The sequence below is a fragment of the Cupriavidus sp. 01T418 genome, from assembly GCF_056398885.1.
In genome coordinates this window covers 55,868-168,725 of record NZ_JBFTQG010000001.1, presented here as the reverse complement: position 1 = coordinate 168,725, position 112,858 = coordinate 55,868, and the positions used below count along the sequence as shown (strand labels likewise).

Below are 112,858 nucleotides of genomic sequence, written 5' to 3'. Positions count from 1 at the left end.
CTGGCGGCGCTGGATCGCCAGGACCGGCTGGATTATTTTGCCTTCCTGCGCAATCCAGGACCCGTCCGGCTATGGGTCGGACCGCGCGCGCCCAGGGAATCCACCGCGTGGCGCCCTTTTACGGGTCCACTGTCGGATAGCAGCGTGCTCCACGCTTCGCGCATCCTGGGGGCGTTGTTCGAGTGGCTGCAAACCCAGGAACATCTTGCGAACCATGTCTGGCAACCCTATACGCAGGCCAAAGCGCGGGCACAACGTGCCGCGGCACCGGCCAGCGTGGGTACCCTGCTCTCGCTCGACTCACTTGCCCGGTTTCTGGAGTGGCTGGCTGTTCAGGGCCAGGACCCGGAAGGCGTCCGGCACCGCGCCGCCGAGGCCGCGGTGCGTTTGCTGCAGGAGCAACACATCGGTTTTGCTGACCTGGCGACATTCACGCGCGACAAGCTCGTTGCCCGCGCGCCGGAGGACGGCCACGGCGCCGAGTCCCTGAGCGCCACGGCACGCATCGCGCTGGAGCGTCATTGGCGGGACCGTGGGCTCGCCTGGGACGGTCAGGCTGGACAAGCCATCGTGCTGGTGGGCCCTCCCCGGCTGCCGCCTACGGGGCGCGCCAGGCGCAAGTCCGACAGGTCACCGGGTGCCGGTTACTCAGTGCGCGGTTTGCATGCGCTGTTGAGCCAGGCCATCGAACGCTACCGGGAAGAGGAAGACGCGGCATTCGCAGCACGGTCCCCGCGTGATCTCGCGGGACGGCGAACCCGCATGAAGCACACTGGCACGAACGCGCCGAATACGGAGATTTCCACCAGTTCCCCGGCCGGGATCATCGATTCCGACACCCCGGCCATCGGATGACCGGGCGGGGACGAGCGCGCTCAGGCGGCCGTCCTTTTTTGACGCTCGGATATCAGCTGGCAGGCTTGTCCAGCCCGAAGCGCACCTTGAGGGCCTCGACCAGGGCTTCGCGCGCGCCGCGATCGCCCACCTGCACGTCCAGCATGACGCGGCCGGAATCCCATTCCTTGATCGTCCCCAGCAACTGGCCGCCGTCGCTCCGGATCTTGTACTGGCGGCTGATTTCCTTGACCTTGCGCGCCTTTCCTTCCTGGGCATGCTTGCGAATGGCCTCGACCTCGCGGCTGGACAGGCCCTCCGTCATGATCCGGGTTGCAAGGTCGCGGGTGCGGTCTTCGCCCGCGATCTTGCAATAGAGCGTCAGTTCATAGCCTGTCGCGATACCAATCGCGCTAGGCCGCTCGCGCATGACACCTAGGACCGACTCCGGGAGCCTTAGCAGTGCCAAGGTCTTGTTGACGGTGCCGGCGGACATGCCGGTCAGCTCGCAGATATCTTCCTCCTTCTGGACCTTGCCCTCATCCAGGAGTTGCCGCCACGCGATCGCATTGTCGAGCGCCGACTGGTCGGAACGTTGTTCGTTGAGCAGGAAGGACAAGCGATAGAAATCGAGATCGCTCAGATTGCTCTCGATGAAGCATTCCATCTCGAGCTTGCCCGCCGACGCCAGCGCGCGCTTACGGTAGTGGCCGTCGATCAGGATGTAGTGGCCTGGCCGCACCGGGTCCGGCGTTGCCAGGCCAGGCGTCTTTTGGCCGTGGGTGGCAATGGAAGCAGCGCGTTCCTGGACCACGACCGGATCGTAGATGCGGCGGGCGTTGAACGGATTATCGTGAAGTTGCGCCAGAGGAACTTTCATCAGGATCCGGCCGCCCTCCTCCTGCTCCGATTCACTTTCAGCGCTGAAAATGGGGCTGGGTTCGCGAGTACGCGCCTGGAGCAAACCATTGGGGTGCTGCGAAATTGCCGCTTCGGCACGGGCAAAGCGGTCGAGCGAGTCGCCCCGCGTTTTTTCGGCTGCCATTCCAGCCAGCATGCCTTCCTTGAGGCTTTTCAATTTTGTTGCCATACCTATTGCTCAATCAAAGACAAGATTTCGTCGACCATCATGTCGACTTCCTGCACGGACTCGCGCGCGCCCGCCACGCCATGCACGGTGCATCCGATCGCCTGGCATTCACGGAACGCCGAGCGCGAACCGATCATGGAGTGCATCAGCGGGACGTCTGAATCGTCGCCCAATATTTCAATGGCCTGGCGCGCAATGGAAACGCGCCGCTGCACCATGTTTGCCATCACGCGGATGCGGAGCGTCTCGTTTTGGACCTGGGCATGCTGCGCCAGCGTCTTGGCCGCCACCGCCGCCCACAGATCGGGCGGGGACGGGACGACGGGAATGATCGCCAGGTCGGAGATCAGCAAGGCGCTTGAGGGCGCCGCCGAGTGCACGGCAGGCGGACAGTCGACCACGATGTAATCGTAGTCCTGGACGAATTTCCTGACCTCCCGGTGCATGGCGCCGCCAGATGGGGCAAGGCCGATCACCGACGCGGGAAAGGGACGTTCGTCGCTGGCCTGCGCGGCCCAGCGGGTGGCCGTTCCCTGCTCGTCCATATCCACCAGCATCGAGCGTGCGCCTCTCAAGCCGAGCGTACCGGCTAGATGCATGCTGACCGTAGTCTTTCCGCATCCGCCCTTCTGGTTAAAGACCGTGATGATTTTAGCTGGCACTACGACCTCTCTTTCAGCGCTGAAAGCGCGATTATCTCTAGCCGCAACTTTAGACAAAGTGACGTGCTGGCTCAACTGTTTTTTGACTTTATATTTTAAATATAAAATTGTGCAAAATATTTCGCGTTATGGAAACAAGAGAATTCCGCTTGAAATGCGGCACGGAATGCGCCTACAGTAACGATAGTGCGTCTTTCGACGCACCTGACACAACTAGACAAACTGGTTATGATGCCCGCTACAGTCGAGTCAAGTCGTGTCACCTCGTTGGCGTCCGTTCGGTAACTACGAGAACTTAGCGTGCTTGAACGGTTGTTAGCGTTGTTAGCGTTGTGTACTAGAACTTGCTTCGAAAGGAAATTCACATGGCAACCGGTACGGTCAAATGGTTCAATGAGACCAAGGGCTTTGGCTTCATTACCCCGGACGACGGCGGTGCGGATCTGTTCGCGCACTTCTCCGAAATCCAGGGCTCGGGCTTCAAGACGCTCAAGGATGGTCAGCGCGTCACGTTTGAAGTAAAGCAGGGCCCGAAGGGCTTGCAGGCATCCGCCATCAAGCCGGCCTGATCTCGCGAATCACGCCGAAATCGCCGACCACGCAAGGCTCCTGAGCCAGCGGCGGTCAGTAAAGCAAAAGGCAAGCGTTTACGCTTGCCTTTTGTGTTTACGGTCTGGGAGACACCCCCACCAACGAAAAAACCCGCGAGATGGATCGTCCCGCGGGTTCGGCATGCCTCGGCCTGCGTCAGGCCAGCTTGCGCACGCTGGTCCGGGAGGGCTGCAGGATCAGTGCCTTGGACGAATCGGCGTCCACCTTGGCGCCTGGATAGACGACCAGCACGTCCTTGAGCGCCTTGCGGAACAGCGCGCGGAACTTCCGCTCGCTCTCGGTCTCCGTGCCGAACTGCATCTGCAGAGCTTCCCAGGGGATCTCCGTGCGGCGCTGGATGGTGAAGAAACGGTAGGTCAGCCACGAGTAAACGTCGAGCGCGAACGGGGACTGCTTGAGTGCCTTCAACGCGCGCATGTCCACCGGAACCGGTCGGTTAACCAGTTCGTTGAAAAACGGCTCGGACAGCACCACGAAACTCTCGAACATGGAGCCCTGACCGGGCTGCATGGGATCCCACCAGGTCGACAGCTGGTCTGCCAGCAGATAGCCAACCCGGTCAATCGAAAGGGGTTCGTGGCTCTGGTTCTGATTCTGGCTGGGCGTGGACTTGTTCTGGACGATCGCAATGGTCGCGGAGAACAGCCGAATCATCTGCTGCCGCACCAGGGTCATGGTGCCGCGTTTGCCGCCTGTGGCCATGGGGATGCCCAGGTTGTACATAAACTCCGACAAGGAGTTGCCAAGTGAAATGCGGCGATCCTCGACGGTACCCGTAAACTCGCCTCGCTTCTTCTTGGCCATGATTTCCTTGCCGATCCAGGCCAGCATAAGGCGAGGATAGGAGCCATAGGGATAGCCAAGCGAAACGGTCTCGGACACCAGTTTCTGGCGGCCGTTGCTCGCTTTTTCGGAGCGCTGCTGGGTGAAATAGCCGGGCTGGATCATCAGCGAGATATTCCCGCTGGTCCGTGTCCACACTGGCGGCGCACCCTTTGGCGCCCGGTAAGGCAAGGTGACTTGCACGCTGGCGCGGCTCAGGAAGCCGACTTCACCGCTTTGCCAGGCATCTTCACGCTCCATGGCCTGGGCTTCGTCAAACAGCCGCTGGAATTTCTCGGACGGAACCAGACTGATCTCGTCGCCGGGAACGATGATGCGGGAGGGCTCACTGTCCATATCGGCTGGACCGCGAGACCCAAGGATGGTCTGGTTGCGTTTGATCGGCATATTGGCGTGCTTCGGAATACCCGACTTTTTACGCGAAGCCACCAGCCTTGTCACGCAGAAACGGGTTCGCTAGACGAATTTCCTGCAATGCCGCGTGTTTTCGGGGTGGAGGGTCTCCCGACTGATCGCATGGTTGCCGGCGGTGGGCAACCCCGCAGGGTTGTCCACGGACGGCAACACATCAGCTACCGGTAAACGATAAGAGTATGGGTTAACTACTTGTAAACCGTATACGGCGCCCCAAGGCCATGATTCTTCAGCGGAAATGTCACCTCGCCGAACCCGATTCTGCGTGGAACCGTACTCGATTCTGCGAAGTGCTGTACCCGAATCTGCGGTATACCGAACCCGTTTCAGCGCAAAGCCCGAACCGGTTTCTGCGGGGATAACTCCTTGTTCCCACAGACTTTTCCACAGCCCTTCGAACCCAAAGCGTACCTGTTTCTGCGCGCCTTGCGGCCTTTTCGTCACGTATACCGGCGAAAACAGGTTTTCGGATAAGTTATCCCCGCAGAATTGGGTACGCAGCCTGTCACGCCAAAGCCGTCCTTCCTGCCGTCCGTACCCAATTCTGCGTAATGGGTGCGCCTGGCATCCCATTTGCGTACCCAATTCTGCGTTGCCGCATTTGAGATCCGCGGCCCGCATCCCGATGCCCACCAAGCGTACCCGTTTCTGCGGCGTACCCAATTCTGCGAACTCCCCCTATCTGGCGCGTCGCGCCGCAGGGCGAACCCGTTTCTGCGCACCCAGCGGACCAACCGATCCAACGTCGCGTACCCGTTTCTGCGTTCTGTGGCACCCTCAAATGCCGGAAAGCGTTGCGACTTCCCATTATACACAAGCTTCTTATTGAAAGCGAGTACTTGCACTCAACATTTGCAAATAAACAAAAGGGTTTTCGGTGCCGTACCCATTTCTGCGTGTTCCCTGGCGGTGGGGGAAATCCCGGCCCGACCAGCCGGCAGGAGGTGGTCATCGTGGCGCACCTGTTTCTGCGAACGGGCAGACACCGCGATTGCGCTCGGGGCGTACCCATTTCTGCGGAAGGGGAGGGTTTCCTTGCCACGGCAAGGATTTGGCGCGGAGGCGGGACACGCTACGGACCCCCTGGCAGGGCGGGACCGCTGCACCGGCGTGCTCAGAATCGCGCTTGCCGGCGTGCGGCGTACCCGTTTCTGCGCGAGTGCAGTGTGTTTGGACTAGTGAGGGTGGGCGGCAAAAAAAAACGGGCGTACCCATTTCTGCGTTGTAGCGTGACGTCAGTGGGATGCTTGCGAAGGGGCTCGGCACCACTTGGTGGAACTCGGGCTGGCTTTTTGCGCAGGGCGTACCCGTTTCTGCGTGCTTGTGCGTCGTGCAGGTGCCGGGAAATGACGTTCGGTCATCGAAACGGGGCCGCACCGAGGTTTGGCGTACCCGTTTCTGCGAGCCGGTTGCGCCTGGGATAGGCTGCCAGCGTCCCGTCGCATGGCTGGATGTGCCCTGGGCGTACCAGTTTCTGCGTGGCGATCTGGGGCCCTAAGGCATCGCTGGTGGCCCAAGGTGCAGTCGAGCGTACCCGTTTCTGCGTGCGGGATGGCGAGCCTTCAGCCGCCCGTGGGCGTGGCTCGCGCTACCTGGTTGCACTGGAACGGCGCCGCCCGGGCCGGCTGTGCGGTGGTGCCGGTGTGCGGGCGACGCATGCAGCGTCCTGCGGCAGGCACGGACGAAAAAAAACCCCGCCTCGAGAGGCGGGGTTTTCCTGACCGGGCACACCCGCGCGGGGTGCCCAATCTACTGCTTACTGCTTACAGCGGCGTGATGTTCGCAGCTTGCAGGCCCTTCGGGCCGTTCTTGACTTCGAACGACACGCGTTGGTTTTCCTGCAGCGACTTGAAACCGTCGGAGCGGATTTCAGAGAAGTGCGCGAAGAGATCGTCACCGCCAGCGTCCGGCTTGATGAAACCGAAGCCCTTGGCGTCGTTGAACCATTTAACGATACCGGTTTGCATGGTATTGCTTTTCCTGGGAAAAATTTAAAAGAAACGGATAGCTCACGCGTATCCGAGCAAAGCAACTCAAGGAAAGGACACCATGGACAACGGAAGTACCATGACGGTGGCTAACGAATGTGCTGTTGCCTCGTCGCTTGAATCTAGCGGGGTTTATACGGCGGATTAGCGTCAGCGTCAAGGTAGGGTGATTCTGGATGTCTGTCAGAATTCACTACAGGCTACCGCGGATGTGGATCATCGCCGCCGTCTTTGTCTTCAAGTTCTCTTGCCTGCCGGGCACTGAGCCAGGCAGGGCAATCGGGAACAGGGCCCAGGCGGTCGCGATCGGGTGGTGACGGCAGGGCGTACCCGTTTCTGCGTGCCCTTGGAGCGAGCCAGGCGCTCTCGTTGCTGCTTTTTTCCAACACAGAATTAAGTGAAAAATGTAAGTGGATAATAACCTTGCAGGACATATTGCATGTAGCAAAGGTCTCATGCGAAAGGATGATATTCGGTTGAGTGCACATAGAGAGGGCTGGACAAACAGGCCCAAATGCACTGAACTAGAGGCGTGGCAGATTGCGGGGCGCTTCAAGGGCGCCCCTTCTTGACTCCGGCGATCCGGGGTCGCGCCGCTGGCGTAGCGTAGCCAGGCCAGGAATAACGACACAAACAAGTCCGCCGCACGCAGATGGCAAGGACTGAACCAGTAGACCATCGTCCAGATGGCTTCGCCACCACGAAAGGAGCGCGCGGACACACGCCCGCCTGATTAGAAAAGCAAACAATAAGATCAAACATAAGTGGTAATCGCGAACGTGTAGTGCCGGGGGTGTTGTTCAACGGGGATCACATCATGACTGCAGGAGAAATCCGGCGACCCGCCATGGGGCCCATCAGCGAGTCCGCCAGCCTGTCCATTCACCGTGCCTGGTTGGCTTTGGGAGAAGCCGCAGCCGAGCCGCCACGCCGAAGCCGCGCCAGCGAACGGGGCGATCCCGCCGCAAGTACCGTCGAAGCCTTCCTGAGCCAGGATGAAGCGCTTCCGCCCTATGTGCGCGCGGCCATCGAGCAGGTGCTGCAGCGTCAGCGTTCGCTGGAAGGCGAGTTGTCCCGCCAGCGCGCGCTGTTGCAGGAGTGGATCCTCAGCCAGCTGACCTACAAGGCGCTCTATTACCGGTACTCGGGCCAGTCGCCGGAGGCACCGCGCAGCGAGTTGACGCACGAGAAGGACGAAGTGCGCCGGCGTATTCGCGACCAGCTCCAGGCCGGTGGCGAGCACAGCGCCATTCTTGGCGAGCAGTCCCGCAGCCTGTCCAATCCGTAATGCCGACATTGCGCGTGGGGGATCCCCCCCAACCGACTCAGCCTGGCCGCAAACAGAGCCCGCATCAGAGCGCGCCCGCGGCGGAAGCTGGAATAGTCACGATGCTCAATGTCAGGGAGAACGCTATGGACCGACTGTGCAAGGCGGCGACACGCACCGCACAGGTGTTGGTCGTATCGCGCCATGAACCCTATGGATTCGATCCGTCCCAGTTCGGGTCTGGCTGGGAGATTCGCCATATCCAGCAGATCCGGGACCTGAGCCGGGTCATACGCGGCAGCGCGCCGATGGCTGGCGTGCTCGACCTCGAGAGCGAATACAGCGATGCCGAGCTGACGCAGCTCGAACAAAGCCTGCAATACCTGCACGTGATGTGGGTGGCGATCACGTCGTCGCGCATGCTGGAAGACGAACGCGTACGCCGGCTGATACGGGACTACTGTGTGGATTACGTACGCACGCCGTTTTCGTTCAGCGAATTGCTGTACACCCTCAAGCATGCGCATGGCATGGCTTGTCTGCACGGCGCGCGCAGCCATGAACTGATCGGCCATGGACCGATGATCGGCGAATGCGCGGTCATGCGGGCCATGTTCCGCTCGCTCGCGAAGGTGGCGCACAACGAGGCGCCGGTCTTTATCTCCGGCGAGTCCGGCACCGGCAAGGAACTGGCGGCGCAAGCCATCCACGAGGCATCGAGCCGGCGCAAAGGCCCGTTCGTGGCGATCAACTGCGGCGCGATCCCGCCGCACCTGGTGCAGTCCGAATTGTTCGGCTACGAGAAAGGCGCGTTCACCGGCGCCAACCAGCGCAAGATCGGCTGGATCGAGCAGGCCCAGGGCGGGACCTTGTTCCTCGACGAGATCGGCGACCTGCCCCTGGAAAGCCAGGTGGCCCTGCTGCGTTTCTTGCAGCAAGGCACCATCACCAGGCTTGGCGGGCACCAGTCGATCCCGCTGGACTTGCGCATCATCTCGGCGACGCACGTGGACCTGGTGGCGGCACAGTCGGATGGGCGCTTCCGTGCCGACCTGTTCCACCGGCTGTGCGTGCTGACCTTGTCGATCCCGCCATTGCGCGAGCGCGGCGAGGACATCCTGCTGCTGGCCAACTCGGTGCTCGCCGAACATGGCCACGAGGCCCACCGGCGCATTCGCGGGTTCGCGCCGTGCTCCACCCAGGCCATGATGCAATACGAGTGGCCCGGCAATGTCCGCGAACTGATCAACCGGGTGCGGCGCGCCATCGTGATGACCGATAACCGCAAGATCACCGCGGAAGACCTGCAGTTGCACGGCGGCAGCGACTCGCCGCGCAAGACCCTGGACGCGATCCGCGAAGAGGCCGAGCGCGAGGCGATTCGTACCGTGATGGCGAGCCACGGCTTCCATGTGGTGCCGGCCGCGCGCGAGCTCAACGTCTCGCGGGTCACGCTGTACCGGCTGATGCACAAGCACAATATCCGTATCGAAGCGCGCCCCGGCGCCGGCGAATAGCGTCGCAGGTGTTTCTGCATGCATCACGGGCGGGCTGCGGCCCGCTTCTTTTTGGGGGGCGCAGAGGCGGCCACCTTGTTCGACGTCGCGCTTGTCTCGCTCAGAACGTATAAGGGAAGCGCAGCGTCACGGTGTAGTTCGCCGCGTCGGGTGTCAGCCCGAGGCCAACCGCGGCGCTCACCGACCAGCCTTTGGTGATCACGTGATTCAGGCCGAAGGTCATGGTTGCCACATTGGTACGGCTGCCGATCACCGTCTGCGTCACGCCGGCGGTGGTGACCTGTGTGCTGCCCGAGAGGGCGGCATTGAAGGCCAGCGACATCGACGTGCGGTCGTTCAGGGCGAGCGCGAGGCCGCCGCCGAATCCGATCGTGTCGCCCAGCTTGACATCGGCTGGCGTGACCTGCCCCTGCACGGAAGAAATATCGCTCACCGAGCGGCTGATGTTGTACGTGTAGCTGGCATTCACGAACAGCACCACCGGGTCGTAGGTCTTGAGCAGCGACAGGCCGGCCGTGACACCCCATACGCCATTTCCGGTGGGCAACTGGTCGGCGATGATCAGATTGTTGTTGCTGGGATTCGCCGACACCAGCTTGATGCCGAACGGCGAGCGCCCGGTGGGCGCGCGTACGCGGATGCTGCCGACGACGTCGGGCGCCGCGCCGCTCTCGCGCAGGAACTGGTAGTACAAACCCATGCTGATGTCGCCCAGCGCTGTCGTGGTGAGCGTGGCGTCGGACAGGTTCGAGGCGGAACCGCCCGCCCCGCCGTTGAGGAAGTTGGTATTGCGGTAGAGAACCGGCAGGTCGAAATCCATCGAGAAGCGGTCGGAGAGGCCATAGCGCGCAATGGTGTCGTAGGTGAGCGTGTGCGACTTGGTCTGGTTGAGATTGATGGTGCCGAGGAAGATGGCATCCAGCGCCAGGAAGCCGGACAGCGACAGCGCGCGCCGGTCGTAGTAGCTGTAGATGAAGCCGGTATCGATCGTGAGGCGCCGCTCGAACAGCGGCGCGTGCTCGCTCTGGAAGACCAGGTCCTTGCTTTGCACGCGCACCTGCTGCTGGGTTTCGCGCGCATCCGAGCCGACTACCGGGGTATCGCCGACGGGCGTTGCCGTGGCCGCGGCGGCCGCTACGGGCTTGGCAGGACTGGCTTCCTGAGCCAATGAGGGAACGCCGGCGGCGGATACGGCACCGCCAGCGTTCCCCTCGGCACTGCTCCCCGTTCCCACTGCCACCCCCCGCCCGCGCGCCCCGACCATTTCCAGGTCGTTCAGGCGCCGTTCGAGAGCCTTGATGGTCTTTTCCTGTTGCTCGACCAAATGCGTCAGCCGTTCAATCCGCTCGTCCGCGCTGGGCTGGGCGCTGACCTGGGCCCACGCGCCAGCGGAGATCAGCGTACCCGCCAGGGTACCCAGCAGAGCGAATTCTTTCTTCATCTTTCCCCCCGGAAATCTGAATCAGCGCGATGCGGGTGCGCCAGCCCTTGCATGGTGGATTATCGTCGCATCGCTGCTATCGCCGCCAGTGCGTCCCGCATGCTGGATTGCGTTAGTTGCCGGGTACTCAGTTGCTGCACCTGCAGCGTGATGTTGGTGAGGTTGAACACTTGCTGCGCGTCGCCTGTGATGCGCGCGGTCTGCATCAGGCTGCCTGCCTGCGCGTTCTGCAAGGCGCTGCCTGCCGCCGACTGGATGGCCACGGAAACGCCACCGCCCGGCGCGAGCGTTGCGCTGGCGGTGATGCCGTTGCCTTGGGCCATTTGCGGTGCCGGGGTGCTGCTTGCCACCGTCGCCTGGATGGGCGCGGTCTGGGTCGTGATGGTACTGACGTTGCTGGCCGAGTTGCCGTCTCCAGCGATCTGCGTGACCTGGCCTACGCCGGCCACCTGCACCGCGGAGCTGGCGACCCCGCCATTGCCCCGCACGGTGCCCGGCGCCAGCCTCTGCACCCGCGCCGACAGGTTGGCGCTGGCGTGGGCAACCGCCCTGCCGGCGGCCAGGTTGGCGGCTGCCACGCGCGCGCTCGCCGTGGCGATCGCCGTGTCGTTCTGCCAGCGCGAGACCATCTCCACCACGAAGCCGCTGACCAGGCTCGCACCCAGGTATTTGCCGCGCACGCCTGCCAGTTCGTCGTCAGCGACAAGCTCTGCCATGACCGGCGAGGCAACCACTTCGTTCAAGTCGTCGATTGCGGAGGCGCGGGCGAAGCCCGGTGCGGTCAGCGCCACGCCGGCCGAGCAACTCAGGCAGAGGAGGCGAAGCGCGCGGGCCATGTCAGAAGTAATCCATCCGGATCAGGCCAAAGTCCAGCGCCGCCGGCACCATGCCCCCGGCCAGCGCGGCGTTGGTCCGGTCGCGCAAGGCGGGCGCGGCGATATTGAGCAGCGGCGAGTTCGGGTCGAACGGCCGGCCGACGATGGCGAACACCAGCCCATTCCAGTTGGCGGCGAAGTCCTCCTCCTTGATGATGCGGTTGCCCAGGGCCGGATCGGCAACGAACACGCGACCGTCGATCGCCTTGCGCACCACCACGAAATGCAGGTAGCCGTTGACGTCGAGCAAGGTGATGACCGGGATCTTGAGTTGGCGCAGGGCGCTGTAGTCCACGCGAAAGCCCCGTCCGCGCAGGCCCAGCGTCTCGACGTAGTTGCGCATGTCGAGCATGGAGAAGCCGTTCTTGACCACGGTGTCGGCGTCGGAGATGCGCAGCATGTCCTCGACGATCCTGGGCTCGGCCAGGTCAAAGCCGTAGCCATAGCGCAGCAGCGTGCCGACCGCGGCGGCGCCGCAACTGAAATCAAGCTGCTGGCGCATCATGTTCTGGTAGCGCATCTCGAGCATGCTCTTGACGGGCTTCCTGAGCATCGGCTGTCCGTCGATGTCGATCGTCATCGTGCTTTGACCGTAAGCACCGAATGCCGCTGCAAGCAGCATGCATGCCCCGGTCACGCGGAATAGCGCGCGCATGACATTGCCCCCCCTTGGGTGGATTGAGCCGGTATCCCCCGGGTACCCGGCGCTCTCGCCGCGTTTGTGCTGCTCAGTGGGTCGCGGCGGAAATCGCGAGCCCGTTGCTCTGTGCGTTGCCGGCACCGGCAGCAATATTGACGCCGATGTTCCCCACTGCGTTGACCAGGGCGCTGCCATTGAGCGTGGCGGCGTTGCTCGGCCGGCAGCCGCACATCGACAAGTCGTTGCCGTAGGTAGTCTGGTCGTTCGAAGCCGTGGCCTTGGCCAGCACACCGACCGGCTGCCCGCCGCCGCGGCCGCCGCCCGTATTGACCGAAGCCGCCAGCGCATTGCTCTGCAGGTTGCCGGCGCCGGCTGCGATGTTCACGCCGACGTTGCCCTTGGCGCCGGCCAGCATGTTGTCGCCCATGCTGGCGCTGTTAGTGGCGCCGGCCATGTGTACGCCGTTATCCCCGGTCTTCTGGCTGGAGAACACCTGCGCCGAGGCGAACACGTCCGACGCGTCGATGCTGGCCAGTGCGGCCTGGTTGGATTGGCCGTTCCCCGCCCCCGCGGAGATATTCACGCCGATATTGCCCTGCGCATTGAACAGCGCGTTGCCGCCGCCGGTTGCGCTATTGCTGGACGGGCCGATGCGCACATTATTGTCGCGCGCGCTTTGCTGGCTGTTGACCACCGCGCCCGACTCGGACTTGAAGTGGATGTCTCCCCACGCAAAGCCGAAACCACGGACATAGATGTCGTTGCTGATGGCGGTCTGGCTAAAGATGTCGGCATCGTCCGGCCGATCGAAATAGCTGAAGCCTCCCGCGAACGCGCTGGAGGAGAGTGCAACCATCGCTGCGATGGCGAGGATTTTCGTTCTCATGATTTTCTCCTTCCCTGCTTAGAAAAAAGTGCCCGCCGGGGGACGGAGCACAAAAACATTGGACGAGATATTCCCCGATCCTGCCGTCTGGTTCAGCTGCACCAGGCCCGTCGCGTTGCGGTAGGCATCCGGCTGGATGACTGCCTCGCGGGGTCCCGATGCTTGGCCCGCTGAACCCGGGCGACTCCCTCCGGCCGATTCCGCGGCGAGCAAGCCGTCGGAGATGGCTTCGATCCTTACGCTGGCCACGGGCGCCAGCACTGCCGAGTTGCTTTGCAGGTTGCCGTTGCCGCTGGCCACGTTGGCGCTCAGCAGCCCGTTGCCATTGGCGAACACGCCGCCGCCGATCTGGCTCACGGCGCCGCCCGCGGGAACGGTCGCGCCCGCTTGCTGCCGCAACTGCACTGCGGCGTTGCCGTCCGCGATGGCGGCCTGGTTGCTTTGCGCATTGCCGCTGCCCGCCGCCACGTTCACGGCGGCGCGCCCGGCAACGCCGGCGAGCGCGCCGGTATCGATGCGGGTGCTGTCGGTGCCTCTGTCTTGGGCGTGGGATGCCAGGCAGGCTAGCATCAGGCTGGCCAGAAGGCCGGCGTGGGTGCGGGTCATGGCCGGCCTCCCACGGCGAGCGGCGCCAGTCCGCGCAGCAAGGCGCCGCTCATGTTGCCGGTAGCTTGCGCGACCTGGCCGGAGATGCCGCCCGAGACGCCTGCGGCGCCAATGCCGTTGGCCAGGCCTTCGATCTGACTGGACACCACGGCCAGCCGCCCGGTGGCAGACTGGCTGGCGCCGGGCACGGCGGTGCCGCCGGTGCTGCGCCCCACCGCGGCAGCGAGATCGCTGTCGGTCAGGTCGCTCGCCACGGCGGCGGTGGATTGCTGGAAACGCACGGACGGAAACGGCTCGACAGCCGCTGCTATCGGCATGTCCCCCTGCGGAATGCCGCGATAGGCAATGCGCGGTTCGACGCTTCGCAGAACGACGATGTCGCCTGGATCTGCAATCGCGGGGAAGGAAGCAACGGCGGCGACAAAAGCTGCAAGACCGAGGGCGCAGGCCGCGCCAGTCGATGCGAGCGCCTTCGTGCCGTCATTCGTGCTGGCGGCTGACGCATGGCAGAACTCACTCCCGCGTTGTAGGACTCGTCGCGTCATTTTTATATTTCTCCCTGCCAGAAAGAGAGCGACAAGCGTGCCAATACCCTGGAAGCCAGTGCTGGCAAGGGTTTGCGGGTGTCATGCAGGCACGCGCGGAAGTTCCCCGCAAGGGGGGAGCATTTTGGTTACAGCACTGAAACATGCTGTTGGCCGCCGGTCCGGCAGTAAGCTACTGCCGATTCCCCGCACTGCCATGATGCAGCAGGCGCGATGGCACGCCATCTGCGCCCGGACGGGCAGGCTGGCGCTGGTTGCATCGCTGTTACAGGGCCGCGGGCGGCTGGATTGCCCGCTTGCGCTCGATGCCGGCCGCTTTGTGCTCCGCAGCGCCCGTTTGCGGTGCGCGACGCCGCCTGGAAGGCGCGCTGGTCGCTACGCAGAAACGGGTACGCCCTGACCTTGCAGCAGCATGGAATCGGCGGCAGCGCCAGCCGGCCATATGCGGTTGCGAAGCTGTAGACGTGCTCAGGCTGTCGTGCCTGGCAGGACAGGCGCGACGGCGCGCGCCGGTGGCCTGGCGTCGGCGCTGTCCTCGAGTCCGCTGGAGATCGGCTTGGGACCTGGCTGGCTGCGTTCGCAGCCGGTGGCGGCGAGCAAGCCGACGGTCAAAAAGACGGCGGTGCCAAGACGGCGGATGGTCTTCCTGTTCATGGTGCCTCCTTACGACTGTCAGAAGGTTGCGCGCTGGAGGGCGGTGCTTGCACGGTGGTGATTGCGCTCAACGGTCCGGTGGCGCCCCTTGTCCGTCTTTCAGTCTAGCCGCTTGTGCCGGGATCGGGCCGAAAGCGGTCCGAAGCGGTCCGGAAATGGTCCGGAAACGGCCCTGATGCCTGCCGCGAACGGCATGGTGGCGGCTTGGGCAAAGCGCGCGCCGGGCTGTATCATGAACCTTGGCGCGCACAGCAAGACGGGAGATGACTGCATTGGAGTCTCACAATGACGGGATTCACGCGTGAATCCGGCAGATTCCCCTGACCGGTCCCTGGACCGCAAGCCTCCCGGTCAACGTCCGCGCCGCTGTGCCCAATGGCTGCCCGATCGCCATACGGCCGGGCGCACGGTCAGCGTGGTGGTGGCCGCGATACTGTCGTGGCTTGCGCACCGTGCCGCCAGCAAGGGCGCGGCGCTGTCCTTCTATATGCTTTTCTCGCTGGCGCCGATCCTGGTGCTGGTGATCTCCATCGCTGGCATCTTCTTCGGCGCGGAAGCGGCGCGTGGCGAGATATTCGCACAGATCGAAGACCTGGTCGGATCCCAGGGCGCGGCCGCTGTCCAGGAAATCCTGGCCGCCACGCATCGTGCCGGCGGCAGCAGGGTGGCGGCCGCGATTGCCACCGGCATCCTGTTCGTCGGCGCCACCAGCGCCTTTGCCGAGCTCAAGGGCAGCCTGGACGAGATCTGGGAAGCATCCGTGCCGCACAGCGCCGGCTGGCAGCAATTGCTGCGCGCGCGGTTGCTGTCGTTCAGCCTGGTGCTGGTGCTGGGCTTCATGCTGCTGGTGTCGCTGATCGTCAATGCCGCGCTGGCCGTGATCGACCGCTTCTGGGGGCAGCTATGGACGCAATCGTGGTTTGCGCCGGTCGCGGAGGCGATCTCCACGGCATTTTCCTTTGGCGTCGTGACCCTGTTGTTCGCCGTGATCTTCAAGATGCTGCCCAACGCGCGCATCGCCTGGCGCGATGTGATCATGGGGGCGGTCATTACCGCAGTGCTGTTTGCGGTGGGCAAGCGGCTGATCGGCCTCTACCTGGGCAATAGCGCGGTGGCTACCTCTTACGGCGCGGCCGGCTCGGTGGTGGCGCTAATGTTGTGGGTGTATTATTCGGCACAAATTTTCTTTTTCGGGGCCGAGCTGACGCGGCAGTACGCGCTCCAGTTTGGCAGCCTGAGAGGGCAAAGCGGCGGCGCGCCGCCCGATCCGCGCGCCGCTGGTCCCGCGAACCGGTAAAATACGGCCCGATTCCCTTCGTGCATGCCCGCAGTGCCCGGCCCCCGACCGCAAGCTGATGGTCGCGCCGGCCCCTGGCGCCGGTCCGCTGCGCCCCGGGCCCTTATTTCATCTTCTGTCTGCCGAATCCACTGCCGTGAGCTCGCTCGTATCCGAAATTGCGCGTCGTCGCACCTTTGCCATCATTTCGCACCCTGACGCGGGTAAGACGACCCTGACTGAAAAACTGCTGTGGTTCGGTGGCGCCATCCAGGTCGCGGGCGAAGTCCGCGCGCGCAAGGCCGACCGCCACGCCACCTCCGACTGGATGGAGCTGGAAAAGCAGCGCGGCATTTCGGTGACCTCTTCGGTGATGCAGTTCCCCTACCAGGAGAACATCATCAACCTGCTTGACACGCCGGGCCACGAGGACTTCTCCGAAGACACCTACCGCACGCTCACCGCGGTGGACTCCGCGGTGATGGTGATCGACTCGGTCAACGGCGTGGAAGCGCAAACCATCAAGCTGCTTAACGTCTGCCGCCTGCGCGACACGCCCATCATCACCTTTATCAACAAGCTGGACCGAGAAGGCCGCTCGCCCATCGAACTGCTCGACGAGATCGAGGACGTGCTGAAGATGCAGTGCGCGCCGATGACGTGGCCGATCGGCATGGGCAAGTCGTTCCGCGGCGTGTACCACCTGATCGACGACCGCGTACAGCTGTTCGATCCGCACGGAGACAAGGGCACCTCGGCCATCGTCCAGGGCCTCGACAATCCGGAGCTGGACCGCGTGCTGGGCAGCCAGGCGGAAGAACTGCGCATTGAGATCGAACTGGTGCGCGGTGCTTCCCATGCCTTCGACAAGGACGCCTTCCTCGGCGGCAAGCAGACGCCGGTGTACTTCGGTTCGGCCGTCAACAACTTTGGCGTGCAATCGCTGCTCGACGCACTGTGCGTGCTGGCGCCGCCGCCGCAGGCGCGCAATGCCGAATCGCGCGTGGTGGAGCCGCAGGAGCCCAGGTTCACCGGTTTCGTGTTCAAGATCCAGGCCAATATGGACCCGCGCCACCGCGACCGCATCGCCTTCGTGCGGGTCTGCTCGGGCCGCTTCGAGCGCGGCATGAAGCTGCTGCACGTGTCCACCGGCAAGACCATGGCAATCAATAACGCGATCACCTTCATGTCGCAGGACCGCAATACGACCGAAGAGGCGTACGCCGGCGACATCATCGGCGTGCCCAACCATGGCACCATTCGCCTGGGCGATGTGTTCAGCGAAGGCGAATTGCTCAAGTTCACCGGCATTCCGTCGTTCGCGCCAGAGTTCTTCCGCCGCGCGCGCCTGAACAACCCGCTGAAGGTCAAGCAATTGCAAAAGGGCCTGCAACAGCTGGCCGAAGAGGGTGCCACGCAGATGTTCCGCCCGATCGCTTCCAATGACCTGGTGCTGGGTGCCGTGGGCATCCTGCAGTTCGACGTGGTTGCGCATCGCCTGGAGCATGAGTACGGCGTCGACGCGATCTTCGAATCGCACGATTGCGCTACCGCGCGCTGGCTCAAGGGGGATCCCGCGGAGATCGAGAAGCTGATCGAGAAGGCCGGCCACAACGTCGCGCTCGACGGCGCGGGCGATCACGTCTACCTGGCGCCCAGCATGGTCAACCTGCGCCTGACGCAGGAGCGCTTTCCCAAGCTGCAGTTCATGGAAACACGCGAGATCGTCTAAGCCTGCGTTTTGCGCTGCGCCGCCGGGGCGGTGCAGCTCAGCCCACGCGCAGCAGGAAGTGCAGGACCAGCGCCCGGCCCGAAGGGCAGCGCCGCGCGGCGTGAGGCCGGTCGGCCGTCTGCCGGCAAGCGGCTTTCGGCGCTGAAAGCACCAGCAGCTTGCGGCGTGCGCAGACAAGGTCAGGCAAAGCAGCGCGGCACCGATAGCGGAGCCGGTGGGTTTGAGGGTGGGATAGAATCCGACACTTGCGGGAACTGGCCTGGGCAATGTCCCGGCAGCAACGCTGCCGGGTTTTGGCCGCCAGGCGAGCAGTTTCAGACGCTTTTCCAGGTTTCCCGCCGCCCGTCCCGTCATCACCGCCATTCATGCCCACCCCTGCCACCGTTCCGGCCACCGAGCCGGGCTCCGTCTTTCGCGACCCTTCGTTTCGCCTGTTCTGGTTTGCGCGCCTGTGCACCACCATCGGTTACCAGATCTTTACGGTGGCGGTGGGCTGGCAGATGTACGACCTCACACGGAATCCCTTCATGCTCGGCATGGTGGGCCTGGTGCAGTTTCTGCCCTCGGTGCTGCTGCTGCTGGTGTCCGGCCATGTGGCCGACCGTTTCGACCGGCGCCTGATCGTGCGGACCTGCCAGACGCTGGAAACGCTGCTCGCGGTGTCGATGGCGGTGGCAAGCTGGAAGGGCTGGATCGCGCGCGATCACATCTTCGTCTTCGTGGCCATGATCGGCGCCACCCGCGCATTCGAGACGCCGACCCTGCAGGCGCTGCTACCCAGCGTGGTCACGCCGCGCCAGTTTCCGCGCGCGGTGGCCTTGTCCAGCTCCGCCACACAGACGGCCATCATCATCGGCCCCGCGCTGGGCGGGTTTGCCTATGTGGCCGGCCCGGGCGTGGCTTACGCCATCAGCGCCGCGCTGTTCGCCGTGGCCGCCTGCCTGGTGAGCGCGCTCAAGCTGCGCCAGGCCGTGCAGCGGCTGACCACGCCGGTCAGCATCGCCACGCTGTTCGCCGGGGTTGCCTATATCCGCAGCCGCCCGGTGCTGCTTGGCGCGATCTCTCTGGATCTGTTCGCCGTGCTGCTGGGGGGCGCCACCGCGCTGTTGCCCATCTATGCGCGCGACATCCTCCACACCGGGCCCTGGGGCCTTGGCCTGCTGCGCTCGTCGCCCGCCATCGGCGCGCTGGCGACCGCACTGTGGCTGGCGCACCATCCGATGAACCGCCGCGTGGGACGCGTCATGTTCGGCGCGGTGGCCGTGTTCGGCGCGGCCACCATGGTGTTCGGCATCTCGCACTGGCTGCCGCTGTCGATGGCGGCGCTGGTCACGCTGGGCGCCTCCGACATGATCAGCGTGGTGGTGCGCACCACCCTGGTCCAGCTGGACACGCCTGACGATATGCGCGGGCGCGTGGGCGCCGTCAACTCCGTGTTCATCGGCGCGTCCAACCAGCTTGGCGAGTTCGAGTCGGGCGTCACGGCCGCGTTGCTAGGCCCGGTGGGCGCGGTGCTGCTGGGCGGCGTCGGCACGCTGGTGGTGGTGGCGGTCTGGATGCGCCTGTTCCCCGCGCTGGCTTCGCGCGACCGCTTGCACGATCACCCCGCGACAGCCTGAGCGCCGGCGGGCAGCCCTTGCGCTGCCCGCGCACCAAAAGCGTACCCGATTCTGCGTGCCAACCTTCGCCGGTCTGGTGCCGGGATGCACAGCGTTTATCCGGCGGCGTCGACGCCAGCCTGATCACAGGACTGCCCGCAGAAACGGGTACGCCGGACCTGCGCACCCACGGCGATTGGCTCGGCCATGCTTGCGCTGTTCGCCGGGCGTGGGCGGCAGTCGCTGGATCTGTCGCTCCCGTTCACAGCCTGACCCCGTTCCCGAGCGTACCAACCTCTTCCGTACCAATTTCTTCCATTCCGACGCGGGCGCGGCGGTCAGTGCCGGCGCACGATGTGCGCGTGGCGTTGCTTTTACTTTTGGTGCTGGTTCCTAACATGGCTATTAGCGCACTTGTTTGTCCGTGCTTGTGCAACTTGCCGGGTTGCTCACCGTCTATATTCAGGGTTCAGAGCGGGCCTGGGTGCATCGCCGGCGCGACGACGCTGCATCGCGAGCCGCGCATGACCCGTCTTTCCAATCCGATCGCCGGAGCCGAATATATGGATTTCAACTTCATCGAGCCCAGAAAACTGGAAGCGGCCTGGAACTACCTGCTGCAAGTGGTGGTGCAGCAAGGCCTGAACTGCATCGCCGCAGTCCTGATCCTGATACTGGGCTGGTGGATCTCGGGCCGTGCCCGCGCCGCCGTGATGCGCGCATTCGACCGCCCGCGCGTGGATGCCACCCTGCGCCCGATGCTGGCCAGCCTCGTGCAGTGGGTCGTGCGCGTGATTACCGTGGTGCTGGTGCTGTCGCAGTTCGGCGTGCAGACCGCCAGCATCATCGCCATGCTCGGCGCCGCCGGCCTTGCCATCGGCCTGGCGTTGCAGGGCACGCTGCAGAATATCGCCGCGGGCATCATGCTGGTGCTGCTGCGGCCGTTTCGCGTGGGCCAGTACATCGATGCCCAGGGCGTGGCCGGCACGGTGCGCGAAACCGGGCTGTTCATGACCGAACTGACCACCGCCGACGGCATTTGCCTGCGCGTGCCCAACGGCAAGATCTGGGGCAGCGCCATCACCAACTACAGCGAGAACCCCACCCGCCGCCTTGAAATCGAGGTCACCGTCACGTTCGGCGCCGACATCCAGGCCGCGCTCGATGCGCTGCGCGCCATGCTGGCGGCGGAGGGGCGCTTGCTGGCGGACCCGGCCGGCGAAGTCATGGTGGTCAACTACGCCGCGCAGGGCGTTACGCTCAACGTGCGCTGCTGGGTTGCCGCCGGGGATTACTGGAGCGTGCGCTATGCTTTCTACCACCGCATCAAGCTGGCGCTGGAGGCCGCCGGCTGCCCGATCGCGGTGCCGGTGCACGAGTTGCACATGCCCGACGATGGGCAACCGCAAGCGCCCGAGACGCCGGATCCCGCTCCCCGTTTGCGCTGACGCCACAACCCGGCGGGTCCTTGCGACTACGTCACCGGCGGGCTGGACGACGCGCTATCCAAACGCACCACGCTGTATGGCGCGATGACGTGTCGCCACAGCCAGTACACGATGGCGGCACCGGCCTTGGCGCTGGCGTCAGCCACAGTCTCCAGGCCGCGCGCTTCAGCCTTCCTCCGCGAACAGCGAGCACGCTCCTGCCTCGGCGGTGCTGACATGGCGCCGGAAATTAGCGAACAGGTCGCGTCCCACGCCGTGCCGGTTGGCGCTGAGATCGGGCGGCGTCACGTCGCGCGCGGCCCACTCCGCTTGCGGCACCAGCACCGTCAGCACGCCCGCGTTCGCATCCACGCGCATCGGATCGCCGTCGCGCACGCGGGCGATGCCGCCGCCGCTCAAGGCTTCGGGGCAGACGTGGATGGCGGCGGGCACTTTGCCCGAAGCGCCGGACATGCGTCCATCCGTTACCAGCGCCACATGGAAGCCCCGATCCTGCAGCACGGTCAGCGTGGGCGTGAGCTTGTGCAGTTCGGGCATGCCGCAGGCGGCCGGTCCTTGCCACGGCAGTACCGCGATAAAGTCGCGCTCCAGTTCGCCGCGCTTGAAGGCCTCGATCAGCGCGTCCTGCGTGCGGAAGACCATCGCGGGCGCCTCCACGACATGGTGCTCCGGCTTGACCGCCGAGATCTTGAGCACGGCGCGGCCGATATTGCCGTCGAGCAGCTTGATGCCGCCCTCGGGCGCGAACGGCTGGCCGGCGGGCCGCACGATGCTGTCGTCCAGCGGCACTTCGGGTCCGTCGATCCAGGTGAGCTTGCCATCGCGCAGCACCGGCTCGCGGGTGTAGTCCGCCAGCCCTTTGCCCACTACGGTGGTGACGTCGTCATGCAGCAGCCCTAGCTGCAGCAGGCCGCGAATTACCACGGGCAGGCCACCGGCCGCCTGGAACTGGTTCACGTCCGCGCTGCCATTGGGGTACACACGGGCCAGCAGCGGCACCACTTCCGACAGTTCAGCGAAATCGTCCCAGCCCAGCACAATGCCCGCCGTGCGTGCCATCGCCACCAGGTGCAGCGTATGGTTGGTGGAGCCGCCGGTAGCCAGCAGGCCGACGATGCCATTGACGAAGGCGCGCTCGTCGAGCACGTCGGCCACTGGCGTATAGCGCTCGCCGCCGTGCACCAGCCGAAGCGCCTGCCGCGCCGATTCGCGCGTAAGCGCCTCGCGCAGCGGTGTGTTGGGATTGACGAAGGCGGTGCCGGGCAGGTGCAGGCCCATGATCTCCATCAGCATCTGGTTGGAGTTGGCGGTGCCGTAGAAGGTGCAGGTGCCGGGGCCGTGGTACGACTGGCTCTCCGCCTCCAGCAATTCCGCGCGGCTGATCTTGCCCTCGGCATAGCGCTGGCGCACGCGGGCTTTCTCCTCGTTGCCGATGCCGGTGGTCATGGGCCCGCCGGGTACGAAGATGGCCGGCAGGTGGCCGAAGGACAGCGCGCCCATCACCAGCCCTGGCACGATCTTGTCGCACACGCCAAGGTACAGCGCGCCATCGAACATCTGGTGCGACAGCGCCACCGCCGTGGACAGCGCAATCACGTCGCGCGAGAACAGCGAGAGATCCATGCCGTCCTGGCCTTGCGTCACGCCATCGCACATGGCCGGCGTGCCGCCGGCAAACTGCGCGGTGCCGCCCGCTTCCAGCGCGGCTTCCTTGAGCCATTGCGGATATTCCGCCAGTGGCTGGTGGGCCGAGAGCATGTCGTTGTAGGACGAAACGATGGCGAGGTTGGGGCGCTCCTGTGCCTTCAGGCGGATCTTGGCCTGCTCCGGCATGGCGGCAACGGCGTGCGCCAGGTTGGTACACGAGAGTTGGGCGCGTTCCACCTTCTGTCCCGCCATGGCGCGGGTGCGGTCCATGTAGGACTGGCGGGTGGCGGCACTGCGCGCCACGATGCGGGCGGTGACCCGTTCCAGGACTGGATGACTTGGCATGGGGATCTCCTGCGTGGGAATGTTTTTTTCAGCCTAGCGCACTTTGGGGCAGGGCGCACGCATGACACGCCTTGAGCACATAAGGTGCGCCGCACGTTTGTCCCGCAAGTGCTCGACTCCACGCCATTCTCCCGCGTTCAGGCATGAAGCAGGCAGCCCAACGCATCGCCCGCGCAGCGTTTGCCCGGCACCCTCTCCAGGTCCTGCGGGCTCAGCCGCGCTTGGGGATGTCCAGGCCGCGTGCCACCGCGGGACGCGCCAGGAAGGCATCGAGCACGCGCGTCACGTTGGGAAAATCCTGGATGCCGACGAGTTCGCCGGCTTCGTAGAAGCCAATCAGGTTGCGCACCCAGGGGAAGGTGGCGATATCGGCAATGGTGTAGGTATCGCCCATGATCCAGGCGCGGCCCGCAAGGCGGCCTTCCAGCACCGCAAGCAGGCGCTTGGCTTCCGCGACATAGCGGTCGCGCGGGCGCTTGTCCTCGTACTCCTTGCCGGCGAATTTGCTGAAGAAGCCAACCTGCCCGAACATCGGCCCGATGCCGCCCATCTGGAACATGAGCCACTGGATGGTCTCGTAGCGGCCGGCGGGGTCCTGCGCAAGGAGCTGGCCGCTCTTGTCGGCCAGGTAAAGCAGGATCGCGCCCGATTCGAACAAAGCCAGCGGCTTTTCGCCCGGGCCATTGGGATCGAGGATGGCGGGAATCTTGTTGTTCGGGCTGATCGACAGGAATTCCGGCGTGTTCTGGTCATTGGCGTCGAAGCGCACCAGGTGCGGCTCGTAGGGCAGGCCGGTCTCCTCCAGCATGATCGAGACCTTGACGCCATTCGGCGTGGGCAGCGAATAAAGCTGGATCCGGTCGGGACGCAGGGCGGGCCATTTGTTGGTGACGAAGAACGTGGAAAGATTGGTCATGGAGATCCGTTTCGCTGACTTGGCAGACTTGGCTAGGGCGGTGAGGTGTATCGATTGGCGGATGCCGATGCGCAGCGGGGTGCCGGCAGGACCGATGCCAGGGGCGGCGTGTCCTGGCGTCGCGGGCGGCGGTCACTACGGCTTGTCGGCGTCGTCCGGCGAGCTGATGCCGGCGGCAACGAGGCAATCGCGCAGGTGCTTGATTTCCTGTTTGGCGCACACATTGCCATGATGCGGATGGTGCAGGTAGAACTCGTACTGGTTGAGCACGACCCTGAAGCGGGCACCCTGGATCGGTTCCACGGTCGCTCCGAGTTGTTGCAGCAGGGACTCCACTTCACGCCAATGAATATTGTTGCTCAGCGGGTGACTGAAGATCGACTGCAAGAGGCTGCGGGATTTGTGGCTCATGGCGCGGTCAGGCATCGTCGGCGGCAATGGCAATAGCCGTAGCATACAAGAGCGGGTGCAACTCAGGCGTGGCAGGGGCCATGAGGCTGTCTATTCCTGGTTTTTTATTACGCAGAATCGGGTACGCTTTGGTCGTTCGCGCTGCGTTTGTCCCGGCTTCGCCAGTGCCTCGCCGGGAGCCTCAGCCGGAGAAATTGCCGTGCCTTCCGGCGCCGCCGACAAAGCGGGCGGCGCCCTCGATGCCTTCCTCGAAGACGATCGGCGCGCCATTGGCGCCTTCGGCGCGCAGGGCATCGGACAGCGGGAGGGCCCATTGCCCGTAGGCGGAAGCGCGGTCCGTCAGCATGCAGCGCTGGGGCAAGGCCGCCAGTTCATGCGCCAGCGCCTCGGCGGCCGCGCGGGCCTGGCCCGGCTCGACCACGCGGTTGGCCAGGCCCATGGCCAGCGCTTCGTCGGCGTGTACCGAGCGGCCGGTGAGGATCATGTCGAGCGCGCGCCCCATGCCGACGATACGCGGCAGCCGCACCGTGCCGCCGTCGATCAGCGGCACGCCCCAGCGCCGGCAGAATACGCCGAAGACGGCATCTCGCTCGGCCACGCGCAGGTCCGCCAGCAGGGCCAGCTCCAGCCCGCCCGCCACCGCATAGCCGCTGACCGCGGCGACCAGCGGCTTGGACAGGGCCATCCGGCTCGGGCCCATCGGCCCCGTGCCGCCGCCTTGCGGGTCGAGTTCGTGGCGGCGCGCGGGGTCGCTCACCGCCGACAGGTCGGCGCCGCCGCAGAAATGCCCGCCCGCACCCCACAGCACCGCCGCGCGCAGCGCCGGGTCGGACTCGAACTGGATGAAGGCCGCGCGCAGCGCCAGCGCCATGGGGCCGTCTACCGCGTTGCGCTTGTCGGCGCGGTCCAGAATGATGGTGAAGACCGGGCCATCGGTTTCTGTCCTGACATAGGGGTTGGGCTTAATATCCATGCTCGCGTCCTCGGCGCCTGGGTTTGTCGGTGTGTTCATCAGGCGGTAGTCGGTGTTACCCTCCGCCGTCTACGCTGTCAATATTGCCCTTGATGCCCACGTTACCACTCCATGCATGACATAGAGATCCGCGATCCCTCGGCCACCGACCTGGTGCTGGACCTGCTGTTCGGCCATCCGGCGCGAACCTTGCCGGTGCAGGCGCTGGCACGGGGCGCGGAGGTGATGGGCATCGGCACGCCCAGCGTGCGGGTGGCGTTGACGCGCCTGCAGCGCCAGGGCCGCATCGTCAAGACGGAGCGCGGCTGCTACGCGGCGCTGCCGGAGGGTAATCCGGTCTATGACGAGGTCGAGCACTGGTTTGAAAAGGAGAGCCGGCTCGAGCAATGGACCGGCGACTGGCTGGTGGTGCAGGACGCAGCGGTCGCGCGCAGCGAGAAGACCGTGTGGCGGCATCACGAGCGCGCGCTGGCGTTGTGCGGCTTCCGCACGCTCGCGGCCGGCATCAATGTGCGCCCCGATAACCTCGCAGGCGGCGCCCCGGCGATGCGCGCGGCCTTGTCCCGGCTCGGCATGGCCGGCGCCAGCCTGATTTTCGTCGGCCGCGAGTTCGATGCCGATGCCGCCGCGCGGATGGGGCAGTTGTGGGACGTGCCGACGCTGCAGTCGGCCTACCGCCGCGGGCTGGCGCAACTGGAGCGCAGCCGGGCAAAACTGGCGCGCATGGCGCCGGACGCCGCCGCGCGCGAGACCATGCTGGTGGGGCGCGCCATCATCCGCGCCATCGTGCGCGATCCGCTGCTGCCCGAGGCCATCATGGATCCGGCGCCCCGCCGCGCCCTGATCGAGGCCACCCGCGCTTACCAGCTCCAGGCTCGCGGCATGTGGGTGGAGCTGCTGACCAGCTAACGCCAGGGCGGTCATGCGTCCCCGGACCCGCCAGGAGACGTATGCGCGCCATGCCTCGCCAAGCGGCAGCGACTCACGTAAACTGGCCGGAACCCATGCGGCGCCTTGCGTCGCTCGGTAAAGTGACGCGCGCTGGTGTTCCCGGGACCACGCTGGCCCCGCCAGGTTGCTTGCGCCGCATCCAGGCTGGCCAAGACAAGGAGTACAGGGTGAGCATGCCCGATTTCGACATGGTGCTGTTCGGCGGCACCGGAGACCTGGCGCGGCGCAAGCTGCTGCCGGCGCTGTTCGACGCGCATCAAGCGGGCTTGCTGCATCCCGGTGCGCGCATCCTTGCCACCGGCAGTCATCCCCTGGCCACCGAGGACTATGTCGGCTCGCTGGAGCAAAGCGTGCGGCCCGGCCTGGAGCACGCGCCGCCCGAAGCCTGGGCCAGCTTCCTCGCCCGCATCAGCTACGTGCAGGCCGATGCCCGCGTGCCGGCGCACTTCGACGCGCTGGCGCAGAAGGTCCTGGCGCGCGCCCCCGAGGTGGTGGTGTGTTACCTGGCAACGGGCCCGCATATCTTTGTGCCCATCTGCGAGCAGCTGGCGCGTACCGGGCTCAATCATCCGAATGTCCGCATCGTGCTGGAGAAGCCGCTCGGGCACGACCTGCAGTCCTCCGATGCCATCAACGCGGCGGTGGCGCGATTCTTCGCCGAAGACCAGATCTACCGTATCGACCACTATCTGGGCAAGGAGTCGGTGCAGAACCTGATGGCGATCCGCTTCGGCAATGCGCTGTTCGAGCCGCTATGGCGCCGCGAATGGGTGCAGGACGTGCAGATCACCATCGCCGAGGAACTCGGCGTGGAATCGCGCGGCGAGTTCTACGACAATACCGGCGCGCTGCGCGACATGGTGCAGAACCACCTGCTGCAACTGCTGTGCATGGTGGCGATGGAGCCGCCCACCAGCCTGTCCGAAGACGCGATCCGCGACGAGAAGATCAAGATCCTCAAGGCGCTCAAGCCCATCACGCCGCAGGACGTGGCCGAGAAGACCGTGCGCGGGCAGTATCGCGCCGGCGCCGTGGGCGGCAAGCCGGTGGTGGGCTACCTGGACGAGAAGGGCATCGCGCCCGACAGCCATACCGAGACCTTTGTCGCCATCAAGGCCGAGATCGCCAACTGGCGCTGGTCAGGGGTGCCGTTCTACCTGCGTACAGGCAAGCGCATGCAGTCGCGCGTGGCGGAGATCGTGATCCACTTCCGCGACGTACCGCATGCGATCTTCCCGCGTCCGCTGACCTTGTCGCCGCAGAACCGGCTGGTGATCCGGCTGCAGCCCGAGGAGAGCATCCGCCTGTACTTCCTGGTCAAGCAGCCTGGCGACACCGTGGCGCTCACCGGGACCTCGCTCGACCTGGACTTCGCCAACTCCTTCAAGGTGCGGCGCGCCGGCGCCTACGAGCGCCTGCTGCTCGATGTCATCCGCGGCCGCCTCGGCCTGTTCGTGCGGCGCGACGAGCAGGCGCAGGCCTGGCGCTGGGTCGAGCCCATCCTGGATACCTGGGGGGAGAGCACCGTGCCGCCCAAACCGTATACCGCAGGCACCTGGGGCCCGGCCGCTTCGTCCGCGCTGATGTCGCGCGACGGCTCGCTCTGGCACGAAGAGGTGTAGCCGCGCCTGGTCCCGCACCGTCATTTTGCAAGCCCTGCCAACCCCACCGTTCGAACAGGAGAAACCATGCGGCGCTACGAACATACTTCCGAGGCGGAGCTGGCCGAAGCGATGGCGATCTCGGTCGCGCACGCGCTGCAGATCGCTATCGGCGTGAACGGCTGGGCGGTGCTGGCGGTATCGGGCGGGCGCTCGCCGGTGCCGATGTTCGAGCGCCTGCGACACCGCACGATCAGCTGGGAGGCGGTCACCATCACGCTGGTCGACGAGCGCGTGGTGCCGCCGGATCATGACGACAGCAACGGCGCGCTGGTGCGCCGGCACCTGCTGCGCGAGGCCGCGGGCAAGGCGGCCTTCGTGCCGCTGGTGGCCGATGCCGCCGAGGCGGCCGATCCGCAAAGCGCGGTGGCGCGCCTGAACGCGGCGTGGCGCCAGCCCGACGTGGTGCTGCTGGGCATGGGCGAGGATGGCCACACCGCATCGCTGTTTCCCGAGGCGCCCGAACTGCAGCACGCCCTGGCCGAGACGCAGCCGGGCTACCTGGTGACGCGTCCGCGCGAGGCGCCGCACGCGCGCATCACGCTGAACCTGGCTGCGCTGCTGGCGGCCGACCGCGTTTTCCTGTCGTTCGCGGGGCCGGCCAAGGCTGCCGTGTTCGCCAGTGCCTGCAAGGGGCCAACGCCTGCGTTGCCCGTCAGCCTGGTGCTGAGCCGGCATCGCCATGGCACGGATGTCTTCTCGGCCTGACGCCATGCAAGACTATCCACGCCTGCTGGGCGATGTCGGTGGCACCAATGTGCGCTTCGCGCTGGAAGCGGCGCCGCGGTGCATCGGTCCGGTGACCGCGCTCAAGGTGGCCGATTTCCCCTCGCTGGAAGCCGCCATGCGGCACTACCTGGGCGCGCTCCCGCCAGGCAGCCCCAGGCCGCGCTACGCGGCCGTCGGCCTGGCAAACCCGGTGACCGGCGATCGCGTCAAGCTGACCAATCACGCCTGGGCCTTTTCCATCGCGGAGATGGAGCGCTCGCTCGGCTTCGACCTGCTGCTGGCCATCAACGACTTCACCGCGCTGGCGATGGGCCTGCCGCATCTGGGCGAGCAGGACCTGACGCTCTTGCGCCAGGGCACCGCCGTGGACGGCGCGCCGCGCGCGCTGGTCGGGCCGGGCACCGGCCTGGGCGTGTCCGGACTGGTGCCGGCGCGCAGCGGAGGGGCCGTGGCGCTGGCCGGCGAGGGCGGCCATATAGAACTGATGCCGGAAACCGACGACGAATGGACTGCCTGGCGCGCGGCCCGCCAGGCCTTCGGCCGGGTGTCCGCCGAGCGTCTTTTGTCGGGCATGGGGTTGTCGTTGACGCACGCCGCTTTGCACGCAGAAACGGGTACGCCCCTGATGCGGCAGCTCGATCCGGCGCAGGTCACCGAGGGCGCGATCCACCGGCACGACCCGATCTGCGAGCGCGCGTTTGCCGTGTTTTGCGGCCTGCTGGGTTCCGTGGCAGCCGATGTTGCGCTGGTGCTCGGCGCGCGTGGCGGCGTCTATCTGGGCGGCGGCATCGTGCCGCGCTTCGTGCCCGCGCTGCGGGCCTCCACCTTCAATGCGCGGTTTACCGCGAAGGGCCGCATGAGCGCCTACCTGGAGAGCCTGCCGGTCTATGTGATCGCCGCCGAATTCCCGGCGCTGCCCGGACTGGCGCAGGCGCTGGCCGAGGCGATCGCGCACCGCAGCCCCCGTGCGCAACCCAGGCCACCCCATCAAACCAAGCCAACGTGAACCAGACCTGACCATGCGAGTGTTGTTGGTGGAAGATGACGCCATGATTGGCGATAGCGTGAAGCTGGCGCTGCGCCAGGAAGGCTTCGCGGTGGACTGGGTACAGGACGGCGAGGCCGGCCTTGCCGCGGCCACGCAGTCAGGCGGAGCGGACGGTGAAGCCTGCTACGCGCTGATCCTGCTCGATCTCGGCCTGCCCCGCCGCTCCGGCCTGGAGGTGCTGGGCGCGCTGCGCGCGCGCGGCGTGAATACGCCGGTGCTGATCCTGACCGCGCGCGACGCGGTAGCCGATCGCGTGGCGGGCCTCAACGCCGGCGCCGACGATTACCTCGTCAAGCCCTTCGACCTGCAGGAGCTGGCCGCGCGCATGCATGCGCTGATGCGCCGCGCCGAAGGCCGCGCGGAGCCGCTGCTGCGCTACGGCGGCATCCTGATCAATCCCGTCACCCGCGAGGTCACGCTCGACGGCGAGCCGGTGCGGCTGTCGGCGCGCGAGTTCGGCCTGCTGTCCGCGCTGCTGGCGCGGCCCGGCAAGGTGTGGTCGGTGGCGCAGCTGGAAGAGCGCCTGTACGGCTGGGGCGACGAAGTGGGCAGCAACACGGTGGAGGTCTACATCCACGCGCTGCGCAAGAAATTCGGCGCGGCGCTGATCCGCAATATCCGCGGCGTGGGCTATGTGGTGCCCAAGCTGGAGGACAGCGCGCCGCCTTCGCCAGGGAGCGCCGGCTGATGCGTTCGATCCAGAGAACCCTGCTGTGGTGGCTGGCGCTGGGCCTGCTGGCCGGCATTGCCATGGCCACCTTGCTGATCTATGGGCAGGCCCGGCAGGAAGCCAACGCGCTGTTCGATTACCAGATGAAGCAGGTGGCCGCCGCGCTGCCCAGCCAGTTCGCCAATCCGGTCATGCCGTCGTTTGCGCCCCCGGAGCCGCCGGGCGGCAGCCTGTTCCACGCGGGCGAGGATGTGGTGATCCATATCTGGGATGGCTCGGGGCGCAGCCTTTATCTCTCGCACTCCCATCCGGCCCTGCCGCCGCGCGCCGAGCTGGGCTTCTCCAACGTCAGGACCGACGAAGGCGAATGGCGTATCTACAGCGTGCAGCTCGGGCCCGCCGTGGTGCAGATCGCCCAGCCCATGTCGGCACGCCGGGAGATGGCCGCGCGCATGGCGCTGCGCACCGTGGCGCCCTTGCTGTTGCTGCTGCCGCTGATTGGCTGGGTGGTGTGGCTTGCCGTGGGGCGCGGTTTGCGGCCCTTGCGGGAGATCGCCGCCGGGGTGCGCCAGCGCGACGCCAATGCCTTGGCGCCGCTCGAAGTCGGCAGCATGCCCGACGAGATCGCGCCGTTGAGCGAGGCGCTCAACCAACTGCTGGCGAGGCTGTCGCACGCCATCGATACCCAGCGTGCCTTTGTCGCCGATGCCGCGCATGCGCTGCGCACGCCGCTGGCGGCACTGCAGTTGCAGGCCCAGCTGGTGGAACGCGCCGACACCGTCGAGGCGCGCCAGGAGGCCGTGGCCAAGCTGCGCCAGGGGCTGGAGCGGTTGACGCATATGGTGGCCCAGTTGCTGACGATGGCGCGCCAGGAGCCCGGCGCGGCAGCACCGCCGCATGAGTCGGTGGACCTGCACGCGCTGGCGCAAAACGGGGTGGCCGAGATGACCCAGGCCGCCCTCGATCGCCGGATCGACCTGGGGCTGGATGCCGACACGGATGCCGGGCCGGTCATGGTGCGCGGCGATGTGGATGCGCTGCGTATCCTGTTGACCAACCTGATCGACAACGCGCTGCGCTACGTGCCGCCCGGCGGCAGGGTCGATGTGCAGGTCCGCGGCGTGAAGGACACGGTCGAACTCGTGGTGCGCGACGACGGCCCCGGGATTCCAGCCGCCGAGCGCGCGCGCGTGTTCGACCGTTTCTACCGCGTGCCGGAAGCGCCCACGGGCGGCAGCGGGCTGGGCCTGGCCATCGTGGCCGAGATCGCGCAGTCGCACGGCGCGCGTGTCGCGCTGGAAGACGCGGTGCCGGGGCTGTGCGTGCGGGTGGTGTTTCCCGCGGCTTGAACCGGGTCCGCCTTGGATGTTTGCCTTGGATGTTTCAGACCAGAGCAGTGCGGTTATGGCGTCGATTTCTGCGACGGTGAGGGCCGCCGAGCCGATCGTCGGCATGGCGCGCACACTGGCACCGGCCGCCTTGATCTGCGCGGCGGCGGCGCATCGGCTGAGCCCCTGGAATGCGGCAGCGGCGACCACGCAGAAACGGGTACGCATTGCCGCCGGGGGCGGCCCGGCGTGCCCGCCCGGGCGGTTTTGCAAGCACGCAGAAACGGGTACGCTTTTGTTTCAGGCATCCCGTGCCGGGCGGGGGCATGCGCCAGGATTGCCGCGCACCTTGTGCCGGCTTGGGTGCATCGGCGCTGCGGCCACGCGCCTGCCCACGGGATCTCAGGTTTCCCGAGTCATCCCCTTCAGGTCGATCCATTCGTCGAACTGGGCCTCGGTCACATGGCCCGAGGCCAGCGCTGCCTCGCGCAGCGACAGGTCCTGCCTGACCGCCAGCCTGGCGATCTCGGCGGCGCGGTCGTAGCCGATGTGGGGATTGAGCGCGGTCACCGGCATCAGCGAGCGCGCCAGCAACTCGGCGATGCGCGCGCGATCCGGTTCCACGCCTTGCACCATGTGCGCAGCGAAACTCGCGGTGGCATCGCCCAGCAGCGTGACCGATTGCAGCAGGCTGTAGGCAATCACGGGTTTGTAGGCATTGAGCTCCAGCGTGCCAAGTCCGTTGGCCAGCGTGATGGTGGTGTGGTTGCCGATCACGCGGCAGCACACCATGGCCAGCGCTTCGGCCTGGGTCGGATTGACCTTGCCGGGCATGATCGAGGAGCCGGGTTCGTTGGCCGGCAGCACCAGCTCGGCAAGACCGGCGCGCGGGCCGGAGCCCAGCAGCATGAAATCGCGCGCTATCTTCAGGAAGGACGAAGCGGTGGTGTTGAGCGCGCCGGACAGGTCGGCAAGCGCATCGTGCGAGGCCTGGAGCGCGTACCGGTTGGGCGCGGGCTCGAACGGCAGGCCGGTGTAATCCGCCAGCGCGCGCACGAACGCCGCGGCAAAGCCGTGCGGCGCGTTGAGTCCGGTGCCCACCGCCGTGCCGCCCTGGGGCACCGGCATGGCCCGCAGCATGGCGTGCTGCAGGCGCGACTGGGCATCGCCCACCTGGGCCTCGTAGCCGGAGAATTCCTGGCCGAGCGTCAGCGGCACGGCATCCTGCAAATGCGTGCGGCCCACCTTGACGATGTCGGCGAAAGCGTCCACCTTGCGCCCGAGGGCCTGCCGCAAGGTCTCCAGCGCCGGCAGCAGCTGCAACTGGATTGCGCGGGTTGCAGCGATGTGCATCGCTGTGGGAAAGCTGTCGTTCGAAGACTGGCTGGCGTTGACGAGATCGTTGGGATGCACCGGTTTTTTCGCGCCCGGCTCGCCGCCGAGCAGCTGGGTTGCGCGATTGGCAATCACCTCGTTCAGGTTCATATTGGTCTGCGTGCCGGAGCCGGTCTGCCAGACCGACAGCGGGAATTCGTCCGGCCACTTGCCGGCGATGATCTCCTGGGCCGCCTGCTCGATGGCGTGGGCCGGTTCGGTCTTGAGCACGCCCAGTTCCCGGTTGGCACGGGCCGCGCAGAGCTTGAGGATGGCGAAGGCTTCGATCAGCGCGGGCGGCATTGTCTCGGTGCCGATGCGGAAGTTCTGGCGCGCGCGCTCGGTCTGCGCGCCCCACAGGTGCCCAGCCGGCACCGGCATGTCGCCGAGGCTGTCTTTCTCGATCCGGGTGGCGGCTTGCTTGCGCTCGGACATGACATTCTCCTGTTCAGTGGACGGCCGGTTCCGGGAAAGATGCCTGGCGTTGCCGCGGCCCACCCTCGCGCGCATGCCAGATCGGACTTATAGAAAGACTAGTCCTAAAACACGCGGCTATCCGGGTCAGTCCAAGACCGGCGTGGCCTACAATCTCGTTGGCTCGGTGGAATACCAGGCGGCCCTGCAACGGTTTGTGGGCGGCCTGCCACGCATCGACGATGCATGCGACTACCGCCAGTGGTGGGCCGGCGTCTACGTGCCCTATGCGTTGCATAGCGCGGCGATTCATCAATCAAGCAAGAGCGCAGCAGGCATGCTGCGAAAGGAAGTGCATCATGGGTGAAGCAAGACAACGGGGCAGCCAGGCAGAACGTGCCGAGCAGGCCCGCAAGCGGCTGGAGGGCTTGCGGCCGGCGCAACTGGTATGCGGCGAGTGCAAGACGGCGTTCAGCACCTTCGATGCGATCGACGCACCCAACCTGCGTGGCATCGATGCCGTGTTCGGCGGGCAGTGCCCCAATTGCGGCAACGATGTCCTGGTGTTCAAGGGCGAACCCAATGCCGTGGCGGACGCCATGGTGGCTTGGGAGCGGATGATGGGTGCGGACACCAAGCTCGGCTATCAGTCGCGCGACGGCAAGCACGTGCCGTTCGAGGGCGAGTAGGCGCGATAGCGCGCGGCAGCGGTCCGTCAGGCCTCGGCGTCGTCCGGCTTGTCCAGCAGGTCGGGCGGCCCCATCTCGAAGCGTCCCCGGCCCGCCGCCTTGGCGCGATAGAGCAGTGTATCCGCCTGGCGCATCAACGCCTGATCCGGCATCGGCGCTCCCCGATACAACGCCACCCCGATACTCACATCGACATCCGCGAACACGCCATCGATAAAGAACCGCCGGCTCACCGAATGCACGATAGCCTGGGCGATGCGCTGGGCGTTGGCCGAGCCGCCGATATCCTCCAGCAATACCGCGAACTCGTCGCCGCCCAGGCGTGCCACGGTGTCGCGTTCGCGCACGCAGCGCTGCAGGCGCCGCCCGAAGGCCTGCAACAGCAGGTCGCCGGTGATATGGCCGTGGAAGTCGTTGACGGCCTTGAAGCGGTCCATGTCCAGGTAAAGCAGCGCCATCAGCCGGCCGTCGTCACGGCTGCGCGCCATGGCCGCCTGCAACAGCGATTCGAAGGCGCTGCGATTGAGCAGCTGGGTCAGGTGATCGAGCCGGGAGATGCGCGATAGCCGCAAGGTCTCCAGCTTGCGCTGCGTCACGTCCTGCACATGCACGTGCACGCCTACCACGTGGCTGCCGTCGGCGCTCCATTCGGGGCGGAAATCGGTTTCCATGCAGCAGTATTCCGGATCGCTTTCTTCCACCTCGAACGTCACCGAGGCCCCCGACAAGGCCTGTTGCAGGAACGGCCGGACGCGCGCATAGCGGATTTCGCCGATCACCTCGCGCACGGTCATGCCGCGCAGCTTTTGCACGGGAATGCCGAAGGTCTGCTCGTAGGCCAGGTTGTTGAAGGCATAGCGCTCGTCGGGCCCGACAAAGGCCAGCAGCGCGGGCAGCTTATCGGTGACCGCGCGCAGCTGGCGCTCGCTCAGGTCGAGCTGTTCGCGCCGCTCGCGCACGTCATGCATCAACTGCCCGAAAGCGCGCGCGAGATCGCCGATCTCGTCGTTCTGCTGTGCCGGCAGGCGTTCATAGGCGGCGAGGTCGTGGGTGCTGTCGCGTACCACCTGGTGCAGGCGTGTGAGCGGCGTCAGCAGGCGGCGCAGGGCCAGCCAGTTCAACAGCCCCACCACCGCCAGCGACAACAAGGCGAGTCCGAGGAAACGCCCCTGCATGTCATGCAGCGGGGCGAAGGCTTCCCGTGCGGGCAGCACCGCTACCAATTCCCATCCCGTGGTCTCCATCAGGTAGCGGGAAATGAGCGGCCTGGACGGCGAGAGAAACTCGACAGGGCCGCTGCGGTCGGAGACGCCGCAGGCATCGCCCTGTGCCCGCGCCGGCTGCCCTGCCATTCCAGGATTCGGGTGGCGCACGTAGACCGGCATCCGCCCGCCCGATACCAGGCAATATAGGCCGCTGGTGCCGAGCCGGTTGTGCGTGATCTTCACCAGGAAGTCGGCGCTGGACAGGTCGAGCCAGCCACCCAGCAGGCCGAGGAATTCGCCTTGAGGGGAGACGATCGGCACGGCCACCAACACCCCGGTCTCCCCGTTGAAGCGGGCGCGGATCGGCGGCGTGATCACTGGTTCCAGGGTCCGCGCGGCCTCGCGGAAATACTCGCGGTCGCTGATGGTCACCTGCACGCCGTCATCGGCCAGGACGCGGCCCTGGGCATCGGCCAGCATGATTGCATTGAACGTGCCCGGCACGGGAATCCGCCGCTCCAGCAGGCGGCGCAGTTCGGCGCCGGGGCGCCCTAGCTCCCCGGCCAGTTGCGGCGCCACATGGGACAGCAGGGTGATGCGGTCTTCCATCGCCGTGTCGAGCTGTTCGGTGGCGAGCTTGACGATGGAGTCCTGCTGGTTTTGCAGCGCGGCGCGCAGGTCGTCGTGCGCGTGATGGAGCGATGCCAGCACGATGCCGGTACCAAGTACGGCGGCGAACGCCGTGGTAATCAGCGCGAGACGCGCCTTCAGGGAAAGCAAAACGTGGGGCATGCGAGCCGGCTGTGTCGGGGAAAGGCGCGTGCCTCCTGGCCGGCCGGCCCGCATCCTTGCCGGGAGTCAGGCTTCGGCAGGCTTGCGGGTCCGCCAACCCTACCACAAGCGCTTGCCCCGCGCGAGTCCGGCATCGGGGGCACGGGGCCTGTCGCGCATGTGCGTGTGGCGTGGCACCTCTCACCTTATTCCACGGGGCGCCGGGGGTGGGCGAGCCCTTGACGTCACTGTATAGTGGGCCCTGGCCCTGCGGCGGCGGGGCGAGGCCACCGGAGGGCTCCTTTGCGCTCCCCCCATTCATGAAACTGCCCTCACTTTCGCCTGTCCTGCTATCCCTGCTGATCGCCGCCACCGGCGTCCTGGCTACGGGCGGCGCCTGGCACGCCATGCGCTCGCTGGAGCAGGAAGTGGTGCGCGACGACTTCGAGGCGCTGTTCTTGCCGGTCTTCACGGCCTTGCAACGGCGCCTGCAGGAGAACGAACGATTGCTGCGCGCGACCACCGGGCTGTTCGCGGCCGATCCCGTCGCCACGCGCGAGCAATGGCGCAACTACCTGTACACCACGCAACTGGACGACCTGCCGGCCGGTACGCAATCGATCGGCTATGCGCGCCTGACCGCCCCGAGGGAACTTGACTGGCTGGTCGATACGATACGCCACCAGGGCCAGCCCAGCTTCGAGGTCTACCCGCTGGGCCCGCGCGACGTGTACGCGCCCGTTATCCATGTCGATCCCTTCGCCGGGCGCAATACGCGGGCGCCTGGCTTCGACATCCTGTCCGACCCGGTGCGCCGGACGGCTGCCGAGGCCGCCCGCGACAGCGGCGAGGCACGCCTGACCACCGGCGTGGAGCTCGTGCAAGAGAACGAAGCGCCGGCTTCGCAGCGTGGCGCGGCGCTCTATCTGCCGGTGTACGGCAGCGGCTTGCCGCTGAACACACCGGTCGAGCGGCAGCGGGCCGTGACCGGCTATGTCTATGCGTCCTTGCGTCTGGAAGACCTGCTGCGCAGCGTCAGCCGGCCCGCGGCCGGCGCCCTGTCGCTGCTGCTCTATGACGGACGCGACACCGGGCCCGGCGCCCTGCTGGCCGGCGATGCGCAAGCCGCGGCGGCAGGCATGCCGGCACAGCGGCAGGCTGAGCGCGAAATGACGTTCGGCGGCCGTATCTGGACTCTGCGCGGTGCCACCACGCCGGCCTTCGAGACGGCCCATCGCCCGCGGCGCTCCTGGCTGACGCTGGGCGGCGGCCTGGCGGCCACGCTGATGCTGGCCTGGCTGGCGCTGGCCCGGCAGGGCCGGCAGGCAGACGATGCCTTGCAGCGCGCGGGCCTGGCCAGCGCCAGCGATGCCATCCTGGTGTGCGATGCCGAGGGCCGCATCCAGATCGCCAGTGCCGCTGCCACGGTACTGTTCGGCAAGGCGCCGGACCAGTTCGCCGGCACGCCCATCGCCACCTTGCTCCCCGACGCCGCCGCGCTGGCCGGCCCCACGCCGGAAGGGCGGCGCGAGACCGGCGCCCGCAGGGCCGATGGCACGGTCTTTCCCGTTCGCGTGACCGTGACGCCGGTGCCCACGGCCGGCCCCGGCCGCGTGATCTGGGTGGTCACCGACCTGAGTGCCATCCGCCGTGCCGAGCTGGCCGCCGCCGAGGAGGCCGAGCGCAGCGCACGCGTGCTCGATCACACGGCGCTTTGCGTCATCACCTTTGACCGCGATGGCCTGGTGACCGGCATCAACCGCGCCGGCCAGCGCATGTTGTGGTACCAGGCCAGCGAGGTGGCCGGACACATGCGCTATCTCGACTTCCTCGATCCCAAGGAGGTCGCCGCGCGCGCCGCGGCGCTGACGAGCGAGCTGGGCGAGCCGGTGGCCGCCGGCTTGCCTGCCGTGGTCGGCAAGGCGCGTCTCGGGCTGGCCGACGAACAGGAGTGGACCTATGTCCGCAAGGGTGGCTCGCGCCTGCCGGTGCAACTGACGCTGACCGCGCTGCCCGAGGCGCGTGTGCCTGGCTGCACGGAGGGTACGCGGGAGGCTGCCGGCGCCGCCATCGGGGGGCTGGACTCCGGCGGCTATCTTGCCATCGCGCATGACCTCACTGAGCGCAAGCGTGCCGACGAATACATCCGGCACCTGGCGCAGCACGACGCCCTCACCGGCCTGCCCAACCGCGCCCAGCTCCATGCGCGCACCGAGCTGATGCTGCAGCGCGCGTTGCGCAAGGGCGAGCGCATTGCGCTGCTGCTGCTCGATCTCGACCAGTTCAAGCGCATCAACGAATCGCTAGGCCATCACATCGGCGATGAGGTCCTGCGCATCGTCTCCGACCGCCTGAAGGCCGCCGTGCGCTACGCCGACCTTGTCGCGCGCATGGGCGGCGACGAGTTCGTGGTGGTGCTCGATCCGGTGAGCCAGGACAGCGAGGCCGAGCTGGTTGCCGCCAAGATCCTGGCCCGCCTGTCGGAAGACCTGCAACTGGGCAACCAGCGGCTGCGCGTGACGCCTTCGATCGGCATGGTGATTTGTCCGGACGACGGCGACAACCTCGCCGACCTGCTGAAGAACGCCGATGCCGCCATGTATGTGGCCAAGCGCGGCGGCGGCGCGCAGCTCAGCCGCTTCTCCAGCGAGATGGCGGAGGCCTCGATGGCGCGCTTCACCATCGAAGGGCTGCTGCGGCGCGCGCTGGCCGCGCGCGCCTTCAAGCTGCGCTACCAGCCCATCGTCGACGCCGCCACGCTGCGCATCATCGGCGTGGAAGCGCTGATTCAATGGGACACGCCCGAGCGCGGCGTGATCCCGCCGGCCGAGTTCATCCCGATTGCCGAGGAGAGCGGCCTGATCATGCCGCTGGGCGAATGGATTCTCGCCACGGCCTGCCGCGAGATCCAGCAGTTGCGCGCCGCGCTCGGGCTGGACCTGACGGTGGCGGTGAATATCTCGCCCCTGCAACTGCGCCAGCCCGGGTTTCCCGCGATGGTCATGCAATGCCTGGCGGCGGCCGGGCTGCCGGCCGCGTGCCTGACCATCGAGGTCACCGAAGGCATCCTGATCGAGGGCGGCAGCAAGACCATCGATACCTTCGAGTGCGTGCGGGCGCTCGGCGTGGGCTTGTCGATCGACGATTTCGGCACCGGATATTCGGGCTTGAGCTACCTCACGCGGCTGCCGATCGACAAGCTCAAGATCGACAAATCCTTTGTCGACGACGTGGCACACGACGAGCACCATCAGGCCGTGGCTTCCGCCATCATCACCCTCGGGCACCAGTTGCATCTGCAAGTGGTGGCCGAAGGCGTGGAGTCGCCGGCACAATTCGCCTTCCTGCGCGAGCGCGGCTGCGATGCGGTGCAGGGCTACCTGTTCTGGCAGGCGCTGCCGCTTGCCGGCCTGATGGAGATCTGCGCGGCGGGCGCGGAAGCCAGGATGCCCGCCAGGGCGCAACCGGTAACCACGGGCCTCTGATAGTGGCGCGGCCGGCACCCAGGGCCGGCCACCCTGAAATCCGCCAATACCCGCATCGGAATTATTTGCCCGACTGCCACACGGATGGCATGCGGCCTCCCTATGCTGCCAGCTGTTCTAGTGGCACAAAGGGTAGTTCATGCAAGCAGGTGAGTCCGCGCCAGGGCGCGCGTTCCTGGCGATCGAGCAGGTAGGCAAGCGTTTCGGGGGGGCGGGCGGTTTCCAGGCGCTGGATAGTGTCTCGCTGTCGGTGGAGCAGGGTGAACTGCTGTGCCTGCTAGGCCCATCGGGATGCGGCAAGACCACGCTGTTGCGGATCATCGCGGGGCTGGAGCGCGAAAACGGCGGACGCATCCATGCCGGCGGGCGCGAGTTGACCGGCTTGCCGCCGCAGGCACGCGACTACGGCATCCTGTTCCAGTCGTATGCGCTGTTTCCCAACCTGTCGGTTGCGCAGAATGTGGCGTACGGCCTGCACGGCCGCGGCATGGGGCGCGGCCATCGCGAGGCGCGCATCGAGGAAATGCTGTCGCTGGTCGGCCTGGCCGGCAGCGAGCGCAAGTTTCCCGGCCAGCTCTCCGGTGGCCAGCAGCAGCGCGTGGCGCTGGCGCGTGCGCTGGCTCCGGCACCTTCGCTGTTGCTGCTCGATGAGCCGATGTCGGCTCTTGATGCGCGGGTGCGCGAGCACCTGCGGCTGGAACTGCGCCAGTTGCAGCGCCGCCTGAACATCACCACGGTGATGGTCACGCACGACCAGGAAGAAGCCATGGCGATGGCTGATCGCATCGCCGTGATGGAGGGCGGGCGCATCGCGCAGGTCGGCACGCCCGGCGAGATCTACGAGCGCCCTGCATCTGCCTTCGTCGCCGAGTTTATCGGACAGGCCAACTGGCTGTCGGGCCGGCTCAGCGGGCGCGACACCTTCAGCGTGGGCGAACTGGCGCTGGCGGTATCGCCGGCCCGCGCCGGCGCGGTGGCCGATGGCGCTGCGCGCCTGTGCTGCCGGCCGGAGGCGGTGCGCCTGCATCCTGCCGAGGGCGAGCCTAACCGCTTGCTGGCGCGCATCGTCGACCAGACCTACCTGGGCAGCCGCTACCGCCTGCTGCTGGAGGCCGATCGCCTGCCCGGCGTCACGCTGTTCGCGGATGTGCTGCGCGAGGAGCGCCACCTGCTGCCGGATCCGGGCAGCCACAAGTTCTGGGTGTCGCTGCCCAGCCAGGCCCTGCAGGTGTTCGCATGACGCGCGCCTTGCCCGCGGCCGATGCCCGTATCGCCACCAGCCGCACGCGTGGTGCCGGCAGCGCAACGGACCGCATGGCGCACGCCGCGCCGGCCGCCATGAAGTGGTTCTGGCTGGCAGCGCTGGCCGTGGCGCTGGTGCTGCCACTGCTGGCGCTGTTCGGCCAGGCCTGGTTCGACGAAGCCGGGCACTGGGCCTTGTCCGCGCGGGTGGCCGAGCTGGTTGCCAATCCCAATTTCCTGCCGCTGCTGGGGCGCAGCCTGGCGGTCTCGGCGACCGTTGCAGCGCTGGTGGTGCCGCTGGCGTTTGGCTTTGCCTATGCGCTGCAGCGATCGTGCATCGCGTTCAAGCCGCTCTGGCGCGGCATCGCGCTGCTGCCCTTGTTTGCGCCCTCGCTGCTGCCGGGCATCGCGCTGGTTTACCTGTTCGGCAACCAGGGCATCTTCAAGAGTGCCTTTGGCGCGGGCGGCATCTATGGCTTCTGGGGCATCGTGCTGGGCGAGGCGTTCTACACCTTTCCGCATGCGCTGATGGTGCTGATCGCCGCGCTCTCGCTGGCCGACGCGCGCTTGTACGAGGCCGCACGCGCGATGGGTGCATCGCCGTGGCGGACGTTTCTCACCGTGACCCTGCCGGGCGCCCGCCACGGACTGTTTGGCGCGGCCTGCCTCGTGCTCACGCTGGTCGTAACGGATTTCGGCGTACCCAAGGTGGTGGGCGGCGGCTATCCAGTGCTGGCGCTGGAGGCCTATAAGGCGGTGGTGGGCCAGCAGCAGTTCGCGCGCGGCGCGCTGATCGGCATGCTGCTGCTGTTGCCGGCCTTGCTGACCTTCGGCGTGGATATCGCCATGCAGCGCCGCCAGCGTGCGCAGATGTCGAGCCGCGCGCAGGTCTATGTGCCGGGCCGCGACCCGATGCGCGATGCCTGCTGCACGTTCATTGTGATGGGGATCGGTGCCGCCTTGCTGACCGTGCTGGCGGCCGCGGTGGGCGCCTCGCTGGTCAAGCTGTGGCCGTACAACCTGCAGCTGACGCTGGCGCACTACGACTTCGACAATATGGATGGCGGCGGCTGGCTGGCCTACCGCAACAGCCTGCGCATGGCCGCGTTTACCGCGCTGGCCGGCACGCTGGCGATTTTCTTCGGCGCCTGGCTGACCGAGCGCACGCGCGGGCCGGCCTGGCTGCATGGCGTGCTGCGCGCCGGCTTCGTCCTGCCGATGGCGGTGCCCGGGCTGGTGCTCGGGCTGGGCTACGTGTTCTTCTTCAACGCGCCGTCCAATCCGCTGCACATGCTGTACGGCACCATGACCCTGCTGGTGATCTGCAATGTCGCGCATTTCTACACCACCGGCCATCTCACCGCGGCCGCCGCGCTGCGCCAGCTCGATGCGGAGTTCGAAGCCGCGGCGCTGTCGCTCGGCGTGGCGCCGCTGGTCACCTGCTGGCGTGTGACGGTGCCGATCTGCCTGCCGGCGTTGATCGACATCTTCCGCTACCTGTTCGTCTCGGCGATGACCACGGTATCCGCCGTGGTCTTCCTCTACAGCCCCGATACCGTACTTGCCGCGATCTCCGTGCTGAACATGGACGACGCCGGCGATACCGCGCCGGCGGCAGCCATGTCCACGCTGATCCTGCTGACCTCGGCGCTGGCCTGCCTGCTGCTGCTGGGCGCCGCGCGCGGCTGGCTGCGGCGCACACAAGCCTGGCGCGCGCCGCAAGGCTGAGACGCGCAAACACCATTAGCCCGACACCACGACACGCATCCCTAGGAGAAACCATGCCTCACCTGTTCCGCACCGCCACCGCCGTGGCCGCTTTCGCGCTGCTGGCCGGCGCTGCCCAAGCCAACACCGTGCTGACGGTCTACACCGCGCTCGAAGCCGACCAGATCGCCGCGTACAAGGCCGCCTTCGAAAAAGCCAACCCCGACATCGAGATCAAGTGGGTGCGGGATTCCACCGGCATCGTCACCGCCAAGCTGCTGGCCGAAAAGGCCGCGCCGCGCGCCGATGTGGTGTGGGGCCTGGCCGGCTCCAGCCTCGCCATCCTCGACAAGGAAGGCATGCTGCAGCCGTATGCGCCCAAGAACCTGGCAGCGGTGGACGCGCAATACCGCAGCGCCGCCAATCCGCCGGCCTGGGTCGGCATGGACGTATGGGGCGCCGCGATCTGCTTCAACACCATCGAAGCGCAGAAACAGGGTTTGCCCAAGCCCACCTCCTGGGCAGACCTGACCAAGCCGGTTTACGCCGGCAAGATCGTCATGCCGCATCCGGCATCGTCGGGCACGGGCTACCTGGACGTCAGCGCCTGGCTGCAGATGATGGGCGAGCAGAAGGGCTGGTCCTATATGGACGCCCTGCACAAGAACATCGGGCTGTATACGCACTCCGGCTCCAAGCCCTGCAAGATGGCCGCCCAGGGCGAGTTCCCGATCGGCATCGCCTTTGAATACCGCGCCATGAAGTCCAAGAAGGAAGGCGCGCCGATCGATATCGTGTTGCCCGCCGAAGGGCTGGGCTGGGACATCGAGGCCACCGCCATCATCAAGGGCACCAAGCACATGGAAGCGGCGCGCAAGCTGGCCGACTTCTCCGCCTCGTCCGATGCCATGGCGTTGTATGAGAAGAATTTCGCGGTGCTGGCCATCCCGGGCATCGCCAAGCCGGATCCGCTGCTGCCGGCAGACTACGAGAAGCGCCTGATCAAGAACGACTTCACCTGGGCCAGCGCCAATCGCGATCGCGTTCTTGCCGAATGGAGCAAGCGTTACGAAGGCAAGGCCGAGAAGAAGTAAGCCGGGAAGCGCAACCAGCCAGCAGGCCCAGGGTGGTCGGCGCAAGCGCGCGCCGGTCGCCCTGGGCCTCTGTCATTGATGTGAAGCATGTTGCCTAACGCAGAAACGGGTACGTTATGCATCGCATGCAGGATTGCGGCGAAGCGAACCCTGGTGGGACGATTTTTTGCGGGCGAGGAAGGGGAATCGGGGGAAGACGGGAGGGACGCCGGACAAGCCCAGGCGGGCTCACGCCGGCGCAAGGCATGCGCCGGGCGCGATACAAGAGCGGCAATCAGCCGTGGTGGGAGACTTCCGAAGGATCGCCGCGCGAGTGCAGCCGGCGGTGCAGTTCGTCGACGCGGGCGCGGCTGCTTTGCAGCTCTTCCCGGCCACGTTCCGTGATCAGGTAGACGCGGCCGATGCCGTCACGCAGGACGCTCTCGATGTAGCCATCCATCTGCAAGGCGCGCAGCAAGGGGCGGACGGAGCCGATATCCACCTGGAAGCCGTACTCCATCAGCATCTCGGCGAGCATGGCCACGGTGGCCGGCACTTCGACGGCAAACTGGAGGACGTAGATGCGGGCTAGCAAGCCAAGGAACTGTCGTTTCATGAGGCTGCAAACGCGGCATCTCCCATTGCGGTTGACGTTGATTTATAGTTGTGGATTCCGCGCCGCAAAAAAGAAGCCGCCACGTGAGTGGCGGCTTGTCGGGAATGCGTCGGAGGGGTCAATTAACTCTGGCGCAGATCAGATTTTAAAATAACTAAACACGATTTGTCACGCGACTAGTGTGGTGATCCCCTCGTTGGTAGGGTATGAGCGTTGTGATTTTGCAGACTGGTGTCTAAGTGTCCACTTTATGGGCTTGTCTTGGACAGGGAGATGTCCGAAATCAGCTTGCGGCCACACTGGCGCCGGAGTCTAATCCGGCCATGCCACCTCCGACACGCCGCTCATGAAGCCCGCCGACCTGATTCGCCTGTTCAGCCTTGCCGCCATCTGGGGCGCCAGTTTCCTGTTCCTGCGGATCGGCGCGCCGGTGCTGGGCCCGCTGACCACCGCCTTCCTGCGCGTGCTGATCGGCGCGGTCACGCTAGTCGGGTGCCTGGTGTTGATACGCGTGCGCATGGATATGCGGGGCAAGTGGCGGCAGGTCATGGTACTGGGCGTGATCAACTCCGGCATCCCCTTCACCATGTACTCGTTTGCGGCCCTTTGGCTGCCGGCCGGCTACTCCGCGGTATTCAATGCGATGACGCCGCTGATGGGGGTACTGATCGGCGCCCTGTTCTTTGGCGAACGCCTGACGCTGGCCAAGGCCGGCGGGGTTGTGCTGGGCGTTGCGGGCGTCGCGGTGCTGACCCGCACCGGACCGGTGGCGTTTTCGCCGCAAGTGTTGCTCGGGGCCGCCGCCTGCCTGGTCGCGACCGCTTGCTATGGCCTCGCCGGCTTCCTCGCGCGGCGCTGGATCACCGCGCAGGGCGGGTTGGACAGCCGCCTGGTGGCGACTGGCAGCATGTTTGGCGCGGCCCTGTTCCTGCTGCCTTTCTGCGCGATCGCGCTGGCGCGGGAAAACACGTTGCCGGCCGCCGGGCCGGGCGTGTGGCTGGCGATGCTGGCGGTGGGGATGCTCTGCACCGCCATTGCCTACATCCTGTATTACCGCCTGATCGCCGATCTCGGCCCGGTACGCTCGCTCACGGTGACCTTCCTGATTCCGCCGTTCGGCATCGTCTGGGGCACTATCTTCCTTGGCGAGCAGCTGTCGTGGGCGCATGCGGCCGGCGGGGCGCTGATCGGCATGGCGGTCTGGCTGGTGCTGCGGCCCAACGCGCCGGCTGCGGCCGGGGGCACGGCAGTGCCCGGGGCCGGCCGGTCCTGAGGGCCGCGCGCGCGATCGGACCCGTCTAGCGGAAGCGGTAGGTCACCGCGGCCATGCCGGTCCACTGCTGGCGCCGCTCGGTGATCGGGCTGCTGGCTGCATCGCCCTGCAGCCGGGCAAAGGTCACGGAGCCCAGCGCGGACCAGTTGCGCGAGATTTCATAGCTGACGATGCCATTCGCATGCCATTCGCGCAGGCCTGCTCCCACGGCATGCGTCGGCAAGCCTGAGCGCGCGCTTTGCTCCGGCGTGACACCGAAGAAAGTCTGCATGTACTTGCTGTTGGTCCACGTCAGCCCCGGCCCCAGCGTGAATAGCCACTTGCCCGCCGGCAGGCTGAACAGCACGTCGCCATTCGCGATCAGGCCTTGTCCCTGGCCGGCGATATCCTGTGCGACATCCGCCGAGAAGGTCACGAACGACACCTGCGCCTGCGCAAATGCCCGCGCCCGCACGGTCATGTTCACGTCGCCCAGGCCGTTCAGCCTGCTGTCATCCTTGCTCTTGCGCCAGGTTGGGTCCAACTGGAAATCCGCGCCAACCTGCCAGATGTCGTTGTTGACGGCATAAACCCCGAGGAAATCGAAACCGCGGGAGAAGAAGCGGCCTTTGTAGTCGATGTCCTGGTAGATGATCGGGTAGACGAGCGAGTCACGGGCGCCGGGAAATTTCGGCGAGACGTAGACGCCGGGGCCGGCGGAGATTTTCCAGTCGCTGGTGGCGGCTGAGGCGGTGGACGCAGGCGCGTCGGGCATGTCGGGCGCGGCCCATGCGGCTGTGGTGCCCAGGGTGAGGGCTAGAGCCAGGAGGGCGTGGCGGGGCGCCGGATAGGTGGGCATGGGGTGACGCGGGGTGACGCGGGGTGGCAGGTTGGGGGCCGCGCTGCTCGCGCGGGGCAGGGGGATTTTAGCTGGATGTGGCGGAAGGAAGGGGCGGGGGACTGGCAGTTGTTGGTTTTCGGTGGAATTTGGCTTTTACCAGGCCACGCCGACAGCCAACTCAGAGCGGCCAGGCGTAGCCGCGCAATGCCAGGTGATGCCTTATTTGGGCCGTCGGCATGCTCCAATAGTCTGCAAATCGGTCGTCCGGTAGCAGGCGTTGAACGGCAGGGATGAGATTCGTGCCTCGAAATGACCGGTCGGGGACGTAGTGACCGCTGGCATTGGTCCAAGACATGAGTTGGGCACGCTCAAAGAAGAGTTCACCGGCAAAAAGCACGTCTCTCCGATATGAGATCGAGGTGTGTCCCTTTACCCGGAAACGCGCATCTACGGCAGCAGCAGAGTCCTCTGGCACACCACAATAGATACGGCCAGGGTCGTCTGCAAGAATGACGAACAGGAATGCGCCTTCCACAGGGGGCAAGTGCCTGGTATTCGGATCGACCGGGAGGAAGTAGTAACACTGGCTGCCTTGCCGTTGAAGCTCAAAAATTTGTGAGGGCGCGGCCGCGGCATGGAGCTTTGCATTGCGGACCGCTATTGACCTCATGAGCGCACGGGCTGCGTAGATGCTTTTGATACCTTCCAATTGATCGTTGGATAACATCGGTGGAATCGTCCTATTTGCCCGCGCTGGCTGGCGCGGAAGACTTCCAGCGCGCTTGAGATTGATGGCTTCGGTACTGTCGGGAGGCTACTGTCGGGAGCATCGGCATGTCGCAGCTCCGCGCCCGGCACGGGCGCATCAATCGGAAAGGAAGGTGCTCCGGTGCGTCCGCGCCGCAACGCGCTTTGCGTGGAGGTACGCGTAGGAGTGCAGCGGGCGGCTTCCCGGAAGGGAGGCCGCCCGCTGCGGCAAGACGTGCAGGCACGTCTCGCGGAATAAAAAAATGGCTTGGCTTGTCGGCCGACGAGGCGCTCGGGAAAGCGGGGTCTGGATGCTTTCCCGATCCTCCGGTGACTGGCTACAGCCAAACGCTCCGCGGTACGGAGCGGTCCCCACAAAAGACGGTGATGGATGCCGCAATGCGACACCACAAAATTTCGGTTGCCGCGGACTTGCCGCCGGCCTTGCTCGTTGACTTGCTCATTGGCTTGCTGTCTCGCGCTGCGGGAGTTCGTTTTGCTTGCCCCGCGTCAGACAGTGAAGCCATAGTAAATGGGAATGAATCTCATTACAAGAGAAATCTTCAAGTTGTTTTCGGAGGGGCGCGGGGCGGGTGAAGCGGCAGTGGGAGAAAGTCGTGCGCCGGTCAAAGGGAAAGTCCCCGGCGCACGAGAAGCGCGCGACGTTGCGCGCGCGTAGCGGCTTGCCAAGCACTTGGCGCCACTAACTACTGCTCGGTGCGGGCTTCAGGCGCCAGCGAGCCGGAGCGTGCCGACAGCCCGGTGCAGCGCGTCGGCCTGGTCTTCGAGCGAGGCCCCGGCGATGGCCTGCTCCACCAGTGCCGCGCCAAAGCGCATGGCGCGCACGCGCTCCAGGGCCTGCTGCCTGGCTTCGTCCATCGGCATCTTGCCGCTGCGCCCCAGCCCATCTTACGACTGCACGACGGACATCGCGGTCTCAGCGACGTGGGCCAGGCCGAGCAGGCAGACCCAGCTCAGGAGCAACGGCGACAGCAACTTCTTTCTCAGGCTTTCGAGCATTCCTTCTCCCCCGTTTCCAATTATGGATTGACACCACTGGTGAAGGCATAACGGCACGGGGAAGGCAAACTTGACGTTGCGGCTACCAGGGGTTTCCTCAGGTGCGGCAAGGGCCTATAAGCGTGCGCCGTGCACCTCGGAAGCGCACTGCCGGCAGCGCGGCAGGCCCCGGTGCTTGCTGCACCCACCGTGCCCCGAGCGCCCTTGACCGCCGACGCCATTAACTCTCACTCTCGAATAGGCATTTTCTGATTCACGCGTGCAGTACAAGCGGGTTACCAAACTGATCTGTTTCAGTTCCCGTGCAAAGAAGGCCGACGCTGTTTTTCTTGGGCACCGCCAAATCCTAATGACATAGTTGCGGGTGCCAGGGAGAGGTATTACCCTCTTCACAAGAGGCAGCGAGCATGAGGATGCAATGTCGAGTTGACGCACATCCTTTCGGTGGCGTGCGATTGTCTCAAGCGCCGAGAGCATGTGGTCGACCAACTTGTGCTTATTGCTACTCATGTCATTTGCCTCCGATACGGCCCGCCGGGTTACTGGCGCACCTTCGGACAATCGTGCTCACCAGTTGACAGCGGTAGAGGCTCCGTTTCCACGATTCAACCGTTTCGAGCTTTTATCTACCTTGTAACGGTGGCAGGCGTTCGTTCAAGCAATAGCGGCAACTGTCCTCAATCTGAGCTAAGCATGCAGTCCATCCCCACTAATCCGCAAAACGATTTCCTGAACACAGCGCGCAAAGAGCGGACGCGTGTCGAGGTGTACCTGGTCAACGGCATCAAGTTGACCGGTTCAATTGCGTCATTCGACCAGTTCGTGGTGATGCTCAGCGGGCCCGGCGGCATGCAAATTATCTACAAACGAGCAATATCGACCATCCAGGCACCGACCGGTGTCCGTCAGCCGGGTTCAGGCATTCGCCCCGAAGGGCGTACGAGTTTCGGCGGTGAGTCGAAGGAAGGTGTTGCTATCACGCGGAAGCGCCGTTTCACGGGGCCGGATGGCACAAGCAAGTAGCTCTCTTTGGCACGCTGCGGCCCGCGAAAGCGGGCATGCTCGGCCGGCATTCAAATGTTGCATGTCCATGTCGCGTCTCCGTTCTTCAGTTTTGCTTTTCCTGGCATTGCTGGCAAGCCAGGGCAGCTTCGCCCAGTACTATGTCGAATGCAAGCCTCTCGACAAGGCTGAACTCAGACTTGCTCCCAAGGCGACGTTGTTATATCTGCGTTGTCGGGCGCGGCAGACTTCGTATGAAGCTGAACGAATCAAGGGCGCTACGCAGAAGTTCAAGGACGACTTGTTGTTTGCGTGCCAGGACCAGGTGATTGCGGTCGAGCATCAATTGCGCGTGAGTCATGGCTTCACAAGGGAGTCGCTGGCCAGGGAGAGGTGCGATTACTGAGGCTCCGCATAGTCAGACCACCCGGCGTGGGAGAGCGGTCGACAAGATGCTGAGCAATGAGATTTTGAACTGCTCCGTCGCGCTACCCATTCCCATATACCTGGCGAGTCTGGGAGTCAATACTTCACGGCGTTGCATCTCGAGGACCGACGGCCATGCGATGACATTAATTAAAATGCCGTTGTAGAGATGTTGCAATCTTCGAAATAATGTACGATGCTGGTGTTACTACAAATATGGAGAAAGACAATGGCGACATACAAACAGCTGCTTGCCGAAAAGGAAAAACTCGAGGCTCAGCTTATCGAAGTGCGTGCAACAGAAGTTGCTGGCGTTATCGAACAAATTCAAGCCCTGATGGCGCAGTACGAGTTGACAGCCGAAGACATCGCTCCAAAACGACGCCGTGGCCGCCCCGCAGCAAGTGCGGTTGCCAAGGGTCCGGCAAAATCCAAGACATCCCTGCCGCCAAAGTATCAGGACCCGAAGACGGGGGCGACCTGGACTGGCCGCGGTCGCGCACCGGCTTGGCTCGGTAAGAATCGTGACAAGTTTCTGATTGCAGAGGCGTGATTTCGGGGGCGGCACCATTTTTCGCTACTTGATGCAGATGTGCCGCATTGCCTTGTCAGTCTGGAAGCAGGAAAGCCCTTCGTTGTGACAGAAGGGCTTTTTGTTTGTATGCCTTAGGAGCCGTGCATCCGGTTCCCGGGCCATTGCATTAACCAGGCCTGGAGTATGGTGCCGGTGACCTCGACAATTATGTGTCCAGATAGGAAGACCGGGGTCGGAATGGTCTGAGCAATTTTGCGTCGCCGTCGCCGTCGCCGTCGCTGGCAATACCGTCAATAGCCGCACTGCGCTTTGTCTCAACAAACGAATGGTATGCCGTTCTCCATCGCAAGCACGTCTGTAATGCAACGTAACTGGCAGCCGCGCATTTCGCCATTGCAGTTATGAATGAGAACCATTATCCTTTCTCCTTGTCTGCCTGAACCGTCACCCGGAATAGGCACGGTACGCGCCGACTCCAGGCAAGCCGACTATTGAAGACGCGCCGGCAAGGCAGGATGCGGGGCGCCGGAAAAAGCACATGACTGAAACATCGCTGGGGGCAGGCCAGCAGCGCCGGGCCTTCTGGCTCAAACACCTGCATCGATGGCACTGGGTCAGTTCGGCACTCTGCCTGATCGGCATGCTGCTGTTTGCCGTCACCGGATTCACGCTGAACCACGCTGGCCAGATCGAGGCAAGACCGCGAGTGGTCACTCGCACCGCCACCGCGCCGGCAAGCCTGACGGCGGCGCTGCGCCAGGCCGCCGGTGGCGACAAGAAGGGCCCGCTACCCGCCACGCTTGGCGACTGGCTCGCGCAGGAACTTGATATCGAAGCCGCCGGCCGCGAGGCCGAGTGGTCGGGCGACGAGGTCTATGTCGCGTTGCCGCGCCCGGGTGGGGACGCCTGGGTCAGCCTGGCGCTGGATGGCGGCGAGGTGCAGTACGAGATCACCACGCGCGGCTGGATCTCCTACCTGAACGACCTGCACAAGGGCCGCAACACCGGCCGCGCCTGGAGCCTGTTCCTGGACGTATTCGCCGCGGCCTGCCTGATCTTCAGCCTCACCGGGCTGTTGCTGCTCAAGCTGCATGCCGGCGGCCGCATGGGGACGTGGCCGCTGGTCGGGCTGGGGCTGGTGGCGCCGCTGCTGGTGGCCCTGGTGTTCATCCATTAACGATCACTTTCACACCTTTTACCGTGTACAGACGAGGACCCGTTATGCGCCGTTTGCTTACCGTCACCCTTACCGGCATGGCCGCGGTTCCATTCGCCAGTCCGGCCGTGGCGGCCGAAATGAACGTCAAGGTCGAACTCCCGCGCCTGAACGTGGCGGAGTACCACCGGCCCTATGTCTCGATGTGGATCGAGCGCGCCGACCAGAGCCCGGCCGCCACGCTGGCGGTCTGGTATGACGTCAGGCACAAGGACGGCGAGGGCACCAAGTGGCTCAAGGACATGCGCCAGTGGTGGCGCAAGGCCGGGCGCGATATGCAGATGCCCGCCGATGGCATCTCCGGCGCCACGCGTGCGTCCGGCGAGCACACGCTTACTTTCACCGATGCCAAGGCGCCGCTGGGCAAGCTGCCCGCCGGCGATTACCAGCTCGTGGTGGAAGCCGCGCGCGAGGTCGGTGGCCGCGAACTGCTGCGCGTGCCGTTTGCCTGGCCGCCGAAGGCCGCCGCCCTGGCCAAGGCGAAAGGCGAGCATGAACTCGCCGGCGTCTCGGTCGACCTGAAGCCCTGAGCACCCCCATACGCCCCCAATCCATAGGAGCATGACGATGAAGACTTTCGCCACCAGACTGTCCGTCCGGGCCGCCGCGCTGGCCCTGGCCGCGCTGATGCCGCTGGCCGCCCATGCGCACCGCCAGTGGCTGTTGCCGTCGGCCACCGTGCTCTCGGGCAGCGACCCGTGGGTGACGGTTGACGCCGCCGTGTCGAACGACCTGTTCTACTTCGAGCACGTGCCGCTGCGCCTGGACAACCTCGCGGTGACTGCGCCCGACGGCGCCGCCGCGAAAGTCGAGAACGCGAGCACGGGCCGCTATCGCAGCACCTTCGATGTGCACCTGACCCAGCCGGGCACCTACAAGGTCGCCGTGGTCAATCACGGCTTGTTCGCCAGCTACAAGGTGGACGGTCAGGCCAAGCGCTGGCGCGGCTCGTCCGAAGCCTTCGCCAAGGAGGTGCCGGCCGGCGCGCAGGACCTGCAGGTAACGCAGGCCGACAGCCGCCTGGAAGCCTTCGTGACGGCGGGCAAGCCGACCGGCAAGGTGCTGCAGACCACCGGCCGCGGGCTGGAACTGGCACCGGTGACCCACCCGAACGACCTCGTCGCCGGCGATGCCGCCAGCTTCCGCCTGCTGCTCGATGGCAAGCCAGCCGCCAATGTGAAGGTAGCGGTGGTGCCGGGCGGCATCCGCTATCGCGACCAGTTGCAGGAGATGGCGTTCACCACCGACGCGGACGGCAAGTTCAGCGTCAAGTGGCCGGCGCCGGGCATGTACTGGATGGAGGCCGAGGTCCGCGACGACAAGGTCGCGATCAAGGAAGCCAAGTCGCGCCGCGCCAGCTATGCGGCCACCGTCGAGGTGCTGCCGCAGTAATCGCAGTGCGCGGCAGGCCGTCAGCCGGGCTCAGGGCCGGTTGACAGCGCAAGCCCCAAGCCCCCGGCGGGCTTTTTGTGTTTTCTTGTTTTCTTGTTTCCGTGGTTTTCCACGCATCGTCATTCCAGGTTCACCCGCATGCAGCGTGTCCTTGTTCCTCTTTCGCTTGGCCCCGCCCCGCCCGTGCCCGAAGCGGCGGCGCGCCTTTGCCGGCGGCAGGGCGCGACCATGGGCACCACGTGGTCGGTGGCGTGGGCTGCGCCATCCGGGGCCATCGACGAGGACGCCCTCGACGCAGGCATCCATGCCGTGCTGGCAGGCGTGACCGCGCAGATGAGCAACTGGGACGAAGGCTCGGACCTCAGCCGTTTCAACCGCGCCGCGCCGGGCAACTGGCAGGTGTTGCCGGCGGACTGCTTTGCCGTGCTGCAGGCCGCGCTGCAAGTGGCGCGCGATAGCGGCGGCGCCTACGATCCCAGCGCCGGCCCGCTGGTGGACCTGTGGGGCTTCGGCCCCGCGCCACGGCGTGACAAGGCACCGGCGCCGGCCGAGGTCGAACAGGTCCGCGCCCTGTGCGGGTGGCAACGCATCGTGCTCGACGAGTCGGCCTGCCGCGTGCAGCAGCCGGGCGGCGTCCTGCTGGATTTCTGTGCCATCGCCAAGGGCTTCGGCGTGGACGCGGTCTCGCGCTACCTGAGCGGGCAGGGCATCGGCAGCCACCTGGTCGAGATCGGCGGCGAGTTGCGCGGCCATGGCGTTAAGCCCAATGGCTTGCCATGGTGGGTCGCGCTGGAGACGCCGCCCGGCGGCGCGGCAGGCCACGAGACACTGGTCGCGCTGCATGGCCTGTCGGTAGCCACCTCGGGTGACTACCGGCGCAACTTCGACAGCGAAGGGCGCCGCTACGCTCACACGCTGGACCCGCGCACCGGCTATCCCGCCAGCCATGCACTGGCCTCGGTCACGGTGCTGCACCCGCAATGCATGCTGGCCGACGCGCTGTCCACCGCGCTGACCGTGCTCGGCCCGGAGGCGGGCATGGTGTTCGCCCGGCGCCATGCGCTGGCGGCGCGCTTCCTGATCCGCCACAGCGGGGGCTTCGACGAACGCGTGTCGCCGGCCTTCGAGGCCATGCTGTCATGAGCACGCCAGATACCGCCTCATCCCTGTCGCTCGAAGCGGCTGCCGTTGCAAGCGAGCATCCGGCTGGCCACGCAAGCCGCGCTGCCACGCGCATGCGCGTCGGCGACGGTGCGATCGCGCTCGGCGCCCTGGCCGGACTCGCCGGCCTGGCCCTGGCCTTCCTCGCGCCGACCCGCGCGGGCATGAGCGCCGGCGTGGTGATCGCCTATGCCGGATTCTGCGCGGCCGTGATCGGCCGGCACCGCCGCCGGCACGCGCGCGCCGACCTGCTGGCCCAAGCCAGGGACGGCGCCACGCTGGTGGCCTATGCCAGCCAGGGCGGGTTTGCCGGGCAGCTCGCGCTGCAGACCGCGCAGGCGCTGCAGGATGCCGGCGTGCCCACGCAGTTGCTGTCCTTTGGCGAGCTGGATGCGGGGTGCCTCGGCAACTGCAAACAGGCGCTGTTCGTAGTCAGCACCACCGGCGAGGGCGATGCGCCCGACAGCGCATCGGGCTTTGCGCGCCGGCTGACGGCGGCGGCCGGTCCCCGCGGCTTGCGCGAACTGCGCTACGGCATTCTCGCGCTCGGCGACCGCAGCTATGCCCATTTCTGTGCTTTCGGCCACACGCTGTCGGCATGGCTGCAGCGGCAGCACGGGCAGGCGCTCTTCGACATGGTGGAGGTCGACAACGGCGATGCCGGCGCGCTGCGCCACTGGCAGAACCACCTCAGCGCGCTCAGTGGCGGCGCGGAGATCGCCGACTGGGAAAAGCCGCGCTATGCCGAATGGCTGCTGCACGAGCGTCGCCTGCTCAACCCCGGCAGCCCCGGCGCGCCGGCCTTCCACCTGGCGCTGGTGCCGGCAGACGGCGATGCGCCGGCCTGGCAAGCTGGCGACATCGCCGAGATCGGTCCGTGCCACGCGCCGCCCGAGGTGGAGCGCATGCTGGCAAAACTCTCGCTCGACGGTGCGGCCCAGGTGCGCTGCGACGGCGTGTCAACCACGCTGGCGCTGGCGCTGGCCACGCGCATCGTCTTGCCCGAGCCGCATCTTGCCGCGCTCGCAGGCGTGGCGCCACAGCGGCTGGTGGATACATTGCCGCTGTTGCCGCACCGGGAGTATTCGATTGCATCGCTGCCGGACGATGGGCGGCTGGAGTTGCTGGTGCGGCAGCAGCGCCATGACGATGGCCGCCTCGGTTTGGCCTCCGGCTGGCTCACCACGCATGCGCAGCCGGGCGCGGCCATTGCCTTGCGTATCCGCAGCAACCATGGATTCCATCCACCCGCCGACGACCGGCCGCTGATCCTGATCGGCAACGGCACTGGCCTGGCCGGGCTGCGCGCGCATCTCAAGGCGCGTGCGGCGGCCGGCCACCTTCGCAACTGGCTGCTGTTCGGCGAACGCACCGCGCAGCACGACGCCTTCCACCGCGACGAACTCGCCGCGTGGCAGGCCGAAGGCGTGTTGCAGCGGATGGACCTGGTGTTCTCGCGCGACGACGGTGCGCTGCATTACGTGCAGGACGCCGTGCATGCGTCGGCGGACGCATTGCGCGAGTGGGTCGAAGCGGGTGCGGCCATTTACGTCTGCGGCAGCCTGCAAGGCATGGCGGGCGGCGTCAACGCGGCGCTGTGCCAGGTGCTGGGCGAAGAGGCCCTGCTGCGCCTTGGCGAGCAGGGCCGATATCGGCGCGATGTCTACTGAGCCTTCTTGTCAGGCAGCTGCGTTCGGCATATTGCCTCGTTCAGTGTTTCAGCGCTTGAGCAGCGGGCACTGCGACTTGGAGACCGGCATGAAGGCCTGGTCGCCCGGCACCGTGGCCAGCAGTTTGTAGTAGTCCCACGGGTACTTCGACTCGGCCGGGGTCTTGACCTCGAACAGGTACATATCGTGGATCATGCGGCCATCCTCGCGGATGCGCCCGTTCCTGGCGAAGAAGTCGTTGATCGGCATGGCTTTCATCTGCCTCATGACCGCGGCAGTTTCGTCGGTCCCGGCGGCCTGGATCGCCTTCAGGTAATGCATCACCGATGAGTAAGTGCCGGCCTGGCTCATGTTCGGCATCTTCTTCAGCTTTTCGAAATACCGGCGCGACCACGTGCGCGTGGCGTCGTTCATGTCCCAGTAGAAGCCTTCGGTGAGCAGCAGCCCCGATGCGGTTTTCAGGCCGATGGCGTGGATGTCGTTGATGTACAGCAGCAACCCCGCCATGCGCTGGCTGCCGCTCCTGGTCAGGCCGAACTCGCTGGCCGCCTTGATGGCGTTGACGGCATCGCCGCCGGCGTCGGCCAGGCCCACCACCTGCGCCTTGCTGGCCTGCGCCTGCAGCAGGTAGGAAGCGAAATCGCTGGCGCCGATCGGGTGACGCGCCGCGCCCAGCACCTTGCCGCCGGTTTCGTTGATCACCGCCGTGGCGGATTCCTGCAGCGTGTGGCCGAAGGCGTAGTCGGCGGTGAGGAAGAACCAGGTCTTGCCGCCGCGCTGCACCACCGCGCGCGCGGTGGTGTTGGCCAGTGCATAGGTGTCATACGCGTAGTGCACCGAGATCGGCGTGCACAGGTCGTTGGTGATGCGCTCGGTGCCGGGGCCGGAGAACACCACGATGCGGTTCTTCTGCCTGGCGACTTCCAGCACCGCCAGCGCGGGGGCCGAGGCGGCTACGTCGAGGATGGCGTCGACGTGGCCCGTATCGAACCATTCGCGCGCCTTGCTGGCGGCGATGTCGGCCTTGTTCTGGTGATCCGCCACCACCAGCTCGATCTTCTTGCCCAGCACCTTGCCGCCGAAGTCGTCGATGGCCATCTGCGCGGCGGTGGCGCTGCCGCGCCCGGTGACGTCGGCGTACAGGCCGCTCATGTCGAGGATCAGGCCGATCTTGACCTCATCGTCGGAAATGCCGGGCTTGGCGGCCTGCGCGTTGGCTTGGCCGGCGCCGCACAGCAGCGCGGCGGCGAAGGTCAGCGCGCCCAGCGGGCGGCGCAGCAGCGAGTGGCTTCGGTGCATGGTGGTCTCCTTAGCGTGGCCTCCAAGGCCCGCTTTCTTTGTTGTCGTGCTTCGGCGAAACAGCAGGGAACAGCGTGGCGCCAGTCTTGCTAGACGGTAGCGATCGGCGTGGTGGGAGAACCCACCGCGCCCGGCAGCCGCAGCGGCGGCGCCGTCAGCATGAAGCGCGAGCGCTGGTTGGCACGCAGCCACTGCGCCAGCTCCTTCAGGTACCAAAGCTCGCCCAACGGCAGGCCGAGCTTGAACAGGCAGTGGTGGTGCAGCGGCAGCAGCGGATGGTTGGGCTGGCCGGCCGGCGCGGGCCGCGCGGGATAGCGCTCCACCGCGTAGTTGTCGGCGATCAGCGCGGCGATGCCGGCATCGGTGATCCAGTTCAGCAACTTGTCGTCGCGGCCATCCAGCGCGCAGCAGATGTGATGCAGCACGGCTTCATCCGGCTCGCGCTGCATCGACAGCACCACTTCGGCAAAGCCCGTGCGCAGCAACAGCATATCGCCGGCCTCCACCTCGATGCGGTCGGCCTCCAGCACGCGCATCAGGTCGTCGTAGCCGACATTGCGGAAGTCCTGGCCGAAGGCATGCGCCAGGTCCACCAGCACGCCGCGTCCCTGCATGCCCTTGACGGCGAAGTTCTCGATGCCGAGCGCGCGCGCCTCGCTGTGGTCGTGGCCGCAGGCGTGGGCGGCGAAGTGGCCGTCCTCGGCATAGTCCACCGGGCCCACGATATGCTCGTTGGGCCGATAACCGTTGTAGTAGACGCGCTCCGGCCGGCCATCGCCGTCGGCGTCGAACAGCGCGCCCACGTGGGCCAGCGAGTCCCATTGCGTGGAGTACTGCAGCGAGAGCAGCACCTGGTCGTCGCTGATCACGTCGGTGGCGGCCGGGTCCACCTTGGCCAGCGGGAAGTTTACATAGGGGATGCCGTCGCGGAACGTGGGGCGCAGCACCGGCGGATGGCGGCGTGGGTTGAGCTTGTTGCCGCCGGGATAGTCCAGCGGCAGCGAGAGGCAGAACGACAGCCCGGCCTGTATCTCGCGCGCGCCCTTGCGGACCTGCTCGGGGCCGATCAGGTTGACGCGGCCAAGCTGGTCGTCGGGGCCGAAATCGCCCCAGTTGGAACCCTGCGGTCGTTGCTTCCAGCGCATGCTCTGTGTCTCCGGCTATAGGTCGGTAGGCGGGGTGGGATGTTTGCCGCGTCCTGTGCGCGGCTGCTGTCTTTGCCAGGGGTTATAGACGGGTATCCGGGGGCCGTCATTCTGCGATGCACCAAAATCTGGCGGGACAAAATTCCATGCAAGTCGCGCCGGGCGAGCGCCGGCGACGCCCGGGCCAGGCGGGAATCATGCGAAAACCGGCCGCCGGATCAGGCTGGCCCCAGCGTCTTCCGCTATCCTTGCGGCGATTCGCCGTGCCGCCCTGCGCGCGGCCTGGATAATGCGATCCCCACGTCCCAAGGAGACACCATGGTTTGCCGAGCCCGCCGCCTTGCCGCCCTGCTCGTCCTGAGCACCGCGGCAATCGCCGCCCAGGCCGCGCCGCCCGCCGCTTCCGCGGCCCCCGCTACGGAAAACTTCAAGGTGGCTGGCCTGGAAAAGCCCGCCAGCATCCTGATCGACCGCTGGGGCGTGCCGCATATCTACGCCAACACACTGTACGACGCGTTTTTTGCGCAGGGCTTCATTGCCGCCCGCGACCGCCTGTGGCAGATCGACCTGTGGCGCAAGCGTGGCTTGGGCGAAATGGCCAGGGACTTTGGGCCGGCCTATGTGGAAGGCGACCGCATGGCGCGCGCCGTGCTGTTCCGCGGCGACATGTATCGTGAATGGCTGGCGTATGGCTCGGACGCCAAGCGCGTGGCCGAGGCCTTCGTGGCCGGGGTGAATGCCTACGTGGCGCAGACCGAGAGCAAGCCGGAATTGCTGCCGCCGGAGTTTCGCATACTGAACTACAAAGCCGCGCACTGGCGCGCGGAAGACATCGTGCGCATCCGCCCTCACGGGTTTCCGCTGAACTTCACCGGTGAGATCGACCGGGCGCAGATCTACTGCCATGTGAAGCCCGATGCGGTGCGCGCCGACTGGGTGCGCCGCGAGCTGGATCCGCCGATCCAGCCCAAGCTGCCGGATGGCTTGGATACCTGCGCGATTCCCGCCGCCGAATTGCGCCGCGCCTACGATCTGGCCACTGCCGCGCCGCGTTTTCCGAAGGAATGGTGGACCTCCACGCGGGCCGATGGGATCCCGCGCGAAGCGCTCTATGCCGCGCTTGACGCCAACAGCGACACCGCGCGCAGCCAAGGGTCCAACAACTGGGTCATTGCCGGCTCCCGCACCAGCACCGGGCGTCCCATTCTGGCCAACGACCCGCACCGTGCGCATGGCGCGCCCAGCCTGCGCTATATCAGCCACCTGAATGCGCCGGGGCTGTCGGTGATCGGCGCCGGCGAGCCCTTCCTGCCGGGCATCTCGATCGGCCACAACGGCACCATCGGCTTCGGCCTGACCCGCTTCTTTATCGATCAGGAAGACCTCTACGTCTACGAGACCAACCCGGCGCAGCAGCACGAGTACAAATACCGTGGCCGCTGGGAGCCGATGGAAACCGTGACCGAGGAAATCGCGGTGCGCGGTGAGCCCACGCCGCGCAAGGTCGCCATCGACTTCACCCGCCATGGTCCGGTACTTTACGCAGATGCCAAGGGCGGCCGCGCCTATGCGCTACGCGCTGCCTGGCTGGACGTCGGCATGGCGCCGTACTTCGGCTCGGTGGAGTATATGCGCGCCCAGAACTGGGACCAGTTCCGCGCCGCCATGAACCGCTGGGGCGCGCCAGGCGAGAACCAGGTCTATGCCGACCGCGAAGGCAATATCGGCTGGATTCCCGCCGGGCTCACCCCGATCCGTCCTAACTGGGATGGCCTTACGCCGGTGCCGGGCGACGGCCGCTACGAATGGGCGGGCTACCGCAATATGGACGAGTTGCCATGGGCCTACAATCCGGCCGCGGGCTATGTGGTGACCGCTAACGAAAACACGATCCCGTCCAACCATCCCGCCGCCAGGTTTGGCGTGGGCTTTGAGTGGGGCGACACCGCACGTGCGCGCCGCCTGAAGAGCCTGGTGGCGGCCAACCCGCATTCGACGCTGGCCGACAGTATGGCCTGGCAGAACGACACGACCTCGCTGCCGGCCATGCGCGTGGTGGCGCTGCTTGCCAACGTGCGTAGCGACGACCCCCAGGCGCGGCGCGGGCTCGAACTGCTGCGTGGCTGGGACGGCAACGAGCGGGCCGACAGCGCGCCCGCGGCACTGTTCGAAGTGTGGTTCAGCAAATACTTGCGCCCGGCGGTGGTGCGCGCGGCGCTGTCACCCGATGCCGCCAGGCTCGCCGGCTACGGCGACGCCAACCGCGTGCTGGCCGTGCTGGAACGGCCCGAACCGTGGATGCCGCTGGAGCGGCGCAATGAGGTCGTGGTGGCCTCGCTCAAGAGCGCCATGGCGGAGCTGGAGCGCAAGCTCGGCCCGGATCCGAAGGCATGGCAGTGGGGCAAGCTGCACACCGCCGTGTTCGGCCACCCGCTCGATCCGATCCTGGACAGCGCGGCGCGCCAGCGCTACGCGGTGAACGCTGGCCCGATCGGTGGATCTTCCTTTACGCCGATGAACGCCAGCTACCGCAACAACGACTATCAGCTCACCGCGGGCGCATCGTTTCGCATGGTGCTGGACGTTGGCAACTGGGACGCCTCGCGCGTGGTCAACGCGCCCGGCCAGTCCGGCAATCCGGCCAGTCCGCACTACCGCGACCTGGCGCCGCTGTGGGCCAAGGGCGAGTATTTCCCGCTGCTTTACACGCGCAAGGCGGTGGAGAAGGAGAGTCGGGAACGGGTGGAGCTGGTGCCGCAGTGAGGGAGAGGCTGACAACGTTCTGGAAGTCGGGAGGGCGGCCGTGACCGCCATCCTTCATCGCGCTGGTTCATCGACAGGGCTTTGCGCCACGGCGGGTGCCGGTGCCGGTGCCGCCGCCGAGGCGGCCGGCAGCGTCGCCGGGTTGCCTGGTGTCGTGGCTGCCGGTGCATTGCCCGCCGTCGTGTGCTCCGACAACCCACCACCCAGCGCCTTGTACAGCGCGACACGGCTGGTCAGCCGGGCCAGCCGGATGGTGGCCAGGGTCTGTTGCGCGCTGTAGAGCTGGCGCTGCGCATCGAACACCGAGAAGTAGTCGTCCACGCCGTTCTTGAAACGCATCTCCGACAACCGCTGGGTTTCGCCGGCCTCCTTGACCAGGGTCTCCTGCGCGGTGGCCTCCCGGTCATAGGTGCCGCGCGCTGCCAGGCCATCGGCCACTTCGCGGAAGGCGGTCTGGATCGTCTTCTCGTAGGTGGCGATATTGATGTCCTTCTCCACCTTGGAGGCGTCGAGCCGGGCCCGGTTGCTGCCGGCATTGAAGATCGGCAGGGTGATCTGCGGGGCGAAGGTCCAGGCCCCCATGCCCGCAGAGAACAGGCCGGACAGGCTGGTGCTGGCGGAGCCGGCCGCGGCGGTCAGCGAAATGGTCGGGAAAAAGGCCGCGCGCGCGGCGCCGATGTCGGCGTTGGCCGCCTTCAGGCGGTGCTCCGCCGCCATGATGTCGGGCCTTTGCTGCAGCAATGCCGAGGGCAGCCCGGCAGGCAACTCGGCAACGAGGTTCTTTGACTCAAAGGGCTCGGGAGGCGGCAGGTCCTGCGGCAGCGGGCCGCCGATCAGCAGGCTGAGGGCGTTCTCGTCCTGCGCGACCTGCCGCGTGTATTGCTCCACGCCCACGCGCGCGGTCTGCACCTGGGTTTCGGCGCGGTGCTGGTCGAGCTGCGCCATGGCGCCCGCGCGCTTGCCGCGTTCGATCATCTCGGCGCCGGCCTGCTGGCTCTTCAGCGTGTCCTCGGATATTTGCAGCAGCACCTGGTCGGCGCGCCAGGTCAGGTAGGCGCTGGCGACTTCGGCGACCAGGCTGATATGGGCGCTGCGTTGCGCTGCCTCGGTAGCGAGATACTGTTCGAGTGCCTCGTGCTTGAGGCTGCGTACCCGTCCGAAGAAATCCAGCTCGAACGCATTGAAGCCGACGCCGGCGCTGTACTGCGTGATGAGCGCGGACTGCCCTGGCGCACGCAACTCGCTCGGTATGCGCTGCTTGAGTACGCCCGCGCCGGCGTCGATCGCCGGGAACTGCGCGGCGCGCTGGATACGGTACTGCGCGCGTGCCTGGTCGATGGCGAGCGTGGCGACGCGCAGGTCGCGGTTGTTGGCCAGCGCCAGTTCGATCAAGCGCCGCAGGCGCGCATCCACGAAGAAGTCCTGCCAGCCGAGGTCAGCCGCGGCCGTGGTGGTTTCGGCGCCCGCCTTCGTGCTGGTGGCATACGCGGGGCCGGTTGGCCAGGCCTCGGGTACCGGTTGCGCGGGCCGCTCGTAATTGGGCTCGAGGGTACATGCGGCCAGGGCCAGCGGCAGGGCAGTGCAGAGGACGCGCAGCGTGGGGGCGAGAGTCTTGTACATGGGATTCAACCGGAAAAGGCGCGCCATATGAGCCGCGAAATGGCCAGCCGGGGATTGCCCTGCCTGGCGACGTTGTGAACTGGCTCGCTGAAGAGCAGGCGAATCAGGCGGTGGCGCGTCGCCATATCCAGGTGCAGGGCGAGCCCGAGCAGCTTGCCCTGGCGGCGCGCGATCCGGCACGGCACCCAGCCCGTTGCCTCCATCCACAACGCGCCTTCGGCGCCGACAGGGACCGCCGCCGCCAGTTCACTGACGATGGCGACGCCATTGCAGGACAGGTTGACGGTCGTGGCGGCGTACTCGTTCCCGGCGCAAGCCGCCATGCCGTTGATCCGCAGCAGTGCGCGCTCGCGATAGGGAAAGCGCTCTTCCTTGCGAGGGCGCGGTAGCTCCACGCAAACCAGCAGCGAGGTGAGGTAAAGCACCATCGACACGGCGGTCCAGGCGAAGTTGAAGACAAGTCCCGAAGCCGCCGCATCGGCGGCCACCGCGCGCGCCAGGCCCATGCCGGAGAGCAGGATCAAGCAGCCATACAGCATGGCGAACTTGCCATGGATCACCAGCTTGCTGCGGTCCAGCCCCTTGTTGGTGACCTTGAACGGACGCCCGAACGGCTTGACGAACGCGCTGGCCAGCGTCGCCGTGACCGCCAGCGCGGACACGATCTGGGTGACTTCGGTAAAGATGGGCAGCGCGCGCGAGCCCGTTACCCAGATGCTGTAGGCCCAGTAAACCAGCAGCGCGGGCACGCCGTAGGCAAGGAACTGGATCGGTTCGCCATACAGGGTCGGGACGTCGAAGTACCAGTACAGCAACGGCCCAGCCAGCAGCATCAGCGTGAAAGGACGGCTCAGCCAGTGCAGCAGGCCATGCACATAATGCAGGCGCTGGCCCAGCGTATAGCCGCTTCCGCGCAGCGGCCCGTCGGCCGTGAGCGCGACCTGGATCGTGCCCAGGCCCCAGCGGCTGCGCTGGCTGATATATTCGGGCAGGCCTTCGGCGGACAAGCCCACACTCAGGCGTTCGTTGAGCCAGCGCGTGATGTAGCCGTGCGGCATCAGGCGGTACGTCAGGTGGATATCCTCGGTCACGGTGCCGGTGGGAAAGCCGCCGATGCGGCCCAGTGCGTCGCGCCGGACCACGAAGGAGGTACCGATGCAAAAGGCGGTGCCCCAGGCATCCTTGGCGGGCTGCATCACGTCGAAGAAGGCGCGCTGCTCGTCGACCCAGCATTCGGTCGAGCGCAGGTTGTACTGGATCGGGTCCGCGTTGTAGTAGAACTGCGGCGTCTGCACTACGCCGACCTTGGGATCGTCGAACAGGCCGATGGTGCGCAGCAGGATGTTCTTGTTGGGGGCAAAGTCGGCGTCGAGCACCATGATGTAGGGCGCGCCGCCGCCATGCCCGGCGCGGGCGCTATGCTGCAGCCCGTTATTGAGGTTGCCCGCCTTGGCGTGCGTGTTGTCGGGCCGCGTGACGTAGTTGGCGCCCACCTGTGCGCAGAAGGCCTTCAGCCAGTCGCGCCGGGTGTCGTCGAGCACCCACACGCGGAAATCCGGATAGTCGATCGCCAGCGCGGCAACGATGGTCTTCTCCAGTATCTCCAGCCCCTCGTTGTAGGTCGCGATGAAGATATCGACGCGCGGCACCGAACGGCTGCGCCGCAGCGCGGCCTCGCCCGCATCGGCGGCCGGCGTATGGTTGCTGCTGCGCGTCAGCGTGACGATGGAGATCAGGGTGTACGCGAGCGTCATGATCTCGAACCCGAAGAACACGTGCGCCCACAGGCTCGGGAAGGTCATTTGCCAATCGGGCAGCGTCTGGGTCCAGCGCCAGGCGAGATAGACCAGCAGCAAGGTCGCGGTGATGGCGCCGAATGCGCAGCGGTCCGATTCCCGGGTGCGATCTCCCCGCATGCACAGCCAGATGAGCAGCAAGGTGGCGACGTTGATGACCAGCAGTGTCCTGCCATCGAGGAAGAATTCAAACATCGTTACTCCTTGGCGGGAGGGACAGGAGGGATAGGAGGGGCAGGAGGGGAGCTGGCGCAAGCGCCGCCGACACATCCGCCGGGACGGAAGGGGTTCCAGCCCGCGGCCGCCAGCACGGCCCATGCGGTCGCGCCGAGGTGCGGCAGGTGGTAGTAGTAGAAGTCCTCCGTGGTGGAAGTCGGCCCGATCGACAGGCCGGTGCGGATGCGTTGTGCCGGCGTAGCGTAGAGCAGGCCGGAGGGCGCGCGCTGCGCCAGCAGCAGTGGCCACAGCGATGTGGCATCTTGCGCGCGGTTGCTGGCGCGCAGCACCAGCGCGGCCTGGCCGGTGCCTTCCGTCCAGACGCCATCGGGGTTGCCGTTGAAGCCGTAGCCGCCCGCGACGCCATGGCGCTCGCGTGTCCAGTCCAGGCCCCTGCGCCAGTCGGCGGGCGCATCCGGGACCGCGATCAGCGGCCACAACACCGCATCGAGAGCGGACGGCCCGCTGTTGAGCGTACGGCCATCGTCGCGCGTGCCGATCACGAAGCGGCCTTCGCGCGGCTGCCACATGGCCTCGACGAAGCCGCGGGCGCGCCGCGCCGCCACCGCCCAGCGCGGATCGTTGCTGACCTGGGCCAGCCAGCTGAACGCGGCATAGGCGTCCACGTTGTGCTCGGTGGATTTCCAGGCCTGGCGGGTTGGCGTGGGCTCCTCGCCGAAGTAGCCGCCGATAAAGCCGCCCGGCGGGCCCGCATCGAACAGCGTGGCGTCGACCCAGCCCATCATCGCCGCGGCGCTGTCGAGATAGCGGCGTTCGTGGGTGCTGTCGTAGACGGCCAGCAGCATCAGCGCGGCCCATGCCACATTGCCCGTGGCGGTGCCGGCCTGGTAGGCGTCCTCGAACCAGCGCTGGCTCGGCGTGTCCCACCAGCCGGGCAGGGGGGCGGGGCCCGCCGGCAGCGCACCGGCGCGGTAGGCGTTGCGCAGCCGGTTATCGTGGTAGTGACGGTCGCGCGCGCTGGCAGCGACCATGGCGTCCGCTATGCGGCGCGCATCGCCAACGCGGTGGCAGGCCACCAGCGCTATGCCGGCGAGCGCGTTGTCGTAGACGAACGCCGCTTGCTGCAAGGCGGGCGCGAGCGGGCCTTGCCCCGGCGCAGGCTCGTAGCTGCCGAGCATCACCGGGCCTTGGCCAGGCACCGCTGCGACCCGCGCGGCAATGGCCTGGCAGGCGCCTGCCAGCAACTGCTCGCGCGCTTGCGCTGGCGGCGCCTGCGCGGCGGCGGATGGGGCGAGGATCGTGGCCAGCGCCACGGCGCTGGCCAGCAGCGGCGGCAGCAGGTGGCGGTGTAAGTAGCGTGAAGCCCTGTTCATGGCGATCTCCTGCCTTGCGTCGGGTCCGGCGCCCGGCGCCATCAGATCAGCGCGCGCATATGGCCCCACCAGGGCTGGTCGAGGCTGACCTTGGCCCAGCGGCCCAGCGCGCAGCGATCCGCCTCGGCGCCCGCGCTCTGCCGGGGCAGCGCAGGCAGGGATTTGTCCAGTTTGGCGATCAGGTAGATCTCGTTCTTCTCGATGGGCGGGAACGGCACGAAGTAACGCGCCTGCTCGCCATCCGGCGCGCGCGGCAGGATCTCGGCGACCTTGCCCGCCAACGGCGCGGCCACGCCGTCCACGCGCACCGTCACCTTGGCGCCGGGCAACAGGTCGTTGCTGAGGCTGCGCGGGAACACCGCCACCACCCGGGGTTGGGCGCAGTTGGTACTGCGTAGCAACGTCGCGCCGGCCGCCACGCGCGTGCCGGGGGGCGCCAGCACATCCTGGACCATGCCCGTGTCATAAGCCTTGATATCCAGGTTGGACATGCGCTCCAGGCGCTTCTCCTCATCCGCGACCAAGGTGTCGACCGACTTGCCATACTGCTCAAGCTGGGTCAGCTCCGCCTGGAGCTGGGTGATCTCCGCCGTCAGCTCGTCATGCCGCTGCGCCAGCGTGGACACCGCGCCGTCGGTGCTGGAGAGATACACCTTGCCTTTGGCTGCCTGGCTGTTGCTGAGCGCGTTGTCGAGTTCGGCGCGTATCGCCTCTTTGGAGTTCGACAGGATCGACAACTGGTAGCGCGAGGCACTGGTGTAGGCCTCGCTGACCGCGCCCGCCCATTGCATGGCCTGGTTGCGGTTCACCACATCTTCCTGCTGGTCTACCTGTTCCTTGGCGACCGCCATGCGCGCCTCGATCCCCCGTATCTTGGCGGCGTGCTCGGCCTGCGCGGCAGCCTGGTACTTCTTGATCTCCTGGTCGGTTGCGGCGAGGCGGCTCTGATCGCCTTCGAGCCTGGCCTTGGCGGCGTCATAGCGTTGCTGGGTGTCGAGCTTCTTGCCGGTCAGCTCGACCAGCAAGGCGCGGTCGATATTGGGATTCTGCACGCTCATCAGCGTGTCTCCGGGCGCGAAGGACGTCCCCACCGCAACGTGCTGGCCAGCCACCACGCCTTCGACCGGCGTGGTGACCAGGCTGACCGGACCATCGACCACAGCGCGTTCCGATGAACGCGTGAACACGGGCGGGAACATCACGGTCAGGATCACCCATACGATGAAGATGGCCACGCCGTAGCTGGTCAGGCGCGGCACCACATGCCAGAGTGGGCGTTTGCTCAGTTCGCGGCCGCCTCTCGCGGGTGCCAGTTCGTCCGCGCGCAGTATTGGCAGGCGTGTGACCGGCGGGCGGCTGTGTTCCAGTTTTTCTTTTTCGCTCATGGCATCCTCTTGGCAAGTTCGCGCAATGCGGGTTCGCAAAGACAAAGGGCAAGCCGATAGCATCGGGCGTGTCCGCGAGACCGCTCGTTCCCAGTGAAACCTGTCCCCCATCATTTATCCGCGATGCGTTGTGTCACGGCCCGGCAGGGCCGCTTGCGCACCGATCTTTGTGTGGACCGGAATGTGCCCGGTCCGTTGATTGCCCGCGCTCCGGCTGACCGCCGGCGTGGAGCGACTGCGCATGGCCCAACGGCCATAAACGACACTCGCGAATGCGCAGGACTCGTGTTCGCTGTGCATTTGCGAATGAATGAAGGCTAGCCAAGAAGACTGGCGGCTGCTGTAAAAAGATGTAAGAGCCGCATGTCACATCACTTATCGCGCTGGCATCGGACTTCACTTTTGCCGGGCTGGCGCAGACCGGGCTTCCACATTATTGCGGACAGATTTCGGAGGTTAGAGTCTTTTGTCCAGGTCTTCCGAGCATTGTTTCGTGCAGCAGCAAGATCGCTCGCCATGCGCGCGCGTCATGCGAACTCGCAGTGACTGCCCTGGGGCACTGCATTGCGGCCTGTTTGCAACACCTGTCGGGGAAAAATTTGATTTGGCCGCAGGGGCCGGTTTCGCGCGCGCTGCATTGCGGCATGGCTAGAATCAGGGTTTTGCATCCTCGCGGCATTCGGACCCCTCCTCATGAACCTGCCCTTCAACGACAGCCATCTCCAACATATCGCGCTGAGCGTCGGCATCGTGCTGGCCGGCATGGTGGCGGTGAAGTTCATCAACCGGTTCTTCCAGGCCCGCCAGCAAGTGGACAAGGACAATCGCGGCAGCTATCGCACCTGGACCGTGGCCTCGCGCAACGCCGTTGCCGCCGTGGTGTTCCTGCTGCTGCTGGGCATCTGGGTGTCCGAGCTCAAAAGCGTGGCGATTTCGCTGACCGCCTTCGCGGTGGCGCTGGTGATCGGCGGCAAGGAACTGGTGATGTGTTTCCTCGGCGCCTTCCTGCGCATGATGGCGCGGCCCTTCCAGCTCGGCGACGTTGTTGAAATCGGCCCGCATTCCGGCGAGGTGGTGGACATGGACGTGCTCACCACCACGCTGGTGGAGATCGCCGGCGGGCGCCAGTTCACCGGCTCCACGGTGCAGATTCCCAACAGCATGCTGCTCACCGTGGCCGTGCGCAATCACTCGCAGGCGGGCAAGTACACGCTGGACACGCTGCGCATCCCGCTGCGCGAGAAGAGCGACCCGGACCGTGTGGAGGCCGACCTGATCGCGATCACCGAGCAAGTGTGCGAGCCGTTCCTGGCCGAAGCCCGGCACAGCCTGCAGGAATACGGCGGCTCGCGCTTTCTCGATCTCTCGCAGTTCGAGCCGCGCGTGATGTTCGAAGCCATGGCCGCGGACCGGCTCGATGCGCTGGTGCGGTTCCCGGTGCCGGTGGGCTCGCGGTTGTCGATCGCCCAGCAGATCCTGCGCAAATATCACCTGCAGCGCAACGCGGAGCTGGCCGCGGCTGCGGCGGAGCCGGAATCCGCTCCCGCCGCCGCGCCCGCGCCTCAAGGCAAGGCGGCGTCGCTTTCCTGATCCTTAGGCCTGCAGCCTGGTGGGAGGTCAGGGGTGCAGGGGCACTACGGCTTCACCGAATGGCGTTTCGGCTGTATGGTAGCCATGCCGCCACCCGTGCCCTCGGACGGGAATCGCAGCGCATGCGTCGAACCAGATCGAACAGATCGAACAGATCGAACAACAAGGAGACCTATGAAAGCCGCTGTCCTGCATCAACCCAAGACCCCGCTTGTGATCGAAGACGTGACCATCGGCAAGCCGGGGCCGCACGAGGTGCTGCTGCGTACGGTGGCGGTGGGGGTTTGCCATTCGGACCTGCATTTTCTCGACGGCACCTATCCCTCCCCGATGCCGGTGGTGCTGGGGCATGAAGCCGCCGGGGTGGTGGAGCAGGTGGGTTCGGAAGTGCGCACGGTCAAGCCCGGCGATCATGTGATTACCTGCCTGTCGGCCTATTGCGGCCATTGCGAGCACTGCCTGACAGGTCACCTGTCGCTGTGTGTCGAACCCGACACCAGGCGCCGCGAAGGCGAGGCGCCGCGCCTGCTGGCCAAGGGCGCGCCGATGAACCAGTTCCTCAACCTGTCGGCGTTTGCCGAGCAGATGCTGATCCACGAGCACGCGCTGGTGGCAATCCGCCGCGAGATGCCGCTGGACCGCGCCGCGCTGATCGGCTGCGCCGTGACCACCGGCGTGGGCGCCGTGGTGCACACCGCGCGCGTGAGCCCGGGCGAGACCGTGGCCGTGATCGGCTGCGGCGGCATCGGGCTGGCCACCATCAACGGCGCCGCCATTGCCGGTGCCGGCCGCATCGTTGCCATCGACCGTGTGCCGGGCAAACTGGAACTAGCCAGGAAATTCGGTGCAACCGATGTCATCAACGCCGCCGATGTGGACGCGGTCGAAGCCGTGCGCGAGCTCACGCGCGGCGGCGTGCATCACGCCTTCGAAGCCATCGGCCTGAAGCAGACTGCCGAGCAGGCCTTCTCCATGCTGCGCCGCGGCGGCACCGCCACGGTGATCGGCATGATCGCGCCTGGCGTGAAGATCGAGATCAAGGGCACCGATTTCCTGGCCGAGAAGCGCATCCAGGGCTCCCTGATGGGCTCCAACCGCTTCCCGGTGGATATGCCGCGGCTGGTGGATTTCTACCTGTCGGGCAAGCTCAAGCTGGACGAGCTGATCTCGCGCCGCATGCCGCTGGAGCATATCAACGAGGCTTTCGACGAACTGCGCCGTGGCGAGCTGGCGCGTTCGGTGCTCATGTTCGAGCACTGAACGAAGCCGCCAGATGCGCCAACCGCCTGCAAGGGGTGTGAAGGTGCGCTCGCAGCCGGCTTAGTCCGTGCCGAGCCAGTTGCCGTGGAAGCCGAACGGCACGCGGTGCGAAAGCTGTACCGTGGCAATCGGGCCGTCCGCCACCGCGCCGGCGTCCAGCACCACCAGGTCGCTGCGCGCCTCGGCGCCCCGGTAGACCGTGGCCAGCAGCCAGCCATCGCCTTCGGCGCTGTCGGCCGCGCGCGGCACGAACACTGGCTCGGAGATGGCATCGCCTTGCGGCAGCACGTGGACGGTGCGCTTGCCGCTGCGCAGGTCGACGTGCGCCAGGCCGTCATAGCTGCCGCGCGCGCTGCTTTCGTGCTGGCGCAACGCGAAGTAGCCGTGATGGTAGGGCAGCGTGGAGAAGCGCTCGTCGAAGCGGGGAAATTCCCCTGGCATGTCATCCAGGTACTCGCGCGTGAAACGGTCGGATCTGCCGGCCATGTCGAAGGTCCAGCGGCACAGGCGCGCACCGGTGCCATCGGCGTCGGGATTGAACAGCGGCGCGCTTTCGTACTGCATCACGTCGGCGATGACCTTGTTGCCGGACTCCCAGGCGTTCATGACGTGGAACACATAGCAGGCCTCGCCGCGGAACCAGCGCATCTGCGCGGCGCCGCCGTTGCGCGGCATGATGCCGATGTGCGAGCCCTTCGCCGGTTCCCATGCGTAAGCCGGCTCGCCGCGCATGGCGCGATCCATGCTGCCGGTGAGTGGCAGGATGGGAAACAGCACATGGTTCTGCGTCACCATGAAATCGTGGACCATGCTGGGGAACGGCGCTTCGAAACGTTCCAGGCGCTGCAACTGGCCGTGGCGGTCCACCACGCCGTAGCGCAGGGCAGGCGTGAAGGGGCCGTCGGCGGAGTACGCGAAGAACACCATCTCGCCGGTGACGGGGTCCACCTTGGGGTGCGCTGTCATGGCGCCGTTGAGCTTGCCGCCGTAGTCGACCTCGCCGCACGTGGCCAGGCTCTCGCTGTCCAGTTCGATCGGCGGGTCGGCCTCTTCCAGCGCCAGCAGGCGGCCCGCGTGCCAGAGGATATTGGTGTTGGCCACGCCGTCGTTCTGGCCAAGCACCGAAGGATCGGTGGTGGCAGGGTTGCCCCAGCTGCCGAACAGCGCACGCCCGGCGGCCTGCTCGCACTGGAGTTTATTGGTGCGCACCCAGCGGTTGCGGTAGCGCACGCGGCCATCCTCGATATGGAAGGCGTGCACCATGCCGTCACCGATGAACCAGTGGTACTGCGCGTCGCGCGGAGCGTACTGCGGATTCGGGCCGTTGCGGTAGAGCGTGCCGCGCAGCGCGCGCGGCAACTCGCCCAGTACCGGCAGGTCGAGTGCATCGCACTCCATCAGGATGGGGGCGAAGTTGCCGCTGAGGTAGGGGGACGACGGGAACGGCTGGCTCATCTCGGGCTCCTTTTGGTCTGCTGCCGGGCTGGTTTCGGCGTGGCTGGGGGGATGGGTTCGGTGCCGGCGTCGGGCACGGGCGCGCGCATGCCTTGCGTCAGCAGCCGCATCATCTCGGCGTGGATGAGGCGGAATCCGGGGCCGCCGGACAGCTTGCCGGCCAGGTGCAGCATCACCAGGCCGTGGATCGAGGCCCAGATCACATAGCTCAGCACCTGCGGGTCGCCGTGGATCAGCCCGCGCTCCACCATGGTTTCCAGGTGCGCGCTCATGGTGCGGCGCGCGCGGGAGCCAGCGCGTTCCAGCTCGGGATAGCGCTCGGCGCCAGGCTGGGTCATGTCGAACATCAGCCGGTAGGCGTTGGGCTCGGCAATGGCAAAGGCGAGGTAGGCCTCGCCCACCGCGCGCGTGCGCTCGCGCGGCTCGCCGACGCTGGCGCCGGCGCTTTCCAGCGCGGCGGCGAAGCGGTCGAACGCCGCCGTGCGCACCGCCGCCAGGATGTCTTCCTTGTCCTTGAAGTAGCGGTAGGGCGTCATCGGACTGCAACCCAGTTCCTCGGCAAGCTGGCGCATGCTCACGCTGGCGACGCCGCCTTCGGCAAAGCGCCGTTCGGCCACCGCGCACAGGCGGGCCTTGAACGCGTCGATCTCATCCTGGGTAAGGTTTCTTGCCATTTGTCGTGCTGATAATGCGATGGATGTGGTGTGGATATGGTGTTTGGGCTCTGTTTCCGGGCTGTCCGGCCACGATGATTTACAGTGTAGATTTACGATGTAAATTGTCAAGGAAAGCTTTGCGGGGAATTGGGCGGCAAGCAGGTCAAGACACCATTGTTCGCGCTATGGGACAATGGCTCGCACTGACGCGCACCGCCGATGACGCGCAAGGTGGCGAAAGGAAAGGCGCATGAAGACGATCGAATGGAAGGACTGGGAGATTTTTTGCCGGGTGGTGGAAGGCGCCAGCTTTACCAGGGGAGCCGACCTGGCCGATGTGCCCAAGTCGTCGGCCAGCGCAGCGGTGTCCCGGCTTGAGGTGCATCTTGGCGTGCGCCTGTTCGAGCGCACCACGCGCCGCGTGCGGGTAACCGATCGCGGCCAGCAACTCTACGACCGGGTCGCCCCGCTCTTTAACGAGCTGCGCGAAATCAGCGCCGAGGCCGCTTCGGTCAGCAATCAGGTCAGTGGCACCTTGCGCATTTCCACCCCCTACGAGGTTGGCTCGATGCACCTGTCGCACAGCCTCACGCTGTTGCTGCGCCTGCATCCCGAGTTGCGCGTGCAGATCGATGTGAGCTGGGAGCAGCCCGACCTGGTCGAGCAGGGCTACGACCTGGTTTTCGTCATGACGCACACCGGCCTGCATGACAGCTCGTTTGCCAGCAAGCGGGTGGTGCTGATTGAGCGCGCCTTCTATGCCGCGCCCTCACTGATCCGCGCGCGGGGTCTGCCGCGCACGCCGCAGGATCTGGCGGGCTGGCCCACGCTGGGCAATGTCGAGGACCGGCGCTGGGAATTCCTGCGCGATGGCGTGGAGGTTGCCAGCATTGCGGTGGAGCCGCGCATGCGTACGCCGAGCGCGGAAATTCGGTTGAAGGCCGCGACGGATGGGCTCGGCATGGTGCGGCTGTCGCCGCGTTTTGCGCAGGATGAGCTGGCCGAGGGACGGTTGGTGCGGCTGCTGCCGGGGTATTTGTCGTCGCCGTTGAAGGTGTATGTGTTGATGCCCGCGCGGAAGTTGATGCCAGCCAGCGTCAGGGCTTTCCTTGATGTACTGGAGCGCACGCTTGGCAGTGCGGATCGGCAGGATCCGGTTGGCGGCGATCTGACGGACTGACGCGGGGCACCCGGCGCGCGCCAGTCATGATCCCGCCTGCCGCGCGCATCGCAGCGCCACGGTTCGCTCAATACGGCTGGTCGCCGGTCCTGATCTCCAGCCGGAGTGCCTCGGCCAGGCCGATCATTTCCTCATCGTCCTCGCCGCGCGCGAGCCAGCCGGCATTGGCGTCGCTCTCGGTGTCCCAGTTCCATAGCGTGATGCCGGCCAGGCGCAACTGCTCGTGCGCCAGTTCCATCAGCTCGGGCACGCTGGTTTTTTCCAGGAAGGCCTCGTCTTCCGGATCTTCCACGCCCCAGTCGAGTTCGATGTCCAGACGGGCGCAAAGCTCGTCCATGCAACTGATGAACGAGATGGCGTCACTCAAGTCGACATAGAAACCGGACTCCCAGTCGATCACGTCCTTGAGGATCCAGAGCAGCTCTTGTCCCTCGACCGTATCCGCGTCGTCCGAGTTGGCCAGCGCCTCGTCGAACAGCGTCTGCTGTTTCTCGATCATGGCCGGATCGTCGAAGTTGATCAGTTCGATCAGCCGCCAGAGCGCGCGGTGGGTTTCGTCGTCCAGTTCATCGCTCATCGCATCAGCCCTCCATCGGTGCGGCGCCGGTACAGCGCATTGATCACGGGAATTGTATCCGGCCAGGCGCGCCCGCCGCTCAGCCGGCGATGCGCAGGATCTCGCATTGCCCGCGCGGCGTGACCCGCAGCGCGCGCGAGGTGGACGTGGGCTCTATCCAGTTGCGGGCCATCAGGCTATCGAGCAATGCCGCGCCCAGCGCGCCGCCCAGGTGCGGCTTGCGCTCGCTCCAGTCGGGACAGGTGCAGGCGAACTTCCGCCGCTTGCGGCGCGCGAGCTCGAGATCCACGCCGAGCTGCGCCATGCCCTGCGCGCCGCTCTCGGTCAGGTCCACGGCCGTGCCGTCCACCACGAGCCAGTTGGCATGCGACATGCGCTCGAACAAGCCAACCGCGAGTTGCCCCGCCAGATGGTCGTAGCAGGTCCGGGCTTGCCGCAGCGCGGCCGGCGCGGTGCGCGAGGCGGGCACCGCGCGCACGCGCGGCGGCTGGCTCGCCAATGACGCACTGGCAAGCGCCTCGATGGCAACGCCGATCTCCGGCGTGGCGAGCCGGTAGTAGCGATTGCGCCCGCACGTCTGCACCGCGAGCAGGCCGCCTTCGCTAAGACGCGCCAGGTGGCCGCTGGTGGACGATGCCGACAGGCCGGCGATGACCGCCAGCTCACCCGCCGGGCGCGCGCTGCCGTCCATCAGCGCCCACAACATGGCAGCCCGTCCGGGGTCGGCGAGCAGGCCGGCCATCTGGCTGATGCTGGGAGCGTATTCCATAGTTCATCTCGCGGTGAAACAACGATCGCAGTATAGACACATACTCACCGATATCAAATCCGACATTTCTGAGCCGCCCAAGCCCATGGATGCGCCCGGCGTTCGCGAAGAAACGGATCTGCCCTGTAAAGGGAACGGCAGCGCCGCCGGCGGGGATCGGATTTTCCCCAAACTATTAACTGACCTGCGTTGTTGCGCTGTCCATGTGCAAAACGCTAGCGATCGGAAGTGCGCGAACAGCCAGCCATGATTATCAGCATTATTCAAATAATTTGATGTTTGGAGGTGGGATTCTGCCGCAGGGCGGTATCGAGAGTGACTGCTGCCAGGCACAGGCCACACGGGGCAAAAGGCATAGAAAAAAGATTGCCACTAGAATGGATTTTGTCCCCCAGTCCGCCCGAAAGGGCTCTCTCTCTTCTCCGAGGCAAATCATGAAAAAAATCCTGACAACAGCGATTCTCTTTGCACTGACCCTCAGCCTGCTTGGCTGCGCAAGCCAAGTTGTTAGCGCCGAGCGCTCACAGCGATTCTCCAGCGATCCCTACAACTACGATCTGAGCAAGAATCTCTAGCGTGCGGCCCTGAAGGCGCTTCTCGCGGGCGGTTTCTGCTCATTGGCGCGTACGCGTGCTCAAACGGATGAATCGCCATCCCAGGGGGCAACTTTGAAATAGGCGATTCATCCGCCAGTCGCACACGGCTTCCACGTTGTTGCAACTGGCATTCTCCTCGGCACCATGGCAGCCGCCCGCACTCCTTTCCGGACTTGACTGCAATTGGCGGGACGATTGGGTTAATACCTGCCTGCCTCTGGCTCTTACCCTTGCTCCGCGGCAATTGACCGCGCGAACTACCACGCCGCTGCGTACGGTGGATGGGACAAGGAGAGAGCATGAAGAAGCTGGGAGCGTTCATATTGGTGGGGGCGGCAACAGCCGCGCCAGGCTTGGCGGTTGCACAGAGCGGCGTCACGCTTTATGGCGTGGCCGATCAGTACGTCGAGTACGTGAAATCCGGTGGCAACCACGCCATGCGCGTGGAGGACGGGGGGCTGTACCAATCGCGCTGGGGCTTGCGTGGCAAGGAGGAGCTGGGATCCGGCGTGTCGGCGGTGTTCACGCTGGAGTCAGGTCTCGCGCTAGACACCGGTACGGTTCAACAGGGCGGTCGGTTGTTTGGCCGGCAGGCTTGGGTAGGTCTGAACAGCACGCAATGGGGCGCTGTGACGCTTGGCCGGCAGAATACCCCTATCTACTATATCGAGGGGCAGGCATCGGCCTTTGGCTTCTCGCCGTACGGCCCACTTGGACGCTTGCAGAATAGTGGCCCGGCCGGCAGTAGCCTGACGGCGCGGGCCGACAATTCCATTCGTTACGAGAGCCCCGATCTGGCGGGCTTTCAGGGTAGTCTGCTTTTCTCGTTCGGGGCCGAGCGACCGTCAGCGCCTCGCGATGCCGACTGGTTGAAGGCTATTGGTCTTACCTACGGCAGGGGCCCGCTCTGGCTTGGCGCGGCCTACGAGAGGACCTATAGCATCGGCGCGGTCACCGATTCCGATCGCGATGAGCGGGCGATCGGGGCGACATACGAGTTCCCATGGTTGAAGGTATTCGCCAACGTGCGACAAGCGACGCGGTGGAATCCGGGACAGTCAACCATCAAGGACCGTGGCTACAATGTTGGTGTCTCCGTGCCCGTAGGCGCAAGCGGGCTGGTGCTGCTGGCGTACGGAATGCAGCGCACAGCCAGCACGCCGAACCGCGGCGATCAGGCATCTCTGGGCTATCAGTACAACCTCTCCAAGCGGACGACACTCTACGCGAACACCAGCAAGATCTGGAACAAGGGCAACGCCAACTACACGTTCTCGAACTTTCCCAACGAGGTGTCGTCCTCTGGCGCCTCCAATCCGGCCGGCGTGATGTTCGGCATGCGCCAACTGTTCTGACGCAAAGATTGGACGATTTGATAAATCGCTTTTCGCAGCCGGGGTGATAGTTAGCCCCCGGTGTGGCCGATTGGACGAGCCTCCCTACAGTCGTCCGTCGGTCTTTGTGACTTCTTATGCATAAGCCCTTACTCATTGCCCGCGGATATTTCCAATTGGAGTACAAGAACGATGCGATACCTGGTGCTGGCGACGGCTGTCTTGCAGCTCTGCTGTTCTCTTTCGGCTTTCGCGCAACAATCAGAGCCGGGCAGGGTATTTGGCCTGGATTCAGCCAATCGCCTCGTCAACGGGGCGGTTCAATTTGCGGCGCAGAAGAAAATGCCTGTGAGCATTGTCGTCGTGGACGCTGCAGGCCACTTCGTCGCTGGCGTGCGAATGGACGGGGCCCCGTTCGGCACATTCGATGTTGCACGCGGAAAGGCGCTGGCGACGGCGGCGACTGGTGGTGCATCGGGTGCCGAGCTGGCTCAGCGCTATCGAGCCAATCCCATTGTCTTCGGGCAGATGAGCTCCCTCGTCTATGGTGGTCCGTTGTTCCCGTCACAGGGCTCTCTCCCCATCTATATCGGAGGCCAATTCGCCGGAGCCGTTGGCGTGAGTGGCGGGCCATCCGATATGGACGAGGAAGCGGGCAGGCGCGGCATTGTCGCGATTGGCGCAACGGAAGCGCCATAGGCTCGAACGATTCGAAATTTGCTGTCAATCAGGCCGCCGGCGGTACTCACTGGAAGGCATTCCGGCCGGCGGCGCAAGGCTCAGGTGCACCTGACCTCGCAGTCAAGAAAGCTCTGGACCCGGGTAGCCAAATCGACTGGCGCTTCGTTCATCGGGTAGTGCCCCGCATTGCCGATCGTCTGTACTTGCGCATTCAGGAACAACCTGCCGTAGGTCTCGTTCATCACCGCTGCAGTCAACGACGGGTCATGTTCCCCTACGAGCAGGAGAGTGGGGATGTCGATACCTGCAATCCGCGCCGACAGGTCGGTGTCGGCCCACGCACCAAAGTAGGCGGCAAATGCGGCAACCTCGGAGTGTTCGACGGAGTCCTCGGCCATTCGCGTGAGCCAGTTCCTTCCGAGCCGATTGCCGGTGGTGATGTCGATAATCCCAATTCTTGCTTCGATGTCGTGGGCGGCGCTTTCAAACACGGAACGCGTGGATGCATCGAACTCGACAGCTGTTGGCGGAACAGGGGTGACCCCCACCATTGCGACGACGCGTTCTGGGGCAAGAAGCGCGACTGCCTGCATGACCTTGCCACCCATCGAATGTCCGAGCAATGCAAAATGGCGCCATCCGAGCGCGTCCGCAAGCGCCAGTGCGTCCCTGGCGATCTCGACGATGGTGAAGGCGCCTTCTTCATGACGACGAGATCCATAGCCCCGATAGTCCATGAAGGCATAGGTGAAGTTATCCACGTCGATTTCGTGAGTGAAGTGCCCCCAGTTTCGCCCACGGCCGAACCATCCGTGCAATGCGATGACGTGTATTGGGCCATGCCCAACCAGCACAAAGTCCTTTGTATCCATTTCTCTTTCCCTTTGTTGATGAACAGAACCCAATCCTGCACCAGGGGACATTGCATTGGGGCGGCACGCGGACTACTTTGCGGAGGATTTGGTAAATGCAAGCGTCCCGTGAGGCTAGTCTCGCGAGAAATGAAGGACGCCTTGGTAAATCGCTAGCCGGTTGGGAAAGCGCAACTTCATCAGATCGACAAAGATAGGTGCAGGACGTACTCGGCGCGCTCAGTGCGCCAAGAAATCAAGGAGACATGATCAAATGTTGATGCTAGACACCCAGGCGCTAAGGAAGGCGTCGGTCAAGTTCGCTGTACTTGCGAGCCTGCTTTCCACGATTCTCGGGGGCATGCCTGGAAGTGGGCGGGTGGCTTCGGCAGCCGAGCCCGCGGTCGCAAACTGGAAGCCTTCAAAACCCATCACCTTCATCGTTCCCTTCCCACCGGCTGGCATCAATGACGTTCTGGCAAGGACACTGGCGCAGCGGCTGGCGGTGGTGTTCGGCCAACCCGTAGTGGTAGAGAACCGGCCCGGGGCAAGCGGAAATATCGGTGCGGAGGCGCTGGTGCGAGCGGCGCCGGACGGTCAGACGATTGGGATTCTCAACAGCATTCATGCCGTCAACGCCGCCTTCTACAGAAAGCTTCCCTACAACGTCACGCGCGACCTGACGCCTGTAGCGCCGCTGGGGGAGACGCCGCTGGTGCTGGTGACCAATCCATATACGCCTTACAAGACTGTTCCCGAGCTGATTGCCTTCGCCAAGGCGAATCCAGGCAAGGTGAACTATGGCGGCCCGACGAGCTATCCGCTGGAGATGATCAAAACGATGGCAGGCGTCGACATTGCCAACATTCCGTACAAAGGCAGCGGTCCAACCATCAATGACATGATCGCGGGGCATATCGATCTGGCGACCGGCCCGTTGCTGGAGTACATGCCTCATGTCCAATCCGGAAAACTTCGCTTGCTCGCAGTCGGGACGGCAGCGCGGCTGAAGTCCATGCCAGGCGTGCCAACGGTTGCCGAAGCCATTGCCGGCTATGACATCACCGTCTGGTACGGATTGTTCGCACCCAAGGGCACTCCGGCACCGATCGTCGAACGGCTGCGTGAAGCAAGCAGGGTCATCATGAATGATCCGGAAGTGCGCAAACACATGGCCGATCTGAGTGTGGATCTCGCATTCAGCCAATCCGGCGCGAACGCCTTGTCCAGCCGGTTGAATGGCGAGACCGACCGCGCAAAGGGAATCGTCGCCAAGACGGGCGCATACCTGAACTGACCGCGCCGGACTATTCCAAGGGGATGTCATTGTGAAACGCTTTCGGATGCGCTGGACTCGCGCTGTCCTGAGTGCAGCCCTGTTTGTCATTGCGCCGTACGCGCGAACGGAACCCGAGCCGAACACGCAAGACATTGCGGTCGCGAGGCGCGTTGCCGGTCAGGTATGTGCAGGGTGCCATGGTGTCGCGGGGCAAAGTACCCAGGGGGCGTACCCCAGCCTGGCGGGGCAGAATGCGGACTACCTGCTAAAGCAAATGCGGCAGTTCAAAGGCGTCAACGGTGAGAAGCCGCTCAGGCACAACGACGTGATGCGTGAAGTGATAGAGCCCTTCAACGACAACGAAATGCAGGGCCTTGCCCGCTACTTCAGCCTTCAGCCGCCAGCCAGGAGCCAGCCCGTTTCGGCGAATCCGATAGAGCCCGGTCGCGCGATCTACTGGAAGGGAAATCCGGCGACCGGGTTGCCGGCGTGCGTTTCCTGCCATCGGCCGCAAGGCGAGGGCATTGCTCCCGATTTCCCGCGCATCGGCGGGCAGCAATCCCAGTATGTGGAGAAACAACTCTACGCGTGGAAGACGGGTTTGCGTGGCGGCCCGGGAAAGCTGATGAGCCTGATCGTGCCATTGATGAGCGATGGCGAGATCGAGGCCGTTGCGAAGTACGTGGCGCAATTGCAATGAGCCACGAAGCGGATTGCCAGGTGACAGCCCAGGATTCAGGTTTCCAGAAGGAGGAGCAGAAGAAATGTTGATCGATAGAAGGCAGCTACTGAAAGCCGCAGCCATCGCAGGAGTCGGAGCGGGGTCCGCCAAGGCCATGGCCCAGGCACGATTCGCCACGCAGTCCGGGGCTCAGGGGACGGCGGACAGTGCGGGAGTCCCACTTCCGGTGCGCAAGCCAGGCAAAATTCACCGTCTCGATTCGACGTCCGAGACTGTGAGGGTCGGGATACTCGATCCGAAGGCCGCACCCGTGGCAACGATCGAATCGGGCGATCTGGTCGCGTACCCGAATACCTGGGTGAACTGGGCCAATGGCGCCAGGTACGGCATGAGCTATGAAGAGCGCGAGCCCGTGCGCAAGCGCTTTCCACAGGGCCCGTACTCGAACATCGGCCCTGTTGAAATCAAGGGGGCCATGCCAGGGGACGTGATTGAGTGCCATATGGTTCGGTTGCGCCCGATCGGATGGGGCTGGAACTCGGCACCCAAGGGGGTAGGTGCGCTGCCCAACGACTTTGATCGGCCCTACCTGCGATACTTTCAGTTCGACGAGGCGCGCAAGTACACAGAATTCGCGCCCGGAATTCGTATCAAACTCGCCCCATTCCAAGGGGTCATGGCAGTGCAGCCTGCCTCGGACGAGCCGGTGAGCGGCATCCTGAGCGGACCCTACGGCGGCAATCTCGTATTGCGGGAACTGGTGGAGGGAACCTCGTTGTTCCTCCCTGTGCAGCGTCCAGGTGGAATGGTCTGGACAGGCGACTCGCATGCGGCACAAGGCGATGGCGTGGTCAATCAAACCGCAATTGAAACCGCAATGGAGAACATGCAGATTCAGTACTTCCTCCATAAGCGAAAATCTCTCGCCCTGCCGATGGCCGAGACGCCTACACATTGGATTGCGCTGGGATTCGGCAAGAACCTGGAAGATGCGCTGACGGCGTGCTTGCGTTACATGATTGGCTGGTTGAGCGATGCTTCCGGCATGGACCCGCAGGATGTGTACTCGCTTGCAAGTATCACGGCGAGTTTCAGGATCACACAGTACTCGAACCAGACGGCGAGCAACTACTCCTCCATACCGGCCAAGACCGTGCATGGAACGCTGCCGAAATCCGTGTTCGATCCCCTGATCAGCCAAAAGATCTCTGACTCGTTGAGAGCCTGAGTCACCTGGCACAGGTGACTGGCGCGCATCTACTGCTCGGTGTGCGCGCCAGCAATGACGCCAGTACGACGAAATTCCGAAGGGCTGATTCCCAGATGCTGCACGAAGAAGCGCGTGAAGTGACTTTGCGCGCTGAAGCCAAGCTGGTGCGAAACTTCGCCGATGCTTGTCTGACGCTCGGTCAGCAATCGCGTGGCGAACCCCACGCGTACCCAATCGAGGTACTGTTGTGGGGAGATGCCCATACAAGTCTTGAACTGATCGAACAATCGGCTGCGTGACATTCCCACAGCATTCGCTACTGTTTCAACATTCGGGTTGTCCCAGGCATGGTTGCGAATGAACTCCGCGGCGCGTTTAATCCGATAGTCGAGCGGTTTTGACGTGGCCAGGACTTCTGTCATGGACCGAAGCCTGGCATAGCGCGCCGCAGTTGCCTTTACCACGTGCGCCACGGCATCCTCGCAGCCGCTCGACCCTTCGGTTGAGCCGTGCGCCAGGCAGCCGCCAAGCGCGGCGAGCGCCGTCACAATCTCGCCATCCACTCCTGCGGCAAGCGAATCGAAATGCAAACCAGTTGCGGCGTTCTCGATATCCAGAATCCCGCCAAGCCAATCGGGTTCAAGCAGCAGCGCCAGGAGCAGGGACCGTTCGGGTCCATGATCGAGCTTCGCGTGCGCGGACCACGGATTGATCAGCAGCGCGCAGTCATCGGAGACCGTGACCGTGCTGTCATCCACCTTGAAGACAGCGTCAGCGCCGCCCATCTTGAAGATCAAGTGAAACTCGGCATGCGCGTGTGCGACGAGGGGGCCCTCGATCAAATGAAGCGTGGCGCGTCCGAAATCTCCATGAACGATGCGAATGAGGCGGTCCTTGGCCATGAAAATCTCCTGAGCCCTCGCTGGTGTGCCTTCGCCTTCTTGGGACGATCCGGTAACCGGAGGGATGCTTTGGTTATGTTGATAAATCAATGCGAGTTTAAAGTCTAACCGTCGAAGGGATGCCTAGACAAGGCGGAATAGGAAATCTTTTAAACAGATCATTTATTACGGATTGTGCGGTATTGCAATACGTTAATTATTGGAGAAATCATGTTTCAGTATTTTCCAGGAAACTACATGTGGTCGCTTTCGGTGCTGCGCTGCATGGCGGGTGGCGGCATCTTTGGCGAAATAGATTGGGCTTGCCGCAATCTGCATGAGGCGTCGAAAGCTGGCGTTGCTGGCGATAGCGAGGCGTGGCACAAGGCGTGGAACACGCTGTCCGAGCAGGTGGAAGGCGTGGCATGCGATGCAGCGAGCAAGGGTCACGCGGTCACCGCGCGCGAGGCCTATTATCGCGCCGCGCAGTATTACCAATGGACGGAAGCATTCCTGGATCCGGACGATGCGCGTGCGCCAATTTCTTACGGCAAGCATCTCGACTGCTTCCGGGCTTTTGCCGAACTCAGCGATCCGAAAGTCGACATCATCGATATTCCCTTCGAAGGTTCGGGAATCACGGCCTACTTCGTCAAGGCTCAGAATGTCACTGGTCGGGCGCCGACTGTGCTGCTGCACGACGGCCTCGACGGAACCAAGGAGGAGATGTTCTATGTTGCGCGCGCGCTCGCCGCACGAGGCATCAATTGCCTTGGCTTCGATGGCCCGGGGCAGGGCGCCACGCTTCGCCTGAAGGGTCTGGTGGCGCGACATGACTCGGAAGTGGCGCTTGCCGTCGTGATCGACCATGTCTCGGGTAGAGATGATGTGGACCCGGACCGAATCGGTCTGATGGCGGCATCGATGGGCGGCTACTACGCGCCGCGTGCAGTGTGCTTCGAGAAGCGGATCAAGGCCTGTGTGGCGTGGGCCGCGATCTATGACTACTACGCTTGCTGGCAGCGTCGTGTCGGCTATGAAAAGGGCGTAGGCATCCAGCAACTCGACAGAGGCGCCGCACTTGGCACCACCGGCAAGCATTTTCTCCGGATCATGGGCGTCCAGGACTGGGATCAAGCTTTCGAAAAGCTCGAGAAATTCCGCCTGAAGGGTGTCGCCTCCAACATTACGTGCGACTTCCTGATTGTCCATGGCGAGCATGATCGGCAAACGCCACTCAACGAAGCGCAAGAACTTTTTGCGCAAGCCAGCTCCCGCCACAAGGAACTGCGCGTCTACACCGATGCCGAGGGTGGCGCCGCGCACGTCCAGCTTGACAGGCCGGAACCTGCCTTGAGCCTGATCTGCGACTGGTTTGTCGAGCGGCTCTAAACGCGTTAGGGGCGTTGGCGCAAGCCGACGTGCTGGAGCAGCATGTCGGCTTGCCCTTTGCGGGGGGGAGTATCGCCGGCCCCTCGAATGCCAATGCAAGGTCAGGTGTTCGAGGGGCCGAAGATACTCAGCGGATCCAGATCTTCTCATGAGACGCTTCAGATTATGCAAACGTTTGCAATAAGCGAATGATACCGCCAGATTCACAAGAGTGTTCTGGGGTTAGTACTAGTTGTACTAATTGCAATCGCGCATGTGGGATTGGCGCTGCCGGGCCGCCGCCCGGCTACACTTCTCGGCTTCGCTGACCAGCGTCTGCAAGAAAATCGCGAAGTGTTCTGACGGTTGACCAGAGGCGATACGACGCGCGAATCGATGTCGCCGGGCTGCTCAGGCGCAGGACATCGATTCGCGCGTGGTTTCGTCCGGCCCGCGGGAAAGCCTGACAGATCGTGCCGACGCACGGCATACTGGGTATTGCGCTGCAGCGAAGCGCAGCGCATCCAGCCCAGCCGTGCGCCCCTCGCGGCGCATTCCGTCCACCCGCGCGGGAGATGCCGCCAATGACACGTCGCAAGAGCAGTGGCAGCAAACTCTGGAGCACCCTTGGCCAGATCGCCACCCGCAACGTCCGGCGCGCGCAGCGCACGGTGACGAAGTCCGCGATCCGTTCGGCGATCAGGCAGGGCGAGGCCATGAGCAAGGCCACGCAACGCGTGTTGAGCGGCGTCGCGTCTCCCGTGCCGGCGCCGATCAGCCGGGGCGGCGGGCGCTGGGAAGAGGGGAGCTGGGGCCTTGGGCCGCTGGTGCAACGGCGCTACCGCTTGTTTATCCCGCCTGGGGTGAGCGCTTCGCGTCCCGCGCCCTTGCTGGTGTTGCTGCACGGTTGTGGCCAGGACGCCGCCAGCTTTGCCGCGTGCACCCGCGCCGCGGCGCTGGCGCGCAGCGCGGGCTGCGTGGTGTTGATGCCCGAGCAATCCTCGCACGCGAACGCGCAGCGGTGCTGGAACTGGTTCCGTTCCTCCGTGCGCGTGGCGGCCGAGGCCAGCCTGCTGATGGCCATCGTCGAGCACGTGTGCCAGCAGCGCCCGATCCGCCGCGATCGCGTGTTCGCGCTTGGCCTGTCGGCGGGCGGGGCCATGGCGCAGATACTGGGGTTGCGCTATCCGGATCGCTTCGCCGCGGTGGGGTCGCATTCCGGCGCGGTGCCGCTCAGTGCGTCCAATGCCGCGCAGGCAGCGCGCGTCATGCAGGGCAAGGGCCACCCCGACGTGGAGGCCGCGCGGCTGCATCTTGCGGGGCGCCGGCCGCCTCCGTTGCTGTTGCTGCACGGCGATGCCGATCACCTGGTGCACTTCGACAACGCGCTCGCTTCCGCCGCGTTGTGGCAGCAACTGTTGCCGCAAGCGCCCGTGCTGGCCGCGCCGCGCCGGGGGCAGCGCGGCCAGCGCCGGCCCTACAGCGTCCATGCATGGTCAAGCAATGGCGGGCCCCATATCCGGCTGGTGCGGATCGAAGGGCTCGGCCATGCGTGGAGCGGCGGCCCGTCCAGCCAGGCCTTCGCCGATCCGTCCGGCCCGGATGCGCTGCGCATCGCCTGGCAGTTCTTTACGCAATGCCTGGCAGCACGGACCATGCAGGCGCGAAGACGCAAGGTGGCGAGGGTGGCCTAGGCCTTGGAAAGGGCCGCCTGGCGCGCCAGCGGGGCTTCCAGCACCACGTCGCTCTCGGGGTACGCCACGCAAGGCAGGATGTAGCCCTCGTCGCGCTCGTCAAAGCTTACGCCCGGCCACTCGATGCGATAGGCAATCCGCCCGGCGGATAGCCGGCACAGGCAGGTGCGGCAGGTGCCGTTGCGGCAGGAACTCGGGAGTTGCACGCCGGCGAGCAGAGCGGCTTCCAGCAGTGTCTGCGTGGGCAAGGCGGGAAAGCTGCTGCCCAGCGGCTCGACACGCGCGGCAAAGGCGGGCGCGGGCGATGCGGTGGCATCCGCCGCGCCGCCGCACACGAGGTCGGGTGCGTGCGTGCCGCCGCTCATGGCCGCGCCTCGCCATCGTCCGCGCCGGGAAAGCGGGCGCGGCCATGCGTGGCGTCGCGCAGCGCGGCCCGCGCCTGGTCCAGCGCGCTGGCCGGCAGGCGGATTGTCAGCCGCGCCGCCGCGCCGTGCTCGCCATGCGCCAGCACGAGGCCCTCCTGCTCGATCCAGCGGCGCACGCGCGCCTCGTCCGCGTAGTCCACCTCGGCAACCAGTTCGGCATAGGCAATGCGCTCGATGTGCTGCGCATCCTTCAGGGCCGCGGCAATGGCATCCGTATAGGCTCGCACCAGCCCGCCCGCGCCCAGCTTGATGCCGCCGTAGTAGCGCACCACGGCCGCCAGCACGCCGTCCAGCTCATGGTGGCGCAACACCTCCAGCATGGGCCGGCCGGCGGTGCCCGAAGGCTCGCCATCGTCCGACATGCCGGACTGTCCGCCTGCCAGCAAGGCCCAGCAGACATGGGTGGCGGTCGCGTGCGCTTCACGCAGGCGCTGCAGTTCGGCCATGGCCGCGGCGCGGTCCTGCACGGGAATGGCGTAGCCGATGAAACGGCTTTTGCGGATTTCCAGTTCAACCTGGACGGGAGAAGCGAGGGTGTAGGTCGGCACGGGTGGAGCCGCATCGCGGCGGGCCATGGGCGGCGCCGGCGGGCGGGAGAGCTAAGGGATTCGGCTCCTGGCAGGGAGCGTGCGCCAGTGTACAACAGCGGCCCCGGCTACCAGGATCGTGCGGAAGGCATCATCGATGTCTGCAAAGACAGTCATTTTAAATAAGCTGTAACAAATCGTTCATAGGATACGAGTTGGCCTGAGCGCTGGGACGTGCCCCACAAACGTGCGGAAGGGCGGCGCAGCGCGTGCCGCCAATCACACACATAACCGAACAGGAAAGACGAATGCTCGACAAACCGGACGCATCCCGCCGCAGGGCGCTTAAACTCCTGGCCGGCGCCCCCATGTTGCCGCTGGGCCTTGGCGCTACCGCCTTCCTGGTCGGTTGCGGCGCAGCCAGCGACGCGGTCGCCGCGCCTGCTCCGCCGGCGGCACCCGACACGCCCGCTACCTTCACCACCGCCGAGTTTACCGGCATGCCGGCGCCCACGCTGGCCGACCCGGCCGCGATGGCGACCACCACGGTGGGTTCGAGCCTGACGGTATCGTTCAGCGACGGCAGCAGCCAGACCTACAAGCTGGCCTATCAACCCTTCTTCGTCACCGGCGACATGGTCCCGGACGGCAACGGCGGCAAGATCCTGGCGGGCGGCTACTTCGACATCAACAACCAGCCGATCATCGACAAGTCGGTACCCGGCAAGGAACGCCAGTTCTTCTCGGACTCGCCGGACGGCACCTCGCTGCTCAAGATCGACGGCGCCAAGGTGGCCGGCGTGAAGGGCAACACAGTGTTTGCCGTGGTCCAGTTCGAATACACCACGCGCGACCAGGCGCTGGCCGACACTTACGGCCGCCTGCCGTCGCCGATCGGCGTGCTCACGCTGGACCAGGACCCGGCCACCGGCAAGCTGAGCCTGGTCAAGTACCACAACGTCGATACGTCGCGCGTCAACGGCCTGTGGATTACCTGCGGCGCCAGCCTGTCGCCGTGGAATACCCACCTGTCCAGCGAAGAGTATGAGCCGGACGCCTTCACGGCGGGTACCAATGCCCATTTCAAGGCATTCAGCGCGGCCCTGCTCGGCACCACCAGCGTTCTGGCCAACCCGTACTTCTACGGCCACATGCCCGAAGTGACGGTCAACCCGGACGGCACCGCCTCCATCAGGAAGCACTATTGCATGGGCCGCATCTCGCACGAGCTGGTGCAGGTGATGCCGGACAACCGCACCGTGCTGATGGGCGATGATGCCACCAACAGCGGCCTGTTCATGTTCGTGGCCGACAAGGAGAAGGATCTGTCCGCCGGCACGCTGTACGTGGCCAAGGTGGGTACGGGTTTCTCGATCGACCCGGCCATGCCCGGTGCGGACCTGACCTGGGTCAGGCTGGGCCACGCCACCAGCGCCGAAATCGAGGCGATGGCCAAGTCCAACCTGCCGACCGACATCATGGATGTCCGCACGACCGATCCCCTCGATCCCGGCTTCGCGCCGGTCATCGTCGGTGGCGTGAACAACTGGATCAAGGTCATGCCGGGCAAGGAGAAGGCCGCGGCCTTCCTGGAAACCCACCGCTACGCCTACCTGAAGGGCGGCAGCATGGGCTTCACCAAGATGGAAGGCACCACGGTCAATATCAAGGACAAGGTCGCCTACTCCGCGCTGCAGAACATCCAGGACTCGATGGTCCCGGGCGGCAAGGGCTGGAATGCGCAAAGCGGCATCTCGGTGCCCACGCTCAAGGCTGGCGGTGTGATGCAGCACAACCTCGCCGGCGGCCAGCACGACCTGGATGGCGCCGCGATCCACAGCGAATGGGTTCCGGTGCACACCAAGGCGCTGATCGTCGGCAAGGACATCGCCGCCGACTCGCTGGGCAACACCGGCGATCCTGCATGGATCGCCAACCCCGACAACCTCAAGTTCTCGGAAAAGCTGCGCACCCTGTTCATCGGCGAGGACAGCGGCCAGCACGTCAACAACTTCCTGTGGGCCTACAACGTCGACACCAGGAAGCTGTCGCGCGTGATGTCGGTGCCGGCGGGTGGCGAATCGACCGGCCTGCATGCGGTCGACGAGCTCAACGGCTGGACCTACATCATGAGCAACTTCCAGCACGCCGGCGACTGGAACGGCCTGCATGCCAAAGTGCAGGCCACGCTGGATCCGCTGGTCCGTGCGAACTACAAGGACCGCTTTGGCGCGGCGGTCGGGTACCTGACTGCGGATACCACCAGTGTGAAGATGAGCAAGGCCTGAGTACGGCCAGAGGCCATGAGGCGGCGCGCACGGCGGCAGAGTCGAGTCGGGCGCGGGCATGCCTGCTACGCTTGCGGTAACGCGCGGCCGCCCAGCGCTGATGCGCCGGTGCGGCCCGGACCCCAACCTCAGCAGGAGAAACAGCATGTCGAACCAAGACGGCCAACACGACGCGCGCCGGATCGCGCCGGCCACCGAACGCAATCGCGATGCCATCCTGGCCGTGCTGCGCCGGGTCTTGCCGCAAAGCGGCCTGGTGCTCGAAGTCGCCAGCGGCACCGGCCAGCACGCGGCGTATTTTTCCGCCGCGTTGCCGGGGCTGACCTGGCAACCCAGCGATCCCGATGTCGCCGCGTGCGCGTCGATCGAAAGCTGGGCCGCGCATGCCGGCTTGGCCAATGTGCGCTCGCCGCTGGTGCTGGACGTGCGCCAGCAGCCCTGGGGCATCGAGGCGGCGCAGGCCGTGGTCTGCATCAACATGATCCACATCGCGCCGTGGACGGCGGCCCAGGCGCTGTTCGCCGGTGCCGGCCGCTTGCTGCCTGCGGGCGGCGTGCTCTACCTGTACGGCCCTTACCGGCGCAACGGCAAACATACCGCGCCGAGCAATGCCGCGTTCGATGCGCAGCTGCGCAATGCCGACCCGGAATGGGGCGTGCGCAATATGGAAGACGTGGCGGCGCTGGGCGAAGCCGAGGGATTTCGCATGGACGAGCCAATCCCGATGCCGGCCAATAATTTCAGCCTGGTATTTCGTAAATAGGAAATTTCCGGCCGAATGCCGGCGGATGGCAACCTGAATTGCCGGGCTGGATTCCCGCTGGCGTCTGGCGTCCGGAATCACGGAAAGGGCGCTTGCCTTTTTGCCTGGGCGTGCGCTTGAGCGTTGGCTGAAGACCTGGGGGGATGGGACGGCGAAGATTCGCGTAATCGTGCCGGGTTGGCTTATCGGACGAGACGGCTTGAAAGGCCGGGAGTTTCGCTGGAAATGTCCGGCTGGCCCTGCCGGGCGCCAGCCGGTTCGCACAAGCGTGGTGCGCGAAAGGGGACCGAAGCATGGCGCGGATCGCCGCGCGCATGTCCGGGCCGCCTGCCGCGCTGGCCCTCGCGCGATTTACTTCGCGGCGACAGGCGCTTCTGCCTCGACCTTGGCGGCCACGGCCTTCTTCGGTGCCGCCGGCTTCTTGGCGGCGCTCTTCACGACGGCCTTGCGCGGAGCCTTCGGTGCTGCCTTGGGAGCGGCTGCCGGCTTGGCTGCAGCCTTCTTTGCCACGGCGGCCTTCACCACCGGCTTGCGGGCGGCGGGCTTTGCCTTTGCCTTTGCCTTTTGTGCAGCCAGCTTTTCCTTGGCGGCTTGCCTTTCTGCCAGCACGGCCTTCTTGGCAGCTTCGGCAGCGACCTTGATTTCCTTCTTGGCGGCTTCGATCGCCTTCTTCGCGTCAGCGCGCAGCTTCAGCAGACCCTTCTTTGCAGCGGCCAGTTCACGAGCCAGCACGCTGGCCTTCTTTGCCGGTACTGCTGCCTTCTTGGCGGCTGCCGGCTTGGTCTTTGCTGCGCTGGTTTGTGCGACTTTCTTGGCTACGGCCATTGTATTTACCCGTTAGTTGTAGGAGCGCGGAGTATAACCGGTCGCGCGGCGTTAATCGCGCGCCGCGAAGTTAATCGATGTGGATGCTGGCTGGAAGCGTGCGCGGATACAACATTCCGCGCGAGGCAATGGCGCGGGTATTCGATGCGAATATGCAATACGTATTGCGTTTAACGCGTATTGACCTGGACCTTGATGCCATCGGGCAACACGGTAATGGCGCCCGGCTCCACATCTTTGCCGGCGATGCGCAATTGCTCCGGCGTGAAGGTGTAAAGCGGGTAATCGCGCAGCAACTGCTGCGCCACCACGGCGCCGATCGCGTTCAGTTGCTCGCCATATTGCGCCGGCATGCCGCTCACCTCGACCCGTTCGACGGAAGGATTGTGGAGCAGCACGGCGCGCTTTGCCGGATCGTATTTGAGTGCGCTGCTGAGCGAAAGCGTGCCGTTGATCGGTGGCGCCGGCAGCAAGGTATTGCCAAGTTGCGCGTCCATCTCGGTGGTCACGCGATTACTGGCGCCGTCGAATACCAGGCGCGGATGCGTGAGCTGCACGTCGATGACCTGGCCATAGCGCAACGTCGCGGGAAAGCGCTTTTCCACGGCAGCCTGCAGTTCCTCGCGGGAGAATGTGTATTCGCCGGTCCAGACGTTATAGCCGGCCCAGGCGCTGGCGGCGCCGAGCATGGCGATGATGGCGAGGGCCTTCAGGATCATGGCGCTGCTGGCCCGTGCGGGCAGGCGCCGGGGGCGGCGTGGCATTGTCGGCATGCTGCGGTGCATCCAGGTTGGCGTCTTGCGCGTTATCCGGTCTGACCGCGGTGGTGATGACTTTGTTCAATCGAGGCGGATGATGCGCATTCTCAATAATGCGGTGGGATTTCATGCTGCGGCCCGCCTTCGGCGCCGCCGGCGCCGCTGGAACGCATCTGCTGGTAGAGCGCCTGCAACTGCTCTTGCAGCAGGTCGAGCTGGCGCTGTTGCCGTGCCACGGCGAGGTTCAGGCTGTCGAGTAGGTCGTCCTGGAAGGCAACTTTGATTTCGAGTTCGGTCAGGCGGGAATCCATGGTTTGTTCTCCTGGGGGGCGGGGAATTGTAAGGCTTTATGGTTGGGGGATTCCTTGCCGGCCTTTGGGGGAGTGGTGGCCAGGACAATTGGTGTTTGGGGTTGCTGGGCTATTTTATGATCGGCGTTGGGTGAAATAAGCAATGCCGCCCAATTGATACCAACACCCCTGGCGAACGCCAACTACTCCATCGGCAACCTGGCCAACCTCCCCACCGTGGCCAGCGCCGCGTCCGTCCTCTCATTAAATTCATGCCCGCAATTAATCCGCAGGCAATGCCGAAATCCCCCATGCACAGAAAAATCGGCCCAGGCGCAATACCGATCCCCTGTGAAAGCACGTATCGATGCAAGGCAAGGATGTCGGTCCCCAGGGGCGTGACGGAGAGGGTAGCGATCGTGCTTCAATTGGTGCTGGTATTCAGCGAACGGGCGCGCGCCCGCTAGCGTTCGATAGCGGGAAACGAGACCGGCCCCGGGCGCGAGGCGCGCGGGGCCGGCCGAGATGCAGCAGGGCGGCGTGTCAGGCGTGCGCCAGCGCTGTCTCCGGGCGCCGCGTCGGCAGGACCAGCTCGGGCACGGACTGGGACAGCGGCGCGGCCACGGTACCCACCTCGAAACGCGCGGGCGCTTCGCGGGCCAGGCGGCGCAGCCGCTGCAGCCTGGCTTCGAGGCCGGCGTCGTGCTGGGTATCGAGGCACAGGGCGGATGGGCATGCCACGCCCAGCATGTCGAGCGCCTGCCTGAAGTTGGCCGGCGTCAGGCCCTCGCTCGGGTTCACGGTGACCGTGTGCGGGCGCAGGTGCGCGTATCGCTCGTCCTGCAGCGACGCGGTGTCGCAGGTCAGGATGGCGAAGGCTTGCGGTGCCGGGCGGTGCGCAAAGTAGGCCGCGATGCGCGCGGCGTGGCCGCCGGGCACGTCGGGGGTCATGCCTTCGACCTGCAGGTCGAGCTGCTGCAGGATGGCGGCCGCAACGCCACGGCGCCACGCCTCGGAGACCACTACGCGGGCACCGGCAAGGCCGAACAGCCGCCGCACGAAGCCCAGGGCAACGGGATCGAAGAAGCGGACGTCGCGCAGGGTGCCGGTGTCGGGAATTCCGCCCAGCCGAGCCTCGGAGCGGCCCGAATAGAGGACACCGGGGACGTCGAGCATGATGAGGCGTTCAGACATGATTTCCTTTGGTTGAAGCGCCTGGTTGGCACGTTTGAAGATTACGACGCAACCACGGAAATCTGGAGAGGCACGCTGTAGCTAAGTTGCAACATATCTGTAACTTGAGATGCGGCTTGGTAAAAATCAGCGATTCGCCCGGCCGAGTTGTTTCGGCGGGAAACAACCTGGCGGCGCCGGTGCCCCCTGCTACAGCATGCCGGTGACCGCGGACAGCCGCTCCACGCTCCAGCCCTTGCCCAGCAGGATCATGCGCGTGTGCAGGTCGTCGTGCACCTGGCTGCCGACCTCGCACCCGAGATAGCTCAGGGTCTTGCAGCGCAAATCCACATAGCCCAGTTCATAGTGCCGCGACAGCGAGTGCCACAGCGCGTTGGCGCCGGCCGACTGCCGCGCGCCGGTCATCAGGCAGAGGCCCGCGTCAAGCCCCCACCGATAGATCGCCGTGGCCAGCCCGCGCCGCTGGTAGGCTGTCTCGTACTTGGAGTGCGGCGCGCGCAGGTAGTGGTCGGCGCGGCGGCCCACCTCGACCAGGCGGTTGAAGACGGTATAGCCGGCCAGCCGCTTGCGTGCGATGTCCTCCACGTAAACGTAGTACTCGCCGTCGGCCTCGCGATAGCGGATCACCAGTTCGGGCGAGTCCGTGGCGAGCGCGGGGATACCGTGGAGGCGATCGCCCGGCCGGTGGAGGCGGCCGTAGATGGTGCCGAACTCCTGGTCGAGTTCGGCGGGACGGTGGCTGACATCGACGCGCAGTTCCAGTTTGCGTGCGAGCCACGGAAGGGGCATGACAGGAGCCATGATGGCCATGGCAATCTCCTCGCTGGCATGCGCCCCAAACGGATAGCGTCGGGGCGCATGGGGTTCATGGCCGGATCGGGCGGTGCGGTGGTTACGCCGGCATGTGCTGGAAGCCCCGGGCCAGGGCAAATATCACGACCATGAAGAAAGACAGGATCAGCAAGACTTTGTAGAACATCGATTTCCCTCCGGGGAGGTAGACGGCGACGCCGCCGCCGATCGCACAAAGGGTCCACAAAGGGTCTTGTGACAGATCAAGGACGAAGACATCGGCTCTCTCCCGGGTTGCACGTTGGACAGGGGGCGCGATAACGCCCACAGGCAAAGTGCCGTGCGGGGAAAGTCAGGAGCTGGCTGGCGAGCCCTGGTTTCCCCGCACGGCCAGGAGAAGCACGGCGGCGAAACCATGGAAGTTGGCCGCGGCCGTTGTGGCGCGGCGCGAGCGCACGCCGCCCCGTGCCGCGCACGCACGCACTGCCGCGGCATGCATGGCATGCCGGCGGATTGCGTTGAGATGCGGGACGAGGAGCATGTGGTCTCGAATGAAGGGCAGGAGATCCTGAAAAGAGCGCTGCGCGTTCGCAGGCAGCGACCTCCCTTATGCCAGATCGGGTAGGGCTTGTCCAGCCGGCCAGCCGGCTTGTGCATGGGTGTGATGCGGATGCGGATGCGTCGGAGGCCGGGTCCGATGATTCCGGCCAGTGGGGAGAAAACCCCTGGCATGACGCCTAGAATGAATGCTCGCCGAACGCACGGGAGATTCCATGCATCTCGAAGGTTCCTGTCATTGCGGCGCGGTCAGCTTCAGCCTGGAGTCGGACTCGCCCTATCCGTTCATGCACTGCCACTGCTCGATCTGCCGCAAGACGGCGGGCAGCGGTGGCTATGCCATCAACCTGGGCGGCGAAGCGGCCACCCTGAAGGTTCGCGGCAAGAAGCATATCGGTGTCTATCACGCCGTGATGCGCGAACCGGGCCAGCGCGCGCGGCGCTCGAAGGCCGGGCGGCATTTCTGCCTGCAATGCGGCAGCGCGCTGTGGCTGTGGGATCCACGCTGGCCTGAGCTGGTGCATCCGCATGCGTCGGCGATCGATACGCCCCTGCCCAAGCCGCCGGAGGTAGTGGAAGCCGCGCTGGACTATGCCGCGCCCTGGGTGGATGTGCCCAAGGGGCGGGGCCACGTGCATTGCGGCACATGGCCGTGCGAGTCGCTGGCGGAGTGGCACCGGCGCAAGGGCTTGCAAGCCTAGGCCGGCACGCGGTTGTCGGCCGCGTACCAGTATGATCCCCGCCGCTGAAGAACCTGGAGAATGCGCCGCCCACACATGCCGAGCGCCGGGATCCAGGGCCACGACCGGCGGACATGGAGCGCCAGGCCGATCATGAAAGCGGCAAGTATGCGGCGCAGGCGCACGCCATCAGGTCAGGGTTTTCCCTTGGAAATGCCCTGGCCAAGGGATTTCGCCAGATTTAGTAGCGGCGGTGAAAGGCATTTGTAATGCGATTCGGTTTGAATGCGCACGAGAGATCGTGCCGCTGCCGGAAATCAGCAAGAACACGCCAGGTTCCACGGAGATACGTGAATATTCACTGTCTCGGTGCACCAATCGGCAGGCACGGTCGTTTACCGCACACTTAAGTCGAACCGAGCCAGTTGATCGTGTCTTTTTCCATTCCTCGTTACCTGCTGTTGAGCCTGCTCGGCGCTGTTGCCGGCGCTGCCATGGCCGGCTCGAATGCGCCGCAAAGTGCACCTTTGCCGATGGACGGTCCCTGCGTGGCGCCACCGTCCAAGGCTACCCTGACGCTTGCCCAGGTGCGCCTGGATGCCATGCGCTGCAATCGTGACATCATCGCCGCCCGGCGCAACGAGGAGGCCAGCCAGGCCGATATCCAGACTGCCTCGCAGCGGCCCAACCCGGTGCTCAGCCTGGGCGTCGCCAATATCAATCCCCATCTCGGCGTCGGCGCGGGCAGCGCGCGCAGCAAGACGGTGGATTCCACCGTGCGCGTGGACCAGACCATCGAGACGGCCAACAAGGGCGGCTTGCGCGTGGATACCGCGCGCGCCAACAGCCGCGCCGCGGGCGAAACGCTGGAGGCCGTGATTACCCAGCAATCCAGCGCTGTCGACCAGGCATTCTATGAAGCCCTGGTGAGCCAGGAGCGGGTTGCGGTGCTCACCGAGACGCTGGCCCTCTATGGGCGGACCCAGCAAGCCAACGAGTCGCGGCTCAAGGCAGGCGACGTCTCGCGCGCCGACGTGAGCAAGCTGCAGCTGGATGTGCTGCGTGCGCAGACCGACATGCGCAGTGCCATGGCCGACCATGCCCGCGACAAGGCAGCGCTGGCGCAGGCCGTCGGCGTGCCCGGCACGCTTGCCGACAACCGCCTGATGTCCGACTGGCCCGCCCTCGACGTACCGGTGCCCGAGCCCGACGCCGATACCGTGCAGCGCCGCCCCGACGTGGCCGCGGCCGAGGCCCGCCTGGCCGCCGCCGCCAGCGCGCGCGACCTGGCCCGTGCCGGCCGCGTGCCCGACGTCACCGTCGGCGCGCAGGCCGAGCACTACCCCGTCTCGCCGGGCAACCAGACTGGCAGCGGCAACAGCTTCGGCGTGTTCGTATCGATCCCGCTTTATGTGCGCCACAGCTTTGGCGGCGAAGCGCGCCGCGCCGAGGTGGACTACTACGCCGCGCTGGACGACCGCAACCGCGTGTTGCTCGAAGCGCAAAACGAGCTCGAGCGCTCGCGCACCCAGCTTGAAGCCGCTCGCCTGTCGCTCAAGCAGATGAAGGACGGCGTGATCCCGACCGCCGAGAGCGTTGCCGGCAGTGCCGAGTTCGCCTACGCCAAGGGCGCCAGCAGCGTGCTGGACCTGCTCGATGCGCGCCGGGCGCTGCGCCAGGTACGCCTGGACGCAGTCACCGCGCAAGGCGAATTCGCCAAATCCCTGGCCGCTTACCGCGCCGCCCTGCAGTCTTCTCCCAATTCCCAGGTTCGTACCGATGTGCCGCGTCCTTAATCCCGTGTCTGCTCCGATGTCCGCTTCGATGACTGCTACGCCTGCTCCGATGTCCCCCGTCCGTACCGCGGTCCGCCAAGGCGTTGCCGCGCGGCTGGCCGCGCTCTCGCTGGCCGCCCTGGCGCTGGCCGCCTGCGGCAAGCAGGAAGCCGCGCCCCCCAGCGACGAGCCCAAGGTCAGCGGCAATACGATTGAATTCCCGGCCACGGTCAGGACGTTGCCCGGCATTTCGGGCCAGGCCGTCAAGAGCGGCGGCGAGCGCATGCTCAGCCTGCCGGGCCGCCTGGTGTGGAACGAAGACCGCACCGTGCGCGTCTCCACGCCGTTTGCAGGCCGCGTGACCGAGGTGCTGGTGCAGCCGGGCACGAACGTGAAGGCAGGCCAGTCGCTGGCCACGCTGACCTCGACCGATTTCGGCGTGGCCCAGGCCGACGCCCGCAAGGCCGCGGCCGATGCCGCCTACTCCGGCAAGGCGCTGGCGCGTCAGCGCGAGTTGTACGGTGCCGGCATCGTGGCGCAAAAGGAGCTGGAGCAGACCCAGGCCGAGGCCGCCCGCGCCAACGCCGACCTGCAGCGCACCCAGGCCGCGCTGCGCCAGTACGGCGCCGCCGCACAGGGGGAGGGCGCGGTCAACCGCTTTGCCTTGCGCACGCCGATCGACGGCCTGGTGGTGGAACGCAATATCAATGTCGGCCTGGAGCTGCGCCCCGACCAGCCGCCCACCGCGCCGCTGTTCCTGGTGACCGATCCCAGCGAGCTGTGGGCGCAGGTGGATGCCACCGAGGCCGATCTCGCCCTGTTCAAGCCCGGCGTGTCCGTGCAACTGGTGTCCAGCGCCTATCCCGGCGAGACCTTCCCCGGCAAGGTGGTCAAAGTGTCCGACTACGTCGATCCGGCTGCGCGCAGCATCAAGGTGCGCCTGTCCGTGCCCAACCAGGACCGCCGCCTGAAGGCCGAGATGTTCGTCACCGCCAAGCTGCAGGCGGCCTCCTTCCAGGGCATCAGCGTGCCGTCCAAGGCGGTGTTCCTGGCGGACAACCGCAGCTACGTGTTCGTGCGCACGGCGCAGAACCGCTTCGAGCGCCGCCAGATCAAGCTGGGCGTGTCGATGCCCGGCATCACCGAAGTGCTCGAAGGCCTCAAGGATGGCGACATGGTGGTGACAGAAGGCAACCTGTACCTGCAGGACATCCTGCGCGATGCCACCGCGGTCAACGCGGCCCGCGCCAGCGAAGCCAGCAGCGCCAGCGCGAAGCAGTGAGGAAGACCGCCACATGATTTCGCGTATTGTCCATTTCGCGCTGCACCAGAAGCTGTTCGTCTGGCTCGGCCTCGCCATCTTCATCGCCGGAGGCCTCGCGGCCTTCAAGAACCTGCCGATCGAAGCCTTCCCGGATGTCTCCGACATCCAGGTCAACGTCATCACGCTGTACCCGGGCCGCGCCGCCGAGGAAGTCGAGCGCCAGGTCACGATTCCCATCGAGACCGCGCTGGCCGGCACGCCGAATTCCGTGCGGGTGTTCTCGCATACCCAGTTCGGCCTGTCCTTCCTGATGGTCACCTTCAACGACAAGGCCACCGACGTGGTGGCCCGCCAGCAGGTGATCGAGCGCCTGCGCGGGGTCGACCTGCCCGACGGCGTGCAGCCGGGGCTGGCGCCGCTGTCCACCGCCATCGGCGAGATCTTCCGCTTTCGCCTGACCGGCAAGGGTTACACCGCGCAGGAACTGCGCACGCTGCAGGACTGGGTGGTCGAGAAGAACCTGCGCCAGGTCCCCGGCGTGGCGGACCTGGTCACCATCGGCGGCACCATCAAGCAGTACGAGGTGAACCCCAACCTGGCGAAGATGCGCGACGCCAAGATCTCGCTGTCGCAGCTTTTCACCGCCTTGCAGCGCGCCAACTCCAATGCCGGCGGCGGTGCCGTCGCGCATGGGCGGCAGCAATACCTGCTGCGTTCGCTGGGCAGCTTCTACACGTCGGCCGATATCGCCAACGTGGTGGTCTCGGAAGTCAACGGCACGCCGATCCTGGTCAAGGATATCGCCGAGGTGCGGGTCGGCTCCGCGCCGCCCCAGGGCCTGATGGGCCAGGACGACGAGGACGATATCGTCTCGGGCATCGTGGTGATGCGCAAGGGCGAGAACCCTTCGCTGGTGCTCGACGCACTCAAGAAGAAGATCGACCTGCTGGACAGCACGATCCTGCCCAAGGGCGTGAAGATCGTGCCCTACTATGACCGCTCCTCGCTGATCGACAAGACGCTGCATACGGTGTTCGGCAACCTGGTCGAGGGCGCGCTGCTGGTGATGGCGGTGCTGTATCTGTTCCTGGCCAATGTGCGTGCCGCGGCCATCGTGGCGATCGTGATCCCGCTGGCGCTGCTGTCCACCTTCATCGGCCTGACGTGGGTGGGCATTCCCGCCAACCTGCTGTCGCTCGGCGCGATGGACTTCGGTATCATCGTCGATGGCGCGGTGATCGTGGTGGAGAACATCTTCAAGCGGCTGGGCGAGTTGAAAGAAGCCCAGATCAAGGACAGCCGCGCGCGCATGCACGCCATCCTGCAGGCCACCACCGAAGTGGGCCGCCCGACCGTGTTCTCGATGATCATCATCATCGCCGCGCACATCCCCATCTTTACGCTGCAGCGCCACGAGGGCAAGATCTTCGCGCCCATGGCGTATACCGTCACCGGAGCGCTGGTCGGCTCGCTGATCATCTCCCTGACGCTGGTGCCGCTGCTGTGCCACCTGCTGCTCACCAAGAACATCGCCCACGAAGACAACTTCATGGTGCGCCATAGCAAACGCATCTACGAGCCGATGCTGGCCTGGGCGCTGGACCACAAGCGCACCGTGGTGGGCATTGCCGTGGGCCTGCTGGTGGCGACGGTTGGCGTGGGCAAGTTCCTCGGCAGCGAGTTCCTGCCCGAGCTGGACGAGGGCTCGATGTGGGTCAGCTTCGACCTGCCTGCCTCGGTATCCATCGACGAAGCGCGCGACCAGGCCCGCCGCCTGCGCACCGTGATTCGCCAGACGCCGGAGGTCAACACCACCATCTCCAAGGTGGGCCGTCCCGACGACGGTACCGACCCCAAGCTGATCAATACCGTGGAAATCCTGGTCGACCTGAAGAACGACAAGCAGTGGCGCGCGGGTTACGACAAGCGCAAGATCATCAACGAGATCAATCACAACCTGCGCCTGCTCCCCGGCATCGAGCCAAACTTCTCGCAGCCGGTGCGCGACAACATCCTCGAGAGCATCTCCCAGATCAAGGGCCAGATCGTGATCAAGGTGCAGAGCGACAGCCTGCAGCAGAACAAGCGCGTGGCCGACCAGATCCTCGCCAACGTGCAGTCCGTGCAGGGCGTGATGCGCGCCTTTATCGACCGCGATGGCGAGCTGCCGCAGTACGTGCTCGACTTCGACCGCGCCCAGGCCGCCCGCTACGGCATCAACGTGGCCGACGTGCAGGATCTGATGGAAACCGCGCTGGCCGGCAAGGCAGCCACCGAGCTGTGGGAGGGCGAGAAGCACTTCAGCGTGGCGGTGCGCCTGAAGCCGAACGAGCGTGAGTTGCCCAACCTGCCGAATATCTTCATGCAGACCGCCGACGGCGCGCAGGTGCCGCTGTCGCAGCTGGTGCACTTCCGCGCCGCCTCCGGCGCGATGAACATCAGCCGCGAAAACGGCCAGCGCACCACCTCGATCGGCATCTTCATCCACGACCGCGACATGGGCAGCGTGGTCAAGGACATGCAGGCGCTGGTGGCCAAGAACGTCAAGGCCGACGACGTCAAGATCAGCTGGTCCGGCGAGTTCGAGAACCAGGAGCGTGCCATGGCGCGCCTGTCGATCGTGGTGCCGCTGTCGGTGCTGGTGATCTTCCTGCTGCTGTTCAACGCCTTCAAGTCGTTCAAGAGCGCCACCCTGATCATCTCGAACATCCCGTTCGCGCTGATCGGCGGCGTGTTCGCGCTATTCCTCACCGGCATTCCGCTGTCCGTGTCGGCGGCGATCGGCTTTATCGCGCTGTTCGGGCAGGCCGTGCTCAATGGCGTGGTGATGGTGACCTACTTCAATCAGCTGCGCGAAGAAGGCATGCCGGTGCGCCAGGCCGTGCTGACCGGCTCGATGGACCGCCTGCGCACGGTGCTGATGACCGCGCTGCTGGCCATGCTGGGCTTGTTCCCCATGGCCATCTCGCGCGCGATCGGCTCGGAAACCCAGCGCCCGCTCGCCATCGTCATCATCGGCGGGCTGATCACCGCCACCATGCTGACGCTGATCGTGCTGCCCACGCTGTATGAGTGGATGGTGGGGCGGACCTGGCCGGATGAAGAAAACGGCAATGGCGAGCAGAGCCGCCTGTCGGATTCGCTGCCGTCGTGAGCGGTTTTTCGACTACCGGCAAAGCCTGAGTTTGCTTGGCCGCTGGTTTGCCGCTGGTTTGCCCTCTTCCGCTTGCGGGAGAGGGCGGACACTGGCAGAGCGAGATGTCTCGCCTGCCGGCGCCTCACCCCATCATCGCCCGCGGCAAATGCCTCCCAACCCAATCCCGTTCCTCCTCATAAGCCCGCGCCACGCGCAACACTGAAACATCATCCCGTGGCCTGCCTATCAGCTGCATCCCCATCGGCAACCCCTGCGGCCCGAATCCCACCGGCACGCTAATCGCCGGACATCCCGACAGCGTCCAGGGAAACACCACTTCCATCCAGCGATGATAGGTATCCATGTCGCGGCCGGCGATCTGCTTTGGCCAGGGCTGGCTCACCTCGAACGGAAAGACCTGCGCGGTCGGAACCGCGATGTAGTCGAAGTCCTTGAACACGCCGAGCAGCGCCTGGTGCCACGCGCTGCGTTCCACGCTGGCAGCATAGACATCGCTGGCACTGAGCTTGAGCATGCCCTCGATCTCCCAGATCGCGGTGTCCTTGAGCAGCGCGCGCTTGGCCGGGTCCTGGTAGAAGGCCAGCATGCCGTTCCCCACCAGGAAATGCCGGTGCACCAGCCACGTCTTCCAGAGCCGCTCCGCCGGGAACGGTGGCTTGATCGCTTCCACGCTTACGCCAAACGCCGGGAAGGCCTTGAGCGCGTCCTCGCACAGCGGCAGGATGCCGGCTTCCATCGGCAGGTAGCCGTTCCAGTCGCCCAGCCAAGCCACGCGCTTGCCCTTGAGGTTGGTCTTCATGGCATCGGCCACGTTGGCCGGCGTGAGGGTGGCCAGCACCGGGTCTTGCGCAAGCGCTTGCGGCGCGCGCGGATCGGGCCCGGCTTGCGTGGCCAGCAGCAGTGCCACGTCGGCCACGGTGCGCCCCATCGGCCCTTCGTAGCCGAGTTGCTGGAGAAAGACTTCGGCGGCAGGTCCATAGGGCACGCGCCCGGCGGAGGGCCGCATGCCGTAGACGTTGCAGAAGCCGGCCGGGTTGCGCAGCGAGCCGCCGAAGTCGCTGCCATCGGCTACCGGCAGCATGCGCAGCGAGAGCGCGGCGGCCGCGCCGCCGCTGCTGCCGCCAGCGGTGCGCCCGGCGTCGAACGGATTGCGGGTGGCGCCATAGACCGGGTTGAAGGTTTGCGAGCCCAGCCCGAACTCAGGCGTATTGGTCTTGCCGATCAGCACCGCGCCGGCTGCGCGTGCGCGCTCTACGATGATGGCATCGATCGCCGGCACGTTGTCGCGGAAGATCGGCGAGCCAAAGGTGGTGCGGATGCCGCGCGTGAGCGCCAGGTCCTTGGGCGCCTGCGGCATGCCGTGCATCCAGCCCGCCGAGCGCCCGGCGGCGAGCGCCTGGTCGCAGGTGGTGGCTTCCTGCAGCAGCACCTCGCGCTCGCGCAACGCCACGATCGCATTGGCGCCGGGATTGATCCGCGCGATATGGTCCAGGTAGGCGGCCATCACCTCGCGGCTGGAGAGTTGGCGCGCATGGATGGCGCGCGAGAGTTGCCACGCCGGCATCATGACGATGGGGGGTGGGCCGCTTGCCGCCGTGGCGGAGCCGGATGCGTCCGGTGCGCCGGACGAGGTGCCGCCGTTACCGGCCGGCGCGGCGGTGATATCAGCGTTGCGTGGATTGCCGCTATCGGTGTTGCCAATGGGGTTCATCGTCTCACTCCTCGGTTTCTGTCCATATCCCGCGTCTCTTGTTTTTCTTGCCGCGATGTTGCGCCTGGGTACGTGAGTGTGTCACATCTGCCTGTCCCATCTCCTCGGTGCTGAATGCCGCCACATCGCGGCGTCCGGTCAGCTCGGGCAGCAGCCAGTTCATCAGCCCGGCGATCACGCTATCGCTCAGCGCGGAGGCCCAGGTGCCGGGCACCTGGATCAGGAAGGCGCGTCCGGCCGGCGCGCCTGTACGGAAAGGGTTTGGGCGGCAATTCGGCGGCGGTGGCGGCGATGGCGAGCGCATTTAACATCGCCGCTGCCGCCAGCGCCGTCTTGGCCCTGTGTGTTCTGCAACATGTGGTCCCAGCTACCCATCACGCCATTTTGCATACCGCTGGCCAGCGCGCGAATTCATTAGACCGCCTTGCTGCCTGAGAGGACCGTTCAGTTCGGCCATCTACGGTCGCTCGGCAGCGCTCTCGGACCGACATTCGCGCGTCGGATCTGCCCGTGTGAAGCGACGCGCGCAGGTGATGCCGCGAGCGCTCCCGAATCCACCTGATCGCAGTCCACCGCGCAACGCTTGCTCATCTGCAGGAGGGCAAACGACCCGAAAAGCCCTAGACTTATCCACAACCGGTTCTGCTTAAAACCGGTCGCCACCCCGGGTCAAAATTCAATCGGCGCGGACAGTCGTGCTCGTCAAGCAGGCGGCCATTGCGGCCACCCACCCGATCACATCCCGTACTCGACGAACGGCCATTGCTTCCGAGCCAAACCGCGCATTCTGGACAAAGGAGAAGCCATGGAAGAGATTGCAAATGCCACAGCCTTGTTCATCGCAGGCTTCGGCCCAATTGTTCGTGAAGCGGCGGCAAGCCGCAACCTGTACAGTCAGACCTTCGGTATCCCCTTCAAGGAGGAGAAAGGCGGCTACCTTCATACGGAGGCTCTGAAAGGGGCAAAGAGTTTCGCCCTGTGGCCACTCTCTGAGGCAGCTCAGTCCTGTTACGGCAAGGATTCGTGGCCTGGCGACATTCCTATCCCGCAAGCCTGGATCGAGTTCGACGTTGACAATGTCGAAAAGGCTACGGCGGAGCTTGAATCGCGAGGATATCGAATGCTGGTCAAGAACAAGAAAGAACCATGGGGCCAAACTGTCAGTCGTTTCATCGGGCCGGAAGGGTTATTGGTGGGGATCACCTTTACCCCATGGCTGCGAGAAGAGAAATAGCACTGGCCGCGATCAAGAACGGGAGCACAGCAAGGAAGTGTGGTTCCTGCGCCCGTATGGCCGAGCACTCCCTCATTGGCTTCGCCGTAACGCCTGCCTCAGATCGTGAACTGGTGCAGATGCTCGGCCGTCCAGCCCATGACCACTTGGATGACATTGTGAAGTTGCGCGAGCGTCATGTGCTCGGGAACCCCGGACGCGCCGCCAAACCGGCGGGCTCAGGCCCCGCAGGCTGATTCGCCGTTGAAGGACGGAGATCGCTGGCTGAGGGCCGGGGAGCATGAGCGCATTGTAGGTAGCTCATTGGCCTCTCGCGGCTCTTCATCTACATGTCATCGAGGGGATAGATCGGCCGCCGTATGTTCTCGAAGGTCAGCTTGCCGAAGTCGGAAGTCGTCACGCCGATGCTGTCGCACTCGAAGACATGCGCCGCGAGGTCGCCAAAGCCGGCGCGCCAGTGAACGCGGCTCTTCATCACCAGGAATTTCTTTCGCGCGGGATCGATGCCAAGGGCATGGAAGCAACTGAGGTCGAAGGGCTCCATATGCGAGGAGACCACGATGACCTGGACCGTGCCAGCATCCAGCACCACCGTCTTGCCGGTGCTCACTTCCACCCCCGCGCTCATGGGACCGCTCAGACGGAAGCGTCCATCGCTGATCAGCCGCACGCGTGCGCTCAGCCGGAGGGGTTCATTGCGATCTCCCGTTGCCGGCAAGGCGCAGCGCCCCCCAAGCGCGAGGGAGACCTCATTGCCGATGCCGGCCAGAATGGCTTCTTCGACGGCAATGGGATCGTGAATCGCATAAAAGACGGCGTCCTTGAGTTCCTGCCGCAGAACCTCCCGGAGCACCGCGGTGGTGTCCATGGTGCCGCCCGATGCAACATTGTCGCAGTGGTCCAGCAACACGACCGGACCGCCGTCGGCTGCCTTGGCGCGGGCAACGGTTCCGGCCAGCAGTGCGCCGTGGTAGAGAAAGTCGACGCGCTGGTCCCATGCCTGGTCCAGCAGCGCCTGGCACGCCTGGCTGGCGCCGTCGGCGTCGCCATCGGCGCAGATGACTACGGACAGGCCGGCATTGCGGACATCGGCATGCGGAAAACCAGTGAACAGCGACGCGGCGAGGATGCCGTCCCCGGCCTGTTCGAGTGCGATGCACGATGCCTGCAAAGACCGGTTGGGCTCGGCATGGGTGCCCTGGCGCATCACATGCGGCAGCATGGGCCGGTTGTCCCATGCCAGCACTGGACGGACTTTCCCCTGGATGGCGCGGCACAGCAGTTCCGCGGCACGCTTGCCGGCGGCCGCCATGTCGACGTGCGGGTAGGTGTGGTATCCGGTCAGCACGTTGGCGCGGGCGACCATCTCCGGGTAGAGGTTGGCATGCATGTCGAGCGCGACGCCGATCAGCGTGTCCGGCTGCACCTCCCGCAGGCGCCGCAGCAATTCGCCCTCGCCGTCCTCGAAATCGGGCGTCACCATGGCACCGTGCAGATCCAGCAGGATGCCGTCGAACGCCTGGCTGGCCGCCGCCTGCACGATCATCCCGCAGATGCGCTCGTAGGCCTGCGGATCCACCGGCCCGCTTGGCGACGCCTCTGCCACCACCGGCACCACCATCTGGGCGCCATGGCGTTGCGCCACTTCGATGAATCCGCCGAGCGCGGTGCCCGTGCCGCGCCGCGCGGCGATCGCCTCGGCGCCGCTGAGGATCGCGCCTTCGCGGAAAAAGCGCTGGAACGGCGTGGGAACCGGTGAAAAGGTATTGGTCTCGTGTTTGAACGAGGCAAGCAGCAGCCGCATCGTTTCTCCTTCTGTTGAGATGGATTTAGCGTCAGGCGACGCGCTCAGGCAACCGCCTGCGGCGGTTGCGGCCAGGATCGTTGCGCGGGACGCATGGTTTCCCAGGCCTTGGCCATCTGCAGCACGCCGAGATCGTCGAAACGCCGCCCGGCAATCTGCAGCCCGATAGGCATGCCGTCAGACGAGTATCCGCAATTGACCGATGCTGCCGGCTGCTCGGAGAAGTTGTAAACGATGGTGAAGCTGGCCTGATGAATCGGTTCCACGCCCTCGTACTCCACGTGCGTCTGCTCCGCCCCGAACGCGGGCTGCGGAAAAACGGGGGAAAGCACATAGTCGAAATCGCGCGTGGCGGCGACGGTCTCGGCGCGCAGCGCCATCCCCTGGGCATGCGCGCGGTACAACTGCTCCGCGGTGACGCCCTCGCTGCGTTGCACCGCCCATTGGATGGCGGGAGAGGCCTTGCTGCGCCGTTCCTCGGGCAGCGAAGCAAGGTCCATGCGCGTGCGCATGGACCAGAAACTGCTGATGCCTTCCAGCATGCCCGGCTCGATCCAGGGCCGGATGGGTTCGACGATCGCACCCGCCGCTTCGAATGCCCTGGCGGCTTGCTCCACCGCGGCGCGTACCTCTGGATCGACCCGGATCCCGCTGTCGAGCTCGAGCCACAGGCCAAGGCGCAGACCCTGGAGCTTGCGGTCCAGCCGATTCCACTCAATGGGCTGGTAGGGCAGGCTCATGTGATCCCGCGCATCGGGCAACGACAGGACGCGCATCAGCAACGCGGCGTCCGCCACGGTACGGGCCATCGGGCCGGCGACGCGCGCCGGGTATGGCGGATCGATCGGAATACGGCCAAGGCTCGGCTTGAGTCCAAAGATGCCACAGAAGCCGGCCGGCCCACGGACCGAACCGCCGATGTCCGTGCCCACATGCAACGGGCCATAGCCGGCCGCCGCCGCCGCCCCGGCGCCCGAACTGGATCCGCCCGGATTGCGGCCCAGGTTCCATGGGTTGCGCGTCAGCGGGTGGAAGCTGGACATGGCGGCGCCAAGCATGCCAAGGTCCGGCATCGTGGTCTTGCAGATGAACACTGCACCGGCTTCGCGCAGGCGCGCGGCCACGGGAGCGTCCTTGACCGCGGGCACCAGCTCGGTCGCGGCGCAGCCCAACGGCACCGGGACACCCTGCGTGGCAATGTTCTCCTTGATTGTCACCGGCACGCCGTCGAGCGGGCCCTGCGGCGCACCGCGCTGCCAGCGCGCCTCGGACTCGCGGGCCATCGCGAGCGCGCCCTCGGTGTCTAGCGCATAGGACGCCTGGATGTGCGGCTCCCAGGCTTCCATGCGCGCCAGCACAGCTCGCGTCACGGCCACAGGCGATAGCGCCTTGCTGGCGTACAGGTCGAGCAGCGTCGTGGCGCTCAGTTCATGGAGGTCAGTCGTCATGGTTCCATCCTTAGGTGAGGGTGATTCAACCGGCACCGAATGCGTAGCCCTGGCCGGGGGCGGCGGCGAGCAAGGCTTGCGTGTACGGCTGGCTGGGCGAAAGAAAGACTTCCCGGGCGCTGCCTTGCTCGACGATGCGCCCGTGCTGCATCACGATCACGCTATCGCAGATCTGGCTGGCGACGCGCAGGTCATGGGTAATGAAGAGAATGCCCAGGTCCAGGCGCTGCTGGATCTCGTCGAGCAGCGCAATGATCTGCGCCTGCACGGAGACGTCGAGCGCCGAGACGGCCTCGTCAGCGATCAGCACTTTCGGTTCGCAGGCGAGCGCGCGAGCGATGCAGATCCGTTGCCGCTGGCCGCCCGAGAACTCGCTGGGATAGCGCTGCAGCGCATCGGGCTTCAGGCGCACCAGATGCATGAGCTCCTCCGCACGGGCCCAGGCCTCGCGCGGAGGGACGCCGAAGTTCAGCGGTCCTTCGACTATCGATGCACCCACTGTGCGTCGAGGGTTCAGCGACCGATAGGGATCCTGGAACACCACCTGCACCGAGCGCCGGAAGTCGGATACCTCGCGCCTTGCCGCCTTGGCCATGGATCGGCCCTGTGCCCATATCTCGCCGGCGGACGGTTCGATCAGACGCGCGATGCAGCGTGCGACCGTCGATTTGCCGGAGCCCGATTCGCCCACGATGCCGACCGTCTCGCCAGGATGGATCGACAGCGCGACATCTTGCACTGCCTGTACCACCCGGTGCCTGCCCAGCCAGCCTTTGCTGACATAGGCCTTGGCCAGCCCGCGCGCATCGAGCAGGGGCGGTGCCGGCTTGAGCGCCGGCCGGTTGGCGGGCCGCAACGACGGCACGGCGGACAGCAGCATTCTGGTATAGGCTTCGCGCGGGCTGCGCAGTACTTCTTCCTTCGGGCCCTGTTCGATCATCTCTCCCAACTGGAGCACCGCGACCTCGTCCGCGATCTCGGCGACCACGCCGAAATCGTGGGTGATGAACAGCACGCCGGTGCCGCTCTCGGCCTGCAATTCGCGAATCAGCTTCAGGATCTCGGCTTGCGTCGTCACGTCGAGCGCGGTGGTCGGCTCGTCGCAGATCAGCAGCGCCGGTCTGAGAATCATCGCGATCGCGATCACGATGCGTTGACGCTGTCCGCCGGACAACTGGTGCGGATAGGCGCCATAGATCCGCTCCGGCTCGGGCAGCCGCGTGCGCCCAAAGATCTCCAGGACGCGTGCCCGGCGCTCGGCAGGCGTGAGATCGGTGTGCTCGGCGAGGATCTCGTCCACCTGCGCGCCGCAGGTCATCACCGGGTTGAGCGCGGTCATTGGCTCCTGGAACACCATTGCCATGGCGACCCCGCGCAGCGCGCGCATGCGCCGCGGGTCGGCCTCCAACAGGTTTTCGCCGAGCAGCTCGATACTGCCGCCGCCCGGCTTGAGCGCGGGTGGCAGCAGCCCCATCACGGCATGGGCAATCACCGATTTTCCGGACCCGGATTCGCCAAGCAGGCACATGATGCGGCCCGGCGCCACCTCAAAGCTGATATGCCGCACCGCCTGTGGCCGGTCGCCGCCGGCGGGCAGCCCGATGGAGAGGTCTCGTACCACCAGCACCGGTGCGGTGGCCGCGCCTGCCGTTTGGTCTCTGGTCTGCATGGCTCATCTCCCGCGTTTGCTGAATTTAGGGTCGAGGGTGTCGCGCAGTCCGTCGCCGAGCATATTGACGGCAAGCACGCATATCGCGAGGAAGAGGCCCGGGAGCAATACCGTATGGGGAAAGCTGTTGAACTGCGACCGTCCTTCGGACATGACGTTGCCCCAGGTCGGGATCTCCGGCGGCAGCCCGATGCCCAGGAACGACATGCCTGCCTCCACCAGCATCGCCGCTGCGCAAACGTACGTGCCCTGCACGATCAGCGGTGCGATGGCGTTGGGCAGGATGTGGCGGAACATCAGTGCTGGCAGGGTGCTATCGAGCGCGATGGCGGCCTCCACATACGGTTCTTCCCGCACCGTCAGCACCACCGAGCGCACCAGCCGCGCGACGCGGGGAATCTCGGGAACCGTGATGGCAAAGATCACCGTCATCAGGCTTGGCCGCCATAAGGCCACCAGCACGATGGCGAACAGGATGCCTGGAATGGCCATGATGCCGTCCATCACACGCATCACGACGCCGTCGATACGCCTGAAGTAGCCCGAAAGCGCCCCCACCACGAGTCCCAGGCAAAGCGAGAGCGCCGCCACGACACCGCCGACGGCCAATGACACGCGGGTTCCATAAAGGACGCGGCTCCAGATGTCCCGGCCCAGGCTGTCGGTGCCGAACAGGAACCAGCGCTGGATCGGTTCCTCCCCGGAAAGGCTCATGAACTCGCTGTGCGCGAGCGGCGTCAGGTTGGCGGCGGCCGGGTCCATGGCCGTGGGATCGATCGTGTAGAGCCAGGGCGCGCCTGTCGCGAGGATCAGCAGCAGGATCAAGGCGCCGCAGCCAAGGCGCACGCTGGTGTCGCGCCATGCCAGGCGCCACAAGGACGGGCGGCGCGCGGGCACCTGTACCGGCAGGGCCTGCGGCTGGCTCGAAAGCAGATTGGAAGACATGTCGGCGTCTCGATGGTTCAGTAGCGGATGCGTGGATCGAAGAACACGTAGCTGAGATCGACCAGGAGATTGACCAGCACGTAGACGAAGGAGAAGAACAGCGTCACGCCCTGAATCACCGGGTAGTCGCGCGAAAGGATTGCCTCCACGGTCAGCGCTCCGAGGCCGGGGATGGCGAACACCGTTTCGGTGATGACCACGCCGCCGACAAGCAGCGCGATGCCCAGGCCGATCACCGTGACAATGGGGACCGCCGCATTGGACAAGGCGTGCCGGATCAGCACGCGATATTCGGGGATGCCCTTGGCGCGGGCCGTGCGCACGTGGTCCTCGGTCAGCGCCTCGGCAACCGCGGCGCGCGTGACCCGCGCGATCAGGGCGATGTAGACGATAGACAGCGTGATGGCTGGCGCTACCAGTTGCCGCAGCCAGTCACCAAGCCCCTCCGAGACGCGGATGTATCCCTGCACGGGCAGCCAGCCGAGCTTGAGCGCGAAGAGCCAGATCATCAGATACCCGACCACGAACACGGGAATCGAGAAGCCGAGGACCGAGAAGCTCATCAGGCACCGGTCCAGCAGGCCCCCGTGGCGCCACGCGGCGAGCACGCCGAGCGGCACCGAGATCAGCACCGCCAGCACGATCGTCACGCCCGCGAGCGAGACGGTTGGCTCCAGGCGCTGCAGGATCAGCTCGCCAACACCACGCTTCAGGTAGAACGACTCGCCAAGGTTGCCTTGTGCAAGCTGTGCCGCCCAGGCGCGGAACTGGTGGGCAAGCGACTGATCCAGCCCGAGCTGCAGCCGGACGCGCGCGATATCTGCCGCGCTGCCGGCGTCGCCGACGATCACCGCCGCAGGATCTCCCGGCGTCAGTCTCAGCATCAGGAAGACAATGAGCGCCACGATCGCGAGGACGGGCAAGGTCGCGAGCATGCGACGCAACACAAAGGAAGCCATGGTCGACTCAGATTGTTGCGCTTTGCCGCGCCCACGGGGCCGGGCGCGGCAAAGCGGGGCGGATTGAAGGGAATCGCGCGTACGTGGCGCGGTGTCCGGAAATGCGGTTCAGTGCTTGCGGATGTTCCAGTACACGAACGCCGGTGCCGGCACGACGCCGTCCACGACGCCCTTACGCACGGCCGTCGTCAGGTAGCCCAGGCCGATCGGCGCCATGAGGCCAGTTTCATAGACGCGCAATTGGATCGCTTCGGCCAGGCGCTTGCGCTCCGCCGGATCGGGGGTCGCCGAGAACGCCGACTTCAGCGCCTCCAGCTTGTCGTCCGTCGCCCAGCCAAACCAGCCTTTCTCCCCGGTTCCCGTCAGGAAGGACATGAACATCGGGTTGAGTAGCGTGGCATCCGGCCACACGCTGATAAAGGCATTCCATCCGCCTTTGTCTGCCGGATCCTTCTTCGCCCGACGCGTGATCAGCGTGGACCAATCCATGGTCTGGAGGTCGACGTTGAAACCGGCCTGCTTCAGCAACTGGGCGTAGACGACCGGGTACTTGTTGAGCGAGGCAAGGTCGGAAGGGTGGAGCAGCACCACCGGCTTGCCGTTGTAACCGGCTTCCTTGAGCAACTGTCTCGCTTTCTCGAACTGCGGCTTGCCGGTAAAGTCGCCGGCGTTCTGGCTTGCGTACAACGTGCCGCAGGGGTAAACGGAGATACAGGTGCTGTAGAGTTCGCGATGCAGCCTCTGTGCGCGCATCATCGCTTCCTGGTTGATGGCGAGGAGCGCAGCCCGCGCGATACGCGGATCATTGAATGGTGCGACGAGATGGTTCAGGTGCAGGGTCGCCATGCCGCCCGTCATCTTCAGTAGCTCCACCGCTGGACTCTTCTTCAGCGCGTCGTATTGCCCGGACGGCAACAGTTCGACCATGTCCACCTCGCCGTTCAGCAGCGCGTTGACCTGCGTTTGCTCGTCTTTGAGAATGACCCATTCGACGCGGTCCACATAGACCCGCTTGCCACCCGCCGTGCCCGACGGCGGCTCCTGCCGCGGCTGATATCGCGGGTTCCTGGCATAGACCACTTTCTCGCCGGGACGGAACTCGTCCTTCTTGAAGATGAAGGGACCGGACCCGGTGTAGTCGTCGATCTGTTTGTCGGCCGGCGTATCGGCTACGCGCTTGGGCATGACAAACGGCGCACTGGTGTTCGGCTTGGCCAGGGCATCCAGCACCAGTGGGAACGGCTGGCGGAAGACAAGCCGGAACCCGTTGGGAGGCACGGCCTCGATCGTTTCCAGCGCGGCGAACATCCGCTGGCCGAGCGGATCGCGCTTGGCCCATCGCGAGAGGGAGGCAACCACGTCATCACCTGTTACCGGCTTGCCGTCGTGAAACGCCAGGCCCGGGCGGAGCGTGAACGTCCAGGCCAGGTCGTCTTTGCTGACCGTGAACTTATCCACCATCTGCGGCTGTACCTTGCCTTGCGCATCCAGGCCGAACAGCGTGTCGTAGATCATGTAGCCATGGTTCTGCGAAATGGTGGCGGTGGTCCAGATCGGGTCGAGTACCTTGAGATCCGAGGTCGGCACCGCGCGCAATGTCTTGACCGGCTCCTGCGCGACTGCCGTGCCCGCAGCGGCGGCGATCAGTGCAGCCGCTGCGAATTCCCTCAACGATGGATAGAACATGGATACCCCTCCTGGGGATTGACGAATCTATGCGGCCCGCCTCGGCTTGGCGCTGCCGGCGCTCTTCGCGTGGCGTTCGAGCGCGTCCGTCAGCTTGTCGATGCAGCGGTTAAAGGTCTTGAGCTCCGACTCGGTCAGGGTGGCAAGGAAAGTCTCTTCGAGCGTGTTGCCGCGCTCGTAGGTCCGCTTCACCATGCTTTTGCCCTCGGGGCTCAGGAACAGATTGATCTGCCGGGCATCGAGTTCGCCAATCTGGCGGTACAGGAACCCCTGCTTGACAAGGGCGCTTACGATCTTTGACACCAACGTCTTTTCGAGCAAGGACAACTCGATAAGGCGGCTCAGTGTCAGCCCTGGTTCCAAGGCAACCAGGCGCAGCACGCGCAAATCCCGCACCGTGACGCCAAACTCTTTTTCGTAGTACTTGGATCCCGTCGCTTTGCTCAACTCGCTCAACCGGTCCAACCGGAACGACAGGTACTCGAGGATGGGATGGTCAGAGGACGACATGGCGGGATAAGGAATAAGTAGATATCGACAATAGATTCTGTACGCATTTGTTGATGGATGCAACTAAGTACAAACGCTGAGCGGGGGGCGGGAACAACTTCCGAACTCCAGCGTCCAGGTGCATGTGAGACGCGTAGGGCAAGGCCTGGAGCAGGAAGCGCAGGGCGCGACGATGGTGGCTGCGGTGGTATCCGCGGCAGCTCAACAGGGAGCATTCCAGTTGTCGAGGGATGCGATGCCGGATCGCGCTTGGTCGGCGCACGATACTCGCGCAGGTGCGCGTCCCCCAAGTCAGTTGGGTTTCGGCGCAGTCGCTGGCCGAGATAACGCGTGCGCCGCACGACGGTCCTACAGTTGCTGCGCCCGGTTCGCATCGGCCAGTGCAACGTGTCCCGCCGCCCGCCTCGCCAGATCCACGCGCGGGGCACCTTTCACCAGGCAGGGCCGGTAGCGAGTGCCGCGGCACCAGGTCCGGATCGCGTCGCGCAATACCGGCTCCGTCAGGCCAAGGTCCTGCACGTGCGGGA

99 protein-coding genes and 1 pseudogene (2 of these 100 cut by a window edge) are annotated in these 112,858 nt (G+C 65.5%); 48 read left to right on the top strand and 52 right to left on the bottom strand.

Annotated features, from left to right (window positions below; all coding sequences use genetic code 11):
- Positions 1–855: the 3' portion of a phage integrase family protein gene (locus AC1DQ3_RS00775; protein WP_477118259.1), read on the top strand. Its footprint begins 810 nt before the window's first position; 855 of the gene's 1,665 nt are visible here — the last part of the coding sequence; the start codon falls outside the window, past its left edge; it ends in the stop codon at positions 853–855.
- A 52-nt stretch (positions 856–907) separates the two neighbouring features.
- On the opposite strand, the gene AC1DQ3_RS00770 is transcribed toward AC1DQ3_RS00775, so the two are convergent.
- Positions 908–1,924, bottom strand: coding sequence for a ParB/RepB/Spo0J family partition protein (locus AC1DQ3_RS00770; RefSeq protein WP_477118258.1), 1,017 nt, complete (start codon positions 1,922–1,924; stop codon positions 908–910).
- A gap of 2 nt (positions 1,925–1,926) precedes the next feature.
- On the bottom strand, positions 1,927–2,586 hold the full coding sequence (locus tag AC1DQ3_RS00765) for an AAA family ATPase (protein ID WP_477118492.1): 660 nt from the start codon (positions 2,584–2,586) through the stop codon (positions 1,927–1,929).
- 365 nt (positions 2,587–2,951) lie between these two features.
- Between AC1DQ3_RS00765 and AC1DQ3_RS00760 the strand changes: the two genes are divergently transcribed.
- On the top strand, positions 2,952–3,155 hold the full coding sequence (locus AC1DQ3_RS00760; RefSeq protein WP_006159056.1) for a cold-shock protein: 204 nt from the start codon (positions 2,952–2,954) through the stop codon (positions 3,153–3,155).
- A 178-nt stretch (positions 3,156–3,333) separates the two neighbouring features.
- Here AC1DQ3_RS00760 and AC1DQ3_RS00755 read toward each other — a convergent pair whose 3' ends face one another.
- Positions 3,334–4,428, bottom strand: a complete 1,095-nt coding sequence (locus AC1DQ3_RS00755; RefSeq protein ID WP_477118257.1) for a replication protein RepA — start codon at positions 4,426–4,428, stop codon at positions 3,334–3,336.
- Positions 4,429–6,218: 1,790 nt separating this feature from the next.
- Complete coding sequence (locus AC1DQ3_RS00750) at positions 6,219–6,422, bottom strand: cold-shock protein (protein ID WP_006159057.1); 204 nt, start codon at positions 6,420–6,422, stop codon at positions 6,219–6,221.
- A gap of 838 nt (positions 6,423–7,260) precedes the next feature.
- On the opposite strand from AC1DQ3_RS00750, the gene AC1DQ3_RS00745 reads away from it, so the two are divergent.
- The gene (locus AC1DQ3_RS00745) at positions 7,261–7,731 is read left to right on the top strand and encodes a hypothetical protein (protein WP_477118256.1); all 471 of its coding nucleotides are present in this window, start codon (positions 7,261–7,263) and stop codon (positions 7,729–7,731) included.
- Positions 7,732–7,856: 125 nt separating this feature from the next.
- The gene (locus AC1DQ3_RS00740; RefSeq protein WP_477118255.1) at positions 7,857–9,227 is read left to right on the top strand and encodes a sigma 54-interacting transcriptional regulator; all 1,371 of its coding nucleotides are present in this window, start codon (positions 7,857–7,859) and stop codon (positions 9,225–9,227) included.
- Positions 9,228–9,327: 100 nt separating this feature from the next.
- Here the strand turns inward: AC1DQ3_RS00740 and AC1DQ3_RS00735 are convergent, their stop codons facing one another.
- The 7 genes from AC1DQ3_RS00735 to AC1DQ3_RS00705 form a co-directional block, all read right to left on the bottom strand.
- The gene (locus tag AC1DQ3_RS00735) at positions 9,328–10,668 is read right to left on the bottom strand and encodes a transporter (protein ID WP_477118254.1); all 1,341 of its coding nucleotides are present in this window, start codon (positions 10,666–10,668) and stop codon (positions 9,328–9,330) included.
- 59 nt (positions 10,669–10,727) lie between these two features.
- The gene (locus AC1DQ3_RS00730; protein ID WP_477118253.1) at positions 10,728–11,504 is read right to left on the bottom strand and encodes a hypothetical protein; all 777 of its coding nucleotides are present in this window, start codon (positions 11,502–11,504) and stop codon (positions 10,728–10,730) included.
- Position 11,505: 1 nt separating this feature from the next.
- Entirely contained in the window at positions 11,506–12,198 is a 693-nt protein-coding gene (locus AC1DQ3_RS00725) for a C39 family peptidase (protein ID WP_477118252.1), read from the bottom strand.
- 73 nt (positions 12,199–12,271) lie between these two features.
- Positions 12,272–13,069, bottom strand: a complete 798-nt coding sequence (locus tag AC1DQ3_RS00720; RefSeq protein WP_477118251.1) for a hypothetical protein — start codon at positions 13,067–13,069, stop codon at positions 12,272–12,274.
- An 18-nt stretch (positions 13,070–13,087) separates the two neighbouring features.
- Positions 13,088–13,675, bottom strand: a complete 588-nt coding sequence (locus AC1DQ3_RS00715; protein WP_477118250.1) for a hypothetical protein — start codon at positions 13,673–13,675, stop codon at positions 13,088–13,090.
- A complete protein-coding gene (locus tag AC1DQ3_RS00710) occupies positions 13,672–13,992 on the bottom strand; it encodes a hypothetical protein (protein WP_477118249.1) in 321 nt (106 codons plus the stop codon). The genes AC1DQ3_RS00715 and AC1DQ3_RS00710 overlap by 4 nt, the downstream gene beginning before the upstream one ends.
- 696 nt (positions 13,993–14,688) lie before the next feature.
- Positions 14,689–14,874 carry a hypothetical protein gene (locus tag AC1DQ3_RS00705; RefSeq protein ID WP_477118248.1) on the bottom strand — a complete coding sequence of 62 codons (186 nt, stop codon included), beginning with the start codon at positions 14,872–14,874 and terminating at the stop codon, positions 14,689–14,691.
- A 331-nt stretch (positions 14,875–15,205) separates the two neighbouring features.
- On the opposite strand from AC1DQ3_RS00705, the gene AC1DQ3_RS00700 reads away from it, so the two are divergent.
- The 4 genes from AC1DQ3_RS00700 (at position 15,206) to AC1DQ3_RS00685 (ending at position 20,928) form a co-directional block, all read left to right on the top strand.
- Positions 15,206–16,171 carry a YihY/virulence factor BrkB family protein gene (locus tag AC1DQ3_RS00700; RefSeq protein WP_477118491.1) on the top strand — a complete coding sequence of 322 codons (966 nt, stop codon included), beginning with the start codon at positions 15,206–15,208 and terminating at the stop codon, positions 16,169–16,171.
- A 136-nt stretch (positions 16,172–16,307) separates the two neighbouring features.
- On the top strand, positions 16,308–17,882 hold the full coding sequence (locus AC1DQ3_RS00695) for a peptide chain release factor 3 (protein WP_477118247.1): 1,575 nt from the start codon (positions 16,308–16,310) through the stop codon (positions 17,880–17,882).
- Between the two features lie 365 nt (positions 17,883–18,247).
- Positions 18,248–19,501 (top strand): MFS transporter, encoded by a 1,254-nt coding sequence (locus tag AC1DQ3_RS00690; protein WP_477118246.1) that lies wholly within the window; start codon positions 18,248–18,250, stop codon positions 19,499–19,501.
- Between the two features lie 542 nt (positions 19,502–20,043).
- The gene (locus AC1DQ3_RS00685) at positions 20,044–20,928 is read left to right on the top strand and encodes a mechanosensitive ion channel family protein (RefSeq protein WP_477118490.1); all 885 of its coding nucleotides are present in this window, start codon (positions 20,044–20,046) and stop codon (positions 20,926–20,928) included.
- Positions 20,929–21,093: 165 nt separating this feature from the next.
- On the opposite strand, the gene edd is transcribed toward AC1DQ3_RS00685, so the two are convergent.
- The 4 genes from edd to AC1DQ3_RS00665 all read right to left on the bottom strand — a co-directional run bounded on the left by edd (position 21,094) and on the right by AC1DQ3_RS00665 (position 25,220).
- The gene (gene edd, locus AC1DQ3_RS00680; RefSeq protein WP_477118245.1) at positions 21,094–22,920 is read right to left on the bottom strand and encodes a phosphogluconate dehydratase; all 1,827 of its coding nucleotides are present in this window, start codon (positions 22,918–22,920) and stop codon (positions 21,094–21,096) included.
- Between the two features lie 211 nt (positions 22,921–23,131).
- Positions 23,132–23,836: a glutathione binding-like protein gene (locus AC1DQ3_RS00675; protein ID WP_477118244.1), complete on the bottom strand. Its 705-nt coding sequence runs from the start codon at positions 23,834–23,836 to the stop codon at positions 23,132–23,134.
- Between the two features lie 135 nt (positions 23,837–23,971).
- Complete coding sequence (locus tag AC1DQ3_RS00670; RefSeq protein WP_477118243.1) at positions 23,972–24,247, bottom strand: type II toxin-antitoxin system HicA family toxin; 276 nt, start codon at positions 24,245–24,247, stop codon at positions 23,972–23,974.
- A 181-nt stretch (positions 24,248–24,428) separates the two neighbouring features.
- Positions 24,429–25,220, bottom strand: a complete 792-nt coding sequence (locus AC1DQ3_RS00665) for a crotonase/enoyl-CoA hydratase family protein (RefSeq protein WP_477118242.1) — start codon at positions 25,218–25,220, stop codon at positions 24,429–24,431.
- A 111-nt stretch (positions 25,221–25,331) separates the two neighbouring features.
- On the opposite strand from AC1DQ3_RS00665, the gene AC1DQ3_RS00660 reads away from it, so the two are divergent.
- From AC1DQ3_RS00660 to AC1DQ3_RS00635, 6 genes are all read left to right on the top strand, one after another.
- On the top strand, positions 25,332–26,129 hold the full coding sequence (locus AC1DQ3_RS00660) for a PaaX family transcriptional regulator (protein WP_477118241.1): 798 nt from the start codon (positions 25,332–25,334) through the stop codon (positions 26,127–26,129).
- A 215-nt stretch (positions 26,130–26,344) separates the two neighbouring features.
- The gene (gene zwf, locus AC1DQ3_RS00655; protein WP_477118489.1) at positions 26,345–27,793 is read left to right on the top strand and encodes a glucose-6-phosphate dehydrogenase; all 1,449 of its coding nucleotides are present in this window, start codon (positions 26,345–26,347) and stop codon (positions 27,791–27,793) included.
- A gap of 66 nt (positions 27,794–27,859) precedes the next feature.
- Positions 27,860–28,540 carry a 6-phosphogluconolactonase gene (pgl, locus tag AC1DQ3_RS00650; protein ID WP_477118240.1) on the top strand — a complete coding sequence of 227 codons (681 nt, stop codon included), beginning with the start codon at positions 27,860–27,862 and terminating at the stop codon, positions 28,538–28,540.
- A 4-nt stretch (positions 28,541–28,544) separates the two neighbouring features.
- Positions 28,545–29,567: a glucokinase gene (glk, locus tag AC1DQ3_RS00645; RefSeq protein ID WP_477118239.1), complete on the top strand. Its 1,023-nt coding sequence runs from the start codon at positions 28,545–28,547 to the stop codon at positions 29,565–29,567.
- 13 nt (positions 29,568–29,580) lie between these two features.
- On the top strand, positions 29,581–30,297 hold the full coding sequence (locus tag AC1DQ3_RS00640; protein WP_477118238.1) for a response regulator transcription factor: 717 nt from the start codon (positions 29,581–29,583) through the stop codon (positions 30,295–30,297).
- Complete coding sequence (locus AC1DQ3_RS00635; protein ID WP_477118237.1) at positions 30,297–31,628, top strand: ATP-binding protein; 1,332 nt, start codon at positions 30,297–30,299, stop codon at positions 31,626–31,628. Before AC1DQ3_RS00640 ends, AC1DQ3_RS00635 begins: the two co-directional genes overlap by 1 nt.
- Before the next feature lie 381 nt (positions 31,629–32,009).
- On the opposite strand, the gene AC1DQ3_RS00630 is transcribed toward AC1DQ3_RS00635, so the two are convergent.
- Positions 32,010–33,416, bottom strand: a complete 1,407-nt coding sequence (locus tag AC1DQ3_RS00630) for a class II fumarate hydratase (RefSeq protein WP_477118236.1) — start codon at positions 33,414–33,416, stop codon at positions 32,010–32,012.
- On the opposite strand from AC1DQ3_RS00630, the gene AC1DQ3_RS00625 reads away from it, so the two are divergent.
- Together AC1DQ3_RS00625 and AC1DQ3_RS00620 are read left to right on the top strand one after the other, a co-directional pair.
- Positions 33,298–33,762, top strand: a complete 465-nt coding sequence (locus AC1DQ3_RS00625) for a cellulose synthase subunit BcsC-related outer membrane protein (RefSeq protein WP_477118235.1) — start codon at positions 33,298–33,300, stop codon at positions 33,760–33,762. The genes AC1DQ3_RS00630 and AC1DQ3_RS00625 overlap by 119 nt on opposite strands.
- Complete coding sequence (locus AC1DQ3_RS00620) at positions 33,755–34,084, top strand: hypothetical protein (RefSeq protein ID WP_477118234.1); 330 nt, start codon at positions 33,755–33,757, stop codon at positions 34,082–34,084. Before AC1DQ3_RS00625 ends, AC1DQ3_RS00620 begins: the two co-directional genes overlap by 8 nt.
- 26 nt (positions 34,085–34,110) lie before the next feature.
- On the opposite strand, the gene AC1DQ3_RS00615 is transcribed toward AC1DQ3_RS00620, so the two are convergent.
- On the bottom strand, positions 34,111–36,081 hold the full coding sequence (locus AC1DQ3_RS00615) for a sensor domain-containing diguanylate cyclase (RefSeq protein ID WP_477118233.1): 1,971 nt from the start codon (positions 36,079–36,081) through the stop codon (positions 34,111–34,113).
- Positions 36,082–36,380: 299 nt separating this feature from the next.
- Here AC1DQ3_RS00615 and AC1DQ3_RS00610 point away from each other — a divergent pair, with 299 nt between their 5' ends.
- From AC1DQ3_RS00610 to AC1DQ3_RS00595, 4 genes are all read left to right on the top strand, one after another.
- The gene (locus tag AC1DQ3_RS00610) at positions 36,381–39,545 is read left to right on the top strand and encodes a bifunctional diguanylate cyclase/phosphodiesterase (RefSeq protein ID WP_477118232.1); all 3,165 of its coding nucleotides are present in this window, start codon (positions 36,381–36,383) and stop codon (positions 39,543–39,545) included.
- A gap of 139 nt (positions 39,546–39,684) precedes the next feature.
- Positions 39,685–40,785, top strand: coding sequence for a putative 2-aminoethylphosphonate ABC transporter ATP-binding protein (locus AC1DQ3_RS00605; protein ID WP_477118231.1), 1,101 nt, complete (start codon positions 39,685–39,687; stop codon positions 40,783–40,785).
- On the top strand, positions 40,782–42,515 hold the full coding sequence (locus tag AC1DQ3_RS00600; RefSeq protein ID WP_477118230.1) for a putative 2-aminoethylphosphonate ABC transporter permease subunit: 1,734 nt from the start codon (positions 40,782–40,784) through the stop codon (positions 42,513–42,515). The genes AC1DQ3_RS00605 and AC1DQ3_RS00600 overlap by 4 nt, the downstream gene beginning before the upstream one ends.
- 53 nt (positions 42,516–42,568) lie before the next feature.
- Positions 42,569–43,588, top strand: a complete 1,020-nt coding sequence (locus AC1DQ3_RS00595; protein WP_477118229.1) for a putative 2-aminoethylphosphonate ABC transporter substrate-binding protein — start codon at positions 42,569–42,571, stop codon at positions 43,586–43,588.
- A gap of 274 nt (positions 43,589–43,862) precedes the next feature.
- On the opposite strand, the gene AC1DQ3_RS00590 is transcribed toward AC1DQ3_RS00595, so the two are convergent.
- Entirely contained in the window at positions 43,863–44,183 is a 321-nt protein-coding gene (locus tag AC1DQ3_RS00590; protein WP_477118228.1) for a PadR family transcriptional regulator, read from the bottom strand.
- Positions 44,184–44,529: 346 nt separating this feature from the next.
- Between AC1DQ3_RS00590 and AC1DQ3_RS00585 the strand changes: the two genes are divergently transcribed.
- A complete protein-coding gene (locus AC1DQ3_RS00585) occupies positions 44,530–45,456 on the top strand; it encodes a DMT family transporter (protein ID WP_477118227.1) in 927 nt (308 codons plus the stop codon).
- Positions 45,457–45,481: 25 nt separating this feature from the next.
- On the opposite strand, the gene AC1DQ3_RS00580 is transcribed toward AC1DQ3_RS00585, so the two are convergent.
- From AC1DQ3_RS00580 to AC1DQ3_RS00570, 3 genes are all read right to left on the bottom strand, one after another.
- Entirely contained in the window at positions 45,482–46,294 is an 813-nt protein-coding gene (locus AC1DQ3_RS00580) for a MipA/OmpV family protein (RefSeq protein ID WP_477118226.1), read from the bottom strand.
- Positions 46,295–46,454: 160 nt separating this feature from the next.
- On the bottom strand, positions 46,455–47,003 hold the full coding sequence (locus AC1DQ3_RS00575) for a hypothetical protein (protein ID WP_477118225.1): 549 nt from the start codon (positions 47,001–47,003) through the stop codon (positions 46,455–46,457).
- A 746-nt stretch (positions 47,004–47,749) separates the two neighbouring features.
- Entirely contained in the window at positions 47,750–47,908 is a 159-nt protein-coding gene (locus AC1DQ3_RS00570; protein ID WP_477118224.1) for a hypothetical protein, read from the bottom strand.
- 828 nt (positions 47,909–48,736) lie between these two features.
- Here AC1DQ3_RS00570 and hfq point away from each other — a divergent pair.
- From hfq to AC1DQ3_RS00530, 8 genes are all read left to right on the top strand, one after another.
- Positions 48,737–49,066: an RNA chaperone Hfq gene (gene hfq / locus AC1DQ3_RS00565; RefSeq protein ID WP_477118223.1), complete on the top strand. Its 330-nt coding sequence runs from the start codon at positions 48,737–48,739 to the stop codon at positions 49,064–49,066.
- Between the two features lie 61 nt (positions 49,067–49,127).
- Positions 49,128–49,451, top strand: coding sequence for a hypothetical protein (locus tag AC1DQ3_RS00560; protein ID WP_477118222.1), 324 nt, complete (start codon positions 49,128–49,130; stop codon positions 49,449–49,451).
- 249 nt (positions 49,452–49,700) lie between these two features.
- Entirely contained in the window at positions 49,701–50,024 is a 324-nt protein-coding gene (locus AC1DQ3_RS00555; RefSeq protein ID WP_477118221.1) for an H-NS histone family protein, read from the top strand.
- 520 nt (positions 50,025–50,544) lie between these two features.
- Positions 50,545–51,183: a PepSY-associated TM helix domain-containing protein gene (locus AC1DQ3_RS00550; RefSeq protein WP_477118220.1), complete on the top strand. Its 639-nt coding sequence runs from the start codon at positions 50,545–50,547 to the stop codon at positions 51,181–51,183.
- 44 nt (positions 51,184–51,227) lie between these two features.
- Complete coding sequence (locus tag AC1DQ3_RS00545) at positions 51,228–51,752, top strand: DUF2271 domain-containing protein (RefSeq protein ID WP_477118219.1); 525 nt, start codon at positions 51,228–51,230, stop codon at positions 51,750–51,752.
- Positions 51,753–51,789: 37 nt separating this feature from the next.
- On the top strand, positions 51,790–52,614 hold the full coding sequence (locus AC1DQ3_RS00540; RefSeq protein ID WP_477118218.1) for a DUF4198 domain-containing protein: 825 nt from the start codon (positions 51,790–51,792) through the stop codon (positions 52,612–52,614).
- A gap of 138 nt (positions 52,615–52,752) precedes the next feature.
- On the top strand, positions 52,753–53,757 hold the full coding sequence (locus AC1DQ3_RS00535; protein ID WP_477118217.1) for an FAD:protein FMN transferase: 1,005 nt from the start codon (positions 52,753–52,755) through the stop codon (positions 53,755–53,757).
- A 92-nt stretch (positions 53,758–53,849) separates the two neighbouring features.
- Positions 53,850–55,445, top strand: a complete 1,596-nt coding sequence (locus tag AC1DQ3_RS00530; RefSeq protein ID WP_477118488.1) for a sulfite reductase subunit alpha — start codon at positions 53,850–53,852, stop codon at positions 55,443–55,445.
- Between the two features lie 48 nt (positions 55,446–55,493).
- Here the strand turns inward: AC1DQ3_RS00530 and AC1DQ3_RS00525 are convergent, their stop codons facing one another.
- On the bottom strand, positions 55,494–56,744 hold the full coding sequence (locus AC1DQ3_RS00525) for an ABC transporter substrate-binding protein (protein WP_477118216.1): 1,251 nt from the start codon (positions 56,742–56,744) through the stop codon (positions 55,494–55,496).
- An 89-nt stretch (positions 56,745–56,833) separates the two neighbouring features.
- Entirely contained in the window at positions 56,834–57,889 is a 1,056-nt protein-coding gene (locus tag AC1DQ3_RS00520; protein WP_477118215.1) for a cyclase family protein, read from the bottom strand.
- A 318-nt stretch (positions 57,890–58,207) separates the two neighbouring features.
- Between AC1DQ3_RS00520 and AC1DQ3_RS00515 the strand changes: the two genes are divergently transcribed.
- Entirely contained in the window at positions 58,208–60,652 is a 2,445-nt protein-coding gene (locus AC1DQ3_RS00515) for a penicillin acylase family protein (protein ID WP_477118214.1), read from the top strand.
- A gap of 54 nt (positions 60,653–60,706) precedes the next feature.
- Here AC1DQ3_RS00515 and AC1DQ3_RS00510 read toward each other — a convergent pair whose 3' ends face one another.
- Genes AC1DQ3_RS00510 through AC1DQ3_RS00495 form a run of 4 tightly spaced genes read right to left on the bottom strand, consistent with a single transcriptional unit; the run spans position 60,707 to position 67,003 of the window.
- The gene (locus tag AC1DQ3_RS00510) at positions 60,707–62,272 is read right to left on the bottom strand and encodes an efflux transporter outer membrane subunit (RefSeq protein WP_477118213.1); all 1,566 of its coding nucleotides are present in this window, start codon (positions 62,270–62,272) and stop codon (positions 60,707–60,709) included.
- 5 nt (positions 62,273–62,277) lie between these two features.
- Positions 62,278–64,263 (bottom strand): glycosyltransferase family 2 protein, encoded by a 1,986-nt coding sequence (locus AC1DQ3_RS00505; protein WP_477118212.1) that lies wholly within the window; start codon positions 64,261–64,263, stop codon positions 62,278–62,280.
- Positions 64,264–64,265: 2 nt separating this feature from the next.
- On the bottom strand, positions 64,266–65,618 hold the full coding sequence (locus tag AC1DQ3_RS00500; RefSeq protein WP_477118211.1) for a hypothetical protein: 1,353 nt from the start codon (positions 65,616–65,618) through the stop codon (positions 64,266–64,268).
- A gap of 41 nt (positions 65,619–65,659) precedes the next feature.
- Complete coding sequence (locus AC1DQ3_RS00495) at positions 65,660–67,003, bottom strand: HlyD family secretion protein (RefSeq protein ID WP_477118210.1); 1,344 nt, start codon at positions 67,001–67,003, stop codon at positions 65,660–65,662.
- A gap of 693 nt (positions 67,004–67,696) precedes the next feature.
- Between AC1DQ3_RS00495 and AC1DQ3_RS00490 the strand changes: the two genes are divergently transcribed.
- Both AC1DQ3_RS00490 and AC1DQ3_RS00485 read left to right on the top strand, forming a co-directional pair.
- Positions 67,697–68,593: a mechanosensitive ion channel family protein gene (locus tag AC1DQ3_RS00490; protein WP_477118209.1), complete on the top strand. Its 897-nt coding sequence runs from the start codon at positions 67,697–67,699 to the stop codon at positions 68,591–68,593.
- Between the two features lie 174 nt (positions 68,594–68,767).
- Positions 68,768–69,853, top strand: a complete 1,086-nt coding sequence (locus tag AC1DQ3_RS00485) for a Zn-dependent alcohol dehydrogenase (RefSeq protein WP_477118208.1) — start codon at positions 68,768–68,770, stop codon at positions 69,851–69,853.
- Between the two features lie 60 nt (positions 69,854–69,913).
- Here AC1DQ3_RS00485 and AC1DQ3_RS00480 read toward each other — a convergent pair whose 3' ends face one another.
- Complete coding sequence (locus AC1DQ3_RS00480) at positions 69,914–71,308, bottom strand: carotenoid oxygenase family protein (protein ID WP_477118207.1); 1,395 nt, start codon at positions 71,306–71,308, stop codon at positions 69,914–69,916.
- Positions 71,305–71,982 carry a TetR/AcrR family transcriptional regulator gene (locus AC1DQ3_RS00475; RefSeq protein WP_477118206.1) on the bottom strand — a complete coding sequence of 226 codons (678 nt, stop codon included), beginning with the start codon at positions 71,980–71,982 and terminating at the stop codon, positions 71,305–71,307. The genes AC1DQ3_RS00480 and AC1DQ3_RS00475 overlap by 4 nt, the downstream gene beginning before the upstream one ends.
- A 232-nt stretch (positions 71,983–72,214) precedes the next feature.
- Here AC1DQ3_RS00475 and AC1DQ3_RS00470 point away from each other — a divergent pair, with 232 nt between their 5' ends.
- Positions 72,215–73,144 carry a LysR family transcriptional regulator gene (locus tag AC1DQ3_RS00470; protein ID WP_477118205.1) on the top strand — a complete coding sequence of 310 codons (930 nt, stop codon included), beginning with the start codon at positions 72,215–72,217 and terminating at the stop codon, positions 73,142–73,144.
- A 67-nt stretch (positions 73,145–73,211) separates the two neighbouring features.
- Here AC1DQ3_RS00470 and AC1DQ3_RS00465 read toward each other — a convergent pair whose 3' ends face one another.
- Both AC1DQ3_RS00465 and AC1DQ3_RS00460 read right to left on the bottom strand, forming a co-directional pair.
- Positions 73,212–73,721, bottom strand: a complete 510-nt coding sequence (locus tag AC1DQ3_RS00465) for a DUF6630 family protein (protein ID WP_477118204.1) — start codon at positions 73,719–73,721, stop codon at positions 73,212–73,214.
- A gap of 79 nt (positions 73,722–73,800) precedes the next feature.
- Complete coding sequence (locus AC1DQ3_RS00460; RefSeq protein WP_477118203.1) at positions 73,801–74,490, bottom strand: ArsR/SmtB family transcription factor; 690 nt, start codon at positions 74,488–74,490, stop codon at positions 73,801–73,803.
- A gap of 434 nt (positions 74,491–74,924) precedes the next feature.
- On the opposite strand from AC1DQ3_RS00460, the gene AC1DQ3_RS00455 reads away from it, so the two are divergent.
- From AC1DQ3_RS00455 to AC1DQ3_RS00445, 3 genes are all read left to right on the top strand, one after another.
- Positions 74,925–75,065 (top strand): hypothetical protein, encoded by a 141-nt coding sequence (locus tag AC1DQ3_RS00455; protein ID WP_477118202.1) that lies wholly within the window; start codon positions 74,925–74,927, stop codon positions 75,063–75,065.
- Between the two features lie 320 nt (positions 75,066–75,385).
- Positions 75,386–76,441: a porin gene (locus AC1DQ3_RS00450; RefSeq protein WP_477118201.1), complete on the top strand. Its 1,056-nt coding sequence runs from the start codon at positions 75,386–75,388 to the stop codon at positions 76,439–76,441.
- 171 nt (positions 76,442–76,612) lie between these two features.
- Complete coding sequence (locus tag AC1DQ3_RS00445) at positions 76,613–77,119, top strand: GlcG/HbpS family heme-binding protein (RefSeq protein ID WP_477118200.1); 507 nt, start codon at positions 76,613–76,615, stop codon at positions 77,117–77,119.
- Between the two features lie 80 nt (positions 77,120–77,199).
- Here the strand turns inward: AC1DQ3_RS00445 and AC1DQ3_RS00440 are convergent, their stop codons facing one another.
- Positions 77,200–77,973, bottom strand: a complete 774-nt coding sequence (locus AC1DQ3_RS00440; RefSeq protein ID WP_477118199.1) for an alpha/beta fold hydrolase — start codon at positions 77,971–77,973, stop codon at positions 77,200–77,202.
- Positions 77,974–78,226: 253 nt separating this feature from the next.
- On the opposite strand from AC1DQ3_RS00440, the gene AC1DQ3_RS00435 reads away from it, so the two are divergent.
- The 3 genes from AC1DQ3_RS00435 (at position 78,227) to AC1DQ3_RS00425 (ending at position 81,141) form a co-directional block, all read left to right on the top strand.
- Positions 78,227–79,249 (top strand): Bug family tripartite tricarboxylate transporter substrate binding protein, encoded by a 1,023-nt coding sequence (locus AC1DQ3_RS00435; protein WP_477118198.1) that lies wholly within the window; start codon positions 78,227–78,229, stop codon positions 79,247–79,249.
- Positions 79,250–79,280: 31 nt separating this feature from the next.
- Positions 79,281–79,931 (top strand): c-type cytochrome, encoded by a 651-nt coding sequence (locus AC1DQ3_RS00430; RefSeq protein WP_477118197.1) that lies wholly within the window; start codon positions 79,281–79,283, stop codon positions 79,929–79,931.
- A 64-nt stretch (positions 79,932–79,995) separates the two neighbouring features.
- Positions 79,996–81,141: an acetamidase/formamidase family protein gene (locus AC1DQ3_RS00425; RefSeq protein ID WP_477118196.1), complete on the top strand. Its 1,146-nt coding sequence runs from the start codon at positions 79,996–79,998 to the stop codon at positions 81,139–81,141.
- A 29-nt stretch (positions 81,142–81,170) separates the two neighbouring features.
- On the opposite strand, the gene AC1DQ3_RS00420 is transcribed toward AC1DQ3_RS00425, so the two are convergent.
- Entirely contained in the window at positions 81,171–82,025 is an 855-nt protein-coding gene (locus AC1DQ3_RS00420) for a helix-turn-helix transcriptional regulator (RefSeq protein WP_477118195.1), read from the bottom strand.
- A gap of 210 nt (positions 82,026–82,235) precedes the next feature.
- Here AC1DQ3_RS00420 and AC1DQ3_RS00415 point away from each other — a divergent pair, with 210 nt between their 5' ends.
- Positions 82,236–83,396 carry an alpha/beta hydrolase family protein gene (locus AC1DQ3_RS00415; protein WP_477118194.1) on the top strand — a complete coding sequence of 387 codons (1,161 nt, stop codon included), beginning with the start codon at positions 82,236–82,238 and terminating at the stop codon, positions 83,394–83,396.
- Between the two features lie 563 nt (positions 83,397–83,959).
- The gene (locus AC1DQ3_RS00410; protein WP_477118193.1) at positions 83,960–85,069 is read left to right on the top strand and encodes an extracellular catalytic domain type 1 short-chain-length polyhydroxyalkanoate depolymerase; all 1,110 of its coding nucleotides are present in this window, start codon (positions 83,960–83,962) and stop codon (positions 85,067–85,069) included.
- Here AC1DQ3_RS00410 and AC1DQ3_RS00405 read toward each other — a convergent pair.
- Positions 85,066–85,434: a 2Fe-2S iron-sulfur cluster-binding protein gene (locus tag AC1DQ3_RS00405; protein WP_477118192.1), complete on the bottom strand. Its 369-nt coding sequence runs from the start codon at positions 85,432–85,434 to the stop codon at positions 85,066–85,068. The two genes, AC1DQ3_RS00410 and AC1DQ3_RS00405, sit on opposite strands and share 4 nt — an antisense overlap.
- Positions 85,431–86,042 carry an IMPACT family protein gene (locus AC1DQ3_RS00400; RefSeq protein ID WP_477118487.1) on the bottom strand — a complete coding sequence of 204 codons (612 nt, stop codon included), beginning with the start codon at positions 86,040–86,042 and terminating at the stop codon, positions 85,431–85,433. Before AC1DQ3_RS00400 ends, AC1DQ3_RS00405 begins: the two co-directional genes overlap by 4 nt.
- Before the next feature lie 287 nt (positions 86,043–86,329).
- On the opposite strand from AC1DQ3_RS00400, the gene AC1DQ3_RS00395 reads away from it, so the two are divergent.
- Positions 86,330–88,309: a PhoX family protein gene (locus tag AC1DQ3_RS00395; RefSeq protein ID WP_477118191.1), complete on the top strand. Its 1,980-nt coding sequence runs from the start codon at positions 86,330–86,332 to the stop codon at positions 88,307–88,309.
- A 145-nt stretch (positions 88,310–88,454) separates the two neighbouring features.
- Complete coding sequence (locus tag AC1DQ3_RS00390) at positions 88,455–89,072, top strand: DUF938 domain-containing protein (protein WP_477118190.1); 618 nt, start codon at positions 88,455–88,457, stop codon at positions 89,070–89,072.
- Between the two features lie 351 nt (positions 89,073–89,423).
- On the opposite strand, the gene AC1DQ3_RS00385 is transcribed toward AC1DQ3_RS00390, so the two are convergent.
- From AC1DQ3_RS00385 to AC1DQ3_RS00360, 6 genes are all read right to left on the bottom strand, one after another.
- A complete protein-coding gene (locus tag AC1DQ3_RS00385) occupies positions 89,424–89,897 on the bottom strand; it encodes a fumarate hydratase (protein WP_477118189.1) in 474 nt (157 codons plus the stop codon).
- Between the two features lie 170 nt (positions 89,898–90,067).
- Positions 90,068–90,661 (bottom strand): DUF1439 domain-containing protein, encoded by a 594-nt coding sequence (locus AC1DQ3_RS00380; RefSeq protein ID WP_477118188.1) that lies wholly within the window; start codon positions 90,659–90,661, stop codon positions 90,068–90,070.
- 101 nt (positions 90,662–90,762) lie between these two features.
- On the bottom strand, positions 90,763–90,966 hold the full coding sequence (locus tag AC1DQ3_RS00375) for a SlyX family protein (RefSeq protein WP_477118187.1): 204 nt from the start codon (positions 90,964–90,966) through the stop codon (positions 90,763–90,765).
- A gap of 522 nt (positions 90,967–91,488) precedes the next feature.
- Positions 91,489–92,139, bottom strand: coding sequence for an HAD domain-containing protein (locus tag AC1DQ3_RS00370; protein ID WP_477118186.1), 651 nt, complete (start codon positions 92,137–92,139; stop codon positions 91,489–91,491).
- Positions 92,140–92,328: 189 nt separating this feature from the next.
- On the bottom strand, positions 92,329–92,949 hold the full coding sequence (locus tag AC1DQ3_RS00365) for an N-acetyltransferase (RefSeq protein WP_477118185.1): 621 nt from the start codon (positions 92,947–92,949) through the stop codon (positions 92,329–92,331).
- Positions 92,950–93,283: 334 nt separating this feature from the next.
- A complete protein-coding gene (locus AC1DQ3_RS00360) occupies positions 93,284–93,472 on the bottom strand; it encodes a hypothetical protein (protein WP_477118184.1) in 189 nt (62 codons plus the stop codon).
- A 232-nt stretch (positions 93,473–93,704) separates the two neighbouring features.
- Between AC1DQ3_RS00360 and AC1DQ3_RS00355 the strand changes: the two genes are divergently transcribed.
- From AC1DQ3_RS00355 to AC1DQ3_RS00340, 4 genes are all read left to right on the top strand, one after another.
- A complete protein-coding gene (locus AC1DQ3_RS00355) occupies positions 93,705–94,190 on the top strand; it encodes a GFA family protein (RefSeq protein ID WP_477118183.1) in 486 nt (161 codons plus the stop codon).
- Between the two features lie 473 nt (positions 94,191–94,663).
- Complete coding sequence (locus AC1DQ3_RS00350) at positions 94,664–95,965, top strand: TolC family protein (RefSeq protein ID WP_477118486.1); 1,302 nt, start codon at positions 94,664–94,666, stop codon at positions 95,963–95,965.
- A 49-nt stretch (positions 95,966–96,014) separates the two neighbouring features.
- Complete coding sequence (locus AC1DQ3_RS00345) at positions 96,015–97,226, top strand: efflux RND transporter periplasmic adaptor subunit (protein WP_477118182.1); 1,212 nt, start codon at positions 96,015–96,017, stop codon at positions 97,224–97,226.
- Positions 97,227–97,239: 13 nt separating this feature from the next.
- A complete protein-coding gene (locus tag AC1DQ3_RS00340; RefSeq protein ID WP_477118181.1) occupies positions 97,240–100,362 on the top strand; it encodes an efflux RND transporter permease subunit in 3,123 nt (1,040 codons plus the stop codon).
- Positions 100,363–100,486: 124 nt separating this feature from the next.
- On the opposite strand, the gene AC1DQ3_RS00335 is transcribed toward AC1DQ3_RS00340, so the two are convergent.
- Together AC1DQ3_RS00335 and AC1DQ3_RS00330 are read right to left on the bottom strand one after the other, a co-directional pair.
- Positions 100,487–101,932, bottom strand: a complete 1,446-nt coding sequence (locus AC1DQ3_RS00335) for an amidase (protein ID WP_477118485.1) — start codon at positions 101,930–101,932, stop codon at positions 100,487–100,489.
- Positions 101,933–102,080: 148 nt separating this feature from the next.
- Positions 102,081–102,380 carry a hypothetical protein gene (locus AC1DQ3_RS00330; protein WP_477118180.1) on the bottom strand — a complete coding sequence of 100 codons (300 nt, stop codon included), beginning with the start codon at positions 102,378–102,380 and terminating at the stop codon, positions 102,081–102,083.
- A 501-nt stretch (positions 102,381–102,881) separates the two neighbouring features.
- Between AC1DQ3_RS00330 and AC1DQ3_RS00325 the strand changes: the two genes are divergently transcribed.
- Entirely contained in the window at positions 102,882–103,310 is a 429-nt protein-coding gene (locus tag AC1DQ3_RS00325; RefSeq protein WP_477118179.1) for a VOC family protein, read from the top strand.
- 98 nt (positions 103,311–103,408) lie between these two features.
- Here the strand turns inward: AC1DQ3_RS00325 and AC1DQ3_RS00320 are convergent, their stop codons facing one another.
- The 9 genes and pseudogenes from AC1DQ3_RS00320 to AC1DQ3_RS00280 all read right to left on the bottom strand — a co-directional run.
- Entirely contained in the window at positions 103,409–103,489 is an 81-nt protein-coding gene (locus AC1DQ3_RS00320) for an IS1096 element passenger TnpR family protein (RefSeq protein ID WP_477118484.1), read from the bottom strand.
- Positions 103,490–103,635: 146 nt separating this feature from the next.
- Positions 103,636–105,114 carry a M81 family metallopeptidase gene (locus AC1DQ3_RS00315; RefSeq protein WP_477118178.1) on the bottom strand — a complete coding sequence of 493 codons (1,479 nt, stop codon included), beginning with the start codon at positions 105,112–105,114 and terminating at the stop codon, positions 103,636–103,638.
- A gap of 44 nt (positions 105,115–105,158) precedes the next feature.
- Positions 105,159–106,562, bottom strand: a complete 1,404-nt coding sequence (locus AC1DQ3_RS00310; RefSeq protein ID WP_477118177.1) for an amidase — start codon at positions 106,560–106,562, stop codon at positions 105,159–105,161.
- Positions 106,563–106,587: 25 nt separating this feature from the next.
- Complete coding sequence (locus AC1DQ3_RS00305) at positions 106,588–108,231, bottom strand: ABC transporter ATP-binding protein (protein ID WP_477118176.1); 1,644 nt, start codon at positions 108,229–108,231, stop codon at positions 106,588–106,590.
- A gap of 3 nt (positions 108,232–108,234) precedes the next feature.
- Positions 108,235–109,176: an ABC transporter permease gene (locus AC1DQ3_RS00300; RefSeq protein ID WP_477118175.1), complete on the bottom strand. Its 942-nt coding sequence runs from the start codon at positions 109,174–109,176 to the stop codon at positions 108,235–108,237.
- A gap of 17 nt (positions 109,177–109,193) precedes the next feature.
- Entirely contained in the window at positions 109,194–110,135 is a 942-nt protein-coding gene (locus AC1DQ3_RS00295; RefSeq protein WP_477118174.1) for an ABC transporter permease, read from the bottom strand.
- Between the two features lie 108 nt (positions 110,136–110,243).
- On the bottom strand, positions 110,244–111,821 hold the full coding sequence (locus tag AC1DQ3_RS00290) for an ABC transporter substrate-binding protein (protein WP_477118173.1): 1,578 nt from the start codon (positions 111,819–111,821) through the stop codon (positions 110,244–110,246).
- Positions 111,822–111,848: 27 nt separating this feature from the next.
- On the bottom strand, positions 111,849–112,331 hold the full coding sequence (locus AC1DQ3_RS00285; protein WP_477118172.1) for a MarR family winged helix-turn-helix transcriptional regulator: 483 nt from the start codon (positions 112,329–112,331) through the stop codon (positions 111,849–111,851).
- A 351-nt stretch (positions 112,332–112,682) separates the two neighbouring features.
- Positions 112,683–112,858, bottom strand: a pseudogene (locus tag AC1DQ3_RS00280) (ProQ/FinO family protein) (its annotated part continues 91 nt past the right edge of the window); the annotation flags it as partial.

Excerpts from the sequence above, each read along its gene's own strand:
- AC1DQ3_RS00770 (WP_477118258.1), bottom strand. The coding sequence starts at position 1,924 with ATGGCAACAAAATTGAAAAGCCTCAAGGAAGGCATGCTGGCTGGAATG.
- AC1DQ3_RS00760 (WP_006159056.1), top strand. The coding sequence starts at position 2,952 with ATGGCAACCGGTACGGTCAAATGGTTCAATGAGACCAAGGGCTTTGGC.
- AC1DQ3_RS00755 (WP_477118257.1), bottom strand. The coding sequence starts at position 4,428 with ATGCCGATCAAACGCAACCAGACCATCCTTGGGTCTCGCGGTCCAGCC.
- AC1DQ3_RS00750 (WP_006159057.1), bottom strand. The coding sequence starts at position 6,422 with ATGCAAACCGGTATCGTTAAATGGTTCAACGACGCCAAGGGCTTCGGT.
- AC1DQ3_RS00745 (WP_477118256.1), top strand. The coding sequence starts at position 7,261 with ATGACTGCAGGAGAAATCCGGCGACCCGCCATGGGGCCCATCAGCGAG.
- AC1DQ3_RS00740 (WP_477118255.1), top strand. The coding sequence starts at position 7,857 with ATGGACCGACTGTGCAAGGCGGCGACACGCACCGCACAGGTGTTGGTC.
- AC1DQ3_RS00735 (WP_477118254.1), bottom strand. The coding sequence starts at position 10,668 with ATGAAGAAAGAATTCGCTCTGCTGGGTACCCTGGCGGGTACGCTGATC.
- AC1DQ3_RS00730 (WP_477118253.1), bottom strand. The coding sequence starts at position 11,504 with ATGGCCCGCGCGCTTCGCCTCCTCTGCCTGAGTTGCTCGGCCGGCGTG.
- AC1DQ3_RS00725 (WP_477118252.1), bottom strand. The coding sequence starts at position 12,198 with ATGCGCGCGCTATTCCGCGTGACCGGGGCATGCATGCTGCTTGCAGCG.
- AC1DQ3_RS00720 (WP_477118251.1), bottom strand. The coding sequence starts at position 13,069 with ATGAGAACGAAAATCCTCGCCATCGCAGCGATGGTTGCACTCTCCTCC.
- AC1DQ3_RS00715 (WP_477118250.1), bottom strand. The coding sequence starts at position 13,675 with ATGACCCGCACCCACGCCGGCCTTCTGGCCAGCCTGATGCTAGCCTGC.
- AC1DQ3_RS00710 (WP_477118249.1), bottom strand. The coding sequence starts at position 13,992 with ATGCCGATAGCAGCGGCTGTCGAGCCGTTTCCGTCCGTGCGTTTCCAG.
- AC1DQ3_RS00705 (WP_477118248.1), bottom strand. The coding sequence starts at position 14,874 with ATGAACAGGAAGACCATCCGCCGTCTTGGCACCGCCGTCTTTTTGACC.
- AC1DQ3_RS00690 (WP_477118246.1), top strand. The coding sequence starts at position 18,248 with ATGCCCACCCCTGCCACCGTTCCGGCCACCGAGCCGGGCTCCGTCTTT.
- AC1DQ3_RS00685 (WP_477118490.1), top strand. The coding sequence starts at position 20,044 with ATGGATTTCAACTTCATCGAGCCCAGAAAACTGGAAGCGGCCTGGAAC.
- edd (WP_477118245.1), bottom strand. The coding sequence starts at position 22,920 with ATGCCAAGTCATCCAGTCCTGGAACGGGTCACCGCCCGCATCGTGGCG.
- AC1DQ3_RS00675 (WP_477118244.1), bottom strand. The coding sequence starts at position 23,836 with ATGACCAATCTTTCCACGTTCTTCGTCACCAACAAATGGCCCGCCCTG.
- AC1DQ3_RS00670 (WP_477118243.1), bottom strand. The coding sequence starts at position 24,247 with ATGAGCCACAAATCCCGCAGCCTCTTGCAGTCGATCTTCAGTCACCCG.
- AC1DQ3_RS00665 (WP_477118242.1), bottom strand. The coding sequence starts at position 25,220 with ATGGATATTAAGCCCAACCCCTATGTCAGGACAGAAACCGATGGCCCG.
- AC1DQ3_RS00660 (WP_477118241.1), top strand. The coding sequence starts at position 25,332 with ATGCATGACATAGAGATCCGCGATCCCTCGGCCACCGACCTGGTGCTG.
- zwf (WP_477118489.1), top strand. The coding sequence starts at position 26,345 with ATGCCCGATTTCGACATGGTGCTGTTCGGCGGCACCGGAGACCTGGCG.
- pgl (WP_477118240.1), top strand. The coding sequence starts at position 27,860 with ATGCGGCGCTACGAACATACTTCCGAGGCGGAGCTGGCCGAAGCGATG.
- glk (WP_477118239.1), top strand. The coding sequence starts at position 28,545 with ATGCAAGACTATCCACGCCTGCTGGGCGATGTCGGTGGCACCAATGTG.
- AC1DQ3_RS00640 (WP_477118238.1), top strand. The coding sequence starts at position 29,581 with ATGCGAGTGTTGTTGGTGGAAGATGACGCCATGATTGGCGATAGCGTG.
- AC1DQ3_RS00635 (WP_477118237.1), top strand. The coding sequence starts at position 30,297 with ATGCGTTCGATCCAGAGAACCCTGCTGTGGTGGCTGGCGCTGGGCCTG.
- AC1DQ3_RS00625 (WP_477118235.1), top strand. The coding sequence starts at position 33,298 with ATGCGGAAGTTCTGGCGCGCGCGCTCGGTCTGCGCGCCCCACAGGTGC.
- AC1DQ3_RS00630 (WP_477118236.1), bottom strand. The coding sequence starts at position 33,416 with ATGTCCGAGCGCAAGCAAGCCGCCACCCGGATCGAGAAAGACAGCCTC.
- AC1DQ3_RS00620 (WP_477118234.1), top strand. The coding sequence starts at position 33,755 with ATGGGTGAAGCAAGACAACGGGGCAGCCAGGCAGAACGTGCCGAGCAG.
- AC1DQ3_RS00615 (WP_477118233.1), bottom strand. The coding sequence starts at position 36,081 with ATGCCCCACGTTTTGCTTTCCCTGAAGGCGCGTCTCGCGCTGATTACC.
- AC1DQ3_RS00610 (WP_477118232.1), top strand. The coding sequence starts at position 36,381 with ATGAAACTGCCCTCACTTTCGCCTGTCCTGCTATCCCTGCTGATCGCC.
- AC1DQ3_RS00605 (WP_477118231.1), top strand. The coding sequence starts at position 39,685 with ATGCAAGCAGGTGAGTCCGCGCCAGGGCGCGCGTTCCTGGCGATCGAG.
- AC1DQ3_RS00600 (WP_477118230.1), top strand. The coding sequence starts at position 40,782 with ATGACGCGCGCCTTGCCCGCGGCCGATGCCCGTATCGCCACCAGCCGC.
- AC1DQ3_RS00595 (WP_477118229.1), top strand. The coding sequence starts at position 42,569 with ATGCCTCACCTGTTCCGCACCGCCACCGCCGTGGCCGCTTTCGCGCTG.
- AC1DQ3_RS00590 (WP_477118228.1), bottom strand. The coding sequence starts at position 44,183 with ATGAAACGACAGTTCCTTGGCTTGCTAGCCCGCATCTACGTCCTCCAG.
- AC1DQ3_RS00585 (WP_477118227.1), top strand. The coding sequence starts at position 44,530 with ATGAAGCCCGCCGACCTGATTCGCCTGTTCAGCCTTGCCGCCATCTGG.
- AC1DQ3_RS00580 (WP_477118226.1), bottom strand. The coding sequence starts at position 46,294 with ATGCCCACCTATCCGGCGCCCCGCCACGCCCTCCTGGCTCTAGCCCTC.
- AC1DQ3_RS00575 (WP_477118225.1), bottom strand. The coding sequence starts at position 47,003 with ATGTTATCCAACGATCAATTGGAAGGTATCAAAAGCATCTACGCAGCC.
- AC1DQ3_RS00570 (WP_477118224.1), bottom strand. The coding sequence starts at position 47,908 with ATGCCGATGGACGAAGCCAGGCAGCAGGCCCTGGAGCGCGTGCGCGCC.
- hfq (WP_477118223.1), top strand. The coding sequence starts at position 48,737 with ATGCAGTCCATCCCCACTAATCCGCAAAACGATTTCCTGAACACAGCG.
- AC1DQ3_RS00560 (WP_477118222.1), top strand. The coding sequence starts at position 49,128 with ATGTCCATGTCGCGTCTCCGTTCTTCAGTTTTGCTTTTCCTGGCATTG.
- AC1DQ3_RS00555 (WP_477118221.1), top strand. The coding sequence starts at position 49,701 with ATGGCGACATACAAACAGCTGCTTGCCGAAAAGGAAAAACTCGAGGCT.
- AC1DQ3_RS00550 (WP_477118220.1), top strand. The coding sequence starts at position 50,545 with ATGACTGAAACATCGCTGGGGGCAGGCCAGCAGCGCCGGGCCTTCTGG.
- AC1DQ3_RS00545 (WP_477118219.1), top strand. The coding sequence starts at position 51,228 with ATGCGCCGTTTGCTTACCGTCACCCTTACCGGCATGGCCGCGGTTCCA.
- AC1DQ3_RS00540 (WP_477118218.1), top strand. The coding sequence starts at position 51,790 with ATGAAGACTTTCGCCACCAGACTGTCCGTCCGGGCCGCCGCGCTGGCC.
- AC1DQ3_RS00535 (WP_477118217.1), top strand. The coding sequence starts at position 52,753 with ATGCAGCGTGTCCTTGTTCCTCTTTCGCTTGGCCCCGCCCCGCCCGTG.
- AC1DQ3_RS00530 (WP_477118488.1), top strand. The coding sequence starts at position 53,850 with ATGCGCGTCGGCGACGGTGCGATCGCGCTCGGCGCCCTGGCCGGACTC.
- AC1DQ3_RS00525 (WP_477118216.1), bottom strand. The coding sequence starts at position 56,744 with ATGCACCGAAGCCACTCGCTGCTGCGCCGCCCGCTGGGCGCGCTGACC.
- AC1DQ3_RS00520 (WP_477118215.1), bottom strand. The coding sequence starts at position 57,889 with ATGCGCTGGAAGCAACGACCGCAGGGTTCCAACTGGGGCGATTTCGGC.
- AC1DQ3_RS00515 (WP_477118214.1), top strand. The coding sequence starts at position 58,208 with ATGGTTTGCCGAGCCCGCCGCCTTGCCGCCCTGCTCGTCCTGAGCACC.
- AC1DQ3_RS00510 (WP_477118213.1), bottom strand. The coding sequence starts at position 62,272 with ATGTACAAGACTCTCGCCCCCACGCTGCGCGTCCTCTGCACTGCCCTG.
- AC1DQ3_RS00505 (WP_477118212.1), bottom strand. The coding sequence starts at position 64,263 with ATGTTTGAATTCTTCCTCGATGGCAGGACACTGCTGGTCATCAACGTC.
- AC1DQ3_RS00500 (WP_477118211.1), bottom strand. The coding sequence starts at position 65,618 with ATGAACAGGGCTTCACGCTACTTACACCGCCACCTGCTGCCGCCGCTG.
- AC1DQ3_RS00495 (WP_477118210.1), bottom strand. The coding sequence starts at position 67,003 with ATGAGCGAAAAAGAAAAACTGGAACACAGCCGCCCGCCGGTCACACGC.
- AC1DQ3_RS00490 (WP_477118209.1), top strand. The coding sequence starts at position 67,697 with ATGAACCTGCCCTTCAACGACAGCCATCTCCAACATATCGCGCTGAGC.
- AC1DQ3_RS00485 (WP_477118208.1), top strand. The coding sequence starts at position 68,768 with ATGAAAGCCGCTGTCCTGCATCAACCCAAGACCCCGCTTGTGATCGAA.
- AC1DQ3_RS00480 (WP_477118207.1), bottom strand. The coding sequence starts at position 71,308 with ATGAGCCAGCCGTTCCCGTCGTCCCCCTACCTCAGCGGCAACTTCGCC.
- AC1DQ3_RS00475 (WP_477118206.1), bottom strand. The coding sequence starts at position 71,982 with ATGGCAAGAAACCTTACCCAGGATGAGATCGACGCGTTCAAGGCCCGC.
- AC1DQ3_RS00470 (WP_477118205.1), top strand. The coding sequence starts at position 72,215 with ATGAAGACGATCGAATGGAAGGACTGGGAGATTTTTTGCCGGGTGGTG.
- AC1DQ3_RS00465 (WP_477118204.1), bottom strand. The coding sequence starts at position 73,721 with ATGAGCGATGAACTGGACGACGAAACCCACCGCGCGCTCTGGCGGCTG.
- AC1DQ3_RS00460 (WP_477118203.1), bottom strand. The coding sequence starts at position 74,490 with ATGGAATACGCTCCCAGCATCAGCCAGATGGCCGGCCTGCTCGCCGAC.
- AC1DQ3_RS00455 (WP_477118202.1), top strand. The coding sequence starts at position 74,925 with ATGAAAAAAATCCTGACAACAGCGATTCTCTTTGCACTGACCCTCAGC.
- AC1DQ3_RS00450 (WP_477118201.1), top strand. The coding sequence starts at position 75,386 with ATGAAGAAGCTGGGAGCGTTCATATTGGTGGGGGCGGCAACAGCCGCG.
- AC1DQ3_RS00445 (WP_477118200.1), top strand. The coding sequence starts at position 76,613 with ATGCGATACCTGGTGCTGGCGACGGCTGTCTTGCAGCTCTGCTGTTCT.
- AC1DQ3_RS00440 (WP_477118199.1), bottom strand. The coding sequence starts at position 77,973 with ATGGATACAAAGGACTTTGTGCTGGTTGGGCATGGCCCAATACACGTC.
- AC1DQ3_RS00435 (WP_477118198.1), top strand. The coding sequence starts at position 78,227 with ATGTTGATGCTAGACACCCAGGCGCTAAGGAAGGCGTCGGTCAAGTTC.
- AC1DQ3_RS00425 (WP_477118196.1), top strand. The coding sequence starts at position 79,996 with ATGTTGATCGATAGAAGGCAGCTACTGAAAGCCGCAGCCATCGCAGGA.
- AC1DQ3_RS00420 (WP_477118195.1), bottom strand. The coding sequence starts at position 82,025 with ATGGCCAAGGACCGCCTCATTCGCATCGTTCATGGAGATTTCGGACGC.
- AC1DQ3_RS00415 (WP_477118194.1), top strand. The coding sequence starts at position 82,236 with ATGTTTCAGTATTTTCCAGGAAACTACATGTGGTCGCTTTCGGTGCTG.
- AC1DQ3_RS00410 (WP_477118193.1), top strand. The coding sequence starts at position 83,960 with ATGACACGTCGCAAGAGCAGTGGCAGCAAACTCTGGAGCACCCTTGGC.
- AC1DQ3_RS00405 (WP_477118192.1), bottom strand. The coding sequence starts at position 85,434 with ATGAGCGGCGGCACGCACGCACCCGACCTCGTGTGCGGCGGCGCGGCG.
- AC1DQ3_RS00395 (WP_477118191.1), top strand. The coding sequence starts at position 86,330 with ATGCTCGACAAACCGGACGCATCCCGCCGCAGGGCGCTTAAACTCCTG.
- AC1DQ3_RS00390 (WP_477118190.1), top strand. The coding sequence starts at position 88,455 with ATGTCGAACCAAGACGGCCAACACGACGCGCGCCGGATCGCGCCGGCC.
- AC1DQ3_RS00385 (WP_477118189.1), bottom strand. The coding sequence starts at position 89,897 with ATGGCCGTAGCCAAGAAAGTCGCACAAACCAGCGCAGCAAAGACCAAG.
- AC1DQ3_RS00380 (WP_477118188.1), bottom strand. The coding sequence starts at position 90,661 with ATGCCACGCCGCCCCCGGCGCCTGCCCGCACGGGCCAGCAGCGCCATG.
- AC1DQ3_RS00375 (WP_477118187.1), bottom strand. The coding sequence starts at position 90,966 with ATGGATTCCCGCCTGACCGAACTCGAAATCAAAGTTGCCTTCCAGGAC.
- AC1DQ3_RS00370 (WP_477118186.1), bottom strand. The coding sequence starts at position 92,139 with ATGTCTGAACGCCTCATCATGCTCGACGTCCCCGGTGTCCTCTATTCG.
- AC1DQ3_RS00365 (WP_477118185.1), bottom strand. The coding sequence starts at position 92,949 with ATGGCCATCATGGCTCCTGTCATGCCCCTTCCGTGGCTCGCACGCAAA.
- AC1DQ3_RS00360 (WP_477118184.1), bottom strand. The coding sequence starts at position 93,472 with ATGCTCCTCGTCCCGCATCTCAACGCAATCCGCCGGCATGCCATGCAT.
- AC1DQ3_RS00355 (WP_477118183.1), top strand. The coding sequence starts at position 93,705 with ATGCATCTCGAAGGTTCCTGTCATTGCGGCGCGGTCAGCTTCAGCCTG.
- AC1DQ3_RS00350 (WP_477118486.1), top strand. The coding sequence starts at position 94,664 with ATGGCCGGCTCGAATGCGCCGCAAAGTGCACCTTTGCCGATGGACGGT.
- AC1DQ3_RS00345 (WP_477118182.1), top strand. The coding sequence starts at position 96,015 with ATGTCCCCCGTCCGTACCGCGGTCCGCCAAGGCGTTGCCGCGCGGCTG.
- AC1DQ3_RS00340 (WP_477118181.1), top strand. The coding sequence starts at position 97,240 with ATGATTTCGCGTATTGTCCATTTCGCGCTGCACCAGAAGCTGTTCGTC.
- AC1DQ3_RS00335 (WP_477118485.1), bottom strand. The coding sequence starts at position 101,932 with ATGATGCCGGCGTGGCAACTCTCGCGCGCCATCCATGCGCGCCAACTC.
- AC1DQ3_RS00330 (WP_477118180.1), bottom strand. The coding sequence starts at position 102,380 with ATGCGCTCGCCATCGCCGCCACCGCCGCCGAATTGCCGCCCAAACCCT.
- AC1DQ3_RS00325 (WP_477118179.1), top strand. The coding sequence starts at position 102,882 with ATGGAAGAGATTGCAAATGCCACAGCCTTGTTCATCGCAGGCTTCGGC.
- AC1DQ3_RS00320 (WP_477118484.1), bottom strand. The coding sequence starts at position 103,489 with ATGACGCTCGCGCAACTTCACAATGTCATCCAAGTGGTCATGGGCTGG.
- AC1DQ3_RS00315 (WP_477118178.1), bottom strand. The coding sequence starts at position 105,114 with ATGCGGCTGCTGCTTGCCTCGTTCAAACACGAGACCAATACCTTTTCA.
- AC1DQ3_RS00310 (WP_477118177.1), bottom strand. The coding sequence starts at position 106,562 with ATGACGACTGACCTCCATGAACTGAGCGCCACGACGCTGCTCGACCTG.
- AC1DQ3_RS00305 (WP_477118176.1), bottom strand. The coding sequence starts at position 108,231 with ATGCAGACCAGAGACCAAACGGCAGGCGCGGCCACCGCACCGGTGCTG.
- AC1DQ3_RS00300 (WP_477118175.1), bottom strand. The coding sequence starts at position 109,176 with ATGTCTTCCAATCTGCTTTCGAGCCAGCCGCAGGCCCTGCCGGTACAG.
- AC1DQ3_RS00295 (WP_477118174.1), bottom strand. The coding sequence starts at position 110,135 with ATGGCTTCCTTTGTGTTGCGTCGCATGCTCGCGACCTTGCCCGTCCTC.
- AC1DQ3_RS00290 (WP_477118173.1), bottom strand. The coding sequence starts at position 111,821 with ATGTTCTATCCATCGTTGAGGGAATTCGCAGCGGCTGCACTGATCGCC.
- AC1DQ3_RS00285 (WP_477118172.1), bottom strand. The coding sequence starts at position 112,331 with ATGTCGTCCTCTGACCATCCCATCCTCGAGTACCTGTCGTTCCGGTTG.